109 protein-coding genes, 2 tRNA genes and 1 pseudogene (1 of these 112 only partly in view) are annotated in these 112,055 nt (G+C 64.6%); 36 read left to right on the forward strand and 76 right to left on the reverse strand.

Annotated features, from left to right (window positions below; all coding sequences use genetic code 11):
* The 4 genes from ABIG06_RS08975 to ABIG06_RS08990 all read right to left on the reverse strand — a co-directional run.
* Nucleotides 1–191, reverse strand: the 5' portion of a protein-coding gene (locus ABIG06_RS08975) for a DUF1850 domain-containing protein (RefSeq protein WP_370135696.1). It extends 223 nt beyond the left edge of the window; only the first 191 of its 414 coding nucleotides appear in the window; it begins with the start codon at nt 189–191; its stop codon lies beyond the left edge, outside the window.
* The gene (locus ABIG06_RS08980) at nt 152–2,263 is read right to left on the reverse strand and encodes a TRAP transporter permease (RefSeq protein WP_370135699.1); all 2,112 of its coding nucleotides are present in this window, start codon (nt 2,261–2,263) and stop codon (nt 152–154) included. Before ABIG06_RS08980 ends, ABIG06_RS08975 begins: the two co-directional genes overlap by 40 nt.
* Nucleotides 2,264–2,370: 107 nt before the next feature.
* Entirely contained in the window at nt 2,371–3,318 is a 948-nt protein-coding gene (locus ABIG06_RS08985; protein ID WP_370135701.1) for a TAXI family TRAP transporter solute-binding subunit, read from the reverse strand.
* Nucleotides 3,319–3,533: 215 nt separating this feature from the next.
* Nucleotides 3,534–4,013, reverse strand: a complete 480-nt coding sequence (locus ABIG06_RS08990) for a hypothetical protein (protein WP_124159412.1) — start codon at nt 4,011–4,013, stop codon at nt 3,534–3,536.
* 193 nt (nt 4,014–4,206) lie between these two features.
* Here ABIG06_RS08990 and ABIG06_RS08995 point away from each other — a divergent pair, with 193 nt between their 5' ends.
* Nucleotides 4,207–4,512, forward strand: a complete 306-nt coding sequence (locus ABIG06_RS08995; protein ID WP_124159413.1) for a hypothetical protein — start codon at nt 4,207–4,209, stop codon at nt 4,510–4,512.
* Nucleotides 4,513–4,646: 134 nt separating this feature from the next.
* On the opposite strand, the gene ABIG06_RS09000 is transcribed toward ABIG06_RS08995, so the two are convergent.
* Together ABIG06_RS09000 and ABIG06_RS09005 are read right to left on the reverse strand one after the other, a co-directional pair.
* Complete coding sequence (locus tag ABIG06_RS09000) at nt 4,647–5,858, reverse strand: hypothetical protein (protein ID WP_370135705.1); 1,212 nt, start codon at nt 5,856–5,858, stop codon at nt 4,647–4,649.
* Between the two features lie 53 nt (nt 5,859–5,911).
* Nucleotides 5,912–6,538: an NUDIX hydrolase gene (locus ABIG06_RS09005; protein ID WP_370140810.1), complete on the reverse strand. Its 627-nt coding sequence runs from the start codon at nt 6,536–6,538 to the stop codon at nt 5,912–5,914.
* A 68-nt stretch (nt 6,539–6,606) separates the two neighbouring features.
* Between ABIG06_RS09005 and ABIG06_RS09010 the strand changes: the two genes are divergently transcribed.
* From ABIG06_RS09010 to ABIG06_RS09025, 4 genes are all read left to right on the forward strand, one after another.
* The gene (locus ABIG06_RS09010; protein WP_197966577.1) at nt 6,607–7,032 is read left to right on the forward strand and encodes a PaaI family thioesterase; all 426 of its coding nucleotides are present in this window, start codon (nt 6,607–6,609) and stop codon (nt 7,030–7,032) included.
* Between the two features lie 161 nt (nt 7,033–7,193).
* Nucleotides 7,194–8,204: an aldo/keto reductase gene (locus tag ABIG06_RS09015; protein WP_370135707.1), complete on the forward strand. Its 1,011-nt coding sequence runs from the start codon at nt 7,194–7,196 to the stop codon at nt 8,202–8,204.
* A 15-nt stretch (nt 8,205–8,219) separates the two neighbouring features.
* Nucleotides 8,220–9,533 carry a tetratricopeptide repeat protein gene (locus ABIG06_RS09020; protein ID WP_424578260.1) on the forward strand — a complete coding sequence of 438 codons (1,314 nt, stop codon included), beginning with the start codon at nt 8,220–8,222 and terminating at the stop codon, nt 9,531–9,533.
* A gap of 202 nt (nt 9,534–9,735) precedes the next feature.
* Nucleotides 9,736–10,314, forward strand: coding sequence for a hypothetical protein (locus tag ABIG06_RS09025; RefSeq protein ID WP_370135709.1), 579 nt, complete (start codon nt 9,736–9,738; stop codon nt 10,312–10,314).
* Between the two features lie 3 nt (nt 10,315–10,317).
* On the opposite strand, the gene ABIG06_RS09030 is transcribed toward ABIG06_RS09025, so the two are convergent.
* Nucleotides 10,318–11,877, reverse strand: a complete 1,560-nt coding sequence (locus ABIG06_RS09030; protein WP_370135711.1) for an oleate hydratase — start codon at nt 11,875–11,877, stop codon at nt 10,318–10,320.
* 94 nt (nt 11,878–11,971) lie between these two features.
* Nucleotides 11,972–13,798 carry an AMP-dependent synthetase/ligase gene (locus ABIG06_RS09035; RefSeq protein WP_370135713.1) on the reverse strand — a complete coding sequence of 609 codons (1,827 nt, stop codon included), beginning with the start codon at nt 13,796–13,798 and terminating at the stop codon, nt 11,972–11,974.
* Between the two features lie 112 nt (nt 13,799–13,910).
* Here ABIG06_RS09035 and ABIG06_RS09040 point away from each other — a divergent pair, with 112 nt between their 5' ends.
* The 3 genes from ABIG06_RS09040 (at nt 13,911) to ABIG06_RS09050 (ending at nt 15,477) form a co-directional block, all read left to right on the forward strand.
* Nucleotides 13,911–14,258: a DUF3088 domain-containing protein gene (locus tag ABIG06_RS09040; protein ID WP_124159422.1), complete on the forward strand. Its 348-nt coding sequence runs from the start codon at nt 13,911–13,913 to the stop codon at nt 14,256–14,258.
* A gap of 170 nt (nt 14,259–14,428) precedes the next feature.
* The gene (locus ABIG06_RS09045; protein WP_370135715.1) at nt 14,429–14,998 is read left to right on the forward strand and encodes a cysteine hydrolase family protein; all 570 of its coding nucleotides are present in this window, start codon (nt 14,429–14,431) and stop codon (nt 14,996–14,998) included.
* 164 nt (nt 14,999–15,162) lie between these two features.
* Entirely contained in the window at nt 15,163–15,477 is a 315-nt protein-coding gene (locus ABIG06_RS09050) for a hypothetical protein (RefSeq protein WP_370135718.1), read from the forward strand.
* 34 nt (nt 15,478–15,511) lie between these two features.
* Here ABIG06_RS09050 and ABIG06_RS09055 read toward each other — a convergent pair whose 3' ends face one another.
* From ABIG06_RS09055 to ABIG06_RS09070, 4 genes are all read right to left on the reverse strand, one after another.
* On the reverse strand, nt 15,512–16,801 hold the full coding sequence (locus ABIG06_RS09055; protein ID WP_370135720.1) for a flavin monoamine oxidase family protein: 1,290 nt from the start codon (nt 16,799–16,801) through the stop codon (nt 15,512–15,514).
* Nucleotides 16,802–16,810: 9 nt separating this feature from the next.
* A complete protein-coding gene (locus ABIG06_RS09060) occupies nt 16,811–17,518 on the reverse strand; it encodes a RibD family protein (protein WP_370135722.1) in 708 nt (235 codons plus the stop codon).
* A 19-nt stretch (nt 17,519–17,537) separates the two neighbouring features.
* Nucleotides 17,538–18,215 (reverse strand): FABP family protein, encoded by a 678-nt coding sequence (locus ABIG06_RS09065; RefSeq protein WP_370135725.1) that lies wholly within the window; start codon nt 18,213–18,215, stop codon nt 17,538–17,540.
* A gap of 169 nt (nt 18,216–18,384) precedes the next feature.
* The gene (locus ABIG06_RS09070) at nt 18,385–18,633 is read right to left on the reverse strand and encodes a hypothetical protein (protein ID WP_370135727.1); all 249 of its coding nucleotides are present in this window, start codon (nt 18,631–18,633) and stop codon (nt 18,385–18,387) included.
* 304 nt (nt 18,634–18,937) lie between these two features.
* Here ABIG06_RS09070 and ABIG06_RS09075 point away from each other — a divergent pair, with 304 nt between their 5' ends.
* The 4 genes from ABIG06_RS09075 to ABIG06_RS09090 all read left to right on the forward strand — a co-directional run bounded on the left by ABIG06_RS09075 (nt 18,938) and on the right by ABIG06_RS09090 (nt 21,103).
* Nucleotides 18,938–19,483 (forward strand): sigma-70 family RNA polymerase sigma factor, encoded by a 546-nt coding sequence (locus tag ABIG06_RS09075; protein ID WP_124159487.1) that lies wholly within the window; start codon nt 18,938–18,940, stop codon nt 19,481–19,483.
* Nucleotides 19,480–20,121: a ChrR family anti-sigma-E factor gene (locus ABIG06_RS09080; protein WP_370135728.1), complete on the forward strand. Its 642-nt coding sequence runs from the start codon at nt 19,480–19,482 to the stop codon at nt 20,119–20,121. The genes ABIG06_RS09075 and ABIG06_RS09080 overlap by 4 nt, the downstream gene beginning before the upstream one ends.
* A 79-nt stretch (nt 20,122–20,200) precedes the next feature.
* Entirely contained in the window at nt 20,201–20,785 is a 585-nt protein-coding gene (locus tag ABIG06_RS09085; RefSeq protein WP_370135731.1) for an RNA polymerase sigma factor, read from the forward strand.
* 15 nt (nt 20,786–20,800) lie between these two features.
* On the forward strand, nt 20,801–21,103 hold the full coding sequence (locus ABIG06_RS09090) for a hypothetical protein (RefSeq protein ID WP_370135734.1): 303 nt from the start codon (nt 20,801–20,803) through the stop codon (nt 21,101–21,103).
* A 26-nt stretch (nt 21,104–21,129) separates the two neighbouring features.
* Here ABIG06_RS09090 and ABIG06_RS09095 read toward each other — a convergent pair whose 3' ends face one another.
* The gene (locus tag ABIG06_RS09095) at nt 21,130–21,531 is read right to left on the reverse strand and encodes a DUF2177 family protein (RefSeq protein WP_124159430.1); all 402 of its coding nucleotides are present in this window, start codon (nt 21,529–21,531) and stop codon (nt 21,130–21,132) included.
* 129 nt (nt 21,532–21,660) lie between these two features.
* Entirely contained in the window at nt 21,661–22,464 is an 804-nt protein-coding gene (locus tag ABIG06_RS09100; RefSeq protein ID WP_370135736.1) for a DUF1295 domain-containing protein, read from the reverse strand.
* Nucleotides 22,465–22,637: 173 nt separating this feature from the next.
* On the opposite strand from ABIG06_RS09100, the gene ABIG06_RS09105 reads away from it, so the two are divergent.
* From ABIG06_RS09105 to ABIG06_RS09115, 3 genes are read left to right on the forward strand one after another with little or no spacing between them, the layout of a single operon-like run.
* Entirely contained in the window at nt 22,638–23,951 is a 1,314-nt protein-coding gene (locus tag ABIG06_RS09105; RefSeq protein WP_124159488.1) for an NAD(P)/FAD-dependent oxidoreductase, read from the forward strand.
* 4 nt (nt 23,952–23,955) lie between these two features.
* On the forward strand, nt 23,956–24,744 hold the full coding sequence (locus ABIG06_RS09110) for a DUF1365 domain-containing protein (protein WP_370135738.1): 789 nt from the start codon (nt 23,956–23,958) through the stop codon (nt 24,742–24,744).
* Nucleotides 24,745–24,747: 3 nt separating this feature from the next.
* Nucleotides 24,748–25,965 (forward strand): SAM-dependent methyltransferase, encoded by a 1,218-nt coding sequence (locus ABIG06_RS09115; RefSeq protein ID WP_124159433.1) that lies wholly within the window; start codon nt 24,748–24,750, stop codon nt 25,963–25,965.
* A 172-nt stretch (nt 25,966–26,137) separates the two neighbouring features.
* Here the strand turns inward: ABIG06_RS09115 and ABIG06_RS09120 are convergent, their stop codons facing one another.
* The 11 genes from ABIG06_RS09120 to ABIG06_RS09170 all read right to left on the reverse strand — a co-directional run bounded on the left by ABIG06_RS09120 (nt 26,138) and on the right by ABIG06_RS09170 (nt 33,857).
* A complete protein-coding gene (locus ABIG06_RS09120; protein ID WP_370135741.1) occupies nt 26,138–26,917 on the reverse strand; it encodes a DUF2182 domain-containing protein in 780 nt (259 codons plus the stop codon).
* A gap of 60 nt (nt 26,918–26,977) precedes the next feature.
* Entirely contained in the window at nt 26,978–27,610 is a 633-nt protein-coding gene (locus ABIG06_RS09125) for a DUF1326 domain-containing protein (protein WP_370135744.1), read from the reverse strand.
* Between the two features lie 243 nt (nt 27,611–27,853).
* A tRNA-Phe gene (locus ABIG06_RS09130) sits at nt 27,854–27,929 on the reverse strand.
* Between the two features lie 186 nt (nt 27,930–28,115).
* Entirely contained in the window at nt 28,116–28,298 is a 183-nt protein-coding gene (gene yacG, locus ABIG06_RS09135) for a DNA gyrase inhibitor YacG (RefSeq protein ID WP_124159436.1), read from the reverse strand.
* 146 nt (nt 28,299–28,444) lie between these two features.
* Nucleotides 28,445–29,074: a Maf-like protein gene (locus ABIG06_RS09140; protein WP_124159437.1), complete on the reverse strand. Its 630-nt coding sequence runs from the start codon at nt 29,072–29,074 to the stop codon at nt 28,445–28,447.
* 155 nt (nt 29,075–29,229) lie between these two features.
* Nucleotides 29,230–29,697, reverse strand: a complete 468-nt coding sequence (locus ABIG06_RS09145) for a low molecular weight phosphatase family protein (protein WP_370135747.1) — start codon at nt 29,695–29,697, stop codon at nt 29,230–29,232.
* Nucleotides 29,698–29,768: 71 nt separating this feature from the next.
* Complete coding sequence (locus tag ABIG06_RS09150; protein WP_124159439.1) at nt 29,769–30,266, reverse strand: UPF0262 family protein; 498 nt, start codon at nt 30,264–30,266, stop codon at nt 29,769–29,771.
* Nucleotides 30,263–31,558: a histidinol dehydrogenase gene (gene hisD, locus ABIG06_RS09155; protein WP_370135750.1), complete on the reverse strand. Its 1,296-nt coding sequence runs from the start codon at nt 31,556–31,558 to the stop codon at nt 30,263–30,265. The genes ABIG06_RS09150 and hisD overlap by 4 nt, the downstream gene beginning before the upstream one ends.
* Nucleotides 31,559–31,706: 148 nt before the next feature.
* Nucleotides 31,707–32,150, reverse strand: coding sequence for a DUF2948 family protein (locus tag ABIG06_RS09160; RefSeq protein WP_124159441.1), 444 nt, complete (start codon nt 32,148–32,150; stop codon nt 31,707–31,709).
* Between the two features lie 82 nt (nt 32,151–32,232).
* Nucleotides 32,233–32,892 carry an NAD(P)H-binding protein gene (locus tag ABIG06_RS09165; RefSeq protein ID WP_370135753.1) on the reverse strand — a complete coding sequence of 220 codons (660 nt, stop codon included), beginning with the start codon at nt 32,890–32,892 and terminating at the stop codon, nt 32,233–32,235.
* Nucleotides 32,893–32,918: 26 nt separating this feature from the next.
* On the reverse strand, nt 32,919–33,857 hold the full coding sequence (locus ABIG06_RS09170) for an SDR family oxidoreductase (RefSeq protein WP_370135756.1): 939 nt from the start codon (nt 33,855–33,857) through the stop codon (nt 32,919–32,921).
* A gap of 89 nt (nt 33,858–33,946) precedes the next feature.
* On the opposite strand from ABIG06_RS09170, the gene ABIG06_RS09175 reads away from it, so the two are divergent.
* Complete coding sequence (locus tag ABIG06_RS09175; RefSeq protein WP_124159444.1) at nt 33,947–34,585, forward strand: TetR/AcrR family transcriptional regulator; 639 nt, start codon at nt 33,947–33,949, stop codon at nt 34,583–34,585.
* Nucleotides 34,586–34,591: 6 nt separating this feature from the next.
* Here ABIG06_RS09175 and ABIG06_RS09180 read toward each other — a convergent pair whose 3' ends face one another.
* From ABIG06_RS09180 to ABIG06_RS09200, 5 genes are all read right to left on the reverse strand, one after another.
* Entirely contained in the window at nt 34,592–35,416 is an 825-nt protein-coding gene (locus tag ABIG06_RS09180; RefSeq protein WP_124159445.1) for an alpha/beta fold hydrolase, read from the reverse strand.
* Nucleotides 35,417–35,537: 121 nt separating this feature from the next.
* Nucleotides 35,538–36,047: a hypothetical protein gene (locus ABIG06_RS09185; protein WP_370135760.1), complete on the reverse strand. Its 510-nt coding sequence runs from the start codon at nt 36,045–36,047 to the stop codon at nt 35,538–35,540.
* 190 nt (nt 36,048–36,237) lie between these two features.
* A complete protein-coding gene (locus ABIG06_RS09190) occupies nt 36,238–36,546 on the reverse strand; it encodes an EthD family reductase (protein ID WP_124159447.1) in 309 nt (102 codons plus the stop codon).
* A 135-nt stretch (nt 36,547–36,681) separates the two neighbouring features.
* Nucleotides 36,682–38,388 (reverse strand): FAD-dependent oxidoreductase, encoded by a 1,707-nt coding sequence (locus ABIG06_RS09195; RefSeq protein WP_370135763.1) that lies wholly within the window; start codon nt 38,386–38,388, stop codon nt 36,682–36,684.
* Nucleotides 38,389–38,426: 38 nt separating this feature from the next.
* Complete coding sequence (locus ABIG06_RS09200; protein ID WP_370135765.1) at nt 38,427–38,615, reverse strand: hypothetical protein; 189 nt, start codon at nt 38,613–38,615, stop codon at nt 38,427–38,429.
* A gap of 316 nt (nt 38,616–38,931) precedes the next feature.
* On the opposite strand from ABIG06_RS09200, the gene ABIG06_RS09205 reads away from it, so the two are divergent.
* Nucleotides 38,932–39,006, forward strand: a tRNA-Thr gene (locus tag ABIG06_RS09205).
* Nucleotides 39,007–39,099: 93 nt separating this feature from the next.
* Complete coding sequence (locus ABIG06_RS09210; protein WP_124159449.1) at nt 39,100–39,450, forward strand: RidA family protein; 351 nt, start codon at nt 39,100–39,102, stop codon at nt 39,448–39,450.
* A 1,054-nt stretch (nt 39,451–40,504) separates the two neighbouring features.
* Here the strand turns inward: ABIG06_RS09210 and ABIG06_RS09215 are convergent.
* The 3 genes from ABIG06_RS09215 to ABIG06_RS09225 all read right to left on the reverse strand — a co-directional run bounded on the left by ABIG06_RS09215 (nt 40,505) and on the right by ABIG06_RS09225 (nt 42,298).
* On the reverse strand, nt 40,505–40,999 hold the full coding sequence (locus ABIG06_RS09215; protein WP_370135768.1) for a Crp/Fnr family transcriptional regulator: 495 nt from the start codon (nt 40,997–40,999) through the stop codon (nt 40,505–40,507).
* Between the two features lie 139 nt (nt 41,000–41,138).
* Nucleotides 41,139–41,768 carry a ferric reductase-like transmembrane domain-containing protein gene (locus ABIG06_RS09220; protein WP_370135771.1) on the reverse strand — a complete coding sequence of 210 codons (630 nt, stop codon included), beginning with the start codon at nt 41,766–41,768 and terminating at the stop codon, nt 41,139–41,141.
* Between the two features lie 26 nt (nt 41,769–41,794).
* On the reverse strand, nt 41,795–42,298 hold the full coding sequence (locus ABIG06_RS09225; RefSeq protein ID WP_370135773.1) for a Twin-arginine translocation pathway signal: 504 nt from the start codon (nt 42,296–42,298) through the stop codon (nt 41,795–41,797).
* A 283-nt stretch (nt 42,299–42,581) separates the two neighbouring features.
* Here ABIG06_RS09225 and ABIG06_RS09230 point away from each other — a divergent pair, with 283 nt between their 5' ends.
* Entirely contained in the window at nt 42,582–43,589 is a 1,008-nt protein-coding gene (locus ABIG06_RS09230; RefSeq protein WP_370135776.1) for an LLM class flavin-dependent oxidoreductase, read from the forward strand.
* A 117-nt stretch (nt 43,590–43,706) separates the two neighbouring features.
* On the opposite strand, the gene ABIG06_RS09235 is transcribed toward ABIG06_RS09230, so the two are convergent.
* The 6 genes from ABIG06_RS09235 to ABIG06_RS09260 are packed head-to-tail and all read right to left on the reverse strand — an operon-like array spanning nt 43,707 to nt 48,315.
* Nucleotides 43,707–44,582: an amidohydrolase family protein gene (locus ABIG06_RS09235; RefSeq protein WP_370135779.1), complete on the reverse strand. Its 876-nt coding sequence runs from the start codon at nt 44,580–44,582 to the stop codon at nt 43,707–43,709.
* Between the two features lie 12 nt (nt 44,583–44,594).
* Nucleotides 44,595–44,981 (reverse strand): RidA family protein, encoded by a 387-nt coding sequence (locus ABIG06_RS09240; RefSeq protein ID WP_370135782.1) that lies wholly within the window; start codon nt 44,979–44,981, stop codon nt 44,595–44,597.
* A 25-nt stretch (nt 44,982–45,006) separates the two neighbouring features.
* Nucleotides 45,007–45,810, reverse strand: coding sequence for a 2-oxo-hept-4-ene-1,7-dioate hydratase (hpaH, locus tag ABIG06_RS09245; RefSeq protein WP_370135785.1), 804 nt, complete (start codon nt 45,808–45,810; stop codon nt 45,007–45,009).
* A gap of 3 nt (nt 45,811–45,813) precedes the next feature.
* On the reverse strand, nt 45,814–46,674 hold the full coding sequence (locus ABIG06_RS09250; RefSeq protein ID WP_370135787.1) for a fumarylacetoacetate hydrolase family protein: 861 nt from the start codon (nt 46,672–46,674) through the stop codon (nt 45,814–45,816).
* A gap of 54 nt (nt 46,675–46,728) precedes the next feature.
* The gene (locus ABIG06_RS09255; RefSeq protein WP_370135789.1) at nt 46,729–47,346 is read right to left on the reverse strand and encodes a flavin reductase family protein; all 618 of its coding nucleotides are present in this window, start codon (nt 47,344–47,346) and stop codon (nt 46,729–46,731) included.
* A gap of 3 nt (nt 47,347–47,349) precedes the next feature.
* On the reverse strand, nt 47,350–48,315 hold the full coding sequence (locus ABIG06_RS09260; protein WP_370135792.1) for a Bug family tripartite tricarboxylate transporter substrate binding protein: 966 nt from the start codon (nt 48,313–48,315) through the stop codon (nt 47,350–47,352).
* Between the two features lie 128 nt (nt 48,316–48,443).
* Here ABIG06_RS09260 and ABIG06_RS09265 point away from each other — a divergent pair, with 128 nt between their 5' ends.
* The 4 genes from ABIG06_RS09265 (at nt 48,444) to ABIG06_RS09280 (ending at nt 52,103) form a co-directional block, all read left to right on the forward strand.
* Complete coding sequence (locus tag ABIG06_RS09265) at nt 48,444–49,253, forward strand: IclR family transcriptional regulator (protein ID WP_370135795.1); 810 nt, start codon at nt 48,444–48,446, stop codon at nt 49,251–49,253.
* Nucleotides 49,254–49,448: 195 nt separating this feature from the next.
* Entirely contained in the window at nt 49,449–50,744 is a 1,296-nt protein-coding gene (locus tag ABIG06_RS09270; RefSeq protein ID WP_370135798.1) for an O-acetylhomoserine aminocarboxypropyltransferase, read from the forward strand.
* Nucleotides 50,745–50,748: 4 nt separating this feature from the next.
* A complete protein-coding gene (locus ABIG06_RS09275; protein ID WP_370135801.1) occupies nt 50,749–51,531 on the forward strand; it encodes an alpha/beta fold hydrolase in 783 nt (260 codons plus the stop codon).
* Between the two features lie 68 nt (nt 51,532–51,599).
* Nucleotides 51,600–52,103, forward strand: a complete 504-nt coding sequence (locus ABIG06_RS09280) for a DUF6496 domain-containing protein (protein WP_370135803.1) — start codon at nt 51,600–51,602, stop codon at nt 52,101–52,103.
* A 234-nt stretch (nt 52,104–52,337) separates the two neighbouring features.
* Here the strand turns inward: ABIG06_RS09280 and ABIG06_RS09285 are convergent, their stop codons facing one another.
* Both ABIG06_RS09285 and ABIG06_RS09290 read right to left on the reverse strand, forming a co-directional pair.
* Complete coding sequence (locus ABIG06_RS09285) at nt 52,338–53,291, reverse strand: aliphatic sulfonate ABC transporter substrate-binding protein (protein WP_370135806.1); 954 nt, start codon at nt 53,289–53,291, stop codon at nt 52,338–52,340.
* 21 nt (nt 53,292–53,312) lie between these two features.
* Nucleotides 53,313–53,534 carry a hypothetical protein gene (locus ABIG06_RS09290; RefSeq protein ID WP_370135809.1) on the reverse strand — a complete coding sequence of 74 codons (222 nt, stop codon included), beginning with the start codon at nt 53,532–53,534 and terminating at the stop codon, nt 53,313–53,315.
* Between the two features lie 389 nt (nt 53,535–53,923).
* Here ABIG06_RS09290 and ABIG06_RS09295 point away from each other — a divergent pair, with 389 nt between their 5' ends.
* Complete coding sequence (locus tag ABIG06_RS09295; RefSeq protein WP_370135812.1) at nt 53,924–54,655, forward strand: SDR family NAD(P)-dependent oxidoreductase; 732 nt, start codon at nt 53,924–53,926, stop codon at nt 54,653–54,655.
* 186 nt (nt 54,656–54,841) lie between these two features.
* Here the strand turns inward: ABIG06_RS09295 and ABIG06_RS09300 are convergent, their stop codons facing one another.
* From ABIG06_RS09300 to phnG, 9 genes are read right to left on the reverse strand one after another with little or no spacing between them, the layout of a single operon-like run.
* A complete protein-coding gene (locus tag ABIG06_RS09300; RefSeq protein WP_370135815.1) occupies nt 54,842–55,453 on the reverse strand; it encodes a pyridoxamine 5'-phosphate oxidase family protein in 612 nt (203 codons plus the stop codon).
* A 27-nt stretch (nt 55,454–55,480) separates the two neighbouring features.
* Complete coding sequence (phnN, locus tag ABIG06_RS09305; RefSeq protein ID WP_424578262.1) at nt 55,481–56,077, reverse strand: phosphonate metabolism protein/1,5-bisphosphokinase (PRPP-forming) PhnN; 597 nt, start codon at nt 56,075–56,077, stop codon at nt 55,481–55,483.
* On the reverse strand, nt 56,074–57,231 hold the full coding sequence (locus ABIG06_RS09310) for an alpha-D-ribose 1-methylphosphonate 5-triphosphate diphosphatase (RefSeq protein ID WP_370135819.1): 1,158 nt from the start codon (nt 57,229–57,231) through the stop codon (nt 56,074–56,076). Before ABIG06_RS09310 ends, phnN begins: the two co-directional genes overlap by 4 nt.
* A 12-nt stretch (nt 57,232–57,243) precedes the next feature.
* Nucleotides 57,244–57,942 carry a phosphonate C-P lyase system protein PhnL gene (gene phnL, locus ABIG06_RS09315; protein ID WP_370135822.1) on the reverse strand — a complete coding sequence of 233 codons (699 nt, stop codon included), beginning with the start codon at nt 57,940–57,942 and terminating at the stop codon, nt 57,244–57,246.
* An 8-nt stretch (nt 57,943–57,950) separates the two neighbouring features.
* Nucleotides 57,951–58,763, reverse strand: a complete 813-nt coding sequence (gene phnK / locus ABIG06_RS09320; RefSeq protein ID WP_370135825.1) for a phosphonate C-P lyase system protein PhnK — start codon at nt 58,761–58,763, stop codon at nt 57,951–57,953.
* Complete coding sequence (locus ABIG06_RS09325; protein WP_370135828.1) at nt 58,756–59,646, reverse strand: alpha-D-ribose 1-methylphosphonate 5-phosphate C-P-lyase PhnJ; 891 nt, start codon at nt 59,644–59,646, stop codon at nt 58,756–58,758. Before ABIG06_RS09325 ends, phnK begins: the two co-directional genes overlap by 8 nt.
* Nucleotides 59,643–60,746, reverse strand: coding sequence for a carbon-phosphorus lyase complex subunit PhnI (locus ABIG06_RS09330; RefSeq protein WP_370135831.1), 1,104 nt, complete (start codon nt 60,744–60,746; stop codon nt 59,643–59,645). Before ABIG06_RS09330 ends, ABIG06_RS09325 begins: the two co-directional genes overlap by 4 nt.
* Nucleotides 60,747–60,750: 4 nt before the next feature.
* Complete coding sequence (gene phnH, locus ABIG06_RS09335) at nt 60,751–61,359, reverse strand: phosphonate C-P lyase system protein PhnH (RefSeq protein ID WP_370135833.1); 609 nt, start codon at nt 61,357–61,359, stop codon at nt 60,751–60,753.
* 4 nt (nt 61,360–61,363) lie between these two features.
* Nucleotides 61,364–61,828, reverse strand: coding sequence for a phosphonate C-P lyase system protein PhnG (gene phnG, locus ABIG06_RS09340; protein WP_370135836.1), 465 nt, complete (start codon nt 61,826–61,828; stop codon nt 61,364–61,366).
* Nucleotides 61,829–61,946: 118 nt separating this feature from the next.
* On the opposite strand from phnG, the gene phnF reads away from it, so the two are divergent.
* Complete coding sequence (gene phnF, locus ABIG06_RS09345) at nt 61,947–62,678, forward strand: phosphonate metabolism transcriptional regulator PhnF (protein ID WP_370135839.1); 732 nt, start codon at nt 61,947–61,949, stop codon at nt 62,676–62,678.
* A gap of 242 nt (nt 62,679–62,920) precedes the next feature.
* Here phnF and phnE (ABIG06_RS09350) read toward each other — a convergent pair whose 3' ends face one another.
* From phnE (ABIG06_RS09350) to phnC, 4 genes are all read right to left on the reverse strand, one after another.
* A complete protein-coding gene (gene phnE / locus ABIG06_RS09350; protein ID WP_370140811.1) occupies nt 62,921–63,736 on the reverse strand; it encodes a phosphonate ABC transporter, permease protein PhnE in 816 nt (271 codons plus the stop codon).
* Nucleotides 63,737–63,765: 29 nt separating this feature from the next.
* The gene (gene phnE / locus ABIG06_RS09355) at nt 63,766–64,650 is read right to left on the reverse strand and encodes a phosphonate ABC transporter, permease protein PhnE (protein WP_370135841.1); all 885 of its coding nucleotides are present in this window, start codon (nt 64,648–64,650) and stop codon (nt 63,766–63,768) included.
* Nucleotides 64,651–64,722: 72 nt separating this feature from the next.
* Complete coding sequence (gene phnD, locus ABIG06_RS09360) at nt 64,723–65,658, reverse strand: phosphonate ABC transporter substrate-binding protein (RefSeq protein ID WP_124161583.1); 936 nt, start codon at nt 65,656–65,658, stop codon at nt 64,723–64,725.
* A 76-nt stretch (nt 65,659–65,734) separates the two neighbouring features.
* Complete coding sequence (phnC, locus tag ABIG06_RS09365) at nt 65,735–66,544, reverse strand: phosphonate ABC transporter ATP-binding protein (protein ID WP_370135844.1); 810 nt, start codon at nt 66,542–66,544, stop codon at nt 65,735–65,737.
* 174 nt (nt 66,545–66,718) lie between these two features.
* Here phnC and ABIG06_RS09370 point away from each other — a divergent pair, with 174 nt between their 5' ends.
* Genes ABIG06_RS09370 through ABIG06_RS09380 form a run of 3 tightly spaced genes read left to right on the forward strand, consistent with a single transcriptional unit; the run spans nt 66,719 to nt 69,297 of the window.
* Nucleotides 66,719–67,390 (forward strand): chloramphenicol acetyltransferase, encoded by a 672-nt coding sequence (locus tag ABIG06_RS09370; protein WP_370135847.1) that lies wholly within the window; start codon nt 66,719–66,721, stop codon nt 67,388–67,390.
* The gene (locus ABIG06_RS09375; RefSeq protein ID WP_370135850.1) at nt 67,387–68,580 is read left to right on the forward strand and encodes an alpha-D-ribose 1-methylphosphonate 5-triphosphate diphosphatase; all 1,194 of its coding nucleotides are present in this window, start codon (nt 67,387–67,389) and stop codon (nt 68,578–68,580) included. The genes ABIG06_RS09370 and ABIG06_RS09375 overlap by 4 nt, the downstream gene beginning before the upstream one ends.
* A gap of 18 nt (nt 68,581–68,598) precedes the next feature.
* The gene (locus ABIG06_RS09380) at nt 68,599–69,297 is read left to right on the forward strand and encodes a DUF1045 domain-containing protein (RefSeq protein WP_370135852.1); all 699 of its coding nucleotides are present in this window, start codon (nt 68,599–68,601) and stop codon (nt 69,295–69,297) included.
* A 9-nt stretch (nt 69,298–69,306) separates the two neighbouring features.
* Here the strand turns inward: ABIG06_RS09380 and ABIG06_RS09385 are convergent, their stop codons facing one another.
* The 14 genes and pseudogenes from ABIG06_RS09385 to ABIG06_RS09450 all read right to left on the reverse strand — a co-directional run bounded on the left by ABIG06_RS09385 (nt 69,307) and on the right by ABIG06_RS09450 (nt 86,052).
* A complete protein-coding gene (locus ABIG06_RS09385; protein ID WP_370135855.1) occupies nt 69,307–69,894 on the reverse strand; it encodes a hypothetical protein in 588 nt (195 codons plus the stop codon).
* Between the two features lie 83 nt (nt 69,895–69,977).
* The gene (locus ABIG06_RS09390; RefSeq protein ID WP_370135857.1) at nt 69,978–71,378 is read right to left on the reverse strand and encodes a selenium-binding protein SBP56-related protein; all 1,401 of its coding nucleotides are present in this window, start codon (nt 71,376–71,378) and stop codon (nt 69,978–69,980) included.
* Between the two features lie 229 nt (nt 71,379–71,607).
* The gene (locus ABIG06_RS09395; protein ID WP_124161590.1) at nt 71,608–72,549 is read right to left on the reverse strand and encodes a dihydrodipicolinate synthase family protein; all 942 of its coding nucleotides are present in this window, start codon (nt 72,547–72,549) and stop codon (nt 71,608–71,610) included.
* Between the two features lie 159 nt (nt 72,550–72,708).
* Nucleotides 72,709–73,479 (reverse strand): enoyl-CoA hydratase, encoded by a 771-nt coding sequence (locus ABIG06_RS09400; RefSeq protein WP_124161591.1) that lies wholly within the window; start codon nt 73,477–73,479, stop codon nt 72,709–72,711.
* Between the two features lie 14 nt (nt 73,480–73,493).
* Nucleotides 73,494–73,943, reverse strand: coding sequence for a MarR family winged helix-turn-helix transcriptional regulator (locus tag ABIG06_RS09405; protein WP_124161592.1), 450 nt, complete (start codon nt 73,941–73,943; stop codon nt 73,494–73,496).
* Nucleotides 73,944–73,991: 48 nt separating this feature from the next.
* A pseudogene (locus ABIG06_RS09410) lies at nt 73,992–74,216 on the reverse strand (tannase/feruloyl esterase family alpha/beta hydrolase); the annotation flags it as partial.
* Nucleotides 74,217–74,383: 167 nt separating this feature from the next.
* Nucleotides 74,384–75,838: a GntP family permease gene (locus ABIG06_RS09415; RefSeq protein WP_370135860.1), complete on the reverse strand. Its 1,455-nt coding sequence runs from the start codon at nt 75,836–75,838 to the stop codon at nt 74,384–74,386.
* 3 nt (nt 75,839–75,841) lie between these two features.
* Nucleotides 75,842–76,861, reverse strand: a complete 1,020-nt coding sequence (locus tag ABIG06_RS09420) for a patatin-like phospholipase family protein (RefSeq protein ID WP_424578263.1) — start codon at nt 76,859–76,861, stop codon at nt 75,842–75,844.
* 204 nt (nt 76,862–77,065) lie between these two features.
* Nucleotides 77,066–78,310 carry a phosphoglycerate dehydrogenase gene (serA, locus tag ABIG06_RS09425; RefSeq protein ID WP_124161595.1) on the reverse strand — a complete coding sequence of 415 codons (1,245 nt, stop codon included), beginning with the start codon at nt 78,308–78,310 and terminating at the stop codon, nt 77,066–77,068.
* Between the two features lie 351 nt (nt 78,311–78,661).
* A complete protein-coding gene (locus ABIG06_RS09430) occupies nt 78,662–79,894 on the reverse strand; it encodes a rhodanese-like domain-containing protein (protein WP_370135866.1) in 1,233 nt (410 codons plus the stop codon).
* Between the two features lie 96 nt (nt 79,895–79,990).
* The gene (locus ABIG06_RS09435; RefSeq protein ID WP_370135869.1) at nt 79,991–81,280 is read right to left on the reverse strand and encodes a DUF1963 domain-containing protein; all 1,290 of its coding nucleotides are present in this window, start codon (nt 81,278–81,280) and stop codon (nt 79,991–79,993) included.
* Nucleotides 81,281–81,434: 154 nt separating this feature from the next.
* The gene (locus tag ABIG06_RS09440) at nt 81,435–82,622 is read right to left on the reverse strand and encodes a PepSY-associated TM helix domain-containing protein (RefSeq protein WP_370135871.1); all 1,188 of its coding nucleotides are present in this window, start codon (nt 82,620–82,622) and stop codon (nt 81,435–81,437) included.
* 2 nt (nt 82,623–82,624) lie between these two features.
* A complete protein-coding gene (locus ABIG06_RS09445; protein WP_370135874.1) occupies nt 82,625–84,955 on the reverse strand; it encodes a TonB-dependent siderophore receptor in 2,331 nt (776 codons plus the stop codon).
* Nucleotides 84,956–85,167: 212 nt separating this feature from the next.
* Nucleotides 85,168–86,052 carry a dihydrodipicolinate synthase family protein gene (locus ABIG06_RS09450; RefSeq protein ID WP_370135876.1) on the reverse strand — a complete coding sequence of 295 codons (885 nt, stop codon included), beginning with the start codon at nt 86,050–86,052 and terminating at the stop codon, nt 85,168–85,170.
* Nucleotides 86,053–86,226: 174 nt separating this feature from the next.
* On the opposite strand from ABIG06_RS09450, the gene ABIG06_RS09455 reads away from it, so the two are divergent.
* Nucleotides 86,227–87,639: an FAD-binding oxidoreductase gene (locus tag ABIG06_RS09455; protein ID WP_370135879.1), complete on the forward strand. Its 1,413-nt coding sequence runs from the start codon at nt 86,227–86,229 to the stop codon at nt 87,637–87,639.
* A 7-nt stretch (nt 87,640–87,646) separates the two neighbouring features.
* Entirely contained in the window at nt 87,647–88,312 is a 666-nt protein-coding gene (locus tag ABIG06_RS09460; RefSeq protein ID WP_370124186.1) for a GntR family transcriptional regulator, read from the forward strand.
* A gap of 6 nt (nt 88,313–88,318) precedes the next feature.
* Here the strand turns inward: ABIG06_RS09460 and ABIG06_RS09465 are convergent, their stop codons facing one another.
* Entirely contained in the window at nt 88,319–88,483 is a 165-nt protein-coding gene (locus ABIG06_RS09465; protein WP_199751768.1) for a hypothetical protein, read from the reverse strand.
* A 299-nt stretch (nt 88,484–88,782) separates the two neighbouring features.
* Between ABIG06_RS09465 and ABIG06_RS09470 the strand changes: the two genes are divergently transcribed.
* On the forward strand, nt 88,783–90,804 hold the full coding sequence (locus ABIG06_RS09470; RefSeq protein WP_370135881.1) for a YgiQ family radical SAM protein: 2,022 nt from the start codon (nt 88,783–88,785) through the stop codon (nt 90,802–90,804).
* Between the two features lie 523 nt (nt 90,805–91,327).
* Here ABIG06_RS09470 and ABIG06_RS09475 read toward each other — a convergent pair.
* Both ABIG06_RS09475 and ABIG06_RS09480 read right to left on the reverse strand, forming a co-directional pair.
* Nucleotides 91,328–91,828 (reverse strand): MFS transporter, encoded by a 501-nt coding sequence (locus ABIG06_RS09475; protein WP_370124189.1) that lies wholly within the window; start codon nt 91,826–91,828, stop codon nt 91,328–91,330.
* A 419-nt stretch (nt 91,829–92,247) separates the two neighbouring features.
* Nucleotides 92,248–92,529, reverse strand: a complete 282-nt coding sequence (locus ABIG06_RS09480) for a hypothetical protein (RefSeq protein WP_370124192.1) — start codon at nt 92,527–92,529, stop codon at nt 92,248–92,250.
* Nucleotides 92,530–93,502: 973 nt separating this feature from the next.
* Between ABIG06_RS09480 and ABIG06_RS09485 the strand changes: the two genes are divergently transcribed.
* On the forward strand, nt 93,503–93,724 hold the full coding sequence (locus tag ABIG06_RS09485; protein ID WP_124161605.1) for a hypothetical protein: 222 nt from the start codon (nt 93,503–93,505) through the stop codon (nt 93,722–93,724).
* Between the two features lie 824 nt (nt 93,725–94,548).
* On the forward strand, nt 94,549–94,734 hold the full coding sequence (locus ABIG06_RS09490) for a hypothetical protein (protein WP_370124196.1): 186 nt from the start codon (nt 94,549–94,551) through the stop codon (nt 94,732–94,734).
* 123 nt (nt 94,735–94,857) lie between these two features.
* On the opposite strand, the gene ABIG06_RS09495 is transcribed toward ABIG06_RS09490, so the two are convergent.
* From ABIG06_RS09495 to ABIG06_RS09515, 5 genes are all read right to left on the reverse strand, one after another.
* On the reverse strand, nt 94,858–95,484 hold the full coding sequence (locus ABIG06_RS09495; RefSeq protein WP_124161607.1) for a hypothetical protein: 627 nt from the start codon (nt 95,482–95,484) through the stop codon (nt 94,858–94,860).
* A gap of 419 nt (nt 95,485–95,903) precedes the next feature.
* A complete protein-coding gene (locus tag ABIG06_RS09500) occupies nt 95,904–96,722 on the reverse strand; it encodes a methyltransferase domain-containing protein (RefSeq protein WP_370135883.1) in 819 nt (272 codons plus the stop codon).
* A 551-nt stretch (nt 96,723–97,273) separates the two neighbouring features.
* Nucleotides 97,274–98,452: a multicopper oxidase family protein gene (locus ABIG06_RS09505; RefSeq protein ID WP_370124202.1), complete on the reverse strand. Its 1,179-nt coding sequence runs from the start codon at nt 98,450–98,452 to the stop codon at nt 97,274–97,276.
* 680 nt (nt 98,453–99,132) lie between these two features.
* Nucleotides 99,133–99,255 (reverse strand): hypothetical protein, encoded by a 123-nt coding sequence (locus tag ABIG06_RS09510; protein ID WP_424578264.1) that lies wholly within the window; start codon nt 99,253–99,255, stop codon nt 99,133–99,135.
* Between the two features lies 1 nt (nt 99,256).
* Nucleotides 99,257–107,629 (reverse strand): ExeM/NucH family extracellular endonuclease, encoded by an 8,373-nt coding sequence (locus tag ABIG06_RS09515; protein WP_424578265.1) that lies wholly within the window; start codon nt 107,627–107,629, stop codon nt 99,257–99,259.
* A gap of 501 nt (nt 107,630–108,130) precedes the next feature.
* Between ABIG06_RS09515 and ABIG06_RS09520 the strand changes: the two genes are divergently transcribed.
* The 3 genes from ABIG06_RS09520 (at nt 108,131) to ABIG06_RS09530 (ending at nt 112,050) form a co-directional block, all read left to right on the forward strand.
* A complete protein-coding gene (locus ABIG06_RS09520) occupies nt 108,131–109,909 on the forward strand; it encodes a type I secretion system permease/ATPase (RefSeq protein WP_370135887.1) in 1,779 nt (592 codons plus the stop codon).
* Nucleotides 109,910–109,919: 10 nt separating this feature from the next.
* Nucleotides 109,920–111,242: an HlyD family type I secretion periplasmic adaptor subunit gene (locus ABIG06_RS09525; RefSeq protein WP_370135890.1), complete on the forward strand. Its 1,323-nt coding sequence runs from the start codon at nt 109,920–109,922 to the stop codon at nt 111,240–111,242.
* Nucleotides 111,243–111,687: 445 nt separating this feature from the next.
* Nucleotides 111,688–112,050 carry a hypothetical protein gene (locus ABIG06_RS09530; protein ID WP_370135892.1) on the forward strand — a complete coding sequence of 121 codons (363 nt, stop codon included), beginning with the start codon at nt 111,688–111,690 and terminating at the stop codon, nt 112,048–112,050.
* Nucleotides 112,051–112,055 lie beyond the last annotated feature (5 nt).

Raw genomic sequence — 112,055 nt, forward strand, 5'->3', positions numbered from 1 at the left:
CCCTTGACGCGGGCCTGCACCAGTTCGAGGCCGGCGGGCGTGACACGCCAGTCTTCCTGCCATTCGACCTTCGCGATCGAATGCGTCCAGGCCAGCGTGAAAGCGGACAGCGCCAGCGCCTTCACGCCTGATGCCGTTGCGAAGCAGAGGCTCACGCCGCCTCGACCGCCGCCGGCGGGCGCTGCCGCCATTGCCACAGCACGAGCGCAGCAGCGAGCACGAAGCCTGCGGTGTCGCTGAACGGGAATTCGCCGAGCAGGCAGAATGCGGCGCCGAGCGCAACGAGGCGCTCGATCAGGGTCAACCGCGTGAACAGGAATCCGATCGCGACCATGCCGAACAGGCCGATCGCCACCAGCGCCTTGGTGGCGGCCAGCGCCACGGCGCCATAGAAGCCGAGCTCGGCTGCCATGGGATCGCCGGCCTGGAGCATCAGAGCCGGCGAGTAGACGAAGATGAAGGGGATGACGTAACCGGCGAGCGCGATGCGCATCGCCTCCCAGCCGATCTTGTCCGGGTTCTCCTTTGCGATCGGCGCCGCCGCAAGCGCGGCCAGCGCCACCGGCGGCGAAAGGTCGGCCATAATGCCGTAGTAGAACGCGAACATGTGGCTCGCGATCAAGGGCACGCCGAGCTTGGCGAGGGCCGGCGCGGCGAGCGCGGCGGTGATGATGTAGGTCGGGATGGTCGGAATGCCGGTGCCGAGCAGGATCGACAGCAGCATGGTCATGACCAGCGCCAGGAACAGGCTCTTCTCGCCGAGACCGATCACCCAGCCGCCGAAGATGGTGCCGACACCGGTCTGCGACATCATGCCGATGATGACGCCGACGATGGCACAGGCCATGCCGACCGTGATGGCGGATTTTGCGCTTTCAGCCAGCGCATCGCGACAGGCGCGCAAGGCTGCAAAACCGCCGCGGACGAACGTGGTGATCACGATCAGCCCGACCACGACGCACGCGACCGGAACGATCTGGAGGCCGTCGCGCGACAGCGCGGCGACGACCAGGGCCAGCCCGATCCAGAAGATGTAGCGGATGACCGTCGCCGAGACGCCGGCGGTGATGCTAGTCCCGAGGATCAGCGCAACGGTCAGCGCGAGACCCATGCTGCCTGCATAGAGCGGCGTGAAGCCTTCGAACAGCATGTAGACGAGCGCGGCGAGCGGCAGCACGAGGTACCAGCGCGTCACCAGCGCCTTCCAGGCGCTCGGGATCTCCGAGCGCCTCATGCCGACGAGACCGTGCTTGCCGGCTTCCAGATGCACCATCCAGAAGGCCGAGGCGAAATACAGAATTGCAGGGATCGCGGCGGCCTTGACGATCTCCGAGTACTGAACGCCGAGCGTCTCCGCCATGATGAAGGCGACCGCGCCCATCACCGGCGGCATGATCTGTCCGCCCATCGACGCCGTCGCCTCGACGCCGGCGGCGAAGGCGCGGCGGTAACCGAACCGGATCATCAAGGGAATCGTGAATTGGCCGACGGTGACGACATTGGCAACGCCCGAGCCCGAGATGGTGCCCATCATCCCCGAGGCGAACACCGCGACCTTGGCAGGCCCGCCACGGGTGCGGCCGAACAGGCCGAGCGAGACGTCGGTGAAGAGCTGGATCATGCCGGCGCGCTCCAGGAACGAGCCGAACAGGATGAACAGGAAGATGTAGGTCGCCGAGACGTAGATCGGCACGCCGTAGAAACCTTCGGTGCCGAACGACAGATGTGTGACGATCTGGTCGAAATCATAGCCGCGATGATTGAGCGGCGACGGCAGGTATTGGCCGAAGAACCAATACAGCAGACACGCGCCGCACATCAGCGGCAGCGCCGCGCCCATCAGGCGCCGCGTGCCCTCGAATATCAGCACCGCGAGCAGCGTGCCGACCACCAGATCGAGCCGGGTCGGATCGCCGTCGCGCGCGATCAGGTCCGCGTAGAAGATCCACTGATAGAGGCCGCAGAAGAAGCCGGCGCTGCCGATCACCCAGCCGAGCGCACGGCCGAAATTGCTCTTCGCGGTGAAGTTGGCGATCAGGCCGAACGTGAGCAGAACGAGGAAGCCGACATGGACGCCGCGGACCACCTGGCTCGGCAGATAGTTGAAGGCGGCGACATAGAGCTGGAAGGTGGCAAAGGCGATGCCGATCCAGTAGGCGAGCTGGCCCCACCAGCCCGGACCGAAACCTTCCGGGAAGCCATGCTCGAAATTGTCGAACTCGACCTTGATGGCGGCCTCGGTGGCCTTTGCCTGCGATATCATATTTCCCGCGCCCTGAAATCGTCATGCCCGGGCTTGACCCGGGCATCCATCGAAAGATGAGTCCTGGAAGATCGATGGCCGGGTCAGGCCCGGCCTTGACACCTGTACTACTTGATCAGCCCTTTTTCCTTGTAATAGCGGATCGCGCCGGGGTGCAGCGGAACCGGGCTGCCATTGGCGGCGTTCTCGAGCTTGATCTCCTTGCCGGCCGCGTGCGCATTGACGAGTTCGGGCAGCGACTCGTAGACCAGCTTGGTCATCTGATAAGCGAGATCGTCCGACACCGCCGAGCTGGTCACGAGGTAGTTCACGACAGCAGCCGTCGGGACGGCCTTGTCCTGGCCGGTATAGGTGTTGGCGGGAATGATCGCGGAGATGAAGGGCGGGCCGATCTTGTCGACGGTCTCCTTCGGCACCGACACCACCGTGATCGGGCTCGAGGTTGACAGGTCCCTCAGCGAGGCGACACCAAGGCCGGCCGATTGCAGCGTCGCGGCGAGTTGGCGGTTCTTCATGAGATCGACGGATTCGGCGAAGGGCAGATACTCGACCTTGCCGAGATCCTTGTAGCTCATGCCGGCGGCCGCGAGGATCGCGCGCGAGTTCAGTTCCGTGCCGGATTTCGGCGCGCCGACCGACAGGCTCTTGCCCTTGAGGTCGGCCAGCGTCTTGATGCCGCTGTCGGCGGTCGCGACGATCTGGATGTAGTTCGGATAGATTGCGCCGATGGTCCTGAGCTTGTCGAGCTTGGTCTTGAAGCCCGCCTCCTCCTCGCCGTCCCAGGCCGCTTTCAGCGAGTCGCCCAGCGTGAACGCCAGTTCGCCGCGCCCCTGCTGCAGCAGGATCAGATTCTCGACCGACGCCTTGGTGGCCTGCACCTGCGTCTTCACGTTCGGAATCTTCTCACCGTAGATCTTACCGATTGCCACGCCAAGCGGATAGTAGACGCCCGAGGTGCCGCCGGTCAGCACGTTGATGAAGGATTGCGCATGCGCGCAAGGTGCCGACGCCGCCAGAGCAAGAGCCGCGGCCACGCCGAAAATCGTCCGTTTCATGGTTGTTGTACTCCCCAAACCGGCCGCGAAATTGGCCGGATGAAGGGTGCGGGTCAACCCATCCAAAAGGCAAAACAGGACTGCGGCAAATGGCCGTTCCGGCTCCATGTTTAGGGAACCCGGCTGCGGCGAGATGGCGCAGCCGTGGTCCGGAGCTGTATCAGTGCGATGACCGCCGCAAGCTGTGGAGGGAGCGCACCGTTAATGGCAATCCCTCACTGGAACGTCATGTCCAGACATTTGGAGATGTCGGAGCCGAGGCCGGAAGAGATGATGATGCAGCCGCGCACTTTCTGCGCGGTGACGTCGGCGGCCCACACCGAATAACCGCCGGGACCGAAGAACGAGTTGGTGTTCGGCGGCTCGGTCTCGGTCGCGTCGAAGTCGTAACGTCCGTCGGTCTCGAAGATGCGCGGCTTCCTGGTGCAGCCGCCGTCGGTCTGGACATTGATGACCTCCTTGTTGTCGCGGGTCAGCGCCAGCGAAACCTGGCAGCGGAAATATTCGGAGGTCTTGGTGTTGAAGAGATAGGTGTAGGACTTGCAGGTCGCCGTGTTCAGCTTGCCCGGGGCAAGGCCGCGGCTGCACGAAATGCGCTGATTATGGCTGAGCTGGTAATCATCGGCCCGGGCCGCCGGCGCCATCGCCGCCAGCGACAATGCAGCAGCCCAGCAAAGCTTGATCACATGGCGCATCCGAATCATCCCTACCCGTAATTTTGTCGAATTGCGTTCTAGACGGAAAGCGGACCATAGTCGCGAGGGGACGGAGGGAAAATCACAAGCTGCTGGGTAAGACGTGATGCGCTGCGGCGCTTTCGCAAATTGACCGGGCGGCACTGTTCGTGATTTGTTCAAGCCTGAAATGTCCCGACCGTGGGAGGATGGGATGACGGCATTTTCAACCAAGACATTTGCAATCGTAGCCACGCTCGGCACATGCGCAGGGCCCGCATTGGCGCAAACCGGAGCGACGCCCTGGGAGCTCAAGCCCGACATGGGCTATGCCTATGACAGGGACGGCAAAACCTATTCCTACAAGATGGGTACCAGCAACGCCGGCGAGCTCCTGAAGGGAGCCAAGAAGGTGCCGAAGGGCACGCTGTTCTTCATCGGCCAGAACGGCCAGCTGTACATGCGCAGCGGCCCTTATCTGGAGGGCGACGGCAAGTTCAAGTTCGGGCCGGATCAGTAGCGGCTTGAGCAGGCGGCTGACCGCCCTCCGCCTCGCACGCGGTGCCGTCGTCCGCCTTGTGCGCAATTGCGCACTGGGGCGGACGATCCAGTATCCAGGAGGCCGTTGCGATAAGGGTGCGGCGGGGAGAAGGGCTAAAACGCCGCCGCCAGCTCCCTTGCCCCGGCTTTGCTGCTGTTCACATCCATCCGCTCGTCGGTCACGGCGAGCAGCTTGGCTACCGTGTTGTGGCGGATCGCCACCGGATTGCGCTCGTAGCCGCCGCGCTGGAAGAAATTCGAGGTCGGCACCTTCTCGCGCATCGCCTGCGGCATCGTCACCATGTCGAGACCGGTGCCGTCGCCGGTGAGGTTCATCATTTCGAGCTCGGCCGCGGAGAGCGGGCGGGTGTAGCCCTTGGCGCGGGCGAACAGCACCGACGTCAGCAGCTTGTGAGTTTGAAGCATCGGTCCGATGTCGACGTCGAGCACCATCGCGTGCATCGCCCAGCCCTGCGGAGTGTTGCCGATCTTCTCGTGCTCCGACCAGGTGTCGGGCACCGACTTCGCATGAGCCACCATTTTCTTCAGGACAGTGAGCTTGTGCTCGAGCGCATGCCGCGCTGGCCCCGATGTCCGCGCCACCTTCTCCGAAAGCGCACGGATGAGTTCATGGCCCTGCTCGGCCAGCAGCTCGACGCTGTTGGTGGTCAGGAGTTGATTGTAACCCATCGCCGTCGAGATCGCGCGCTTGCCGCCGTGCTCGATGCCCGCCTGCACATCGTAGCTGCCGGTGCCGCCGGTCTCGAACGAATAGACCCGCACGGCCTGCTCGCGCGTCAGCCCCGAGGCGAGCGCGTAGCGCGCATAGGCGCGCTTGAACTCGACCTCGCTGGACGGGCGCTGCGGCGTGAACTGGTAGAGCTCCTGCGCCGCGCGCAGGAAATCGGCGACCACCGGAATAGGCTTTCGGGGCGGCCGCTCCGGCGTTTCCTCCGGCTCCGGGTTCACCGGGCGCTTCGGTCCGGCATAGAGCGGCGGATGCTCCAGAACGTAATCGTCGAGCGTGATCTGCTGCCCATTGCGCCGCTTGGCGTTGCGCGTCTTCCGCTTCTCGGAGATCTGGCTCCAATAGGCACCGGCCTCGGCATCGAAGGCGGCGCGCGCGGCCTGATACTCCGCGAGCTTGCGGCGATATTCGAGCACGGCCGGTGAGGCGCCTTGCGCGAAAAATTGCGACAGCAGCTGGGCGTTGGCATTGCGAACGGCCGCCGGCAGCGTGCCGGCCTCGCCGCCGCGCGCGGCGGGTGAGATCAGGACGAGCGCGAGTGGAACCAGCGCCAGGCTCTTTCGAATCGATCGATGCATGCTGCCCTCTTAGCAGGCATCCGGTAACCGTCACGTTAACGCGCCGTTTACCATCACTTCCAGGCAAACACCGGTTGTTCCAGGTCGGTGACGCGGGTCTGCCGCCCCGCCAGCACCTCGCGGAACTGGTAGATCAGCGCCGCCGTCGGCGCATGGATCAGGCTCACCTGGTGATGGAAGCGGATCACGCGTCGCGCGCTTTCGGGGATCGCGACGAAATCGAAAGCGTCCTCGCGCTCGATCGTCGCCAGCGCGATGCGATGCACGGAGGCGACCTCCTCCGGGTTCGGCCGAATCGCGGCGCTGCCTGCGGCCCAGACCACGACCGGCGTGATCAGATAGCCGGAACGCGTCGGATAGTCGTCGAGCGTGCCGAGCACATCCGCATTCGTGAGGCGAAGTCCCAGCTCCTCGTCGAGCTCGCGCAGCGCCGCCTCGACCGGCGTCTCGCCGGGATCGCAGCGACCGCCCGGGAGCGCCCATTGACCGCGATGGGCGCGCAGATGTGATGCGCGCAGCGTGAGCAGCAGCGCAGTGTCGTCGCCCTCGCTCGCGGTCAACGCAACCGCAACCGCGGCGCGCTTCAGCCCCGCCCGCGCATCATCCTCCTGCAGGCGCGTGAAGGCTGCGCAGGCATCCGCGATATTCCGTCGTGTGGCATCGTCGAACGGTCTCATGATGCTTGACTACACCACGTCCGGCCCCGATGAAATGCGCTCGCAAGGCCCGCACAGGAACGGACGACGACATGACCACCAAGGCTGCCGCAAGGCTGAAATCAGACGGCTGGAGCATCCTGCAGACCACGGGCTTCCTGCACCTGATCGGCCCCTTGTGGGAGCGCAAGGTCGACGGCCATTACGAGTTCGCGCTCGCGACCGAAGACAAGCATCACAATCGCCGCGGCATGGTCCAGGGCGGCGTGATGATGACGTTCGCCGATCGCACCTGCGGCATGACCGCTCGCTATGTCTCGGGCAAGGAATATCTGGCGACGGTGCAGCTCGACACCCACTTCGTCGAGGCGGGCCAGATCGGCGACATCCTGATCTCCCGCCCGCGCGTGGTCCGCTCGACGCGGAGCCTGATCTTCATGAGCACCGAGGTCAGCGTGGACGATCGTTGCGTCGTGATGGCGAATGGCGTGTTCAAGATATTGAAGGGGCCGGCGTAGGCGAAGCGGTCAGGTCGCCGCCGCCCTCTCCGTGTCGTTGCGAACGCAGCGAAGCAATCCAGAATCTTTCCGCGCGCGCATCTCTGGATTGCTTCGCTGCGCTCGCATTGACGGGATGGGATGGCTATGCTGCCATCCAACGAGATCTCGAGGACCTGCCCATGCAATACCGCCAACTCGGCCGCAGCGGCCTGAAAGTGTCACCGATTTGTCTCGGCACCATGATGTTCGGCGGTCCCACCGATGAAGCCGCTTCAAGGCGGATCATCGCGAAGGCGCGCGATGCCGGGATCAATTTCATCGACACCGCCGACGCCTATTCGAAAGGCGCATCCGAAGAGGTGGTGGGGCGCGCGATCGGCAACAACCGTCACGCCTGGGTGCTCGCGACGAAGCTCGCCAATCCCATGGGCGGCGACCCCAATCGCGGCGGGCTGTCACGACGCTGGATCCTGCAGGCCGCCGACGAAAGCCTGACGCGGCTCGGCACCGATCACATCGACATCTATTATCTGCACAAGGAAGATCACGCCACACCGCTTGAAGAGACGGTGCGCGCGATGGGTGACCTGATCCGCGCGGGCAAGGTGCGCTATTTCGGCGTCTCCAATTACCGCGCCTGGCGCGTCGCCGAGATCTGCAACATCTGCGACCGGCTCGGCATCGACCGGCCTGCGGTGAGCCAACCCTACTACAACGCCATGAACCGCATGCCGGAGGTCGAGCACTTTCCGGCGTGTTCCTACTACGGTCTCGGCATCGTACCCTATAGTCCCTTGGCGCGCGGCGTGCTCACCGGCAAGTACAAGCCAGATGCAGCCCCCGACAAGGAGACGCGCGCGGGCCGCAACGACACCCGCATGATGCAGACCGAATGGCGGCCGGAATCGCTTCGCCTTGCGCAGGAGATCAGGGTGCACGCGGAGAAGAAGGGCATCACCGCCGGCCAGTTCGCGGTCGCCTGGGTGCTGAACTCCGCCTTCGTCTCGTCGGTGATCGCCGGCCCCCGCACCGAAGAGCAATGGGACGGCTACATCAGCGCGCTCGACTATCGTTTCACCGCGGAGGACGAGGCGCTGATCGACCGGCTGGTGACGCCGGGCCATCCCTCCACGCCGGGCTACAACGACCCGGCCTATCCGATCGAGGGCCGCCGCGCGCGGACGGCGTAAGGGTGGGAGACGACGATGCCGCTCGAAGACCGCTACGGCCTGCCGCTCTCGACCACCTCGCACGAAGCAGCCGCCGCCTATCGCGACGGCGTCGACCTCATGCTCGCGGGCTGGACCGGCACGGCGGAGATGCTGGATCGCGCGATCGCGACCGACCCGGATTTCGCGCTGGCCCATATCGCCCGCGGCCGCGTGCATGCCTTCTACCAGCAGGGCGATCTCGCCCGAGGCAAGGCGGCGCTCGCGCGCGAGCTGGTGAAGAAGCGCGGCAGCGAGCGCGAGCGCTCGCATGTCGAGACGCTGGCGCTCGCGATCGAGGGCCGGCTGCCGGAAGCGATCGCATCCACGCTGAAGCACATCGACGCATGGCCACGCGACGCCGTCGTGCTGTCGCTGCCGCTCGGCGCATTCGGCCTGTTCGCCTTCTCCGGCATGGCCGATCACGACCGCGCCCGGCACGAGCTCTGCGAACGCGTTGCGCAGCATTATGGTGAGGACTGGTGGTTCCTCACCATGTCCGGCTGGGCGATGACGGAGAATGGCGATGTCGTGCGCGGCCGCGCCGTCACCGAGCGCGGCTTCAATCTGCGCCGGGCGAATGCCCACGCCGTGCACGCGGTGCTGCATGCGATGTTCGAGGACGGCTCGATCGACGCGGCCGATCGTCTCGTCGACGAATGGATCCCGACTTACGACCGCGCCGGAATCCTGCACAGCCATATCCGCTGGCACCAGGCGCTGGGCGCGCTCGAGCATGGCGATGCGGCGCGGGCGCTGGCGATCTATGCCGACGTGCTTCAGCCCTCCGCCACGCAGGCGCCGCCGCTCAACGTCGTCACCGATAGCGCCTCGCTGCTCTGGCGCCTGTCGGCCTACGGCCATGCCGTGCCGCAGGCACTGTGGCGCGAGGCCGATACCGCCGCGCAAAAGCTGTTTCCGAAATCGAGCCTGTCCTTTGCCGACGTCCACATGGCGCTGTTCGCGGCCGCAACGCAAAACCGCGACGCGCTCGCCGCGCGCCTTGCGGCGATCGAGCAGCGGCTCGCCGACGGCAAGCTGCCCGCCGGTCCCGTGGTACCGGCAATCTGCCGCGCGCTCGCGGCTTTCGCCGATGAGGATTACGGGACTTCTGTGCAGATCCTCGCGCCCGTCCTCAGCGAGGTCGTGCGCATCGGCGGCAGCCATGCCCAGCGCGAGCTGATCGAGGACACCTATATTATCGCGCTCATGCGCAGCGGCGAGCTGCCCCGCGCCCGCGCCCTGCTGGATGCCCGCCTGCACCGCCGGCCCTCGCCTCGGGATGCGCGCTGGCAGGCGGCGACAGGCTAGCTCCGCCACGAAAAAAACACCGCCCTGATGGCATGTGCCGGCCGGACGGGTTGGGCAATTTGGGCGAAGCGCCGTCGGGGGTGACGCGGTGGTATTCCAGGCGGGAATTGCGGAGCAAACGGGATCGCAACCAATTTGCGGTTCAATGGTTGTCGGACGGGCCTATTCCGCCGCCACGGCCCGCTGGCACACGAGCCCGACGATGCGCCTCTGCCGACCGGTCCTCGCCGCCCTGATCACGGCCTTGGCAAGTCCTTGTTTTGCCGAGACTTCCCGACCCGTTCCGGTCAACAATCCGCAGCCGCAGCAGAACGCCTTTATCGATCTCCTGGCGCTGATCTCCGGCCACTGCAAGACGTTCAAGGTCGCGGGGCGCACCTATGCTTGCAAGACGGTGGCCTACGCGCACGGCGACAAGGGCCGGGTCAATTTCGCGGTCGCGGTCGATGATCCCGCCGATGCGAACCACGTCGTGTCGTTCTCGGGCGAGAACGGCAAGCGCGCCGACGACAATTCCTACGAGCTGCCGATCGACCGCATGCTGCTCAATTCCAAGCACCGCCCCCGGGTCGATGGCCTGCCGGTGCCGGCCGAGCAGACCTCGACCGGCGTCTGTCGCCAGACCGGCAATTTCGCCGCCAGGAAGGTGAACGACGTCACCTGCTCGGCGACCGACAACGAGGGCCGCAAATACGAGCTCTTGTTCGTCTCCGACGGCACGCCGGTCAGCGTGCGTCGTATCCGCCAGTCGACGCCGTCGATCCAGGACCCGTTCAAGTAGCCATCACGTGAACGCCTTTTCCAGCGTCGCGAAGATCACGGCGAGCGACTTGTCGTGCCGCGTCACCGGCGGCACCGGGCGATCGATCTTCATGAGCCCATAGACCGCCATCTGTGCCGCACGCACCGAATATTCGACAGTGAACACGACGTCCTCAGGGATCTCGACGAACTGGCTGACGAAGGCGAGATTCACGGAGTTTTCGGGCACCGGCAGCGGCCGGTCGGTGGCGTTGCGCGGCATGAACATGCTGGTGATGTAGGGCATGCGGCAGGGAATGCAGATCGCATCCTCGAACACGGCGGGATCGAAGTTCAGGTGACCGCAGAGCTCCTTCAGGATGTCGGCGCCGCCGCAATCAGACATCGGCTTTGCAACGAAATTGCCGATGCGGTCGGGATGCAGCGCATAGCCCCAGAACACCTGCACGTTCTTCGGCTGGCCCGTGAAATGAGGCTGGTGATAGAGCACGACCGACATCAGCCAGTTGGAATCCTTGAACGTGACGAGGCCGCCGGTGCCGGCCCTGTTGCCGGAGAACGCCTCCATCCGGTCGAAGAATCGTGGATCGCGGCAGGTGACGGTGAAGGACAGCCAATAGGATTCGGGGATCGAGCTGTTGAACGCGGACGGATTGCCGAATTCGGGACGTCCTTTCGCGATCGTCTCCCACAGGGCCCAGCCCTGACTGTCGGCCTTGGTCAGGCGCGGCGGCGGCTCGGTCATCGTGCCCAGGCTCGAGGCGTCCGTCATCGAGCCGTTCTGGAAGAAGACGAGATCGCCGTCCTCGACCCGGACATTGGCGGTTCGGCTGTCGCGATCGAGCGTGAGCTGGCGCACGCGCAAGCGCGCGCCTTCGGCCTCGAACGCAATGTCGGTGACGCGCGTGCCGCGAACGAACTGCACGCCCTGGCGCTTGAGCCAGTCGGAGAGCGGCCGCACGATCGCGTCATACTGATTGTAGACGGTGCGCTTGACGCCGCCGAGCGTCTCGATGCGCGGAAACTCGCTCATGAAGCGGTGCAGATAGCGCTTCAGCTCGACCGCGCTGTGCCAGGGCTGGAAGGCGAAGGTGGTCTGCCACATGTACCAGAAATTGGACTCGAAGAATCCGGGCGACAGCCAGTCGGTGATGCGGCTATTGCCGAGCGTCTCCTCCGAAGCTTCGGTGAGCCGCAGCAGCTCGATCCGGTCGCGCGCGGAGAAGCCCATGTGCGAGACGTCCACCTTGAAGCGGTTGCGGTCGACCAGCCGCGCGCGGGAATGCGCCGGGTTCGCTTCATTGAAGGCGATCGTCTCGTCGCGCACGCTGAGGCCGGGATGTTCGAGCGAGGGAATGCTCGAAAGCAGATCCCAGGTGCATTCGTAATGGTCGGTGGTGAGCATGCGTCCGCCGCGCAGCGAATAGGCGCCGTTCGCGAGCTGCGCGCCGTCGAGGCTGCCGCCGACCAGCGGCTGCGCCTCATAGATCACGATGTCGCGCCCCGGCAGCTGCGCGTCGCGAACGAGGAACGCCGCGCCCGCGAGCGATCCAATGCCACCGCCGATGAAATACGCCTTCATGACCTGCCTCGATTGCATTTCGAATGTCGCGGCCACATTGCATCGGGCGGCGGCGGCCGAAGTTGCGCTGGATCAAGGGAGGCTGGAGGCGAAATCACGTCGACGTTATCGCCACCGGCTTCCTGGCGTAGATCTGCTCGATCTCGGCGGCGAAGCGGCGCTCGAGCGCGGGGCGCTTGTTCTTCAGCGTCGGCGTGAGCAGGCCGCCGGCAATGGTCCACGGATCCAGCGTCCACCATACCGCGCGCGGCGTCGCGTAGGACGGATAGGCCTTCACCGCGGCCGCTATTCTGGCCAGCAGCGCGGCCCGTTCGGCCGCGGCGCCTTGCTTGCCGCTCGCCGCGAGCCTTTCTTTCTCCTGCACCCAGGCTTTTGCATTCAGCACGACCAACGCGGCGAGGAACGGCCGCTGTTCGCCGATCACCAGTGCCTGCTCGAACAGGGGATCGGCGAGGATCGCGGTCTCCAGATCCACCGGCGCGATCTTCTCGCCGGTCGACGTGACCAGGATGTCCTTGATGCGGCCGGTGATGGTGATGCGCCCGTTCTCGATGCGGGCCTGATCGCCTGTGTGCAGCCAGCCGTCGGCCTGCTTGACCCTGCGCGTCTCCTCCGGCTTGTGCCAGTAGCCGAGCATCACGCTCGGCCCGCGCACGAGCAGCTCGTCGAGCTCGCCGAGCCTGACCTCTATACCGTCCAAGACGCGGCCGACGGAGGTCGGATCGTTGTCGTCGGGCGTATTGACGGAAACGACCGGCGAGGTCTCGGTCATGCCGTAGCCCTGAAGGACGTCGAGCCCGAGCGAGAGAAACAGGCGGATGACCGGCTCGGCAATCGGAGCGCCGCCGGAGACCGCAACGCGCAGGCGTCCGCCGAACTGGGCCAGCACCTTGTCGGCGACGAAACGCTTCAGGAGCGGCCAGGCGAGTCGGTCGAACAGCGCCTGCGAGCCGCGACCGTGCCGCGCATCGAAGCGCCGGCCTCCGACGGCAAGCGCGAGATCGAGCAGCGTGCGTTCTGCGCCGCCGGCCGCCGCACGATGTTGCATGATCAGGGCGTAGATGCGCTCATAGATGCGTGGCACCGAGACCAGCACCGTCGGCCGTATGATTTTCAGGTCTTCCCCGAGCTGCGACACCGAGCGCGCATAGGCGACGCAGGCCCCCGCCGCGATCGGATAATAGTAGCCACCGGTACGCTCGAAGGTGTGCGAGAGCGGCAGAAAGGACAAGAAGACGTCGTTCGGCACGGCCGCGATGCGCCGCGCGACGGCCTTCACGTTGGCGACGATGTTGCCATGCGACAGCATCACGCCCTTGGGCCGGCCCGTCGTGCCCGAAGTGTAGACGATGGCGGCAAGATCGCCCGGCTCGACCGTGACGTCAGCCAGCGGAGCGCTGGCGCTGCGGGGCTCCGCAAGCCAGCGATCGAGCGCGACGATACGGGCATCGGCAGCACTAAACCCCGCCGCATCCGCGCAAACGATGCGCTTGAGACGGTCGAGCGGCTGGCCAGTGGAGGTGATCGCCTGCCAGCGCGACAACGTATCCACGAACAGCAGCAGCGCACCGGAATCGGCGAGGATGTAGGCGATGCTGTCGGGGTTGTCGACGGCATGCATCGGCACCGGCACGAGCCCACGCGACAGCGCCGCCTGGTCCATCGCGACATGCGGAATGCCGTTCGGCATCAGGATGGCGACGCGCTCGCCGGCCGCAAAACCCTCCGCAGCCAGTGCCCGCCGCCAGCGTTCGAATTCCGCATCGATTTCCTGCCAGGACTGGCTGACCCAGCCTCCGGCAGCGCCGTCAAAATGACGATAGGCCTCCGCCGTCGGCGTCGCACGGACGCGCCAGCGCAAGAGCTCCGGCAGTGTCGTTACGTCAGCGAGCGACTGCGGTTGACTGTTCGACCCCGGCATGGCGTTCTTTCTTAACCTTCTCGATCCCCCAACCATTTGGGGCCTCGAAAGTAGGCCGGCCAGACTGTGCCGCCTTGATCCTCAGCAAGGCGGCCATGCTTCGGAGCGACCCATGACCCGCGACCGCCTGTTTCTGCTGCGTCCCGGCTTCGAGGACCCGACCTTTCCGGGACGCCGATTCTATTGCTGGCATTGCGCGCTGATCGAGGGCGTGCTGGCCTCGTTTCCGGCGCTCGCCGAGAAGCTCGATGTCGAGCGGATCCCCTGGCCACGACCGCGGCAAGCGGTGATCGCGCTGGTCGGCGAGGAGAACCAATCGCTGCCGCTGCTCGTGCTCGCGACTGGGGCGACTTCGCCGCACCAGACCGGCAGCGATCATGGCCGCGCCTTCATCGCCGACAAGGACGCGATCCTCGCCGCGCTCTCCGAGCGGCACGGCTTTCCCGATCCGCATCCATAGACAGAATTCCCGCAACCCGCGTAGCCGTTCCGATGTCCTGCGCGATGCAGCGCGTAGCGCTGCGCTGCGTCCGGGGCACGGAAACTGTCGCGAAACGAGGGAAGATTGGCATTGCGCTTCCCTGACCGGCTCGCATATTCGCTTCAACGGCCCGCACGAGAGCTCCGATCATGACCGCCTCCCTCCCCGCCCTCATCGTCATCGACGTCCAGCGGGCATTCGACGAATGGGAGGCGGCGGGCAAGCGGCGCAACAATCCGGATGCGGTGGCGCGCATCGTCGATCTGCTGAAGGCCTTCAGGACGAACCGCGCGCCGATCTTCCACATTCGCCACGAAGGCACGAGGCCGAATTCGTCGTTTCTGCCATCGCGTTCCGGCTACGCAGTCAAGGACGAGGCGCGCGAGCAGGACCACGAGCCGGTGATCGTCAAGCGCGTCAACAGCGCCTTCATCGGCACGGACCTCGAGACGCGTCTGCGCGCAAGCAACATCGCCACGCTCGTCATCTGCGGCGCCACGATAAATCATTGCGTCGAGACGACGAAGCGGATGGCTGGAAATCTCGGCTTCGATGCGTGCCTGGTGCGCGATGCGACCTGGACATTCGACCGCATCGGGCCCGACGGCGAGGCGCATTCCGCCGAACAGATCCACGCAATGACGCTGTCGAACCTCAACGGCGAATTCGCCCGCATCGTCACTGCAGACGAGGCGATCGCGTCATTCGCGGCGAAGTGATGGCGGCGGCCCGATGAGCGCCGGTGATGCGACAATACATCTCACGGCGCACGATCACTCGTGTGACCTCGCACATCGCACGCTGCGTCGTTTCGACGCCCGCACTGGCTGGAACGCAGTCGGCATCCATGTGTTGTCACACGATGTTCAACTGGAGTGACGACATGAAGTATCTCATTGCCGCGATTGCCCTCGGTGCTGCGGCGTTTGCCGGCGGATCGGCGGTCAACGCGGCGGGCAGCGCAAGCGCCAAGCAGACCGCTCAGGAAAGCCAGTCCACCGACATCAGCGCGCACCGCAGGCACCATCGCTGGCACGGTCACCATCATCATTGGCGGCATCATCACGGCCATTACCGGCCCTACTACAGAAGCTACGGCTACTACCCGCGGCACCACGGCTATTATGGCGGCGGACCGTACGGCTATTACGGCGGCCGTCCCGGCGTGACGTTCAGCTTCGGCGGCGGACGCTGGTAAGACAAAAGGCCCGCAGAGATGCGGGCCTTTCTTGTTATCCGCGCAAGATTTGTTGTCCGCGCAAGATTATCTCCGCCGTCTCGAGGCCACTCGCGAGCGCCGCCTCGACTGTCCCCATATCACGGCCGCGATAGAGTGCTTCGCCGGAAAACAGCACGCGCCCGTCCGCACGTGCGAGGGTTGCTTGCGCCTCGCGCGTCCGCGGCGTCGCCCACGAATAGGCGCCGCGGGCGAAGCGATCATGCGCCCAGTTGGCCGCAGCCGCCGCCACGAGCTCGCGCGCGATGTCGTCGCGCGGCAGGCCGAAGATGGCGGCGAGCGAACCGAGCCCGGCATCGACGAGATCTTGCGGATCGAGGCTTTCCAGCTCCGCCGTGCGCGGGCCGCCGAACCAGCCCGTGAGCACGGAATGCTGGTCCGGATAACGCGTCCACCACACCGGGATCGCCTGGTCGGACAAGAGGAAGGTCATGTCCGCGAGATCTTCCTTGCGCTCGCGCCACCATGGCCGTGCGAAGCGCAGCAGGATCTTGATGACATTACCGAAGCCGATGTCGTCGGCAGCAGCAAGCTTCGCGCGCGCCTCCGCCGGCAATGCGATCTCGCGCAGCAGCGGCAGCGGCACGGTGAGGATCACGCGATCGCAGGCGTGCACATCGCCGCCGGCGCAGCGAACGGTCACCGCGCCGGCCTCCTCCGTGATTGCCGACACGACGCAGCCGAGGCGGATGGTCGCGCCGTGCCTGCGGCAGTCGGCCGCCAGCACATCGATCATGGCGCCGTATCCGCCGTCGATGCGCGCCTGCGGAGCGTGCCCGCCATCCATCCATTCCGCGCGCAGCGCCAGCGTGGACGCGCGCTCAGGGTCGGCCGCATCATAGCCCTCGACCATCCGCTCGATCGAATGGCGCATCGGCGCATAATCGTCGCCGGCAAAATGCCGGCGCAGGAAGTCGGCGACCGTGAGATCGTCCTTCAAGCCCCGTAGCGTGGCTTGAAGCTCCGCATCATGGGGATCGTCGCGCCCTTCGCGCGAAAGCTTCGTCCCATCAAAGCTCCACTGCTCGCCCTCGATCTCCTGAAGGGATAGCCCGGCTTCGCGGAGCAGCGCGCGCGTGACCGGCGCTTCGCCATGAACGAATTCAGCGCCGCCATCGGCGGGATAGCCGAATTCCGAAGCCGGCAGCGGATGGATACGGCCGCCGCAGCGCTGGCGTGCCTCCAGGATCATCACCTTCCGGCCGGCACGCGCCAGCTCGCGTGCCGCCATCAGGCCGGCCGCCCCGGCGCCGACAATGACGATGTGCTCGGATAAATCGGACATGGCCGCGCTTTACCGGCTCGCGGCTTGAGGGTCGTTCTTGATCAGATATCGCAGCAGCAGGACGCCGCCGCCGAGCTCGCGCATGCTCTCCAGCGTCAACGCGGTGATCGGCGCACGCCGGTCGCTGTCCGCCTCTGTCGAGTCGAACACGAAGGGTGCGCCTTTTGCGCCGTCGATTGCCGGGCTGAGGATCAGATTGAACTCGTCGATGAGGCCGGCGCGCAGGAACGCGCCGTTGGCGACGCCGCCGCCCTCCACCAGCAGACGCTTCACGCCCAGCTCGCGGTCGAGGATGTCCAGCGTCAGCGCCAGGTCGATCTCGGCTTTGCCGGCAAAGATGTAGGACACGCCCTCGCCGCGAAGGCCGGCGAGATGCGAATCCGGCACACGCTCGGTCAGCACGACCATGATCGGGTCGCCGCCGATGTCCGAGCGTCCCCAGCCGATCTTCCCCTGTGCATCGAGCACGACGCCATAGGTTTTCGCATCGCGCCGCGCGAACCAGTTCTCGCGCGAGAATGTTGCCTCCGTCGTGGGATAGGGCTTGCCCTTGGCGAACTCCGCCCCGGTGACGCGGCCGATCACCCAGGCATCGCCGCCGAGCTCGTCATGGATCTTCTCGAACCAATCCGTGCCCGCCTCCTTCGGGCGCCAGCGGCTGGGATGCGTGCGGCCGTCGAGGCTGGAGTGCATCAGACAGATGACATACGGCTTCATGCAATTCTCCGGGTAGCGCTCAGGCCGCGGATCCACCGGCGGCTGCTGCATTCTCCTTGGCGCGGTCGTTGACGATCAGCGCCAGGGGATTGAGCTTTGGCGGCGCGACGAGCTGGAGCGTGTTGGTGTCGCGATGATTGAACGGCGCGCCGCGCACGAACAACTCGGTCTGGATCAGATAGGTCCAGCTGCCGTCATCGTTGAAGGTGATGTCGCAGCGGTAGGCATCGGTGCGGAAGGCCTGTTCCAGGAAGTCGGTCGAGCAGATCCCGTAAGCGGTGTCGCCGCGTTTGGCCGTGACCGTGATTGTCCTGTCATCCGGCCCGGCCTTGCCCGACGCCAGCAGCACCTGCCCGCGCGGGATCGCCAGCGTCTGCATGATCAGCCCGGTCGCGGGCTCCCAAAGCCAGTAGCCGACCTGGTCGTGAAAAGTGATGTCTTCCTCGGGCGTGTCGATGTGGATGTGATAGCGCAGACCGTACAGCAGCTGCGGGCCGTTGGCCTGGGGGTCGATCGGGTCCATGCGGATGCGCTCGATGAAGATTCGCCGCTCCGGCCCTTCCGCCTTCGGATTGATGTCGATGCCCTTGTCCGCCTGCCAGGTGCCGGCGAGCCGCCGCAGCGGGCCAAGATTGGCAAGGCCGTCTGGCGAGACGTCCTCGGGCTCGGTGAAGATATCGACGGGAATGGGGAGCATGGAGGCCTCGCGGGATTGCAGGGGCCAGCAATATCACAGCCAGGCGTGGCGTGAATTCAACTCATGCCCCGACAAGCGCCGGAGGCATTCGAGCCATGCGACGACGCTCGTTGCATTCCGTGCGCCGGCGGCCTGCGACGGAGCGCGGCCGCCGGTCCGCAGACTGCTCTCAAGCCGCTTCCGATATCGATCTCGCGCGCTGCTCGAGCACGCCGATCGTCGACACCAGGTTATCGCGTCGTGTGCGCAGGTTGAGCGCGAGCAGCGGATAGGTCGATTGGTTCACGTCGGATACCCTGGCCCGAGCTTCTTCCTCGAGGATGTCGGTGTTCAGGAGCCGAACGCGCCACCACAAATCAGCGATCAATGCATCGAGCCGGAGTTCACCGGGAGCACCAGAACGGGACATTTTCTGCATCACTTGCCTCAACCTGAAACGGCCTCTCGCCGAGACCTTGGCTTGGCTCCTGACTGAGCAAGCGGAGTGCCAGGATGGGCGGGTGCAGGGCATGCGCATCGGAACCAATCGGAACCAGCAATTGAGCATTTCACGGTGATCTGGGGCCTGTTCCCGCTCGTTCTCAGCCACGGAGATCGCTTGTCGAGGCGCTATGATCGCTGCTATCCGGGCTATAGATGTGCCAATCCGAGCTGAAGCTGGCGTGCCCCGGAGGGGTAAGGTGCGGCTTTTCATTGGTGCGAGCAAAGGGCCGAAGGCAAAGGTGGACTGGGCTGATTTGATCGGACGCGTTGCCTCTCACGGTGACCGGGCCGCTTTCAAGCGGCTATTCGAGCATTTCGCGCCCCGTATCAAGGGGCTGATGCAGAGAGCCGGTTGCAGCTCCGACGAGGCGGAAGAGATCGCCCAGAACGCCATGATTGCGGTGTGGCGGAAGGCGAGCCTTTTCGATCCTGCGACAGCGGGCGCAGCGGCCTGGATATTCACGATCGCGCGCAATCTGCGGATCGATTTATTCCGTCGCAGAGCGCGGGCAGACCGTCTGCGGGCCGATTCCGAGCTGCCCGACGCACCGGATCCGGCCGAACCGGCCGATGCCGCCATTTCGCGAGTGCAAGACGCCGCACGGATCGAGGCGGCCATCAAGCAGCTCTCGACAGAGCAATCCATGGTGGTGAGGCTGTCGTTCATCGAGGAGAGGACGCACCCTGAAATCGCGAGCCTGCTCGGTATTCCGCTCGGAACGGTCAAGTCGCGGATCAGGCTGGCGATGAACCGGTTGAGAGACATATTGGACGAAGAAGCATGACGATCAGCCACCATCCGCCCGAAGATCTTCTGGCTGATTTCGCGGCCGGCAAGCTGGAAGAGGCTCATCAGCTGGTTGTAGGAGTGCATGTGGCAGGTTGCACGCGGTGCGCCCGCTTTGTGCAAGCCATAGAGCAGCTTGCGGGAGCAACGCTAGAGGATTTCGAGCCGGTGCCGATCGCGCCGGATGCGTTCGACCGTGTGATGTCGCGAATTGACAACTCTCCGGAAGATGAAGCGGCGCCCCCTCTCGCGTCCGCCACCGACCATGATCTTCCGCCGGCACTGCGAAAATATCGCATCGGCAAGCGCCGGCGCATCGCGCCGGGCCTGAGCATGCGGCCAATCGAGCTTTCCGGTTCGGGCAAGGCGCGCGCCTTTCTGCTTCGGTCCGCACCAGGCTCGCGCATGCTTGAACACACGCACACCGGCACCGAACTGACCCTCGTCCTCGAGGGCAGCTTCAGTCACGAGGGCGGACGCTTTGGTCCTGGTGATTTTGATTACGGTGATGATGAGATCGAGCATCGTCCCGTCGTTGGCGACGAAGGCCCGTGTGTCTGCCTGGTCGCAATGACCGGCGACCTGCGCATGAACGGCTTTCTCGGCCGACTGATCGGGCCGTTCGTGCGACTTTGATTTTCTCAAGTCCTTCTCCCGGGGGTGATCCAGACATGCGCCCGGAGCGTTTCGAAACAAACGCAAGGGAGACACGGACATGGCCGGTTCAAGTCTGGCGAGTCAGGTGCCGAGCGAGAGGCTGCCTGAGCTATTGGCGCGCGTTTCCGCAGGCGAGACACGTGCCTTCGCAGAGCTCCATACGCTGACACGAGATCGGCTGCGCAGGATAGCGCTGGCCGTTGGAGCCTCGCCTCACGACGTCGACGATATCCTCCAGGAAGCCTTTCTGAAGATCTGGCGCAACGCTGACCGGTTCGATGCCGGACGCGCCCCGGCGATGGCCTGGATGTCCGCGGTCGTCCGGAATGCCGCAATTGATCATCACCGGGCCAGAAGGCAGCCAACCTACGAACTGGACGAAGCGCTTTTGGTTCCGGCAGGAGCCGGCCCGTCTTCGATCGAGGATTTCGACTACGCCAGTGCCGAACCGATTGCGCGCGGAGCATTGGCTCGTTTACCGGAAGATCGCCGCAGGCTGTTGGCTCTCGCTTATCTCGAAGGCGAGAGCCGCGCCAGCCTGTCACGGCGCTTCGGTGTGCCGGTCGGGACCATCAAGACCTGGCTACATCGAACCATTCTGGCGGTGCGCAAGGATTGCATTGCGGCATCGGCGGCGGCCTGAAGCCGGAGACCACGCATGACCGCAGAGATCATCGCGTTTCCCAAGCAAGAGTGCGGGGACCGGCTCGTCTCTTCGATCGCACGGCTCGAAGCGCTGTCGATCGATGTCGATCGTGTCGGAGCCGACGATCCCGGAGCCAGCCTCGATCAGCTGCTTGCCGCCATGGAGCGCATGAGCGATCAACTCGTCGACCTCGCGAGCCTCTTGCTCGACGAAGATACGAAGCTGCAGGCTCAAAGCGCATTCCGATCCTTGTCCGGCAGGATCGCGGAAATCAGGGAGACGTTCGACCTGATCGGACGGCGAAGAGATATCTAACTCAGCCTGGCACGCTTGTTCTCGGCTCAGTGTACCAGTTTTCGAGCGACGATGAATCCGATCCAGGCACTGACACCGGCGAGAAACGATCCCCAGCAAACGTCCGCAAGAGTCAGCCCGGTCGACCAATTCCGAAGGGTCGCCTGATTGGTGAGATCATAGGTCGCATAGCTGAAGCAGCCGAGCATCAGGCCGGACGTGAAAGCGCGTAGCGCACTCCCGTCTTGCTGCGCGGGCAGCACCGCGAACCAGATCAAACCGATGGGATACAGCAAGTAAAATGCTGCAGCGGCCGCCAGATTGGGCTCGCCGCGCAACATGTCGCCCAGCACCGGCCGGTAAAGCCGTTCGACCATGATCTTGAGCCAGACCATGTCGATTGCAACGAAGGTCAAGGCCACCGAAAGATAGGTGAAGAGAAGATTCATGTCCGCGTTCCCGTCCGATTGCATCTGCCCGGCTTGTCGAACCCGGCACCGGATTAACGACCGGCGAGCCACGCCGGATCATATCCGCACACTCGCGCCCGCTTGCGTGCAGTCAACAACCACCGGCCATCAATGTGCGCGTTTCGGCGGCCACGGGAAGAATGCACTGGTACGCGCCTGATACTCCCGATAGCGGTCGCCGCGCGATTGCAGCATCTGCTCCTCGAGCGGGGGTATCCCCGTCACATGCACGAGTATCCAGTACATGATCGCCGGCGCCGCCAGGCTGGCCCACCCCCAGGCGTATCCGGGCGAGAGCGCGATGACGGGGTAAGCCAGCCACCCCAGCCATTCGAAGAAATAGTTTGGATGACGCGACCATCGCCAAAGTCCGACATCGCAGACGAGACTGGCATTGGACGAGGAGAGCTTGAACCGGCGCAATTGCTGGTCCGCCAATGCTTCACCAGCGACAGCCACCAAAATGATGACGACTCCGGCATAGTCCTGAGGCCGCAATCCAGGCTCGGGGGCGTGGGCTGCGAGGAAGATGGCGAACGGCAGCGGCACCGAGACCAGCGCCTGCGATTGCAGGAACAGGAACATCCGGCGAGGGGCCGCCGCCCCCCACTGCCGCGCATAGTTCGCGTAGCGCGGATCGTCGATGCCCGCCGCGGCGCGGCGCGCAATGTGCGTTCCAAGTCGCACCGACCAAAGCAACGCGAGCCCTGCGACGAGCACTCGGCGTGACGGCGTGCCAGCGTCGAGGGGCCACAGGGCGGCGACCGCGCCGACGAGGCCGGTCGCGTAGGACCAGATCGCATCGACCCATCCGGAGTTTCCCGTGCGCTGCTGAACGACCCAGGCCAGTCCCATCAAGAGGCAAAGGGCCAGCGCAATGCCGACTATGGCCTGAATATGCACAAAAACCATGCGTCACCAGAATTAACCTCTCCTCGATACGTCGGCTGCAGGAGCCGGTTTCGCGTTCGGCCGCGGGTCGGCCGATGATCCGAAGGGTGATCCGCGCCATCTCGCCGAACGTTTCCTCGCACAGTGACCGTTTCAAGTACCGTAGTGACGGTATCCAGTGGGGGCGACAGAGGATGCGTTTGGCCGTGATCGGGACGGGAATTGCCGGCAATGCCGCCGCGTGGCTCCTGTCGAAACGCCATGCGGTGACGGTGTACGAGCGCGAGCTGCGCCCGGGCGGACATAGCCACACCGTTCGCGTCGACTACGATGGCGAGGCCGTTGACGTCGATGTCGGCTTCATCGTGTTCAACGAGGCGAATTATCCGCAATTGACGGCGCTATTCGAGCGGCTGGGCGCGAGGACCGTCGAGACGTGCATGAGCTTCGCCATGTCCGCCGATCATGGCCGGTTCGAATGGCGGGGTGGCGGCGAGACCTTTCTGCAGACTGTTTGCGGCCTGTTTGCACAACCGCGCAACCTCTCATCGCCATCCTATCTTCGCATGCTGGCTGAGGTCCTGCGATTCAACAGGCAGAGCGCGGCGGACTTGCGCGCCGGCCGGCTGCACAACCTGACGCTGGGCGAGTATATGCGCAAGGAATCGTTCGGGCCTCGCTTATTCTCCGATTATCTCGGACCGATGGGGGCGGCCATCTGGTCGTCCTCGTCGGCCGACATTCTGTCCTTTCCTGCGGAAAACTTTGTCGCCTTCTTCGACAACCACCGGCTGCTGCACCTGGACCGGCCGCGCTGGCGTACCGTAGAGGGTGGCAGCCGGCGCTATGTCGACAAGCTCACCGCTATGTTCAAGGACAACATTCGGCTAGGCTGCGCCGTGACGTCGGTCAACAGAGCGGAGCATGGCGTGACGGTCCGCGACAGTCATGGCGGTGTGGAGACTTACGACGGCGTTGTGATGGCCTGCCACAGCGATCAGACCTTGGCGGCGCTGCCGGATGCCGACGCCCAGGAGCGGTCCATTCTCGGCGCGATCAGGTATGCCCCGAACACCGTCTATCTGCACCGTGATCGCAATCTCATGCCCAAGCGCCGCCAGGCATGGGCATCCTGGAACTTCCTGCAATGGCCACGACAAACACCCGTCCAGAGCGACGTCGCGGTGACCTATTGGATGAACCGACTGCAGGGCATAGACGAAAGCAGGCCATTGTTCGTCAGTCTCAACCCGCCCTTCGAGCCGGCGGCCCATCTGACGTTTGGAAAATTCAGCTTCGCCCATCCGCAATACGACCTGGCAGCGTTCGCGGCACAGCGACGGCTCCCGGCAATTCAGGGGCGCCGCCGGACGTGGTTCTGCGGCGCCTGGACCGGCTACGGCTTTCACGAGGATGGCTTACAGTCAGGCATCTCCGTTGCCGAGGCGCTCGGCGGCGAAGTTTCATGGCGTCAGTCGGCCCCCTTGCTGGTCCAAGCAGCCGAGTAGCACGATGGTCCGAACGAACCCGGCGAAAGCGGATAATGCGATAGCGCCCGCCGCGCTCTACTGCGGAAAAGTGATGCACGCGCGATGGCGGCCCGTGCAGCACAGGTTCAGCTATCGCGTGATGAGCCTGCTGATCGATCTCGACCGGTTGAACGAAGCAGACCGTCAGTCCAGGCTGTTTGGCGTCAATCGAGCAGCACTTTTCAGCTTCCACGAGCGCGATCACGGTGAAGGCAAGAGCCCGTGCCTCGGCCGGTACGTCCGAGGACTGGCAGCGGAGCGCGGCATCGATCTCTCCGGAGGCCGCATTCTCCTTCTCTGTTATCCCCGGGTTCTGGGCTACGTGTTCAACCCGCTTTCGGTCTATTTCTGCTATGGCGCGGCCGGCGATCTCGCGCTGATGATCTACGAGGTCCGCAACACCTTCGGAGAGATGCATTCCTACATCCTGCCCGTGCAAGATGCGCGACCAGGCTGTACAATACGACAAAGCCAGGCGAAGGAGTTTTACGTTTCACCTTTCATGGAGATGGAGACGCATTACCGCTTCAGCATTTCTCCGCCCGAGCAAGATGTGAAGGTCAGAATCCTGCAGGCAAGCGAGCAGGGCGCGATGTTTGCGGCAGCGTTCCGCGGACGGCGCCACCCTCTGACCAGCCCCTCGCTATTGGCGACGCTGTTCGGTCTGCCCTTCCTGACTTTCAAGGTGATCGCAGCCATCCACTGGGAAGCGATGCGGCTTTGGCTGAAAGGTGCTCCGTACGTGCGCCGTTTGAAACAACGCGAGATTTGAACCATGGACCTCGCAGCCACGCGTCAGGCCGCTCAATTCGATGGTGTCCCATTCCTTGCCCGACTGGCACTGCGCCTTGCATCGCAGATCAGGTACGGCACGGTTCATGTGCGCCTTCCCGACCAGAGAACCGTCGCGTTGCGCGGTCGGCTTCCGGGTCCTTCGGCCACGATAGAACTCAACAATTACCGGTTCGCGCGCAGCCTCGTCATGGGTGGCGACATCGGCATGGCCGAGGCTTACATTCGAGGCGATTGGACCACGCCCGATCTCACCCAGCTTCTCTACGTGTTCTGTCTCAACGAAGAGCTGGTCGACAGTGCCTTTGCCGGGAACATGCTGGTCCGGTTCTGCCGGCGGGTGCTTCATCGACTGCGCCGGAACACAAGACAGGGGTCGAGGCACAACATCCATTCGCATTACGATCTCGGAAACGAGTTCTTCGCTGCGTGGCTCGATTCGAGCATGACCTACTCGTCGGCTCTGTTCCCGGCCGAGACAGCCGACCTGCCCGCTGCTCAACATCACAAATACGAACAACTGGCGAAAGCCATCGAATTGCAGCCCGGTCAGAGCGTGCTCGAGATCGGGTGCGGTTGGGGCGGCTTTGCCGAGTTTGCCGCGAAGACTTACGGCGCGAGCGTGGTGGCCCTGACCATCAGCAAGGAGCAGCACGAATTTGCCCGTCGACGAATCCACGAAGCCGGGCTCGCCGAAAAGGTCCAGGTCCGGTTGCAGGATTATCGCGACCAGGAAGGTCATTTCGACCGCATCGTCTCAATCGAGATGATCGAGGCCGTCGGCGAGCAATTCTGGCCAGCCTACTTCAATCAGCTGAACCGGCGGCTCAAGCCGGGCGGTCTAGCAGGCATCCAGGCCATCACTGTCCGCGACGAGCTCTTTGACAGCTATCGGCAGCGCGTGGACTTCATCCAGAGGTACATCTTTCCGGGAGGGATGCTCCCCTCGACGAACATCCTGCGCTCGCTCGGCGAACGCTTCGAGGTGCCTGTCATTCGCGAGCGCGTGTTTGGACAGGACTATGCGAAGACGATCGCACTCTGGCGCGAGAACTTCGGCAGGGCATGGAGCGACCTGACCTCGCTCGGGTTCGACGAGCCCTTCCGCCGGCTGTGGGAATATTATCTGTGCTACTGCGAGGCGGGGTTCAGGGCCGGAAAGATCGACGTGGGGCAGTTGATATTTGCCCGTCAAAGCTGATGCGTTTCAGGGCGCGGCGACGCCCTTCTGCAAGGGTGCAGTATCTTGGAGCATGATCCGGAGAAAGTGCGCAGCAATTTTCCGAAAGGATCATCCTCAAACAAGCATCCAAAGCGCGACGACGATTCATCCCCGTCTCATCGCGCTTCAGCAGCGCTCGCGGTATCGGGCCTCACACCGCGCGCGCAATAACGATCGCCCCGGACAGGATGAGGATCGCACCTGCCGCATAGCTCAATCTTCGGCCGAACGGCAGCAGCTTCTCGCCGGCGACATAGAGCATGAGGCCGATGATCCAGACCAGGTTCATCACGCCGCCGACAAACAGCAAGGCCATCAGAAACCAACAGCAGCCGACGCAGTAGCTGCCGTGGCGCAGCCCCATGCGGAATGCCCCGCGCGTGCCGGGCCGCCAATGCCCGCTGAGAAACAACAGCGGGCTCTCGCAGTACCGCAGGCAGGCGCGCTTGAGCGGCGTGAACTGGTAGAGCCCCGCGGCTAGCAAGATGACGCCGCCCAGAACCGCGCTGGTGCTTGCCATCGCCATCGACAGGAGGCCAAGGCGTTCAAGTGCCCATTGTGCCAGGACGGCAGCGAGACTGAACCCGGCCCATGTCACGAGGTATCCGGCGAGAAAGATCCAGGCATCGATTGCCGCGCGAGATGCAGTCTCGTGCTTGTGCCTGATCGCCGCGTACAAGAGGACGGTGGGCCCCGCGCTCGGCGCCATCATCGCGATCATCATCACCCACCACATCGCGAACAGCAGCGCGGCAGAGCGCAGCGTCCACGGCATCGGCGCCATGTTCGGCATCTCGGCCATCATGTCGGTGTCCATGCCGGCGCCGCCCGCGAGATAGGCCCAGGCGAGCGCCGCCACGGCGGCGGTCCCGATCGCGACGATCAAGCGATCGCGGTGGAGCAGATGTTCCAGTATCGAGCGCTCCTGCATCGACTTGTCCGTAGCGATGAGGAACTGACACCGAGATCTTGTGCCGGTGTCAGCGCCGCATCATGCCGCAACGCCGTCGGGCGTCTGCACGACATTGGCGAGCGAGCTATGCGTACCGCGGGTCTCGAACGGGATCGCGCCGGTCGAGCGGATGTTGGCGGATGCGACCTCGGCCGCCCGATGTTCGAACCCCTCGGGCATGACCACCTGGATGCGGTGCGGATCACCGGTCACCGGGTTCTTGATCGGCTCGACATCGGTCTCGAGCACGCCCTTGGCGACGAGTCTTGCAACGCGTCCGTCTTTGTCGAAGGAGAACTCGAACGGCACAAACACCGGATCGTGGATCTTGGTTACGATCATGCTGACGATCTGGAAAAGCGTGCCTTCGGCCGAATGCTTGCCGGAAAAGATATCGAACAATGCCTGTCGCTGCTCCCCCGTGGCGCGTTCGTCGATGATGGGCTGGATTGTCCCGTTGCCCTCATGCAGCGGGCCAGGGAAATCGACCGTGATCGCAAAGCAGAGACCATCGAGCCTGGTCCCTTCGAAATGTCCCTTGGCGATCCGCATGGCGACCATTCCCTTGCAATAGCCTTGGGTCGGCCGTGCGTTGAAATCGCAGGGGCAGCCAAACGCGCAGGTGCAGTTCTTCATCCATTCGCCTTCGAGACGCCAGTCCGATGCAGCCATGGCACATCTCCTGATGTGAGCGGGGACGCGGCAGCCGTCGACGAATTTGTTCAGCGTTGGTGTCGAGGCAATGCGACAAGGCGCGAGCGGGATCGAGGTCCGATCAAAAGGCCGGCATCGCAGAAGAGTTGGTGGCGAGCTGCCGTTTACCAATGGCGGGGATCATAGCAGCGGCAGCCGGGCTCGTATAGCGAGCGAGGGTGGTGGCTCAGCAGCAGCCGCATCTCGGGAATGTCAGGGAAATGGTGCCCAGGGGCGGAATCGAACCACCGACACTGCGATTTTCAGTCGCATGCTCTACCAACTGAGCTACCTGGGCGTGCTCCAAGAGAGGGGCCAAAGCCCATCGAGCGGGCGGTTTATAGTGGGCTCGGGGCGGCCTGTCCACCCGGCTTCGCCAAGAGGCTTCGCCGGGCGCGGCCCGGCTGTGTACAAGCCGGACCGGCCTTGCCGCGGCGGGCGCGGGATGAAGCGATCATCCGGTCATCGAATTGAAATTACTTGATTATTCAACGTCATCCACTTCGTCGTCGCGGCCGGGGATGACGTAGGAGCCCTTCAGCCAGCGGTTCAGGTCGACGTCGCGGCAGCGCGAGGAGCAGAACGGGCGGGTGGGCTGCGCCTGCGGCTTGCCGCAGATCGGGCAGGTCTTGAGGGGGCCGGCTCGCTTTTCGATCTGGTCGTCCATGGGAATGCGCGGCTTACACGGGGTGAGGGAGTTCAAGCGCCTGTCGGCAAAGGGGTTCCTGCCAGCAACGGCGCATGCGCCGCCGCCGGGACCCGGCCGGGCCATTCTACTGTGCATGGGGTTGTTTTCGTGATTTTTATCGGCGCTCACACGGACGTGGTGTTGAGCCAGCCGAAGCGGATCGGAAAACCTTCGCCGCCGAGCAGCGTCGTGGTCTCGTACAGCGGCAGACCGACGACGTTGGTGTAGGACCCCACCATCTTCACCACGAAGGAGCCGGCGATGCCCTGCACGGCATAGCCGCCGGCTTTGCCCCGCCATTCGCCGGAGCCGATATAGGCCTGGATGTCCTCCTCCGAGAGACGCTTGAAGCGCACGCGGGTCTCGACCAGGCGCTGGCGGAACGCCTCGCGCGGCGTGACCAGGCAGATCGCGGTGTAGACGCGGTGGTTGCGGCCCGACAGCAGCCGCAGGCATTGCGCGGCCTCATCCACCAGATTGGCCTTGGGCAGGATGCGCCGACCGACCGCCACCACGGTGTCGGCGGCGAGAATGAAGGCGCCGCGCAGCTCGTCGTCGAGCTGCACCGATTTCAGCGCCGCATCCGCCTTGGCACGGGCAAGGCGGTTGGCGCAGGCGCGCGGCAGCTCGCCCCGCTTCGGCGTCTCGTCGACGTCGGCCGGCCGGAGGGTGTCCGGCTCGATGCCGGCCTGGTTGAGCAGCGACAGGCGGCGCGGCGAACCGGAGGCAAGTACGAATTTGGGGCGGCCGAGCATCAGGTGATTTGCGGGATGAAGCGGGGGGTGAATTGCGCGCGGAACCTATCGGAAGGGGGCTGATTTCACAACCGGGAACCGGAGGTTTGGTGATTCGAGCCTCTCGACATGGCTGTGCCTGCATCCTGTGACGACGGTGTTACGAACACCGAATGCTAGCCGCTCGCCGCGCCCGACTTGGCGAAGCGCCGGCGGATGCGCATCAGGAGCTGATCGCAGACCTCGCGGTAGGCAGCGAGCTTCTGGTCGCGGCTGCCTTCGATGGTGGTGGGATCCTGCGTCGGCCAGTATTCGACCTCGGCCGCGAGTGTCCGCGTCAGCTCCAGCGCCTTGTGATGCGCCTCGGGCGAGAGCGTGATGATGAGGTCGAAATTCAGCCCCTCCCAGTCCTCCAACTCCTCGAAGGTCTGCGGCTTGTGGGCCGAGATGTCCTGGCCGAGCTCGGCCATCACGGAGACTGCGAACGGATCGAGCTCGCCCTTCCTGGTGCCGGCCGACTTCACATAGAGGCCCTGCGGAAACATATGCAGCAACAGGTTCTCGGCCATCGGCGACCGGACGCTGTTCATCGCACAGGCGAACAGCACCGATTGCGGATCGCGTGCGCGTGGCGGACCCGCCATCGCGCTCAACCTCTTTTGATAGAGGGCATGGCCTTGTCGGAAAACCGCTGCACACTTTTCCGGGCCATGCCCTAACCCTTCCAGTGCAGGACGGTAATGAGGGTGAACAGCCGGCGCGAGGTCTCGAAATCGACCCGCACCTTTCCCTTCAGCCGCTCCTGGAGCGTGCGCGATCCCTCGTCATGGATGCCGCGGCGGCCCATGTCGATGGCCTCGATCTTGTCGGGGGTCGCGGTGCGAATCGCCTGGTAGTAGCTGTCGCAGATCATGAAATAGTCCTTCACGATCCGCCGGAACGGCGTCAGCGACAGCAGGTGCGCGACGACAGGCGTGCCGTCCTCGCGGCGGATGTCGAACATCAGCCGGTTGCCGGTGATGCCGATATGTAGCGTGAACGGGCCCTTCCCCTCCGCCCCCTCGGGCGCGAACAAATTCTGCTCGATCAGGTCGTAGATCGCGATCGCCCGCTCATGCTCGATATCCGGCCCGGAACGGCCGATCGACTCCTCGTCGAGCGTGACCGCGACGATGCGATTGGCCGAGTCGTCCTGTTCGGGCGGCTTTGTCATGACAGATTGAGGCGCAATCCAATCGAACGCGAATGGGCGTCCAGCCCCTCCGCTTTGCCCAGCGTCATCGCGGCCGGACCCAGCGCACGCAATTGATCGGGTCCGCATTTCAGGATCGAGGTGCGTTTCATGAAGTCGTGCACCGAGAGCCCCGAGGAAAACCGTGCCGAGCGCGCCGTCGGCAGCACGTGATTGGAGCCGCCGACATAGTCGCCGATCGCCTCGGGCGTATGGGGGCCAAGGAACACCGCGCCGGCGTTGCGGATCTTTGCGGCGAGCGCGTCGGGATCTGTGGTCATGATCTCGAGATGCTCGGCAGCGATGGCGTCCGCGAGCGGGATCGCGTCGGCAAGAGTCTTCACCATGATGATGGCGCCGAAATCGGCCCAGGAGCTGCCTGCGATCGCGGCGCGCGGCAGCGTCTTCAACTGCGCCTCGACCGCCTTTTCCACATCGGCGGCAAGGCGAGCGGAATCGGTGATCAGGATCGACTGCGCGCTGGCATCGTGCTCGGCCTGCGCCAGCAAGTCGGCGGCGATCCAGTCGGCATTGCCGGTATCGTCGGCTATCACCAGCACCTCCGAGGGGCCGGCGATCATGTCGATACCGACCTTGCCGAACACCAGCCGCTTTGCGGCGGCGACATAGGCGTTGCCGGGGCCGACAATCTTTGCGACCGGCGCGATCGTCGCCGTGCCGTGCGCGAGCGCGGCGACGGCCTGCGCGCCGCCGACACGGTAGATCTCGGTGACGCCACCAAGATGCGCGGCCGCCAGCACCAGCGGATTGAGCCTGCCGTCCGGCGAAGGCACCACCATCACCAGGCGCGAAACGCCGGCGACTTTCGCAGGCACTGCATTCATCAGCACCGAGGAGGGATAGGCCGCGGTGCCGCCGGGCACGTAGAGGCCGGCGGATTCGATCGCGGTGTAGCGCCAGCCGAGCTCGACGCCGAGCGGATCAGTGAAGCGCTCGTCCTTGGGAAGCTGACGGCGATGATAAGTCTCGATACGGTCCCGCGCGAGCTTGAGTGCATCCAGCGTCGCGGCATCGCAGGCCTTCTCGGCGGCTTCGATCTCCGCGGCGGAGACGCGCAAGGAGGATGCGTCCAGCGTCAGCCGGTCGAACTTGGCCGTGGCTTCGAGCAGGGCGGCATCGCCACGCCTGGCTACGTCGTCGACGATCACGCGCGCGGCGGCCTCGACATCGGCCGAAGCCTCGCGCTTGGCGGCAAGGAAGGCGGCGAATCGCTGGTCAAAATCGGCGCTGCTGCGGTCGAGGCGAACGGGCATGTTTCGCTTGGCTTCTGGCTGGTATTTTGGGGGCGGATCGGCGCACCGGGTCCCCCTGCTCAATGGCGCGGCGGGGAAGCTGCGTCAACCCTCGGCAGATGCCGTTCCGGCGAGGGCCTCAGCCCATTTGGCTGGTATACCGGCCACTTCACCCCTCCCCCTCGATGCCCGTTCCCAGCGCGTCGCCCCCGAGGTCGGTCAGCTCGCATTCCAGGCACTCGACGTCGAGGCGGATGGCGCCGCCCTGTGCGAACAGAAGCAGGGCGCTGCCGCCGGGCTCCTCGTGGCGCCCGTCCTGGGGATGAAATTCAATGCCGACGAGGTCGAGCACCTCGTCCGGCGCGGTGAGGTCGATGTTGCGCGACTTGCAGGCGAGCACACGGTCGAAACGGAGCGCAGCGACCAGCCGGCGTGGCTCGGCCTCGCCCTCCAATGTCTGCTCCCAGTCCAGCCGGCTCATTCCGACCACGAGCCGCTTCTCGCCCTGCCGCCAGATGATGTCGGAGGTCTGGACACGGGCGTCCTGGACATGGGTCGAGATCACGGCGAGGTCGTCGGCATCGAGCGCGATCAGTTTGAGCTGGGGCGACATTGCCGACGCTTCTCCTTTGGAGGGGACAGGGCTCAACGCGCGCGAGCGCCGAAATTTCCGCACAAACTAACCGGCCGGCAGGTCAGAGGCTATTGATATCCTCCATCTCCAGCACCCTGCGCGGATACCCCTCCCGGGCAACGCGGATCATGGCGCGTCCGATCTGCTCGGTCGAGGTCACGAGCCGCGGCGAAATCCGGCGCAGCACCAACCAGAGCGGCCCGCTCACGGCATAGACAGCCTGCACCCAGGCGGTCTTGGACCGGGCGCCGTGAAGGGGCTGGATGGCGCCGGGCCGGAACATGTACGCAGCCTTGAACGACGGCTTGAAGAGATCGTTCTCGGTCTTGCCCTTGATCCGCGCCCACATCCGCCATCCCTGCTCGGTCGAATCGGTGCTGGCGCCGGTGACATAGGTGAAGACCATCTGCGGATTGAGCCGGGCCAGCGTCGTCGCAGCCGCGAGCGTGAGATCATAGGTGAGGTGGCGGTAGCGCTGCTCGCTCATGCCGATGGAGGAGACGCCGAGACAGAAGAAGCAGGCATCGAAGCCGGCCAGCTGCGGCTCGATCGCCGAATAGTCCATGAAATCGTTGTGGATGATCTCGGTGAGCTTGGCTTTGCGCACGCCGGTCGGGCTGCGGCCGACCACGAGCACACTTTCGATGCCGGTGTCGACCAGGCATTCGCGCAAGACGCCCTGCCCCACCATGCCGGTCGCGCCGAAGATGACGACCTTCATCGGGAAGTCTCCAGCGGCCTCGCGGCTCATGCGGCGGCCGCGATCTCGTCGAAGGATACGCCGGTCAGCGCTGCCGAGGCATCCCACAGCATGGCTGCCGCCGCGAGATCCTGCGCCTGCGGCATGATCCTCGCCGGCCCGGGTGATCCCTTCAATTCGTAAAACCCGTTTGGACCGTAATAGCCGCCGGGCTCGGCGTCCGGAGAGGTCGCTGCAAACAGCGTTGGCAGCGCGCCTTCGGCGGCGGACTGACTGATCAACGGCTGGAGCAGCCGCCCGATCCGCCACTGGAACGTGTCGATGCCCGGCCCGTTCGCGATGAGATCGGTCCGCGCATAGCCCGGATGGGCGGCAAGGCTCGTCAGGCCCCAGCCGGCGGCAAGACTGCGACGCTGCAGCTCCAGCGCAAACATCAGCATCGCCAGCTTGGATTGGCAGTAGGCGCGCCACGGACGATAGGAATGCCTGCTGTGCAGATCGTCGAAATTGATCGCACCGGAGCGGTGCGCAAGGCTCGAGAGATGGACGACGCGAGGCGCCTTGGCACGGCGAAGCTGCGGCAACAGCCGCGCCGTCAGGGCGTAGTGACCGAGATAGTTGGTGCCGAGCTGCATCTCGAAACCATCCTCCGTCTGCTGCCGCTTCGGCGGTGCCATCACGCCGGCATTGTTGACGAGGAGATCGAGCCGTTCGTTGTCGGCGGCAAAGCGCCCGGCGAAATTGGCGATGGAGGCAAGGCTTGCGAGGTCGAGATGCTCGTAGGCGATCAGAGCGTCGGGAAACCGCTCGCAAATGCCTTCGATCGCCCGCAGGCCCTTTGCGTCGTCGCGGCCGGTGAGTATGACAATGGCACCGGCGCCCGCGAGCGCCATCGCCGTCTCGTAACCGAGCCCGCCCGTCGCGCCGGTCACGACGACGGTCTTGCCGCTGAGTGAGGGAATGCCTGCCGTGCTCCAGTCGGTCATGCCATGTCTCCGCGGCTTTCAGGGGTGGAAAAGGGCCCGCAACCGGTCTAAATGTGCACTGAGTGCAAATTTGCAAGAGGTGAAATGATTTGAAGGCTTCGAAGGTCGCCGGGAAAGGCGTCAAGTCTTTGTCCGCGGAAGGAAAATCCCCGACCGCCGGCCTGCGCGAGCGCAAGCGGCAGGAGACCCGCGAGCGGCTGACCCGCGCGGCGATGACCTTATTCCTCGAGCGCGGGTTCGAGGCCACCACCATCGACGACATTGCGGCGGCAGCGGACGTATCGCGACGCAGCTTCTTCCACTATTTCGCGTCGAAGGAGGACGTGGTCGCCGCCTGGCAGGAGGGCGCAGCTGGCACGCTGGCCGCCGAGATCGTCGCCCGGCCCGCGGACGAATCCATGCTGACAGCGGCGGAGAACGCGATCGCGGCGGCAGTCAAACGGCTCGATCCGGCGGAAGCCGCAGCGATGTCGCGGCTCAAGCGCGACAATCCCGCGCTCCGGGCGCGCGACCAGCTCAAATACGAAAAGCTCGAGCGCGCGCTGGCCGACGGACTGGCACAGCGCGCCCGCACCAAATCGGACCGACAGAAGGCGCGGCTCGTTGCGATGATCGCCACCGGCGCCATGCGCGTCGGCGGCGAGAGCTGGATCGGCGAAGGCGCGCGGGAGAAGCCGGAAGCTTTCGTCAGGCGCACCTTCGATGCGATCAGGGCAATTTTGGAGTGAGGTCTCTCACTCCCTGAAAAATGCCAGCAGGTCGGCGTTGATGGTTTCGGCGTGCGTGGTCGGCATGCCGTGCGGGAAGCCCTTGTAGGTCTTCAGGATGCCCTTCTTGAGCAGCTTGGCCGATAGCGGCGCGGAATCGGCGTAAGGCACGATCTGGTCGTCGTCGCCGTGCATCACCAGCACGGGCACGTTGATCTTCTTGAGGTCCTCGGTGAAGTCGGTCTGCGAGAACGCGACGATGCCGTCGTAATGCGCTTTCGCGCCGCCCATCATGCCCTGGCGCCACCAGTTCTGGATCACCGCTTCCGACGGTTGCGCGCCGGGGCGGTTGTAGCCGTAGAACGGACCGGCAGGGAGGTCGCGATAGAATTGCGTGCGACTGGCAGCGAGCTGCTTCTGGAGATCGTCGAACACGCTCTTCGGCAGGCCTCCGGGATTGGCTGCGGTCTGCACCATCAGCGGCGGCACGGCCGAGAGGATCGCGGCTTTCGCCACCCGGCTCTCGCCGTGGCGCGCAATGTAGTGCACGACCTCGCCGCCGCCGGTGGAATGGCCGACATGGATGGCATTCTTGAGGTCGAGATGCGCCGTGAGCGCGGCGAGATCGTCGGCATAGTGATCCATGTCGTGGCCGTCGGCGACCTGCGCCGAGCGGCCGTGACCGCGGCGATCATGGGCGACGACCCGGTAGCCGCATGTGACGAAATACAGCATCTGCGCGTCCCAATCGTCCGACGACAACGGCCACCCATGGCTGAACACGATCGGCTGGCCTGCGCCCCAATCCTTGTAGAAGATCTCGACGCCGTCTTTGGTGGTGATGGTGGGCATGGATTGCTCTCTTTCGATGGAAATTGGCACGCGCACAAGCACTGGCCGGTGATCATCAGATGGTCATGCGATGTCTGAAATCGACGCCTTGCATCGATCCGGAACGTTGAGAATCCTGTGATCAGGCAAACGCCATTGGCCTGAAGCGGCGCCACGCCCCGATGGTGAGCACCACGAAGAACACCAGCACGATGCCCTGCACCACGGCGAACACCGGACCCGACGGCGGCGCCGGCGGCACGGCCGGTGCGAGCGCGGCAAGCGCCGGCACCTTCAGGAACGACTGGATCACCAGCACAAAGACGTTGAAATAGAGCGAGATCATCGCGGTCACGATATAGACCGGGCGCCACACTCCGGCGAGCTTCATGCCGTACAGCGCGATGCAGGCGATCGCGAGCAGCACCAGCGAGATGATGCCGATGATGTGCGATGGCAGCAGCTCCTTGAACGGAAACAGAAAACCGGTGGCGCTGGTGAGGATCGTGGTCAGCAGGAAGATGGCGGTGAGGGCCGGCATCGGCTTCGAGCCAAGCAGGCCGAACATCACGACGAGGCCGGCGACGATGGCGATCAGGCTGATGATGACATGGATCAGCGTAAGGGCGGGCAGACTCAACCCAAGGACCATGGCATCTCTCCTATTCTCCGCATTGAGATGATGAGAGTAGTATTACGGTCCTCATGGGATTGCCACCTGCGTTGGCGTCGCATGCGGAAGCACGGCCATGCGTCATCGTGCGAATCGACAAACGCATGGCTGAATTTTTTGCATCGCCGTCGCGAAGGAAGGCAGTCCTCGACGAAAGTTGAAGCGATCTTCACACTTCCTTGGTGTCGAAGATCAAGAGGTCGGCCCCGCCACTGGCGAACTTGGGCACGTCGGCGCCGGTCGCCTTGCCTTCCGGACTGGCGAATGCCGCCTGAATGTCGGCCACGCTGTCGAAGGTGAGAATGGCGACGAGATGGATGCCGGAAGGACCGGCGGGAGATGCGACCGGCCCCTTGCTGACGGCGTATTTCTTCAGGCCGGGAAGTTTCTTGGCGAGCGGGATGTGCGTCTCGGCATAGTACTTGTCGAAGGCGGCAGCGTCCTTGGGCGTCTTGTACAGCACGACGATTTCAGCCATTTGGTCCTCCCTTGGGAATCTTTGTTTTTCTACGCGCGGTTGGCCCCGCGCCGAGCGATAGTCTGTGGGACGCAGCAAGATGGCAAGCCGGATTCGGCTTGCTATCTCCTTGCCATCTCCTTGTCTTCTGCGTGCCTAAAGCGCCGGTTTTGCGGCGTCGCCGAGATAGCCGTGCAGGGAGGCGACGACCTGCGCGCCCTCGCCGATGGCGCCGCCGACGCGCTTGACCGAGCCGGAGCGGACGTCGCCGACGGCGTAGACGCCGGGCACGGAGGTCTCCAGCGGCGCCACAAGCTTGCCCTGGTTCTGCTCGGACTGCGCGCCGGTCACGACGAAGCCGCCGCGATCGAGCGTCACGCCGCAGCCGTCGAGCCAGGAGGTGGCGGGATCGGCGCCGACGAACAGGAAGAGATTGCGGATGTCGGCGAAATCCTCGTCGTCCGACAACCGGCTTTTCCAGCGGATGCGCCGCAGCAACGAAGCTTCGTCGCCCTCGAGTGCCGTGATCTCGGTATTGAACATCAATTCGATGTTCGGCGTCGCTTCGATGCGCTCGATGAGGTAACGCGACATGCTGGCACCCAGGCCACCGCCGCGAATGATCATCAGCACTTTTTTTGCGTGACCCGACAGGAACACGGCGGCCTGCCCTGCCGAATTGCCGGCACCGACGAGGGCCACCTCCTCGCCGGCGCAGAGCCGCGCCTCGACCGGCGAGGCCCAGTACCAGACGCCGCGTCCCTCGAACTTGTCGAGGTTTTCGATCTCCGGCCGGCGATAGCGCGCACCGCTCGCCACCACCACCGCCCGCGAGCGCAACGGATCGGCGCCGTCGAGCGCCACCGAAAATGCGCCATTCTCGCGCGTGCAGTCGAGCGACTTCACGGTCACCGGAATCATGATGTCGGCGCCGAACTTCTGCGCCTGCGTGAAGGCGCGCGCGGTCAGGGCCTGGCCGGAGATGCCGGTCGGAAAGCCCAGATAGTTCTCGATCCGCGCGCTGGCGCCGGCCTGGCCGCCGAATGCGCGGGTGTCGAGCACGGCGACCGACAGCCCTTCGGACGCGGCATACACGGCGGTTGCGAGCCCGGCGGGTCCACAGCCGACGACCGCAACGTCGTAGATGCGGTCGCCCTTAGCGCCGCCGATCATGCCGATGGCGCGCGCGAGCTCGGTCTCGTTGGGATTGCGCAGCACCGCGCCATCAGCAGTGACGACCAGCGGCCAATCTTCGGGCTTCGGCAAATACCGCGCGATCAGTTCGGCCGCATCGCGATCGCGATCGGGATCGAGCAGATGATGCGGCTGGCCGTTGCGGGTGAGGAACCCCTGCAACCGCACCACGCCGGCGGAGTTCGATGGTCCGATCAGCACGGGGCCGCCGGCGCCGTCCTGGATCAGATTGACCCGGCGCAGGATCAGCGCCCGCATGATGCGCTCGCCGAGCTCGGCCTCGGCGACCAGCAGCGCGCGCAGCCGGTCCGGCGGCAGCAGCAGCGTCTCGACATCGCCCTCGGCGCGGCCGTCGACCAGCGCCGGCTGGCCGGAGAGCTGGCTGAGCTCGGCCAGGAATTGCCCCGGCCCCTGGTCGATCACCGGGGTGACGTGACCGAGCCCGTCGCGCTGGGTGATCGCGACAAGGCCCTTCAGCACAACGAACATGCCGGGGCCGGGCTTGCCGGTCTCGAACAGCAACTCGCCATCCACGAAGGTGCGGATTTCGCCGAAGTGCCTGATCCGTTCGATCTCGGCCGGTGTCAGCGCCGGAAAGGTCTGCTCGGGGCGAATGAAGCGCGACAGCTGCGCGTCACGGTCGGTTCGTTGCGGTTCGTCCTGCCCCATGGCCACCTCATGCACTCCAAAATTCGAGCCGCCAGCCTTCAACTTCCGGTCTTGCCGGCGGCCCCCTCATCTAGGGAACCATCTTCGTTCTGCGAGGGGCCGGTCGTTGCGGCGCGTTCGCGGGCCTGCAGCTTCCGCCGCTTCAGGTTCTCGCGCAGGGCCGATTTCAGCCGGTCATCCCGGGACACCCTCGCTTGCCTCGCGCTCTTGTCAGTCTCGTCAGCCATCACGGATCCATCACAGCAACCGGCAGCAGGATGCCACCGAAGTGTGGCAGCTCAAGAGGCCGACGCGATCCGATCGTGCGAAACGCGAAATGGAGCGAATCCGGCGTCCCCGGCAACTGGCCAGTTGGCCGGGGATATCGGACCCCGAATGGACGGAAAGCTAGGAGTTTCAAGCCAAAATGGGCATTCTGGCCCTGATATCGGCCCGATTTTCTCATTTTGGCAGGACTTGCAAGCTTGCACAGGAGGGGGGCTTGTGGCAGATATCGGCCCGCTTGGTAGGCCCCCTCGGGCGCCCGATTCTTCACCAGCACATGCTGCCGTAGCTCAGTGGTAGAGCACTCCATTGGTAATGGAGAGGTCGACAGTTCAATCCTGTCTGGCAGCACCACCTATCCCCATTGAAGCGAGCCTTATTGAAACAAGCCTTATTGAAACAAGCCTTGCGCCTGGCCAGCGAGCCCGCAACTCCCCGGATGCCATCGTGATCAAACGTTCCCTGCCCTATGAAGGACTGCTCCACGAGATCGTCGAGCATAATGGCGTGCTCTATCTCGGCGGCATCGTCCCTGAAGACGCGGGGCTCGATATGGCGGGCCAGGCGGACGATGTGCTGCGCCAGTTGAAGACCCTGCTTGGCGGGGCCGGCTCCGATCTCTCCTGCGTTCTGCAGGTGACGATCTTCATGGCTGATCTCGCCGACAAGGCGGCATTCAACCAGGTGTGGAAGCGCTATTTCACCGCGGACCATCTGCCGGCGCGCGCCGCCATCGGCGTTGCGGATCTCGGCCCCGGCGTCAAGCTGGAGCTGACGGCGATCGCAGCTCGCCGCTGATCCTTGCGACATCGGCAAGGCGAGAAAGCTCGGTCATTCCGGTGTTCACACATGAAGCAACCTTCTCGCGGCGCGAAGCGTCCGAGTTTTGCTGTTGACCCTCTCCAAGTGAAGAGGGAGCAGGGAAGGCCGGGTGCCGGCTGGCACCCGTGATCCGCCGCGCGAAGAATTTGCACACGCAAATGCGCAGGCGGGACGACAGGTGGGCCGGAAAACACCCGGCCTTCCCTGCGCGATGGTTTGACGGCTTATGCCTGCTCTCCCCGGAGCCGAGTTCCCTCTGGCCTCCGTCACCTCGCGAATTGGCGATGTCCCCAGACCCGGTTGAGCCCCGACCCATCTCCGCAAGGCTCGACCGTAGCAACGACGGTCAGGACCACACGGTTTTGCCGCACGCAGCCGGCCCGGCTTCGCCGGACCCGAGCGCCGTTCGTCCGCACGCAGTCGGGACCTCACGAGGTTCATCTCGCCCTGGTCCCACCTCGCGTGCCCGGCGCTGCCGCGTCCACCGCATCCCCGCCCACGTTCGTGACGACGTACGATCGCCCCTCTCCTCGGGCCGGGAAGGCAGGAATATGGCGCAATTCCGAATTTCGGTAAAGCGGAATATTTTCGCGAGAGGGGATTGACGTGATTTTGGGAGAGGCGGGTGTTTTGCCTGACGGGTCAGAAGTCGTTGCGATCGATATCCGCTACGGTGGCGCTTCTCCGCAAAGATGCAGACGTTCTGTCCTTTTGACCGCCGAATTCATGGTGATAGTATCGTAACCTGCGGTCATTCCGGGAGGACACCATGGAATGGTTTGACCGGCTGTTTGGAAGGACGTCGTCGCCTCCGACCCGGCTCTTTGCGAGATTCAGGCGGACGTCGAGGGCACCGACTGATTCCGACCTTCTGAAAATCGCCAAAGACCGGAAAGGGCATATCTCGCGAAGAGCCGTGCGAGATGAATATAATCGGCTTGTCTTGGAGAAGTACGCGCACGATAAGTCGTGATTTCCAAGACCGATCGAGCCTTGCTCAGTGGCGAAACGTGATGGTTTCGCAACGGCCCTACCCGTCCTGCGCACCATCAATTGAGCTAGCCACCTGCAATGCCGCGAACCGATCGTCTGACCGTCGCAGCCGCCGGCACAGCTCGCGATTGATGTTCTGCAGGATGATCACATAGGCGTGGATATCGGTCTTATAGCAGGCGTAGAGCTTTTGGACCGTCAGCTCGTACAGTTCGGTCGGGCTTTCCGCCACCACCGTGGCGGAGCGGTTTTGCATTTCGATCAGCGTCATCTCGCCGAAGAAATCACCACGCTCCAGGCCGGAAAGCGGGATGACACTGCCCGAACTGGCGCGTTTGCTCACCGCCAGCCGGCCCGATTTGACGATGAACATCGAGCGTCCCGGCCCGCCCTCCGCGACGACGGTCGCTCCGGCATCGAAGCGGCGCTCGACCAGCATTGAAATCAGGAGGTCGAGGCTCGGCTCCGGGAGACCGCCGAAGAACGGTGTGGTGAGGAGGAAGGCTTTCAGATCGGGATCGCTGGCGGCCATTGCGCAAGGATATGCGCCCTCGCCATCTGCGGCAAGCAGAGGACACCGGCGCTGACGCCGCCCAATGAATGAGGCTCAATGTGTTCGATCAGGTGTGTTCGATCAAGGAGGTCTGCGACGCGCGGTCAGTTCCGCGCGTTTACTGCCGCGCAACACTCTCGCCGCGAGGCGTCTGCCGTCTCCAGAGGTCGATCAAGACCTTTGCGGTGACCGCAAGGACGAGCACGCACAGCGCCGCTTTCGAGATTGTTTCCATCGTCCCCTCGATCAGCAGGCAATGTACCACGCTGCCTGCGACGATGACGATCGCGAGGGGGATATGGATGATGCGCCAGGTTCGCAGCCGCAGTCCCAGCCGACGGCGCAGCAGAGCCAGAAGCGCGACGATGAAGACGGCCCACATCGCGGTAACGCCGAAGGGGGAGAACGGCGTCGGCGATGCGAAGAGAAGCGCGTCGATCATGTCGGGCGGGCTGGTGATCCAGAGGCCGGCGACATGAATCACAATCGCCACAGCAAGCGTGCAGCCGATCCAGAGATGGGCGCGCCGCCGGCGATAGGCCGACAGGCCCGGCAAATATCCGCCGATCAGCAGAGGCTGCACGAGCACGAGACCGAGGGCGACGATCCCTGCGAAGCCGGCGAGAATGTAGACCGGGCCGCGCCATGCGAGTTGCTCGCTTGCCGCAGCAGCGGCGATCGGCACGCCGACAGCCAGGGCAAGGGCACCCCAGATCAGGAATGCCCGGGCCGATCCCCACCGCTTCATTTGCAAGTCAGCTTTTGCAAGTCAGCTCAGGCCGGCTGAAGCACGAAATGCGCCTCGAGGCTGGTTTCCTTGGCGCTCCGCATCACCGGCCGCAGGAACACCGTTTTGAATTCGCCGCTGTCATAGGCGAGGTGGCCATGCGGCTGGCCGAAGATCGGAATGATCTGCGGCATCTCGAGCCGGAACTTGCCGTCCTTGTCGGTGAGCGTGGCGCCATGGCTCTGCGGCTCGTGCTCCTGCCCTTCGACGGTGTGCGCCCAGATCTGGATGCGCTGCCCGGCGAGCGGAGCGCCGTCACCGGCGCGGCGGACGGTGCCGCTCATCCAGAAGCCGCCCTTGCCGATCCGCTCCACGATCGCCGCGCCCTTGCGGTAGTTGTTCGCCCCGCCCGACATCGACTGGGTCGGTGCGAGGCCATCCGCGCGCGCTGACAACAGGAGCCCGGAAACGCCGGTTGCCAAAACCCCTGTTGCAACAACGGAGCCGCCAGCAGCGAGCAGGTTGCGGCGGCTAAGTACGACCCTCGTCATGTCAGTTCCTCCTGACAACCGTGCAGTTGCTCGGCAAGCTACAACACCAGGCGCAAAACGCCCAGTTCAGGCGGAAGGCGCCATAGGTCGCAATAACAGTGTTGTGAACCGGGCACTCATAGCTCACAGCGGGCAGGATGGGTGGCGCGGCTGCGAACCCGCGAGCCGTGCTGACGAAGCGTGATGGTCTTCGCGAGGCTCTACCCATCCTGCAACGCTGCCACTACATGTCTTTGCTGAAGACGCGCATGATCGCGCAGCCCTCCACACCGGCAGCCCTCACATGATCCCCTTCTCCGTGCTCGACCTCGCCCCCATCCGCCAGGGCAGCGATGCCGCGCAGGCGTTCCGCAACTCGCTTGATCTTGCCCAGCATGCGGAGAAATGGGGCTACAAGCGGTTCTGGCTCGCCGAGCATCACAACATGACGGGGATCGCGAGTGCGGCGACATCAGTGGTGATCGGCCATGTCGCGGGCGGGACCAGGACGATCCGCGTCGGCTCGGGCGGGATCATGCTGCCGAACCATTCGCCTCTCGTCATCGCCGAGCAGTTCGGCACGCTGGAATCGCTCTATCCCGGGCGGATCGATCTCGGGCTCGGCCGGGCGCCCGGCACCGACCAGTTCACCGCGCGGGCGCTGCGGCGCGACCTCGCCACCACCTCCGAGAATTTTCCGCATGACGTGCTGGAGCTGCAGGCGCTGCTCGGCGACGTGCAGCCGAACCAGGCGATCCGCGCCGTGCCCGGCATGGGGACCAAGGTGCCGCTCTGGATCCTGGGATCGAGCACGTTTGGCGCGCAACTGGCGGCCATGCTCGGCCTGCCCTTCGCATTCGCCTCGCATTTCGCGCCGCAGATGATGATGCCGGCGCTGCGCGAATATCGCGCGCGGTTCGAGCCCTCGGCGCAGCTCGACAAGCCCTATGCGATGATCGGCGTCAACGTGTTCGCCGCCGACAGCGACGCGGAGGCACAGCGCATGTTCTCCTCGCTGCAGCAGCAGTTCATCAACCTGCGCCGCGGCACGCCGGGGCCGCTGCCGCCGCCGGTCGATGACATGGACGCGCTGTGGTCGCCGGCGGAGAAGGCCGGCGTCGGCCAGTCGCTATCCTGTTCCGCGGTCGGCTCGCCGGCCGTGGTGGAAGAGAAGCTGAAGGCGCTGATCACTGAAACCGGCGCGGACGAATTGATGACGACGGGGCAGATCTACGACCACGCCGCGCGGCTGCGCTCGTTCGAGATCGCGGCCGAGGTGCGCGATCGGCTGGCGAAGCAGCCGGTGGTGTAAGGGCGGGAACCACGCCGTCATTGCGAGCGCAGCGAAGCAATCCAGAGATCCCTCCGTGGAAGGACTCTGGATTGCTTCGTCGCTTCGCTCCTCGCAATGACGCGGTGAGGTCCGAGCCTAGTCCGGAAAGCCGAACAGCTTGGCCGGATTGTGCACGAGAATCTTCTCCAGCTCGGCCTGATCAGGCGCGTAGCGATACATCAGCTCTAACAGGTCGGCATCGTTCGGCGGCTGCTTCACCGAGACCGGGTGCGGCCAGTCGCTGGCCCAGACGCAGCGATCGGGAGCGGCCTCGATATAGGCGCGCGCGATCGGGATCACGTCGTCGTAGGGAGCCCCGGTCTTCGACGTCTTTTCGCCGAGGGAGAGCATCACCCAGAAATTGCCCTTGGCCAGCAGCTCCAGCATCTTGCGCAGGTTCGGGTCGGCCTTGCCGGCTTCCGGATCTGGCCGCGCCATGTGATCGATCAGCACGGGGACGTCGAGATTCTCATATTTGGCGACGCTCGACATGATGCCGTCCTTCTCCGGCTGGATCTTGGCGTACCAGCCGAGCTCGCGGATGCGCGCGATCGCGCGGGCGAAATCGGCATCGGACAGCACGGCACCGAGTTCCTGGCGGAAGCTGAAGCGTGCGCCGCGCACGCCGGCATCATGCAGCTTGGCGAGGTAAGAGTCGCTCGCCTCGGCGAACACCAGCGCGTTGGCGCAGCCGCGATAGTTCGGGCCCATCGCAGCGAGGCCGTCGAGCACGACGGCATGGTCGGCGCCGTAAGTCGTGGTCTGCACGATGATGCCGCGCTCGATGCCGAGCGCCTTGTGCATGCGCAGCGCCGCTTCCCAGGTCGCGGTCGGCATCCGATAGGCGGCACCGGGGCGCTCCGGGTATTTGTCGATGGGTCCCAGCACGTGGAACTGGCTGTCGATGGTCCTCAGTGGCGGCGCCTTGCTCGGCCGGCGCGGGTTCGGATCAAACGGCAGATATGTCGGCATGCGCGAAACTCCTCAGTCGATCACGGCGGTGAAGTCGCACTGCACCAGCGCGCCGCCATCCATGTTGTCCATCGGCAGCGCGTGACGCGCCGGGCGGGAATGCTCGTTCGGAAACATCTTGAGCCATTCGACATTGACCGGCCCGCGCTGCGTGCGATCCTTCAGCCATACCGTCATCTTGATGATGTCGTCGGTGGTGCCGCCGGCGGCCTCCACCGTCGCCTTCATATGCGCGAACATGTTGGCGCATTGCGCGTCAAGACTTTCGGGCATTGCATTGGTTGCGGGATCGCGGCCAAGGATGACGCCCGACATCACGAGATTGCCGATGCGGCAGGCGTTCGGAATCGGATTGACGTGCTTGAAGCCGCCGATGTGGATGCTCTTGCGCCGCGTCATGGTGCGCTCCCTGCTGCTTGTTGGTTCAGACGAACTGGCACGACACCGAGCCGAACGCGCCGTAGTCGGCATGAAACGTGTCGCCGCGGCTGATGTCGACGGGACGCGTGAACGATCCCGCCAGCACCACCTCGCCGGCGGCGAGATATTCGTCATGCGGCGCGAGGCGGTTGGCGAGCCAGGCGATGCCGTTGGCGGGGTGATTGAGCACGCCGGCGGCAAGCCCGGTCTCCTCGACCTCGCCGTTGCGGAACAACAGCGCGCCGATCCAACGCAGATCCGCATCCATCGGGCGGAACGGCCGGCCGCCGAGCACCAGCGCGGCATTCGCGGCGTTGTCGGAGATCGTGTCCATGACCTTTCGCATCTTGCCGGTCTCAGGATCGACGCGATGCATGCGCGTCTCCAGGATCTCCAGCGCGGGCGTCACGTAGTCGGTGGCGTTGAGCACGTCGAAAATGGTGCAATCGGGACCGCGCAGCGGCGCCTTCAGCACGAAGGCTAGCTCGACCTCGATGCGCGGCGCGTGGAAGCGGTCGAACGGAACAGGCGTGGCGTCGGCATAGAACATGTCGGCGAACAGCACACCGTAATCCGGCTCGGAAATGCCGACCGCGTTCTGCATCGCCTTCGAGGTCAGGCCGATCTTGTGGCCCTTGATGACGCGGCCGCGGCCGAGCTGGAGCTTGGTCCAGGCGCGCTGGATGGCGTAGGCATCCTCGATGCTGAAGTCGGGATACTCCTTCGAGAACATCGGGATCAGCGCCTTGGTGCGCTCGGCTTCATCCAGGCGCGCGGCAAGGCGTTCGATCGTGGCAATGTCCAGCATGACTCAGCTCTCCGCCGCGACGGTGTTGCGCAGCACGCCAATGCGGCTCGACTCGACCTCGACGACATCGCCGACTTTCAGCCAGCGCGGCGGGTCGAAGCGGGCACCCGCGCCGGTCGGCGTGCCCGTCACGATCATGTCGCCGGGCTTGAGCGTCGCGAAGGTGGAGAGATAGGAGATGAGAAAGTCGAACGGGAACATCAACCGCTCGGTCGTGTCCTGCTGCCGCACCTCGCCGTTCACGCGCGTGACGATGTCGTGCGGACCGCGCGGATCGAGCTCATCCGCCGTGACGATCCAGGGACCGATGCTGCCGGAACGGTCGAAATTCTTGCCCTGCGTGACGTTGAACTTGCCGTGGCGCAGCCAGTCGCGGATCGTGCCCTCGTTGCACAGCGTCATACCGAAGATGTGCGACCAGGCCTGTTCGCGCGGGATGTGACGGCCGCCCTGCCCGATCACGATGACGAGCTCGCCTTCATAATCGAGCTGATCCGAAACCTTGGGCTTCTCGATCGGCTGGCCGGAGCCGGTCATTGAGGACATGCTGCGCACGAACAGGCTGGGATATTTGGGCAGGTCCGAACTGTCTTTATATTCGGCGTTGCGCTCGGCATAGTTGACGCCGATGCACCAGAGCTTTTCCGGCGCCAGCACCGGCGGCAACAGGACGAGTTTTTCGAGCGGGTAGTCGGGCTTCTGCCCGGCCGCCGCTTCCTGCGCATCGGACAGCGCATTCGCTGCGATCAACGCCTTCACGTCGGAGAAGTCGCGGCCGATCCGCCTGGTCAGATCGATCACACCGCCTTCGACGGCAGCACCATAGCGCGGCTCTCCGTTCACGAGATAGCTCAGGAGTCGCATTGTCGTTTTCTCCAATGATCTTGAGACGCTTGGCCCGCGTGAGCGGCCGCACGCTCAGTCGGTCGACTTGGGCGTCTGAAACACGGTCTTCAGCGTCACGATCTCGCCGAGGCGGGCGTAACGCGGTCCCCCGATGCGCGCGATCGGGTCGAGCGCTTTCGTCTCGACCTTGCCGTCATTGACGAGGCCGTCGCGCAAATGGAACATCACGACCTCGCCGACGATGAGCCGGCTCTTGGCGTCGCCGAATTCGAGGCACTGCCGGAAACGGCACTCCATCGCTACGGGTGCAGCGGCGAGCCGGCGCACCTTGACGAGATCGCAGGGCAGCGTTTCGAGCCCGAGATGCTCGACCTCGCTGATTTCAGGCGGATGCTCGACAGAGCTGTCGTGCACCGCATTCATCAGCGGCGTATCGGCGATGTGGATCACGTACTCCTCGGTATCGAGGATGTTGTGCGCGGTGTCCTTGTAGTCGGCGCCCTTGCGGCCGACGCTGATGGCCAGCATCGGCGGCTTCTGCGAGACGAAGGTGAAGGCGCTGAACGGGGCGAGGTTGAGCACGCCCGTGGCCGACAGGCTCGTGACCCACGCGATCGGGCGCGGCACCACGATGCCGGTCATCAGGCGGTAGATGCGCTCGGCACCGAGTTCGGTGGGATCGATCCGCATCGATCAATCCGCCCTGATATTGGCCTTGCGCACCACCGGAATCCACTTGGCGTCCTCGCGTTCGAGATAGGCCTTGAATTCGCCCGGCGTCATCGGCGTGGCTTCGCCGCCGAGCTTCTCGAACTTGTCGATCACGGCAGGATCCTTCAGGATCGCGACCAGCGTCTCGTGCAGCTTGTCGACGATGGGCGCGGGCGTGCCTGCGGGCGCGAACAGGCCGGTGAAGGTCTGGCCGTCGAAATCCTTGTAGCCGAGCTCGGCGAAGGTCGGCACGTCCGGCAGCGACTTCAGCCGGTGCGGGCTGGTCACGGCCAGCGCGCGGAACAGGCCGGCCTTGATGTGCTGGAGGCTGACCGTGAGCTGGTCGAACGCAAACTGCACCTGGCCGCCGAGCAGATCGTTGATCGCGGGCGCATTGCCGCGATAGTGCGCGGTGACCCATTGCAGGCCGAGATTCGACTGCATCAGCTCGCTGAGCAGGTGGTTTGTGGTGCCGGGGCCGGGCGAGGCCATGGTCAGCTTGCCGGGCTCGCGCTTGGCGAGCTCGAGGAACTCCTTGAGCGTCGTCGCCTGCACCGACGGATGCACCTCGAGCACCAGCGGCGTCATCGAGATCGTCGAGATCGGGAGGAAATCCTTCTTCCAGTTATAGGCCTCGCGCTTGTTGATCTCGGTCGCGAACAGCACCGGACCGTTCGCGCCGACAAACAGCGTGTAGCCGTCGGGTGCCGACTTCGCGAAGGCTTCGCCCGCGATCATGCCGCCGGCGCCGGCCTTGTTCTCGATGACGAAGGGCTGGCCGAGCTTTTCCTGGAGCTTGTCGGCGACGATGCGCGCGGCGCTGTCGACGTTGCCGCCGGCGGGATAGGGCACGATCAGCTTGACGTTGCGCGCCGGCCATTCCTGGCCCGATGCGGGGCCGGCCAGCATTGCAGTGACGGCAGCTATGGCAGCCCAGATTAGTCTCATGTTAACCTCCCGGTGACGCTACGAACTCAGTTCGAATGCCCGACGCCTCGCATGGCATTCCGATTGGGCCGCAATCTCCAGATGCGCGCTTGCCCTGTCGAGGGAATTGTGGCGTTCTTGTCCATAATATGGACAAGAGGCGTTCAACGAAATCCGCCGGTGGCGCCGAGGAGCCGCGGCAGGGCGCGCAGGCGATCCGGCGCGCGCTGGCGGTGCTGCGCATTCTCGCCGCAGGGCGCGAGGCCGGTGTGCCATTGGCCGAGGTGGTGCGGGCGACCGGCCTCACCCGCCCGACCGTGCATCGCATCGTCCACGTGCTGATCGAGGAAGGCATCGTCGAGCGGCACGAGCGGACCGGCCGCTACGCCATCGGCAACCAGGTGCCGGAGCTGGCGCTGGCGCGTCCCCGGCCCTCGCGGCTGCTGGTCGTCGCCAATCCGTCGCTGCAGCGCGCGTCTGCGGAGATCGGCGACACGCTGTTCCTGACGGTGCGCACCGGCAACGATACGCTGTGTGTCGATCGCCGGATCGGCGTCTATCCGATCCAGGTGCTGTCGATCGAGGTCGGCGCGCGCCGGCCGCTCGGCGTCTCCAGCGCCGGCGTTGCCATCCTCGCCGCGATGCCGGCGCAGGAGGCGCGAAAGATCATCGCGGCGAACGAGACGCGGTTCGAGGCCTACCAGACCAACGTGGGTGCCGTGACGAGCCAGGTCACCGCAGCGCGGCGGCGGGGCTACAACATGAGGGAGATCGGCCTCGTGCAGGGCACCAAATCGATTTCGACATGGATCAAGACCCCGGACGGACAACCGACTGCTGCGATCACGGTCTCCGCCGTCCGCACGAGGCTCGGGCCAAGGCGCGAGCAGGAGGTCGCGGATATTCTGTTGCGGGAGGCGCGGATGATCGAGCAGGCTATTCGCGGCAATCTCGGCTAGGGCACGAAAGACCTGCAACAGCGTCATGGCCGGGCTTGTCCCGGCCATCCACGCCTTTTCCAGCCGCACGAAGAACGTGGATGCCCGGGACAAAGCCCGGGCATGACGACCTTGTGTGAGCTGTCAATGGGCTGACGTGCCGCTCCGTTTTATGGCACAACGGCCACCCTTACTGACCGAGCAACGAGGCCATGCATGCCCGCGCCAAAACCGCCTGCTTTCGAGACCCTGAGCCTGCATGCGGGCCAGCATCCGGATCCCGTGACCGGCGCCCGCGCGGTGCCGATCTACCAGACCACGTCCTACGTGTTTCAGGATTCCGATCACGCCGCGGCGCTGTTCAACCTGGAGCGCGCCGGCCACATCTATACCCGCATCTCCAATCCGACCACGGGCGTGCTCGAGGAGCGGCTTGCGGCCTTGGAAGGCGGCGTCGGCGCCATCTGCACCGCCAGCGGCATGGCCGCGCTGCATCTGGCCATCGCGACGCTGCTCAACGCCGGCGACCACATCGTGGCGTCGAGTTCGCTCTATGGCGGCACCATCAACCTGCTCGCGCATACGCTGCCGCGCTTCGGCATCACCACCACTTTCGTCAAGCCGCGCGATCTCGACGCATTCCGCGCGGCAATCAAGCAGAACACCAAGCTCGTGATCGGCGAGACCATCGGCAATCCCGGGCTCGAGGTGCTCGACATCCCCAAGGTCGCGGCGATCGCGCATGACGCCAAGATCCCGCTGCTGATCGACAACACCTTTGCCACGCCCTATCTCAGCCGCCCCATCGAGCTGGGCGCCGACATCGTCATGCATTCGGCGACCAAATGGATCGGCGGCCATGGCATCGCGATCGGCGGCGCCATCGTCGACGGCGGCCGGTTCGACTGGCGCGGCTCCGGCAAGTTCGGCGTGCTGACCGAGCCCTATGGCGGCTATCACGGCATCGTCTTCGACGAGCAGTTCGGCACCGCCGCCTTCATCATGCGCGCGCGCACGGAAGGGCTGCGCGATTTCGGCGCCTGCCTGTCGCCGACCAACGCGTTCCAGCTCTTGCAAGGCGTGGAGACGCTTCCCGTGCGCATGGACCGCCACATGCAGAACACGCATCTCGTGCTGGAAGCACTCAAATCCAACAAGGTTGTCGACTGGGTGCTGCATCCCTCGCTGGAAAATCACCCCGATTACCAGCTCGCAAAGCAGTTGCTGCCGCGCGGCGCCGGCTCGATAGTGTCCTTCGGCATCAAGGGCGGCCGGCCCGCGGGCCGCAAGTTCATCGAAAGCCTGCGCATGATCAGCCATCTCGCCAATGTCGGCGACGCCAAGACGCTGGTGATCCACCCGGCTTCGACCACGCATCAGCAGATGGATGCCGAGCAGCTCAAGGCCGCCGGCATCGGCGAGGAGCTGGTGCGGCTGTCGGTCGGAATCGAGACGGCCAGCGACATCATCGACGATCTCGCCCAAGCCCTGCGCATCTCGCAAAAGGTCTGACGCCATGAAGCTTTCCGTCAACGGCACTGAAGTGTTTGCAGCAACCGGCGGCCGCGACTTCGACAAGTCGCTGCCCGCAGTCGTCTTCATCCACGGCGCCGGCTTCGACCATTCCACCTGGGCGCTGCACACGCGCTGGTTCGCCCATCACGGCTTTGCCGTGCTGGCGCCTGACCTGCCCGGCCACGGCCGCTCTCCGGGGCCTTCACTCGGCAGCATCGCGGAGATGGCCGATTGGACGGCGGCGCTGCTGGATGCAGCCGGCGCTACCAAGGGGCATCTGATCGGCCATTCCATGGGCTCGCTGATCTCGTTGGAGACGGCGGCACGCCATCCCAACAAGGTCTCCGCGCTGAGCCTGATCGGCACCGCCGCGACCATGACGGTCGGTCCCGATTTGCTGAAGGCGGCCGAAGCCAACTCGCAGGATGCAAACGACATGGTCTCGATCTGGGGCCTCGGCTTCAAGGCCGAGCTCGGCGGCAGCCTCGCACCGGGCCTGTGGATGCATGGTGGCGCGCAGGCCGTGCTTCAGGCTTGCGAGCCGGGCGTGCTGTTCAAGGATCTGTCCGCCTGCAATGCCTATGCGAATGCGCTTGCCGCCGCAGCGAGCATCAAGATGCCGACGACGCTCATTCTCGGCGAGCGGGACATGATGACGCCGGCCAAGGCGGGCAAGGCGCTCGCCGCCGCGATCCCGCATGCAAAGACGGTCGTGGTGCCCGGTGCCGGCCACATGATCATGGCCGAGCGCCCGGACGAGCTGCTGGCTGCGTTGAGGAACTAGGCGGATCGAACTTCCGTCTTGCGCGTTGCGATCGGATATCCCTCTCAATCAAGAAGGGGAACTGGATCATGCCAAGACAGGAAGTCATCCGTAAGGCCAAGCAGGACAAGCGTGCCGGCAAATCGCCGAGCACCCAGGCCGGCGAATTCGTCAAGGACGAGTTCGACAAGATCAGGAAAGGCAAGCACGGCGCGCGCTCGACCAAGCAGGCCATCGCCATCGGCCTGTCCGAGGCACGCCGCGCCGGTGTCGATCTGCCGCCGCCGCGCAAGGGGCGCACCAAGAAAGCGACGCGCCGTAGCGCTAAATATGCCTATGACGTCGGTCAGGGCAAACGCACGCCTAAGCGCCGCCCGCGCGTCTCGCGTGCGGTCGAGAACATCCTGAAGAAGGAGCCGCGCTCGACCGCATCGCGCAGTGCACTGTCGAAGCAGGGCAAGCGTGCCGCGAGCCAGCGAACCGCGGCGTCGCGTTCTGCCGCTGCGCGCAAGGCGAGCCGCACCAAGGGCCCCAAGGTCCGCTCCGCCGCCGCAAAGAAGGCGGCGCGCACCCGGGCGCGCCGCAGGAGCTGATCAGTCGCGTCGGCTCAAGAGCCCGCACGGCAGCATATCGACGCTGCTCCCCTGCGGCCCGTCCTTCGAGACGCCCGCTTCGGCGGGCTCCTCAGGATGAGGGCAGAGTGCGCGGCAGAAATCTGAAGGGCACCGCTGTTGCTTAGCCTCATCCTGAGGAGGCGCGTCGGCGCCGTCTCCGAAGGACGAGGCGCGCGCAGACCGCCGCCGGGAAGCCACATCCGGTAGCGCAGTTCAAGAGCCCGGCGTCCATTTCCAGACGATGTCGGAGACGTTGACCGGCCTCGGGATCAGGCCGAGCCTTGCAAAGCGGTCGGCAACCGCTTGCTGCGTCTTGATCACCTCCGCGTCCAGCGGCACCACGCTGTACGTCGAGCGATTGACGAATCGGCGGACAGCCTCGATGTCCACGCCCGTTGCCTCGGACTGCGCCTTCGCGACCTCCTCGTGATGCGTCTCTGCCCACACGCCTTCGGAGCCGAAGGTGGTGTTGAGCTTGGCGACCAGCGACGGATACTTTTCGACGAAATCCGCGTTGGCGATATAATAAGCGTTCGGCTTGTGAACATCCTTGTCGAAAGCAAGAATGCGCGCGTTCTCCTTCAGTTCCGCGAGCGCAAGATACGGATCCCAGATCGACCAGGCATCTACCGAGCCCTTCACGAAAGCCGCTGTTGCGTCCGCAGGCGCAAGCGGCGCCGGTATGACGTCGGACCAGGACAGGCCGGCCTTTTCGAGCGCGGCGACGAGCAGATTATGTGCGCTCGATCCCTTGCCGAAGGCAACGCGCTTGCCCTTGAGATCAGCCAGCGTCTTGATCGCCGAATGCTTCGGCACGATGATTGCCTGTGTGTTGCCTTCCGATTTCACCGCGGCGACGTAGCGGATCTTCGCACCGCCGGCTTGCGCGAAGATCGGCGGGGAGTCGCCGACATAGCCGAAATCGACGCTGCCGACATTGATCGCCTCCAGCAGCGGCGGACCGAACTGAAAGTCAATCCACTTGATCTCGATACCGAGCGGCTTGAAGGCGTTCTCGAGCGTCTGGCGCTGACGCACCGCGGGGAAGAAGCCGCCCTTCTGCGTGCCGATGCGGATTTCCGCCGGCTTGTCCTCGGCGTGGGCGGGTGCAGCCAGGGCTGTCGCAAGCAACAGCGTCGTTGCCAGAATGTGTCGTCGGGTGATCATGATGCGTCCTTTCGGTGAGGATCAGTTAGGAAAGAGTTGCGAGCTCGCGCGGCCGTTCCGCTCGGAAAAGACGGCACGGGCGGCGCGTTCGGCGTCGCGGGCCGATCGGAACTGGCGGCCTTCGAGGCTGTCGAACAGGCGCTCGGAGGAGAAGAAGCGGAAGCCGCGCTCATCTCTCGTGATGATGCCGGCGGCGCGATCGTGGATCTCGATGATGTAGGCGTTCGACTGGGTCTGTGACATGACTGCTCGTTCGCCGAAATTTCGGCGTTCCTGTCTTGGGATTTTTGGTGTGAGGTGCTGCTAGGAGACCGTCAGCAACAACAACAGGCGCCCGTTGCCGCCGAGAAACAGCGCCGCGTCATGCACGGATGCATGTCATTCGATTTGCGCTGGCGATCGGTTCTCATGGTGCGACTTGGGCTCGAGGAGCAGTCTCTACGCTCCGAATATCGAGCGATTGGCGCGATTGGTCAATGAAATGGCTATCCATATTTATGGCCGGCGCGCCGGGGCGCTTCTCTCGCCGCAAGCACCGGCAGGCGGATTCATCTCGCGATGAGTTCAACACGGGCGCGCGGGCGGCGTGATACGCTTCAGTAGCCAAAACCAGGCAATACGGAGGTCCAGAGATGGCTGATGATCTGAAGGGGCGCACCGCGCTCGTGACCGGCGCCTCGCGCGGGATCGGCGCCGCGGTCTGTCGCGCGCTTGCCGAAGCAGGTGCTGCCGTGGCGATCAATTGCCGAGAGCGGATCAGCCAGGCCGAGCAGCTCGCTGGCGAGATCGTCAAGCAAGGCGGCCGCGCCATCGTCGTCGCTGCTGACGTCTCGCAGCACGGGGCCGTGGCCGGCCTGGTCGAGCGCGTCACGGCGGGGCTCGGGCCGGTCGACATCCTCGTCAACAATGCCGGCATCGCCATCACGCGCGGCATCGACGATCTCACCGAAGACGATTTCGACCGCACAGTCCTGGTCAACCTGAAATCCGCCTTCCTGTGCACGCAAGCCGTGCTACCGTCGATGCGATCAAGGAAATGGGGCCGCATCGTCAACATCTCCTCGGGCGCGGCGCGCGGCGCCGGCTCGATCGGCCCGCACTACAACGCGTCCAAAGCCGGCATGGAAGGCCTCACGCGAGGTTATGCCGCGCGGTTGGTAAAGGAAGGTATCACCGTCAACGCAGTGGCGCCGTCGTTGATCGAGACTGACATGATGAGCGGCCAGCCCCAGCTCGTCAGCCGCATCCCGCTCGGCCGCTTCGGCACGGCAGAGGAGGTGGCAAAGGCCGTGATGCTGCTGGTCGACAACGCCTATATGACCGGGCAGACCGTGGCGCTCAGCGGCGGGATGACGTTCAACTAGCGCGGCAGCCGTCGCCGCGGATTCTCTTTCCCTCTCCCCTTGCGGGCGAAGGTGGCGCGAAGCGCCGGATGAGGGGTTTCTATCCGCAAAGTAAAATCGCGAGAGATGTGCTTGCGGAGACAAACCCCTCACCCGTCTCGCCGCATCGCGGCGAGCCACCCTCTCCCGCAAGGGAGGAAGACAGAGCTACCACATCGTCGCAGCCGCGCGTTCGGGCCAGATGCGGTCGTACTCCGCGCCGCCGACCTTGTTCTTGCTCATCTCGGCGAGGATCTCGCCGGGCGTCGGCAGCGTTTTCGGATCGACGCGCTTGTCGGGATTCCAGAGGTCGGAACGGACGATGGCGCGGGCACACTGGAAGTAGATTTCATCGACGTTCATCACCATGACGCTGCGCGGCGCCTTGCCTTCGACCTTGAACGAGGCCAGCAGCTCCGGATCGATCGACAGATAGGCGCGGCCGTCGGCACGGACCGCGTTGCCGGAGCCGGGGATCAGGAACATCAGCGACACCCTGGGATCGCGCACGATGTTGCGCAGCGAATCGACCCGGTTGTTGCCGCGGCGGTCCGGCAGCATCAGCGTCTTGGAATCGTGGATGCGGACGAAGCCGGGCAGATCGCCGCGTGGCGAGCAATCGATGCCTTCGGGCCCGATGGTGGCAAGCGCGGCAAACGGCGCCTTCTCGATGAAGCTGCGGTAGAGCGGGGTGACGTGGTCGGCGACTTTCACGGTCGAGGCGTCATTGGTGGCGCCGTAGATGGCTTCCAGCTGTTCGACCGTTTCGATCACCGACATTTCACTCTCTCCTCGTTGCATCGGCAGCTATTCGTGCCAGCCTTCATTCCTGATCACGCGGACGAGCTGGCGGCCGTGATAGTCGACGCTGCCGGCGTTGAGGATGGTGACGTCGGCCTGCGCCGACGTCACGTCGACGCTGCGCGACAGCCGCTCGGCGATATTGCCGTCGCTGTGTCGTGCCCGCGCGGCAAGCCGCTGCGCCAGTACATCGGGTGGCGCCGTGATCGCGACCACCACGACGTTTACATAAGCTCGGCGCAGCGTGCCGATCACCGTACGCGAGACGTTGGCAACGACGGCCCGGCCGGCACGGATGTCGTCGTTGATCTCGAGCGGCAGGGCATAGGAATGCCCGTGTGCCTCCCAATGCACGGCAAAATCGCCGTGCTCCTGCACGCGGCGGAATTCTTCCTGGCTTATCGCAATGTTGTCCTCGTCGGCGGAGGACTCACGCGTCACGACGCGGCGCGGGAAGATGATGTCGGGATCGTCGGCGCAGGCCGCTTGCGCCAGCCGCAGCAAAGTATCCTTGCCGGCGCCGCTGGGGCCGACCACGAGCACAAGCCGCCCGGGGCCGATGGCACCCGCCTCGTCCTGCGCCGTGGTCACGGTCTCGCTCATGCGACGCGGTTCCCTTCGCGCCAGACGCTGCGGACGACGGGAACGTTGCCGGCCACGTGCACGCGGATCAGGTCGGCGCGCTTTCCGGTCGCAATCTCTCCGCGGTCGGTGAGACCGACCGCCTCGGCAGGCGCTTTCGTCACGGTGCGAACCGCGGCCGGCAGGCTGATCGCGGGCACATGCTCCGGCAGCTGCAGCGCGCCCATCAGGAGGCTCGAGGGGATGTAGTCCGACGACAGGATATCGAGCAGGCCTTCACGGGCGAGATCGACCGCGGCGATGTTGCCGGAGTGCGAGCCGCCGCGCACGACGTTGGGCGCGCCCATCAGGATGTCGATGCCGGCCTGGTGCAGGCCGCGCGCGGCCTCCAGCGTGGTCGGGAATTCCGCCACCGAAACGCGGTCACGCACCGCGTCCGCAACGTTCTCCTCGGTGGTGTCGTCGTGGCTCGCCAGAGGGATCCTGTATTGATGCGCCAGCGCCACGATCTCGCGCATGTTGTGCGCCGCATATTGCTTCTGATACTCGAAGCGCTTTGCGAACAGCTTGTCGAGCTCGGCATCGGTCTTGCCGCCGCCCTTGCCGCGATAATAATCGCGCAGCTTGACCTCATCGCGAAACTGGCGCTGTCCCGGCGTGTGATCCATCAGGGACATCAGCTTGACGTCGGGACGGTCGATCAGCTCCTTGGCCTCCTCGACCACGCTCGGCATCGGGATCTCGCAGCGCAGGTGCAGGAAATGGTCGGCGCGCAGTAGGCTGGCCTCGCGCGCGGTCGTGATCGCGGCGGCGAGCACGCCGGCGCGGCCATCGACTTCCTCGGCGCCGTCCTCGCGCCAGACCCGGAGCGAATCGAAAACCGTGGTGATGCCCGAGGTCGCGAGCTGGCCGTCATAGGAGATGACGGCCGCGACCGGATTCCAGAACACCTTCGGCCGCGGCACGTAATGCGCTTCGAGGTGGTCGGTGTGGAGCTCGATCAGGCCGGGCATGATCAGGTCGCCCCCGGCGTCCTCGGCACCCGCAGGCGCCCTGCCCTCGCCGATCTCGGCGATGCGTCCGTCGGCAAGAGCGAGCCAGCCCTGCTCGATCACCTGGTCAGCCAGCACGATCCTGGCATTGGCGATCACTGTTACCTTCGGCTTGGCGTTCATTTCCCTCTTCCTTCAGGCCGCGGCGGCAAAGCTGGTGACGTCGACGATGCGGTCCGCAATCAGATGACGGATTTCGTCGTCATGGACAATGGCGACCATGGCGACGCCCTGGCGCTTCTTTTCGGCGACCAGTTCGACCACGACGGCGCGATTGGCAGCGTCGAGCGAGGCAGTCGGCTCGTCCAGCAGCAGGACCGGCAGATCCGAGATGAAGCCGCGCGCGATGTTGACGCGCTGCTGCTCGCCGCCGGAGAAGGTCGCGGGCGGAAGCTGCCAGAGCCGCTCGGGGATATTGAGGCGATGCAGCAGCGCGCCCGCCCGATGCTGCGCATCAGGTCTGGCCAGGCCGTTCACGATCAGCGGCTCGGCGACGACGTCGATGGTGGCAACGCGCGGCACAGCCCGCAAAAACTGGCTGACATAGCCGATCGTGGAGCGGCGGATGTTGAGCACCTGCCGCGGCTCGGCGGTGGCGAGATCGACCACCGTGCCGCGATGGCGGATGCCGATGCGGCCGCTATCGCAACGGTAGTTGCCGAAGATCATCTTCAGGATCGACGATTTGCCGGCGCCTGACGGCCCCGACAGCACGACGCACTCGCCGGGATTGACGTGGAAGGTCACGCCGCGCACCACCGGCAGCTCGATGCCGCCCTGCAGGTGCATCGTAAAGGTCTTCCGGGCATCGGCAACGTCGATCATGGCGGTCATCGAAAAGCTCATGGCGGGAGAATCGAGGAGACGAGGAGTTGGGTATAGGGCTCGCGGGGATCGTCGAGCACCTGGTCGGTGAGGCCGGTCTCGACGACGCGGCCGCCCTTCATCACCATCACGCGATGCGACAGGAGGCGCGCGACCGCGAGATCGTGGGTGACGATGATGACGGCGAGATGCAGCTCGGCGACGAGGCTGCGCACGAGATCGAGCAGGCGCGCCTGCACCGACACGTCGAGGCCGCCGGTCGGCTCGTCCATGAACACCAGCCGCGGCTCGGTGACGAGGTTGCGGGCGATCTGAAGACGCTGCCGCATGCCGCCGGAATAGGTCCGCGGAGCATCGTCGATGCGCGCGACATCGATCTCGACGCGGGTGAGCCAGTCCGACGCGGTCTCGCGGATGCGGCCGTAGTGATTCCAGCCCACGGCCATCAGCCGCTCGCCGACATTGGCACCCGCCGAGACCGCCATGCGCAGGCCCTGCGCGGGGTCCTGGTGCACAAAACCCCAATCGGTGCGGAACAGGAAGCGCCGCTCGGCTTCACCGAGCGTCGTGAGATCACGCGTGACGCCGTCGCGCATCCGGTAGGACACATGGCCGGCGCTCGGTGCGAGCTGGCCCGACAGCATCTGCAGAAGCGTCGACTTGCCCGAGCCTGATTCGCCGACGATCGCCAGCACCTCGCCGGGATAGAGCGCGAAGGAGACGTCGCGGCAGGCGGCGATGCGGCCGAACGACTTGCTGAGAGACTGCGCGACCAGCAGCGGCTGGTCGTTTCCGAGCGTATCGAGATCAGCCAAGTCTTGATCAACCATGTGAGCCCGCCTTCTCCCTGTACGGCGCGGCGCTGAGGCTGCCGTGATGGCCGGCGGCCTGGCGGCCCTCGCAATAATCGGTGTCCGAGCAGACGAACATCCGCCCGCCCTTGTCGTCGGTGACGATCTCGTCGAGATAGGAATTTTCCGCCCCGCAGAGCGCGCAAGGCGCGTTGAACCGGTACGGCTCGAACGGGTGATCCTCGAAATCGAGCGAGACCACCTGCGTATAGGGCGGGATCGCGTAGATGCGCTTCTCGCGGCCGGCGCCGAACAATTGCAGCGCGGGGCAATTGTCCATCTTGGGATTGTCGAACTTCGGCGTCGGCGACGGATCCATCACGTAGCGCGCGTTCACCTTCACCGGATAGGCGTAGGCGGTCGCGATATGGTCGAAGCGCGCGATGTCCTCGTAGAGCTTCACATGCATCAGGCCGTACTCGGCGAGCGCGTGCATGCGCCGCGTCTCGGTCTCGCGCGGCTCGAGGAAACGCAACGGCTCGGGGATCGGCACCTGATAAACCAGCACCTGGTTTTCATTCAGCGCCGTCTCCGGGATGCGGTGACGGGTCTGGATCACCGTCGCCTCCGACGTTGCGGTCGTCGTCGCAACGCCCGCTGTCTTGGCGAAGAACTTTCGGATCGAGATCGCGTTGGTCGTGTCGTCGGAGCCCTGGTCGATCACCTTGAGCACGTCCTGGGGACCAAGGATGGCGGCGGTGACCTGCACGCCGCCGGTGCCCCAGCCATACGGCATCGGCATTTCGCGGCTGGCGAACGGCACCTGGTAGCCGGGAATGGCGATGGCTTTCAGGATCGCGCGGCGGGTCATCCGCTTGGTCTGCTCGTCGAGATAGGCGAAATTGTAGGCGGGCGCGTTCATTCCGCGGCCTCCTTCATGGCATCAGATGCATTGGCATCGGCGAACTCCTGCCGCAGCTTGCGCAGCAGGCCGAGTTCGGACTGGAAGTCGACATAATGCGGCAGCTTCAGGTGCTCGACGAAACCGGTCGCCTGGACGTTGTCCGAATGCGACATCACGAACTCCTCGTCCTGCGCGGGTGCGAGCGCCTCCTCGCCGAGCTCGCGGGCACGCAGCGCGCGATCGACCAGCGCCATCGACATGGTCTTGCGCTCGCTCTGGCCGAAGGCAAGGCCGTAGCCGCGGGTGAAGCACGGGGCTTCCGTGGCAGACCCCTTGAACTGGTTGACCATCTGGCACTCGGTCAGCTCGATCGAACCGAGCGGCACGGCGAAGCCGGCGTCTTCGGCGAAGAACTCCACCTCGACCTCGCCGAAGCGGATCTCGCCGACGAAGGGATGGTTGCGGCCGTAGCCGCGCTGGGTGGAATAGCCCATCGCGAGCAGAAAGCCCTCGTCACCGCGCGCGAGGTTTTGCAGGCGCAAATCACGGTCCGCGGGAAAATTCAGCGGCTCGCGGGTGAGATCGCCGATGCTGGCGCCGTCCTCGGCCTGCGGCGATGATTCGATCAGCCCGTCGCGACCGAGAATATCTGTCACGCGCGGGGTGGGCGCGGTGGAGGCCTCGGCCGCAGCCGGAGCCTCCGGCACGAAACCCTGGCTAAGCGATGGATCGAGCAAGCGATGCGTGTAGTCGAAGGTCGGGCCTAAGATCTGGCCGCCGGGAATGTCCTTGAAGGTCGCCGACACCCGCCGCTGCACCCGCATCGCGCCGGTGTCGACCGGCTCGCCGGCGCCGAAACGCGGCAGCGTGGCGCGGAAGGCGCGAACCAGGAAGATCGCCTCGATCAAATCGCCGCGCGCCTGCTTGATCGCGAGCGCCGCGAGCTCGCGGTCATAGAGCGAGCCTTCGCTCATGACGCGATCGACGGCAAGGCCCAGCTGCTCCGAGATCTGATCCAGCGAAATCTCCGCAACGCTCTGGTCGCCGCGCCGCTTATGCGCGAGCAGGCGATGGGCGTTCTCGATGGCGCGCTCGCCACCTTTGACTGCGACATACATGCTTTCAGCTTCCCTTGCTCACGACGCGCGTGGTGCGGGGAATCGCGACCACGGCGTCATCGGCGACCAGCACCACATCGATGCCGCGCGGAAACAGCGCTTCGTTGATCTGCAGGCGCTCGAACAGGTCGAAAGGCTTGATCGACGCTTTCAGCGTCGCGACCCCGTCGATCCCGGGGCCGCGCAGCTCGAAGCCGCCCCCGGAGGTGAGGCTGTCGATCTGGACGATCACAGTGGTCGAGCGGTCCGGATACTCGCCGGTGCCGAGCGCGAAGGACTCGAACGAAGGCAGTGCGCCACCGTCGCCGACGAGCGCGAACGAGGCGACCGACGAATCCTGCACCACCGGCGCGCCGGTGTGGAACTTGAGCCACTTCGTCACGTCCGCACTCTCCGCCATCCGCGCATCGAGCCAGAGCGGCGTGTCGTGGTCGAACAGCGTCAGCGCGATCGCGGCGGTGCCGCGCATCATCGTATCAGGCGCTCCCGCCATCGGCACGATGCGCTGGACAGAGCCCGGCCGCGCCATCGCGTCCATGACCGAGCGAAAGGTCGATTGCGCCGACAGCACCTTGTCGGCAAAACCCGGCGGCAGTTCCGCAATCGTGGTCATGATCTCAGCCCTCACCGCGCACCATGGTGTAGAAATCAACCTTCGTCGCGGCGGTCTCCGCCGCCGCCTGCTTGCGCCGAATCATAAGCTGCTCTCGCAAGGGCGCGATGACACCCCGCTCCACCGCGCCGCCGTGATCACGGGACTGCATCAGCGCATCGCACAGCGCGATCAGCCGCGCCTTGTCACCGTCACGGCCGAGCGTGTAGCCGAACCCGACCTCACCGCTCGCAAGCCGTACCGCGGCGCGCGAGACCGTGGCTTCGCCGAGATTGAACGGTGCGCCATCGCCGCCGACCCGGCCGCGCAGCATGACGAGGCCGTTCTCCGGCGTGCGCAGATCCTGATGGTCCGGGAGGGATACGTTGCGGAGGCGAGCGGCGATCTCGCCCGCCTCCGCGTGCGCCAGCACCGCCATTGCGGCCTTGCGCTGGGCTTGCTGGTTGTTGTGCTGCGTCACCTGGTCCACCGAACTTTTCTATAGAATTGCCGCATCGAAGTTGTCTATGATAATAGACAACTTCATACCGACGCGCCATGACTGTTTCGTGACAATGATGTGATTTCTGGAGTAGGTTTCCCGCGACATGAGCATGCAGGACACAGCCTCCTCGGGCGTCGCGCTATGGCGCCTCGTAGCTGACGGCATCGAGCGCGGCATCGCCGACGGCCGCTTTGCGGCCGGCGACAAGCTGCCGGGCGAGATGGAGATCGCTGAAACCTACCGCGTCAATCGCCACACCGTGCGGCGCGCGCTGGCAGCCCTTGCCGAGCGCGGCCTGGTGCGGGCCGAGCGCGGCAGCGGAACCTATGTCGAGGCGCAGAAGCTCGCTTATCCGCTGCGCTCGCGCACGCGTTTTTCCGAGATCGTCGGCGCCGGCGGCCGCGAACCGCATGGACGGCTGATCGAGGCGACCGACGATATCGCGACGCGCGAGCTCGCACGGGAGCTGGGACTGAAGACCGGCGCGCCCCTGGTGCGGATCGAAGCGATCCGCCTCGCCGACCGCACGCCGATCTGTGTATCCACGACATGGGTTTCAGCGGACCTGTTCCCGGATGCTGGCGCCGTGTTCGCGGCAACGCGCTCGATGACGAAGCTGCTGGAGCATTTTGGCGTGCGCGACTATCGCCGCGGCGCGACCCGAATCACCGCCGGCATCGTCGATGCCACCGACGCCGCACGGCTCGATCTGGCGCTGGGGCGACCGATCCTGGTGGTGGACGCCACCGACCACGATCTCACGGGCAAGCCGCTGGTGACGAAGCATTCGCGGTTTGCCGCGGAGCGGGTGGAGTTTCTGGTGGAGAACGGGTGAGATGCCTGCTCTCGCTCTCCCGTTCTCATGCAGGGCTATCGCCTATGAGTTCGTTCTTGGCAGGGACCTGAGCGAGCGCCTCGTCCTTCGGGACGACCGCTTTGCGGTCTCCTCTCCATGAAGCACCTGTCAGGCGTCGTCTGAGGTGGTTCATGGAGAGGGCCCGCCAAAGGCGGGCGTCTCGAAGGATGGCCGCAGGCAAAAGCTCTCAAATGCGATCTCCCGCGTTTCTTGCGAAGGACCTACGCCACAGCCCGCCTGCCAATGATCGCAAAGCGCAGCTTGCCCGAGATGAAATCGATGGCGGCGACTGCGACCAGGATCATCAGGATCAGGAACGAGACCTTCTGCCATTCCAGCACGCGAATCTGCTCGGCGAGCTGGAGCCCGATGCCGCCGGCGCCGACGATGCCGATGATGGTGGCCGAACGCGTGTTGGATTCGATGAAGTAGAGCACCTGGCCGGCGATCACGGGCAGCACCTGTGGCAACAGGCCGAAGCGGATCTCGTGCAGCGCGCTGCCGCCGGAGGCGCGGATGCCCTCGACCTGCTTCTGGTCGGCGCCCTCGATCGCCTCCGAGAACAGCTTGCCGAAGGCGCCGAAATCGGACACGGCGATGGCGAGCACGCCGGCGAACGGGCCGAGCCCGACCACGTTGATCCACACCAGCGCCCAGATCAGCGTATCGACGCCGCGTATCGAATCCAGGAAACGACGGACGGGAAAGCGCAGGATGTTCGACGGCACGATGTTGCGCGCCGCGAGCAGGCTGACCGGCAGCGCGAACACTGCCGCCAGCGTCGTGCCGAGCAGCGCGATCGACAGCGTCTCGCCGAGCGCCTTCAGATAGATCGGCAGCGACGAGCCGGGATCGGGCGGGATCATCATCAATGTGATCCAGCCGAGCTGGCTGAGGCCGGCGAAGAAGCGCGATGGCGAGAAGTCGAGATCGACGAGGCCGTAGATGAGGATCGCGAACGCCGCGGCGATCATCGCGGGCGTCGCGAGCCGCGACGAGGCCGGCCGGTCGAATACATCGGGATAGCGCGCACGCATCTGCGCGGCATCGGCCTCCTGCGGCTTCGTCACGTCCGCGCCTCCTTGCCGAACAGGTGGCCGCGCAGCCAGCCGGTGGCGATGTCGATGATGAATACGGCAATGATGATGGTGAGCAGGATCGCGCTGACGTCCGAATAGTAGAACTTGCGGATGGAAACGACGAGCTCCTGGCCGATGCCTCCGGCGCCGACAAAGCCCATCACGGAGGCCTCACGGACGTTGATCTCGAAACGCAGCAGCGCGTAGCTGGCATAGCCCGCCGTCACCTGCGGCACCACGGCAAATCGCATGCAGGACAGCCAGCTCGCGCCGGTCGAGCGGATGCCCTCGACCGGCTTCATGTCGGCGTTCTCGACGATCTCCGAAAACAGCTTTCCGAGCGCACCGGTGGAGTGGATCGCGATCGCCAGCACGCCCGCCATCGGACCGAGCCCGAAGGCGATGACGAAGACCAGTGCGAACACAATCCCAGGCACCGTGCGGGCGAACTCGAGCAGCCGCCGCACGACGAAGCGCAGCCAGGGCGCAGGCGAGGTATTTTCAGCCGCGAAGAAGTTCAGACAGAAGGCGAGAGTCGCGCCGATCAGCGTGCCGACGTAGGAGATCAGCAGCGTCTCGCCGAGCATCTTCAGCCATTTGCGCCAGCCCCAGAACCACTCGCCGACATCGGTCCGGACCCGCTGGCCGCTGTCGAGCGTGAGGATGCGGTCGAAATAGCTGAGGAAGTTGCCGAAATAGGTGAACAGCGTGCGCAAATTCACTTCGGCACCGATCGCGGCGAGAACCAGCGCGGCGGCAAAGATCGCTGCTCCCAATAGGAGGCGGAGCCGTCGCCGCGAAACCGCCTGGCGATAGGCGGCATTCAGCGCGGCGAGCTGCTGCTCGGGGAGGATCGAAACCGCTGTCGTCATCTGTCGAAACAGGTCCCGTCAAAGAAAGAGCCGGGTCCTACGGACCCGGCTCAGGTGCATCGTCCCGAAGACTCAGGACGCCTTCTTTTTACGCAGTGCGTCGACGAACTTGATCAGCTCGATCGTGCCATCCCAATCCTTGGTGGTGGCGGGATGAAAACCCTTCTTCTGGCCATCCTGGAGGCGGTCGAAGGCCGCCTTGTCCTTGGCCGGCGCGTCGAAGAATGCCTTCGCGATCGCCGCCTTCGCGTCTTCCGGCAGGTCGGAGTTATAGGCGTAGGGACCGTTGATGATCGGCGCCGACTTGTGGATGATGCGGAAATCGTCCTTCTTCATCGCCGAACCATCGGCGTTCTTGAGCATGCCCTTGGTGAGCATCTGCGCCAGCGTCGAATCGTCGTCGCTGGTCCACTGGTTGGCGGCGACGTCGACGGTGCCCTGCGCCAGCGCCAGCACCGCGTTCTCATGGCTGCCGGTGAAGACGACCTTGCTGAAATAGGTGTCGGCATCGTGGATGCCCATCTTGTCGAGCTCGAAGCGCGGCACGTTGTTGCCGGAGGTCGAATTCGGGTCGACGAGGCCGAGGTTCTTGCCCTTGAGGTCGTCGATCTTCTTGTAGGGACTACTCGCCTTGACGAAGAAGACCGAGTAGTAGCCGGTCGAGCCGTCGGCGTTGATGTCGTTGGCGAAGGCGTCGGTCTTGACGCCGGTCAGGCGGGCGCGGGCGAACGAGGCCGAGCCGTAGCTCGCGATGTGGATGTTGCCGGCGCGCTGGCCCTCGATCACAGCGGCGTAGTCGTTGGCGATGCGCAGCGTGACCTTCACGCCGAGCTCCTTGGAGAGATAGCTCATGAACGGCGCCCAGCGCTCGGTGACGCCCGAGGCGTTCTCGGCCGGAATGACCGCGAAGGTCAGCTCGGGATACTTGGTTCTCCAATCGTCCGCGGAAGCGGAGGCGGTGAACGCGAGCGCGGCGGCGCCGGCAAGGACTAATCTGCGAGTGATCATGATACCCTCTTCATCGGTTGGTCATCGGTTGGGTCGGTTGACGCAAGAACCTGCAACTCAAAAGATGCGCCGCGGCTCAGGCCGCAGCGGCCGTTCCGAGCGCCGGGACGCCGGCGGACGCCGGCACAGGCATGCCGCCCATGACCTCGTTGGCTTCGAGATCGTAGAGCTCGCGCGCGACCTGATCGGTCAGCATCGACGGCGCGCCGTCGAACACCACGCGGCCCGCGGACATGCCGATCAGGCGGTCGCAGTAACTGCGGGCGAGATCGAGCGAATGCAGATTGCAGAGCACGGTGATGCCGAAATGCTTGTTGATGCGCAAAAGCGCATCCATCACGACCTTGGTGTTGCGTGGGTCGAGTGAGGCAATCGGCTCGTCGGCCAGGATGATATCGGGCTGCTGCACGAGGGCGCGGGCGATCGCCACGCGCTGCTGCTGACCGCCGGAGAGCTGGTCGGCGCGCTGGGCGGCGAGCGACGCGATATCGAACTGCTCCAGTGCGGACATCGCCAGCGCCTTGTCCTGCTCCGGCCAGATTTGCGACAGCGAGCGCCAGGCCGGCATCGTCGCGAGCCGTCCCATCAGGACGTTGGTGAGGACATCGAGCCGGCCGACCAGATTGAACTGCTGGAAGATCATTGCCGACCGCGCCCGCCATTGGCGCAGATCCTTGCCGCGCAATGCGGTGACGTCGGCGCCGTCGAACAGGATGCGTCCCTCAGTCGGCGTCACCAAGCGGTTGATGCTCCGCAGCAACGTCGACTTGCCGGCACCGGATCGCCCGATCACACCGACGAAGCCGCCCGGGGAAACCTCAAACGAAGCGTCGTCCACTGCGGCTTTTGCGCCGAAGCGACACGTCAGACCATCGACCACCAGCATGCGGGGCTCCAGATTAACTGGAGCCAATCGCTAACGTCCATGCTTAACACTTGTGTGACACGGCCGTTGCAGCGCAGCGATCCTGCACACGTCATCCCCTGTCATCGCCACGTCATGATATCGTCATGAATCCGCTCGAAGAGGAACGCCCGCCCCTCGCACCTCGGATACAACATGGCCGCCAAAGCCCTATCGGTTCAGCCGACCATCGACCCCTCGGCCAATTTGCATGAGACCCGGCTCGGCGCCTATACCGAGGTTGGCGCGCGCACGATCCTGCATGAAGTGGCGATGGGCGATTACTCCTATGTCGTCAACGATTCGCAGATCACCTACACCACTATCGGAAAGTTCTGCTCGATCGCGGCGATGACGCGCATCAATCCCGGCAACCATCCGATGCACCGCGCGACGCAGGCGCACTTCACCTACCGCTCCAGCGCCTATTTCGACGGTGAGAGCGACGATGCCGAGTTCTTCGACTGGCGACGCCAGCATCACATCCATATCGGTCACGATGTCTGGATCGGCCATGGCGCGATCGTGTTGCCGGGTCGAAACATCGGCACCGGCGCGGTGATCGCAGCCGGTGCCATCGTCACCAAGGACGTGCCGGCCTACACCATTGTCGCCGGCAATCCGGCCCGTATCGTGCGGCGGCGGTTCTCGGAGGAGATCGCCGGACGGCTCGCGAAGCTCGCCTGGTGGGACTGGGATCACGACAAATTGCGCGCGGCGCTGCCCGATTTCCGCAATCTCGGGATTGAAGATTTTCTTTCGACATACGAAGCACGGGCGAGCTCTCTCACCAACTCTCCTGCCAGCAAACGAAGCGCGATCGCGTGACAGACATATTCCTCGAAGGCGGCCGCGCCCTGATCGGCGTCGAGTTCGTCGAAACCTCACTTCTCGTGTCCGGAACGGACATTGCACAGGTCGATGCTTCTCGCGGTCGTGCCCGGCTGGCGATCGATGCCCGCGACCTGTTGGTGCTGCCCGGCATCGTCGATCTGCATGGCGATGCCTTCGAGCGGCAGATGATGCCCCGCGCCGGCGTCGATTTTCCGATCGACGTCGCGCTCGCCGACAGCGACCGCCAGGCGATCGGCAACGGCATCACCACGGTCTTTCACGCCACGACCTGCTCCTGGGAGCCGGGCCTGCGCAGCGCCGACAATGCGCGCGGTCTGATGGAGGCGATCGAGCGGCAGCGTCCGCAATTCGCCGCCGACACCCGCTTCCATCTGCGGCACGAGACCTACAATCTCGAGGCCGAGGCCGAGATCGCCCAGTGGCTCGCCGAAGGCCGCGTCGACCTGTTCGCCTTCAACGACCACATGGACGGCACCGTCGCCGACATGGCCAAGCCGCGCAAGCGCAACCGGATGGTGGAACGCACTGGTCTTTCGAGCGAGGAATTCGACCGGCTGGTCGAGCGTGTGGTTTCGCGCGCCGACGAGGTGCCCACCTCGGTCTCGCGCCTCGCCGCTTCTGCCCGCGCGGCGGGCGTGCGGATGCTCTCGCACGATGACGCAACGCCGGCGATGCGCCGGGAGTATCGCGAACGGGGCGCTGACATCGCGGAGTTCCCGATCAACGAGGAGACGGCGCGGGCCGCCGCAGAAGCCGGCGATGCCATCGTCTACGGCGCGCCGAACGTCGTGCGCGGCGGCAGTCATACCGGCTGGACCAGGGCCTCCGACATGATCGCCAAGGGGCTCTGCTCGGTGCTGGCGTCGGACTATTATTATCCCGCACAGCTGCTCGCCGCGTTCCGTCTCGCCGCCGATGGCGTGGTGCCGCTGGCACGGGCCTGGGACTTGGTCTCGGCCGGCCCGGCGCGCGCGACCGGCCTTGCCGATCGCGGCATTCTCGCGGAAGGACGCCGCGCCGACATTCTCCTCGTCGACGACAGCGTGAAGCTGCGGCCGCGGCTGATCGCGGTAATCTCAGGCGGCAAGCTCGTCCATCTCACCGATGCGACAAGGCTGCTCACTGCTGTGGCAGCGCCGCGCGAAGCTGTCGCGGCAGCGTGAATCGGCTATGCTGAGCCGATGACAGGTTTTCCCCGCTACGCGATCTATTTTGCCGCTGACAGCAACAGCGCCCTCTCCCGCTTCGGCGCCGAACTGCTCGGCTATGACGCCCACACCGGCGACGAGGTTTCGTTTCCGCAAGAAGCGTTGCGCGTCGCGCCGGACTGGCGCGACATCGCCGCCGATCCTCGCAAATACGGCTTTCACGCCACGCTGAAGGCACCGATGGCGCTGGTATCAGGCAGGATCGAGGCCGAGCTCATGGCGGCCTGCGCGATGTTCGCCGGCCAATCGCGGACAATTCCAGTGATCCGCCCTGTGGTCGATACCATCAGCGGCTTCATTGCCGTCATTCCGGCCGAGCCGGTCGACGCTCTCCAGCAGCTTGCCGCTGATTGCGTCCGTGAATTCGACCCCTTCCGCGCGGCCCTCGCCGCGGAAGATCGCGCGCGGCGCAAGCCCGAAAAACTCACCGAGCGGCAGCGCGATTATCTCGACCGCTGGGGCTACCCTTACGTGATGGAGGAGTTTCGCTTCCACATGACACTGACGGGACGGCTGGATGCAGAGCGCCGCGGGCCGATTCTGGAGATGTTACGGACCAGGTTTGCGTCGCTTCGTCTCGGCACGCTGGCAATCGACCGCCTCGCCCTGTTCAAGCAGGACGAGGCGAAGGTTCGCTTCCGCATCATCGGCGAGTGGGCGTTGACGCGGTAGGCCTCACGGTCAGCTCCCAAGATTGAAGGCGAGCGCCACGGCACCGACCAGAACGAGGCTGATCGCCCAGACTGCATCCAGATTGAACCAGCTTCGCGAGACGAACCTCAATCCCAGATAGCGGTAGACCAGCCAGGCCAGACATCCGCCGGCGCTGACCATCGCGACAACATGCACCAGGGACACCAGCACCGCCATCCCGACACTTGCCTTCATCAACTCGCCCGCCGCCTCATGTCCGGCATCGAGTTCGAAGGCCTGGCAGAGCCCAAGATAGATCGGCACGAGCATCAAGGCGGCACCATGGGCAATGGCAACGGCAAACGACCAGAGCACCAATTGCGTCGGAGGAATTCGTGCCAGCGCGCGGGGATGACGCCGCTCGATCAGCCGATAGCCGCCAAAGCCGATGACGAGAAGACTCGCACCGATCTGGATCGGACGCTGCCATTCGGCCAGTACGAGCAGGAAGGCGAACGGCAGCAGCACGAGAAGTGTTGCCAGGAGATGCCCGGCCGCCAGAGCCCACAATGCGCGGAAGAGCGCGAGGGGGCTCTTGTCCATAAGCCCGGCCGAAACGGCGAGCGGCCATCCCATTCCTGGATTGACCCCGTGGTAAAGACCGCTCGCAACAAGCGCGAGCCACAGCCAGCCAAGGGCCGGGCTCGCCTGCGTCCCATCTAGACCGACGGGTAGCAAAAGGAGTCCGTCGAACAATCGCCGCCCTCGAGCCTGATCTGGTGCGCACGATATCCGTCGGGGAAGCTCACGAAATAGTCCTTGTCGAGCTCGAGGCCTCCGTTGCGACCGACATTGGCCATGACCTCCACGCCCGGAACCCCATCGGGATAGAACTGGTCATCCCAGGTGGAATAGAGCGAATTGGTCCAGTACACGCGCCTGCCGTCGCGGCTGATCTCGACCATCTGCGGACCCGCCGCAAATGCTTTGCCGCTCGGATGGGGCGTGCGGCGCGCGATACCGCCGATGTGGACCGAGCCCGCAAGCTTCGGCTTTCTGGGATCACTGACGTCGTACTGGCGCATTTCGCCCGTGCCCCAGCACGAGACATAGAGAAACCGGTCATCCATCGACAGGTCGATGTCGGTCACCAGCGGCGGCACGGCGCCAAATCCCTGGAGCAGCGGCGGGAGCTTCTCCTTTGGCGCAGGCTCGGGCGGGATCGTCGCCGTCTTCTCCGCATGGAATTTCCCGCCTTCTCGCCACCAAGTCCAGATCGATGCTTCGAGATTCGTGGTGTCGACCACGACGCCTACGAAGCCGTACTCGCGAACCGGATCGTGCGCCGGTCGTACCTCCAGCGCCATTTGATGATTGGCGCCGAGGTCGATGGTCTGGACGTTGCGACGTGCGCGAAGATCCCAGAAGTGGAGACGATGGCCATATTTGTTCGACAGCAGATCTTCCGGGACGATCCCATTCTCGAACTGCGGCGGCAACGCCCATTCGCTCGTCACCATGTAGTCGCGCGGCAGATTCCACCAGAAATCATAATGCAGCGCCTGCGGTCCGCGGTCGATTTCCCATCGCCCGAGGACCTCGAAGGTCTCGCAATCCATGATGAAAACGCCGGGGGGGCCATCGGTCCCGTCCTTGCCGCCGCCGCCCAGCGTGCTGACGTAAATGCCGTCCGGCCCGCAATGGATCGTGTGTGGCCGCGAGTAGCCGGTCTTCTTGAAGACTTCCTCCGGCTCGATGATCTTGTGGATCTTGGCTTCGGTCGGATCGGGCTTGGTATCGATGATGTAGATCCGCGACGAGCGCAGCCCGGGAATGATGAGATAGCGCCGCTCGATGAAGGCATGTCCGGCGAGCGGCGACAAGGCGGAGGAGCAGGCATTCCAGCCGAAGTGATGGAACTCGTCGCCCTTGTTGGGCATCGTCACGGTGTGGACGATTTGGCTATAGGTCGGCGATCCCGGCTTGACGTCGATGACCGCGAGAGCATCCGGCTTTGAGAAATCCGGACTGAGCAGCAACGTGTAGGCAAAGTTCTCCGCAGGCGCTTCCATCGCAAGCTTGGGCGATGCGTGAAAGGTGGGATCCGGCCTCATCGTCATGGCACTGCCTCCCTGTTCTGTCGGTTTGCGCCAACCTGACTCGGGATAACGGCATAGTGAAGAGGTATTGCGCGATGTCTTGGACTCTCCGCAGGGCCGGTTGGCGAGCGTACAATATGCCATCGCCGGGCTGCGCGAAACCAGCGGAATCGCGTTAATTCGACGCCGTCAGCCGAAATGGGCAGACCCCGTCATCGCGAGCGAAGCGAAGCAATGACGATGGAGAGACTTACCTCCCCCACCGCAGCGCCAGCGCGTCGCGTTCCTTGGCGAGCTCCAGCAATCCCGCGCGCGTCGCCGGATGCAGCGGCTGTAGCGGATGCCGCACGGCTTCCGACTTGATCACGCCGCCGGCCTGCATCATCACCTTGCAGGCGATCAGGCCGCATTGGCGGTTCTCGTAGTTGATCAGCGGCAGCCAGCGCTCATAGGCGGCCTTCGCTTCCTCGCGCTTGCCGGCGAAATAGGGATCGATGATCTGGCGGATGCCATCGGGATAGCCACCGCCGGTCATGGCGCCGGTGGCGCCGGCATCGAGATCGGCCAGCAGCGTGATCGCCTCCTCCCCGTCCCAGGGGCCTTCGATGTCGCTGCCGCCCGCCTCGATCAGGCTGCGCAGCTTTGCGGCGGCGAAGGGAACCTCGATCTTGAAATAGCGGATGTTGGAGAATTCGCGCGACAGCCGCGCCAGCAGCTCGACCGAGAGCGGCGTGCCGGCCACGGGCGCGTCCTGGATCATGATGGGAATGTCGATAGCGCCCGAGAGCACCTTGAAGAATTCGACGATGCCCTTCTCGGGGACGCGGAAGGTGGCGCCGTGATAGGGCGGCATCACCATCACCATGGCGGCGCCGGCCGCTTCGGCCTGCCTGCTGCGCGCCGCGCACACGGCCGAGCTGAAATGCGTGGTGGTCACGATCACGGGAACCCGGCCGGCCACATGTTCCAGCACCGCATGCATCACCGTCTCGCGCTCGGCGTCGGTGAGCACGAACTGCTCGGAGAAATTGGCGAGGATGCAGAGACCGTGCGAGCCGGCGTCGATCATGAAATCGATGCAGCGGCGCTGGCCTTCGAGGTCGAGCTCGCCGCGCTCGTCGAAGATGGTGGGCGCGACCGGGAACACGCCGCGATAGGGGCGCTGGGCCTTGTGTTGTGGCGCGACCGGCATCGAACTCTCCATCCCTGATATGTCTTGCGTCTGTCTCGGCGCCCGCAGAGCGAGGCGCCACAGATGTACCCGCCATGCGGGGCGACGGCAATGCCCGCGCGACATCGGATGGGGAGACCGATATGAGCTCGGAAGCTGCCACTCCGTCGGGAAGTCGGCTCACGCCACCTTGGTGAAATCCGGCGGCCGGCGCTCGGCGAACGCCGTAAACGCCTCGCGCGCCTCCGCGGTGCGCAGACGCTGCGCGAACTGCTCGCCTTCGGCCTGCATCTGCGCGACCAGCGCCTCGCCGTTCCGCATCAGCCGCTTGGTCGCGACGAGGGCACCGGCCGGCTGGCGGGCGAGACGCTGCGCGAGGGCGAGCGCCTCGGCATCGAGCTTGTCGAGCGGCACCACGCGGTTGGCAAGGCCCCATTCCAGCGCCGACCTGGCCGGCACGGTCTCGCCCAGCGCGAACATCTCATAGGCGCGCGCATAGCCGATTCGCGCCGGCATCAAGAGGCTAGAGGCAGCCTCCGGCACCAGCGCAAGGCTGACGAACGGCGTCGACAATTGCGCGTTGTCGGCGAGCACGACGAGATCGCAATGCAGCAGCATCGTGGTGCCGACGCCGACGGCGCGGCCCTGCACGGCTGCGACCAGCGGCCGGGTGCAGCGCGCCAGCGCCTGGATGAAGCGCACGACGTTGCGGCTGCCTTCGGACTTGCCGGCTGCGACCGCGGCGAATTCGCCGACGTCGTTGCCCGCGGTGAACATGTCGCCGTCGCCGCGGATCAGGACGACGCGAGTGGACGGATCGAACTCGGCGGATTCGATTGCATCCGCCAGCTTGCCGTACATCGCATCGGTCAGCGCGTTCTTCTTGTCGGGACGTGCCAATGTCAGCGTGAGAATTCCGCCGTTGCTCTCGATCCGGACGTGCTCGGTCATTCGTCTGCTCCGTGTTATTCGTCTGAACTTCTTGGAAACTTGTCCTGAATGCTCGTCAGCCAGCGCGCGACGATGTCGATCTCCGCAGCCGTAAATCCTTCCGTCAGCGCCGCGTTGACCTCCGCCGCCGCGGTCTTCGCCTGCGTCAGCGCGGCGCGCCCCTTCGGCGTCAGCCAGATGCGCCAGGCGCGGCCATCCTCGCGATCGGCGCGCCGGTCGATCAACTTAGCGGCTGCGGTGCGGTCGACCAGGCCGGAAATGCCGGCCGGCCCCATATCGAGCGCCGCGCCCGCCTCGCCGATCAGGACGCCGTCCTGCTTGCCGAGGATGAACAGCAGCCCCGCTTGCGCCGGCGTCACCGTGCTCTGCGGCTGCGCCGCCATCCAGCGCTGCAAGCGGCGATGCGCGACGCTCAGCAGGTAGATCAGCCGATGATGCTTCGCGGCGCCCGCATTATTTCGCATGCGAAACATCTAGCCGGACACGAGGCGATTGTCAAACGAGCCGTTTCGTCACGGCGCACAGGTGAAGCTCGACGCCTCCGTCACCGCACCCGCCTTGTAGTGCGGCCAGGCCAGCCGGCGGCACAGCGGCAGCGCGCGCAGCGTCGCGAACGAAGGCGCCTCGGCCTTCTGCTCGCTGACTTCGAGATCGCCGGGCGCCTTGCCCTTCTCGACCCGGTCGACCAGCACGCTCAGCAGGTCGACATTGGCCGGCCCGCCGAAGCCGACATGGTCGCATGCTGCAGGCCGACCCAGTTGATCACCGGCACGCCACGAGCCATGCACACAGCTTCGCTCTGTTTCGCTTCATCGTTTCCACGCGGTTTGTTCTGTTGCGTTCGGAAGTTGGCCGTATTCAATGCAGCCTTCTCCCGTCCGTCGACCGCTGACGCCGGCTTTCGTCAGAACGAGCCCAACGCAGTGCCCAGGGCGATCACCGCCACCAGAGCCAGGAGCGAGGTCACGATGCCCACCATGACGATGTCGAAATAGCTGTCACGATGTGTCAGGCCGCAAATCGCGAGCAGGCTGACCACTGCGCCGTTGTGCGGCAGGATGTCGAGGGTACCCCCACCGATCACCGCCACGCGATGCATCAACGCAAGGTCGATGCCGCTCCGCGCGGCAAGCTCGACGTAGGTCGGGCCGAGGGCGTCGAGGGCGATGGTCATGCCGCCCGATGCCGACCCTGTCAGTGCGGCCAGGATATTGGTCGCGACGGCGAGCGAGACCAGCGGTCCCCCTTCGATCGCCAGCACCCAGTCGCGCACGATCGTGAACGCCGGCAGCGAGGCCACGACGGCGCCGAAGCCGACGAGGCTGGCGACGCTGAACGCAGGCAGGACCGATGCATTGGCCCCGGCGTCCATGGTCCGGCGCAGCGCCGGCAGGCGCGCCCAATTCAGCGCGATGGTCGTGACGATGGCGGCAGCCAGCGCCACCGCGACCGACCACACGCCTGCAACGGCTGCAAGCGTCGTGTCACCAAAGCGTTGCTCCGCGAGATAGCTGACATCGAGCCGCGGCAGCACCACCAGCGACATCACCAGATTGACGGTCACGACGACGACGAGCGGCGCCATGGCGTTCAGCACGGGCGATGGCCGCCCGCTGCGATGACCGTGCTGTAGCTCCGCCGGATCGAACTCACGGGCAGTCGTCGCACGCTCGCGCACGAGCTCGTCGGCAGCGGCCTGCTCGATCGCGCCCTCGGCATCGTCGCCATAGTCTTCTCCAGCGCGGCGCGCCGCAGCCTCAGCACGATGCAGCCACCACAATCCGGTGCCGAGCATGATGAACGAGGCGACGACGCCGAGGCCCGGCGCGGCAAACGGCGTCGTGCCGAAGAACGGCATCGGGATCGCATTCTGGATCGACGGCGTGCCAGGCAGGGCCGACATGGTGAACGTCGACGTTCCCAGCACGATCGCGGCTGGGATCAGACGACGCGGTATCGAAGCGGCACGAAACAGCGAGCGTGCCATGGGAACGATGACGAAAAACGCAACGAACAGGCTGACACCGCCATAGGTGACCAGCGCACCGGCGAGCACGACCGCCAGGATCACGCGCCGTTCGCCGAGGCGCTCCGCCATGAAGCCGGCGACCGACGTCACCGCGCCACCGTCATCCATCAACTTGCCGAAGACGGCGCCAAGCAGAAAGATCGGGAAGAACTGCGCCAGAAATCCCGCCGCATTCACCATGAACACCTGGGTCAGGTTCGCGAGCAGCGGCTCGCCACCGAACAACGCGGCAATGAGTGCGGCGAACGGCGCGAGCAGCAGGACGCTCCAGCCGCGGAAGGCGAACAGGACCAGCAGACCGAGCCCGACGAGGAGGCCGAGGAGACCCATGCCTCAGCACTCCGACAGCAGGACATCGAGATCGGCGGTCGAACGACGGCCGATCTCCGCGCCGTGCTCGGCGAGGAAGTCGTCCGCAGCCATGCGCCCCTCGGCGCGCAGCATCGAAACAAACTCCCACTCCGCGTTGAGCTTCGAGGAGGCGCCGAACTTCGCCAGCATGTCGCTCTTGATCCGGTGTATCCGCATCTTCGCCCAGCGCGCGCCCTCGCCGCTGCCGGGGTCCGCCGCCTGTCGCAGCAGCGCGATCATGCGCAGTTCCTTCATCAGCGGCGAGTTGAAGGAGATTTCGTTGAGCCGGTTGAGGATTTCCGCAGCCGCCCGCGGTTCCTCCAGCCGCTCAGTCGGATTGATCTGGACGAGAATGGTGTCATGCGCGTCGCTTTCGCGCACCAGCGGCGTGATCGTCGGGTTGCCGGCGAAGCCGCCATCCCAATAGGGCTCGCCGTCGATCTCGATTGCGCGGAACATGGTCGGCAGGCAGGCCGATGCCAGCAGCACATCTGCCGTGATCTCCGCGTTGCGGAAGATACGGCCGCGCCCGGTGCGCACCCGCGTCGCGGTGATGAACAGCTGGATCGGCGAGCGGACGAGGCGTTCGAAATCGATGCTCTTGGCCAGCACCGCGCGCAGCGGATTGTAGCCGGTCGGATTGAGGTCGTAGGGCGACAGCACACGCGACATCAGGTCGGTGAGGATGTAGAAGGGCGACGTATCGAGGGTCCAGCGCCCCATCAAGCGGTCGAGCGGCGAGCGTTGCAGCGGGCTGAAGGCCGCGGCCTTGGAGACACGGCGCCAGTATCGATCGAGCTCCTCGCGCGCGCCCTCGGCGCCGCCGGCCGTCCAGCCGTCCGCCAGAACCGCCGCATTCATCGCGCCTGCGGAGGTTCCGGAGATTGCGGCGATCTCCAGCCATTTCTCTTCCAGAAGACGGTCGAGCACCCCCCAGGAGAAGGCGCCGTGCGAACCGCCGCCCTGAAGCGCGAGATCGATCAGTACGGCGTCCCGTTCCATGGCGGACACTCACGCAACTGAAGCTCAAATTCGACGCGATTTTTGGCCGGGCCGAATTCGACGACAGTGTGGGAGCAGTTGCTACAAGTTGCAACCGGAACGTGGGGTGGTCTAGAGCTATTTCCGTTCTGATGCGATCGGAACGGAAATGGCTCTAGATTCTGGTTGACGCGTTTTCTTTGTATCCACTTCGCTCGAAAGCGCTTAGTGCTCGAACACCAGCCGCGCGCCGACGGTGCCTTCGAGGGCGCGGATCTGCTGGAGCAGTTCGCCGGAGTCCTGGCCGCCGAGATCGGCGTCGAGCACGACATAGCCGAGGTCGCCGGCGGTCTCCAGATATTGCGCGGCGATGTTGATGTCGCGCTGGAGGAAGACCTCGTTCAGCCGCCGCAGCATGCCCGGCACGTTGCGATGGACATGGCTGAAGCGCGCGCCGGAGGGGCGAAGATGCAATTGCACTTCCGGGAAGTTCACCGCGCCCATGGTCGAGCCGGTGATGAAATAGTCGACCAGCTTGCGCGCGACCTCGCCGCCGATGCGCTCCTGCGCCTCTTCGGTCGAGCCGCCGATATGGGGGGTGAGGATGACGTTCTCGAGGCCCTGAATGGGACTCTTGAAGCGATCGGAATTCGAGGACGGCTCGACCGGAAACACGTCGACGGCCGCGCCGGCAAGGTGACCATCGCGCAGGGCGCCGGCAAGCGCGTCGAGATCGACCACGGTGCCGCGGCTGTTGTTGATCAGGAACGAGCCCGGCTTCATCGCCCGCAGCTGCTTCTCGCCGATCATGCCCGCGGTCTCCGGCGTCTCTGGCACGTGTAGGCTGACGACATCGCTCAGCGCCAGCAGCTCTTCGAGCTTCTCGACCGGCTCGGTGTTGCCGTGGCGAAGCTTGTCGGTACGGTCGAAATAGATCACGCGCATGCCCATGGCTTCGGCCAGGGTCGAGAGCTGCGAGCCGATATTGCCGTAGCCGACAATGCCGAGCGTGCGGCCGCGCACCTCGCGGCTGCCGGTCGCCGATTTGTCCCACCCCCCGGCATGGGCCGACACCGAGCGCGGAAAGATCCGCCGCAGCAGCATCACGATCTCGCCGATCACGAGCTCGGCGACGCTGCGCGTGTTGGAGAACGGCGCGTTGAAGACGGGAATGCCACGCTTGCGCGCCGCCGAAAGATCGACCTGGTTGGTGCCGACGCTGAAGCAGCCGACCGCGAGAAGCTGGTCGGCGGCCCCGAGCACCTCATCGGTGATCTGAGTCCGCGAGCGGATGCCGAGCAGCGATACGCCCTTGAGCGCGCGTCGCAGGTCCTCGCCGTCCAGCGCCTTGGTCAGCCGCTCGACATTGGCGAAACCCGCGCTCCTGAACAGGTCCACGGCACTGTCATTGACGCCCTCGAGCAGCAGCGCCTTGGCGCTTCGCTCAGGGCTTTGACCTGGGGCTGACATGAAATCTCCGTAAGTCACAGCTTTGCCGCAGCTCATAGACCGTGGAGGATGTGCAGCACAATAGGGGCCGGATACGGGGAGAAGATGGCAGGAGCCCGTGCGCTTGGCATCCCACCAGCTCCGCCGTTCCCGCGCTCACAGCAGCCGTGCCGTCATCCCTGCGCAGCGGCGAAGCCGCTGTCGCTGGAGGTGCGAGTGGCGCGATGCTTGGCATCGCGCCGGGAGCCTCGAAGAATGAACAGCCCCGATGCAGCCGGGCCGTCGCCCTTCGGAGGGCCGCTGAAGGAGCGGCCACCTCAGGGTGACGGTGATAGATCAATGCGAGCGGCAAGGATCACCGCTCGCTCGCCGTCAAATCACGTAGAATCCGTGCGTGCCGTCGCGGCGGAGCTGCTCGACGAGGCCATATTCCCAATCGAGATAGGCCTGCATCGCAGCTTCGGCCACATCGGTGCCTTCATAGGGGCGGCGGTAGCGGTGTGCCGGATCCGGCCTCGGCAGGACGTGCGGCTGCCCGATCTCGAGCGCACCGTCATAGCCGCCTTCGAGCACATAGACTTCCCAGCCCATCTGCGCCAGCCAGGACGCCGTCATGTCGGCGCGGACGTATCTGTCGTCGGTCAGGAGAATGCGCGCACCGCGCACGGGAGCGGCGATGTCAGTCTCCTGGACGAGCTGGCCGCCCGGATAATGGCGGAAACCGGGGAGATGGCCGGCCGCATATTCCTCTGCGTCGCGCACGTCGAAGCGATAAAGCGTACGATGGGCCTGGGCGGCAAGCGCAGACATCTCGTTCACACCGACACGGCGAACACCTGCGCGGTAGGCGACATCGCGGGCATTGGCCGGACCGCCCTCGAACGGCCCGATCGCTCCGCGCCTGTCAGCGCCGTGGTCGAGATTGTGCCGCGCCAGCGTCCAGCCGATCGTGCCGTTGCGCAGCGCACGCACCTTGTTGGGCACGCCGGCATTGATCAGCGACTGGGTGCCGATGATCGAGCGGGTGCGGCCGGCGCAGTTGACGATGATCGTCGTCTCGAGATCGGGTGCGGCTTGCCCTGCGCGCAACACCAACTCCGCGCCGGGTACGCTGACCGAGCCCGGAATATTCATGGTCGCATATTCATCGAAACGGCGGACGTCGAGGATGGCGATGTTGGCCTTGTCGGCGATGAGCTTTGCCACTTCATCGGCACTCAGCGAGGGTGTATGGCGGCGCGACTCGACCAACTCGCCGAAGGCCTTGGAATAGGAATTGACGTCCTCGAAAACCTCGAAGCCCGCATCGCGCCAGGCGGTCAGCCCGCCGTCGAGCGCGCCGATATCGGTGTAGCCGAGCGCGGCGAAACGCTCCGCGCCGGGTGCGACCAGCCCCTTCCCATCGTCATAGAGCACGATCGGCACGTCCTTGCGCGGCAGCCTGACCTCGGCCTCGACGGCGATCCGGTCCAGCGCCATGTTGGCGGCGAACAGCGGATGGCCGGTCGCGAAGGCCGCCTCGTATCTGAGATCGAGCAACGCGATCTCCTCGCGCAACAGCAGCGCGCGGCGGATGTCGGCAGGGGTGACGGTCGGAAGCTTCATGGCATGGACCTTGAGGACAGAGCCAGGAGCTTTTGAACCATTGCGGCGGTGTTGGCCAGCGATATCGGAGAACAGGACAATGGCGCAGATATCGGGCTAGTCGCACTCGAATGTCGCGACGACCTGCGAGAAGTCGCGTTGATCAAGAGCATCCCGACCGATCCAGAAATGAAGCACACCGCCAATGTTGGAGTGCCAATTGAAGAAAGCAAGATCACCCTGAATCTGAAGCAACAGCACGTCCTCCAGGTGCACCTCGGTCGCATCTTGCGGGCCGCTGCCGTATCCCAGCATCTGATGAAGCGCAGTTCTGAAGTGGCGGTGCTTGCCGTCGCCTACGGTTGGCGTCTTCCAGTGATTCTGCCGCGCCAGATTTGCGACGTAGCTGGACGGGGCGTGGTCGGAGATATCGACGTCCTGAGTCGCCATGCAACGGATCGTATGGTTGATGGCGTTGCCGAGGTCGTGCGCGATTGTACCCGCATATGTGGGCACCTGCCCGTCCAGCTTCTCGTAGGCATGCACGATCTTGAACCACCAGGATCTGAAGCTCGTCTTTGTATCCGGATCGACGTCGTCCATTGGGGTAAGCGCCCGACAGCGCTCGAGCCACCCGATTACACCAGCGCGTAGCCGCTTCAATTCAACAGTTGCTTCGTCGGTGAGCGGCTTGCCATAATATCCACGCGTCAGATCGCGTTGGACGTACGACAATACCGACCGGACCACATAGGTGATCAGGAGCCAGTTGAAGGGCCAATCCTCGTCCTTTTCGTATTCGGACGCAGCTCGGAATTGAAGCAGATCATTCTCCTGCGGCTCCCCCGGACCCAGCGCCCTACACAATTCTTTGACCATAAGCTCCCCTCCGATGGCGTCCTCCCGGAAGTAGAAATCGCGGAACGGTCGGAAGGAGACCGGATATTTGAATTCGACCTTGGAATGAAAATCGAGGTTGGGGTCGAGCCATCTGACCTGGGAATCACCGTCGGTGCCTGCCAGCGGCATCAGGTCTGGCGGTGGTGCGCGGTCGGGATACGCGCCACCATCCGTCGGGCTATAAAGTACGCGACAAGGTGGATGCCCTTCGCCAACAAACACAGAACTACAGAAAAAATAAAGGGTGCCCCGCGTCGGAAGCGGCGACCAGCCGGCCCCAGGCACTTCAGCCAGGTCAATTTGAGCCACGAATGTAAGCGCAACCTTTTCCGGTTTTTCATTGGCCGTGACCTCTGCCGTCGGCCAATCAAATTTCGGGGGCAGCTTGGGAAGCCCGCCGAAAAAGCTCCGCGCCGGGTGCGCGAGCGGCACGGGCAGATCGCTGCGTCTGACCAGCACCGCAGGCAGCGCCGTCTCTTCGATTTCATCTTGCTCGGATCGCGCCATCGATCACCCCAACTTTCGCATGGACTTCGCCAATCGAACCATTTGTGGAGAGTTCAGACAAGTCGCTCCGGTTCCGCTGTGTGCGGCAGGCGTCGTTGCATTGGCTGCGGATGAGCTATCGGCGGCGCGTGGCGCGGCGGCTAGCGCACCACTATCATTCGCCGGGAACGAGCCGCCCGAGCGGTGGCTGCGCCGAACGGCGCAGCTTGCGGCGCGACAGATAGAGCAGGATTCCCGTGGCCGAGAACAACGGCATCAGGGCCGCGGCAATCATGAACGCGAGCTTGCCCGGCCATCCCAGGATTGCGCCACGATGGATGTCGTAGATGGCCGCGATGACCTTCTCGCCGAATGTCTTCTCGTCATAGCGTTCAGCGGAAAGCAGCTGCCCGGTGACGGCATCGACGCGGAATTCGTCGCGTGTCGCCTCGAGTGTCCTATCCTTCTCCCACGACCGGATCCGTACCACCGTGCCCTGACCGGCCGGCAGCGTCAGCAGAGCCCTGGCGAAGCGGCCGCCCTCCTCGCGCTCGAACGTCGTCCATGCCCGATCGAATCCGATCGGCTGCGCGGTCTCCGCCGCGAGCGGGCGCTTTGACGGCATCTTGGGCTGCATCTTCGCAGCAGCGAGCTGCGGACGCGACAGCAGCCAGGCCACTCCATCCCTGTACCAATCGAAGGAGAACCACAGCCCGGTGAGCGTCATCACAAGATAAACCGGGAGCACCCAGGTGCCGATCACCGCATGCAGCGACCGGTGCAGTCCGCGGCCGCTGAGCGCAAGATTAGGTTTCAGCCACATCTTCACGCTGCCGGCGCGACGCGGCCAGCGCAGCACGAGGCCCGAAACCAGCATGACGATCAGGCCGAGCGCGACGGTGCCGGTGATCGGACGACCCCAGCCCTTGCCGTCGCCGGGAATCAGCAGCCAGCGGTGCAGCCTGCGCACGGTCGCGAAGAACGCCTCGCCACGCGGCGAACCCAGCGCGCGCGCGTCGTAGGGGTCGACATAGAGCGAGGCCGGCCGCGCGCCGCCTTCGTCGCGCGCGAAGCGGACATGGACCGCTGCCGCAGGATCGCTCGACAGCGTGACGGCCGAGACCTTGCCGAGATCCTGTGCCGCTTTCAGGCGCGCAATCAGCGCATCCGGCATCAGCGGCGGTGTCTGACGCGGCGCGACCTGCATGATACCGGCGTTGAGATGGTCGACGATCTCGTCCTCGAAACTCATGATCGCGCCGGTCAGCGCGATCAGGGCGAGCAGCAACGCTAGGACGAGGCCCGCGATGGAATGGACCTGGAACAGGACGGCCTTGACCGTACGCCCGATCCGCACCGTCATCGCTAGAACTTCACCGTTGCCGACAGCGACACCCGTCGCGCATCGCCGATGGCGACGCCCAAGTTGTTCTGGGCGGAGGTGTAGTAGAGCGTATCGAATAGGTTCTTGACGTTGAGCTGATAGATGACCGGCAGTGTCTGGTGCTTCGTCTCATAGGTCGCGAAGACATCGGCGACGACATAGGACGGCAGCACGAACGTGTTCAACGCATCGCCGGGCCGGTCGCCGACATAGCGGGCGCCGCCGCCGAGCCTGAGCTGGCCGGGAAGCGCTGTGCCAAAATCGTAGACCAGATATAGCGAGGCTGTGTTCATGGCCACGTTCTGCAACTGCTTGCCGGCATATATCGGATCCTCGGTCACCCGCGCATCGGTGTAACCATAGCTTCCGATCATGCTCCAGTTGTCGGATAAGCGGCCGGTGACGTCGAGTTCGACGCCGCGCGAGCGCGCCTTGCCGGCCGCGGTGTACACGTTGAGACCGGTTGCGGTGTTGAGCTGGCTGACCAGCACGTTCTGCTTCTCGATATCGTAAACCGCGAGCGTACCCGAGAGGCGCTTGTCGAGATCGAACTTCAGACCGGCTTCGTACTGCGTGCCTTCCTCGGGCGCGATGTTCGATCCGAGTACGACGCCGCCGCCATTGCTAAGCGGCGCGATGGTCGAGTTCGGCTTCAGCGACTGGGTGTAGCTTGCATAGAGGGAAAGCTGGTCGGTGAGCTTGAAGATTACTCCGCCGAGCGGGAGCACGGCATCGGCCGAGACGTTGGTGTTCACTCTGAACGGCTTTCCGCGCCCGGCCAGCTGGTCGTAGTCCATGTAGCGCACCCCGCCGACCAGCGCGAACCGCTCGGTCAGGTGCAACGTATCCTGGACGAACAGCGACCACTGGCCGAGTTTGTCGGTTTGGGCGCTATCGCTGTTCGAAACCGTCGTGCCCGGCCCGATCATGCCATAGACCGGATTGTAGACGTTGAAGGACGGTGTCGCCTGCCGGATCAGGTTGTCGCGGTAAATCGCGCGATACTGGCCGTCGCCGCCGAACAGTACCTCGTTGCGCATGTCGCCGAGCCAGAACCCGCCCGAGATGTAGGACGTCCCATAGCTGGAGTTGCTGAGCGAACCCTGCGTGCCGTCATTGCTGCGCGTCTCGACGCCGGTCTTCGCGTTGACGCCGGTGATGCGGAGCTGGTTGGCGCTGAAAGTCTCGGTGTTGTAGCTGTAGCCGGCAAAGAGCTTCCAGTCCTGGTTGATGCGATGCTCGATCGAGGCCTGGATCAGGTCGGACGTCCCCCACATGTTGTTGTAGGGCTCGTCGAGCCTGCGCGTCTTCGGGATCGCCAGTGGCGCACCGTTGATGAACGCCGTGCCGCGGTCGAACGGATAAATGAACTCGCGGTGCTCGTAGTTGAGCTGGACCGTTGTGTCCTTTCCGTACCATGCCAGTGACGGCGCAACCAGCATCTCGCGGTGCCGGCCGAAATTGCGCCAGTAATCCTCGCTCACGCCATAGCCGATGAAGCGATAGGCAAGACCCTGGTCGCCGATCGGGCCGGTGACGTCGAGCAGGCCGTCGGCACCGCTGCGATTGTTCGCGTAGGTCGAGCCGAGCAACGTGACCGAACCGTGCTGATAGAGCTCGGGCCGCTTGCTGATGGTGTTGACGATGCCGCCGGGGTCCATGATGCCGTAGAGCAGCGAGGCCGGCCCCTTCAGCACCTCGACGCTTTCCACGGCGGGATTGAGGCTGCGGCCCTGCACCAGCGGCATGCCGTTGCGCATGATCGAGCCGTCGCGGTTGTCGCCGAAGCCACGCCGGATCACGGCGTCCTGGGTGCCGGCGAGGGTGTTGGTCTGGGTGATGCCGGAGATGTTGATGAGCGCATCGTCGATGTTGCGCGGCAGCTGATCCTTCAGCACCTGCTCGGGCACCACGTTGACGGCCTGCGAGGTGTCGAGCGGCGAGGCGCCGCTGCGCAGCGTGGTCGCGCTCGGCATCGCGCGGTAGCCGAGCTTTGCGGCCTGCTGTGCGGCGGCTTCCGCAGCGGCGCGCTCCGAGAGCGTCGGCACCGCAGGAGCAGACGTGGCGGTGCGACTGCGCTGGCGTGCGGCGGCTTGCGTGCGTGAAGACTGGTCCGATGCCCGCGCTGGCTTCGGCCGCTGCGCCGGCGCTTCCACCGTCACCGGCGGCAATGCCGATTGCGCCCGGGCGGTCATCATGGTTGAGGGGCATTCGGCGAGCAGCACAGCCGCTCCGATGAGAAGACCGGCACGGCCTTTGCCGGCGCGATGACGACCGCCGCTGGCGCGTTGGCCATCCAGAAAAGCACGCACGTTCGATTCACTTCCAGGTCAGACGCAGCATTGAAGCTGGCGCGTCTAACAGGCACGGAGCACAAGCGAAACCGCAAGCGGACTTGAATCGCTCTAGTATTGAATGGTTCTAAGGACGGATCGGCGCTGAACGGCAATCTCAAATAGCCGTCCTGCCAAGCGCGGCACGCAGCACGCGAATTCGCGGCGGCGCGTCGCGTTCTTGCGCGGGCTCACGCGATGGCAGGCGCCGTCAATGCGTCGAGCTTCCGCTTGAGCGCGGTGCCGTCGGGCAGCGCGCGGAGCGGGGGGCGCACGCGCAGCCAGCCTGGATCGCCCGTCTGCGCCGCGAGGATGGCCTTCAGCGTCGCGACCAGAGACGGCGTCTTCACCACGGCATCTGCCGCTGCCTGCATGCGCGCCTCGACATCCTTGCCGTCAATCATGTCCTTGACCAGCTCCGGCACGAGGTTGGCCATGCCGCAAATAGTGCCGGCGCCGCCCGCGGCCATCGCGCGGGCGATGTCGGGCTCGTTGCCGACGGTGATGGCGAGCTCGGGCACGGCCGCGCGGAACGCCAGGAACTGCTTGAAATCACCGCTGGAGTCCTTCAGGCCGGCGACCTGCTTGCCATAGCGCTTGCGCAAGTTCGCGGCGACCGTCGTCGGGATCGCAACGCCCGACACCTGCGGGATGTGATAGAGCGAGGCGCGCAGCCGATCGTCGGCGACACCATCGATGATCGCGGCAAAGGCATCCTCGATGCCTTCGGGCGTGACGCTGCGGTCGAAATAGGGCGGCAGCAGCAGCACGTGGCGCAGGCCGAGGCCGAGCACGGCGCGCGTCAGCGCGATGCCGTCGGTGATGGCGGGAAAGCCGCCGCCGATTCCGATGCGTTCCGGCGCGATGCCGGCCTTGAGCATGGCTTCGATCGTCGCGACGCGTTCGCTGGCATTGAACGAGGTGCCTTCGCCGGTGGTGCCGAACAGGACGACGCCGTCGACGCCCTTGCCGAAGAGTTGCCTGACGTGGCCGGCGAGCCGGGCGTGATCCACGCTGCCATCGGCCGCCAGCGGTGTCGCCGACGCCACCCAGAACCCGCGAATTGCCTCCGTCATCACACCGCCCTTTGCTGCCGCCCCGAACTAAGCCGCTGATCTCCAACGATCTTCCGCGCTTACCGGGATCCTGTTTTTGCTTTACTTTCCGCCTTGTACCTTACATACAAGATGGATGCAAATCTCAGCGCCATGAGCGCAGCGGAGATATTGGAAATATTGAGGAGGTCTCGCATGGACATGGTGACCCCCGCCGGGCGACCCGACCAATTGCTTGGCGCATTGCGCGCCAGACTCGGCGCGGCCGCGGTGCTGACGGGTAGCGAGGTGCCGGCCCGCAATTGCAACGACTGGAGCGCGAGCCTTCCGCAGACGCCGCTTGCGGTGATCCGGCCGCTCGATGCACAGGGCGTGGCCGATGCGATTGCGACCTGCCGGCAGGCGCGGCTTCCCTTCGTGCCGCAGGGCGGACTGACCGGGCTGTGCCGCGGCGCCTCGCCCGAAGCAGGCTGGATCGCGATCTCGCTGGAGCGCATGACCGGCATCGAGGAGATCGATCGCGCCTCCGCGACGATGACGGTGAAAGCAGGCACGCCGCTGGAGACGATCCAGAAGGCCGCCGACGAAGCCGGCTTCTTCTTTCCGCTCGACCTCGGCTCGCGCGGCTCCTGCGCGATCGGCGGCAATCTTTCCACCAACGCCGGCGGCAACCGCGTGATCCGCTACGGCATGACGCGCGAGCTGGTGCTCGGCCTGGAGGTGGTGCTGCCGGACGGCACCATCATCACCAGCCTCAACAAGCTGATGAAGAACAATGCCGGGTACGATCTGAAGCATCTGTTCATCGGCTCGGAAGGCACGCTTGGCATCATCACCCGCGTGGTGCTGAAGCTGTTCCCGAAACCGCGCTCGACCATGGCTGCACTCTGTGCGCTGAAGGATTATGCCGCTGTGGTCGCGCTGCTCGACGCCGCGCGCTCAGGGCTCGGTCCGCTGTTGTCGGCGTTCGAGGTGATGTGGCCGGACTATTGGGACGTGATCACGAATCGCGCCGGCGTAAAGCCGCCGGTCGCGCCAGGTCACGGCCTTTACGTGCTGGTCGAGGCGCAGGGCACCGACGAGAGCGTAGACGCGCCGCGCTTCCAGAGCTGGCTCGAAGAGCTGATGGAGCGCGGGCTGCTCGCCGACGCCGCTATCGCGCAGTCGCTGGCGCAGACGCAAGCCTTCTGGCGCGTGCGCGACGTCTGCGCCGAGTTCGGCCAGGTGCTGGGTCCGCACATCTCCTACGACATCGGCCTTGCGGTGGCACGAATGGACGAATTCGTCACGCGCTGCAAGGCCGCGCTCGCTTCCGGCATCAAGGGCTGCGAGAGCGTCTATTACGGCCATATCGGCGACGGCAATCTGCATCTCGTCTCCTGGGTCGCCGGCCTCTCCGTCGCGCAGCAGCCGAAGGAAGCGATGGACGCGATCATCTACGGTCTCGTCCGCGACATGGGCGGCAGCGTCTCGGCCGAGCACGGCATCGGCACCTTGAAAAAGCAATGGCTGGGCCATGCCAGGAGCGAGGCCGAGATCGCGCTAATGCGGACGCTGAAGGCTGCGCTCGATCCCGATCACCTGCTCAATCCCGGCAAGGTGATCTGAGAGCGCCATGCGATCGCTCCAGCTCGATACGCCGAAATCGCTGTCGCAGCGGGTGATGCTGCGGCTGCGCCAGGCCATCATCGACGGCGAGTTCGCGCTTGGAGCGGCCATCTCAGAGGAGATGGTGGCCAATTCCTTCGGCGTCAGCCGCACGCCGGTGCGCGAGGCCATGGGCCAGTTGCAGGCGCAAGGTCTCGTCGTGATCCGGCCGCAGGTCGGCAGTTTCGTGTTCACGCCGAGCGCCGAAGACATCAATGCGCTCTGCACCTTCCGCATCGCGCTGGAGCCCAAGGCGGCCGAGCTCGCCTTCCGGCACGATCGCAACAGTGCGATCGCGGCCATGAGCGCAGCGATCGCGGCGATGGAGCCGGCGGTCGCGGCGAAGGACAACATCGCCTATGGCCGCGCCGACGCCGCCTTCCACGAGGCGCTGTTCACCCATTGCGGCAACCACTACCTCGCCGAGTCCTATCAGCTCGTCTCCGGCCGCGTCGCCGCGCTCCGCACCAACCTGACCTCGCCGATCGACGTGCGCACCCGCACGTCCTTCGACGAGCATCGCAAGCTGCTCGATCTGTTCGCACGCGGCGAACTCGCCGCCTTCGAAGACCTGATGACGACCCACATCACCAATTCGGGAATCGTCTACGCAAGGGCGCTGAAGGTGGGTTGAGCGGATCTAACGCTCTCCCTTCGCTCCCGGCCTGTCCAGAAAGTCCAGCGCGGTGTTGATCTGCTCGAGCTGGTGCTCGATCTTGTCACGATCCTCCACCGACGGCGCCTTTTCGAGCTGTTCCACGAGCTTCTGCTTCCGCAGCAGCAAGTTCTCTATGACCGTGCTCACAGCTCCCCCATCGCCAGAGGCGACGTCACCGGACGCCAGAATGATGCAAACGCGCGCAAGCTGGGCCCGCGTCGAACCCTCAACCAGAATGTTCGCGGGCGCAGTTGGTTCCTATGGCCAGATCTGCGCCGTCACCAGGACGGAACCCGCCTTTCCTCCCACGAAACCGATCCGAGGACGGCACGGGATGGAGCGGTCAGCCTGTGGACCGAGTCACGGCCGCGCACGGCATCACAATCGGCGGTGGCGGCGCACCGATCGGTTGAATTCGCCCGCCCGGAGCCCTATGCGTAGGCGCCATGGACACCCAGATGATCGCCGCCGCAAAGCCGCTGATGGCCCGGGCGCAACCGCGCAAGCCGGCGCCGTTCCTGCCGATGAGCCGCGCCGAGATGAATGCGCTCGGCTGGGACGCCTGCGACATCGTGCTGGTGACGGGCGATGCCTATGTCGACCATCCGAGCTTCGGCATGGCAATCATCGGCCGGCTGCTGGAGGCGCAGGGTTTCCGGGTCGGCATCATCGCGCAGCCGGACTGGCATTCGGCCGAGCCGTTTAGGGCACTCGGCAAGCCGAAGGTCTTCTTCGGCGTCACCGGCGGCAACATGGACTCCATGGTGAACCGCTACACCGCCGACCGTCGCCTGCGCCATGACGATGCCTACACGGCCGGCGGCGAAGGCGGCAAGCGGCCGGACCGCTGCACCATCGTCTACGCGCAGCGCTGCCGCGAGGCGTTCAAGGACACCCCGATCGTGCTCGGCGGCATCGAGGCCTCGCTGCGCCGGATCGCGCATTACGACTACTGGTCCGACAAGGTGCGCCGCTCGGTGCTCGCCGACGCCAAGGCGGACTTGCTGCTCTACGGCAATGCCGAGCGCGCCGTGGTCGAGGTCGCCAACCGCCTCGCCGCCGGCGAGGCGCCCCGCGAGCTCGACGACATCAGGGGCGTCGCGCTGTTCCGCAAGGTCCCTGCCGATTACACGGAGCTGCACGCCGACGATCTCGATTCCGCCGACGAGGGCGCATCGCGCCAACGCGGACCAACCGTGATTCGCCTGCCGGCGCTGGATCAGGTCGAGCACGACAAGGAAGCCTATGCGCGCGCCTCACGCGTGCTGCACCGGGAGAGCAATCCCGGCAATGCGCGGCCGCTGGTGCAGCGCCATGGCGACCGCGATCTCTGGCTCAACCCGCCACCGATCCCGCTCACCACCGAGGAGATGGATGCGGTCTACGATCTGCCTTACGCGCGCGCGCCGCATCCGTCCTACGGAGATGCGAAGATCCCCGCCTGGGAGATGATCCGATTTTCGGTCACGATCATGCGCGGCTGTTTCGGCGGCTGCACCTTCTGCTCGATCACCGAGCACGAGGGCCGCATCATCCAGAACCGCTCGGAGGGCTCGATCCTGCGCGAGATCGAGAAGATCCGCGACAAGACGCCGGGCTTCACCGGCGTCATCTCCGACATCGGTGGCCCCACCGCCAACATGTACCGGATGGCGTGCAAGGATCCGAAGGTCGAGGCCGCGTGCCGGCGGCCGTCCTGCGTCTTCCCGGAGATCTGCCCGAACCTCAACACCTCGCATGACGATTTGATCCGGCTCTATCGCAAGGTGCGCGAGACCAAGGGCATCAAGAAGGTGATGGTCGCCTCCGGCGTGCGCTACGATCTCGCGGTCGAGAGCCCCGAATACATCAAGGAGCTGGTCACCCACCACGTCGGCGGTTACCTGAAGATCGCGCCCGAACATACCGAGCGCGGCCCGCTCGACAAGATGATGAAGCCGGGCATCGGCGCCTATGACCGCTTCAAGCGGATGTTCGACGCCGCGGCCGAGCAGGCCGGCAAGAAATATTACCTAATCCCCTACTTCATCGCGGCGCATCCGGGCACGACCGACGAGGACATGATGAACCTCGCGCTGTGGCTGAAGAAGAACCGCTATCGCGCCGACCAGGTGCAGACCTTCCTGCCCTCGCCGATGGCGACGGCGACCGCGATGTATCACACCGGCGTCAATCCGCTGCGCGGCGTGCGCCACGGCGGCAGCGACAAGGTCGAGGCGATCAAGGGCCTGCGCCAGCGCCGCCTGCACAAGGCCTTCCTGCGCTATCACGACCCCGACAACTGGCCGGTGCTGCGCGAGGCGCTGAAGGAGATGGGCCGCGCCGATTTGATCGGCTCGCAGCCGCACCAGCTCGTCCCCGCACACCAGCCGCCCGGCACCGGCAAGGCCGCCGGCACGAAGCGCCCTTTGCGTCCCGGCGGAAAGATGCAGCGGTTCACGACCAAGGGCCTGCGGGTGATGAAGTAGCGGACGGGAAGGCGGATCAGGTCCGGTTCTGCGTGGCGCCTTCGCACCTCCAAAACAAAATGTCGAAAACAACCCCATGCACAGTAGGCGGGGCAACAACATCAATGACTTAGAGCGTAACGAGACGGGCTGAACCGTCATCGCGCCCTGGCTTGCGTATCAAGCACGATCTTTTCCCGATTTACGAAACTGTTGCTCCGTCGGGCAAAACAGGCGCATGATGGCATCATCGCAGAACGTGGGCCAAGGCGAGCCCCTTCCGCTGTTCCGTATCGACATCCTCGCGCTTCACGCCGCGTCCCGCGCAGGCTGTTTGCTCGCCCGTTCGACTCGCTGACGGCGTCTTTGATCGCCTGGGAGACCAGCAACGTCTGCGAAATGACCGCCGCAGAACCCGCCTTGCCCGCACCGCGCTCAAATCTTTCTTGGTTCATTGTGCTCATAGATGCCGGGTTTCGGAGGCAACGCGGAAGTCAATCGTCTCAAGCGGGATAGGCGGCTTGTGACGCAAAGCGGACATTCATTATGCGCTGGGATTGCGGCGGCTTGCCAAGACAATGGTTGCAGCAAAAATGTCCAAGACCGCGGCGATAATCAGCGCGGGGGCGTAGCTGCCGAAGGCGTCGTGCAAAATGCCGTAAAGACTCGGACCCAAGGCCGCAACCAGCTGTATAGCGCACGACGCGACGCCAAAAACAGAACCGAAGGCTTTAGCTCCAAACTCCCGCCTGACAATGATGGGCGACAACGTAGTGACATTGCCCACGGTCAAGCCGAAGATGATATTGGCGCCGATCAGGACCGGCAGAATAGGGAAAGCCGCCATTGCGGCGAACGATGCAGCTGCAACGACGAGGGCAACCGCCGCAGTCACCCTCGCATCCATATCATCAGCAAATCGCGCAAGCACGACACGTCCTGCAGCAAGAGCCGTGGACGAAACGACCAAGGAGATGCTGAAGCGTTCGAAGGATTGAGCGAGCAAAGCGATCTGATGCGTTAGAAAGCCAATCTGCACCATCATCCCGATTCCGAACGCTGCCATTACGCTAAGAAGCGCTGGTGATCGAAGTGCGCAGGGCAGTGTCGAATTCCGTCTATCGATGGTCGGCGCATGCGCTCTCACCGACAATCCATCCGGCAAGAGCCCTAAATCTTGGGGGCGACTGCGCAGCACGAAGATAGCCAGCGCAAGTATGACAACCGACGCGCAACAGCCCGTCGCTAGGGTCGTTGCTGCAAAGCCGACCCGCGATGTTCCGAACAGAAGGACTGGCGCACCGAGGATGCCTCCGGCACTGGCTCCGAGCGACGCGATGGATACTGCCCGCCCTTGGTACCGATCAAACCACGGTGCGAGCGTTGTTGCGACCGCAGTGATCGAAAGGCCGGCCCATCCGATGCCCATCAAGAGAAAGGCGAAATAGGCTTCCCGAGGTGTCGTTACTCGACCATCAAGGTCACTCCGCAAGCTAACGCGACGCCGCTGACTGCGATGATTGGGCGCGGACCGACGTTTCTGATACCAGAGCCGACCGGTATCAGTAGCAACGCGCTCGCGACATGGAACATCGTAACGGCGCCCGAGACCACACCGGTTGTCCAACCGTTTGCCGTCACAACCTGATGAAGATAGACACCCGCTCCAAACAAGCCGAGTGCATTCCCCATTAGTGAGCACAGCATGCAAGCGGCGACCATCCGCCAGCCAAAGAAGACTTGCATTGAGGCGTTCCAAGACGAAGATGCTGCCCCCGGAAGCTCCTACATAGTAAGCATGCGATGTTTCCACCTCTGCCGAAGTGTGACCGAAGTCCGATGGATGGATGGGGATACTAGCGCCCGCTCCTGGCCCAACCCGGACTCTCGCCGCCCTCGGCGTCACGGCGGCTCTGGGGCAAACCGGAGCTAAGCCCGATGCCGTTGAGGTCGGCCTCACTGAGCGCCAGATCAGAGAGCCTCGTCACCCTCACGCCATCGGCTCGGGCACCGCGCTGCCGTAGCACCGTCTCGCGCTCTTGGGCATAGGCCCCGCGTAACAGGACCAAAAATTTGTACCGATCGGGTTGCGAAAGCGTCCGCCAAGCCCGCCATGCCTGTTCCAGCTTGGTCATCGGCCCTCATCCTTCTGAATTCGCGAGATTACCCGCGCAAGTAAAGTCGGAAGAGGCCGCGGTCAGATACGCGAAATGGCGGCGGTCGCGCGTCTCCGCGCTTCAAGGTCAGCTTCGGAGGACCCGCCAAAGCGCCGACACAAAACTCCAGAGTGGCCGGGGTGACGCATCGTCTTGGCGATCCGGCGGGTCCGTCGGTGCGTCGCCATCCAATTCGGTCAGCTGCTCCACCATACTTTGCAGTCGCAATGGTAGCGGAGTGAGATCGTCCGTGAGGGTGCCGCGAAGTCGCTCACCAATCTCGTTGCAGATCGCCCGGCGATGCTCCGGATGATCTAAACTTGGCGGATGGACCACGGGCGCGGTCGAAGGGGTATCTGCCATGGCTGCCACCATTGGCCTTGACGTGCACCGCCTCCTTGCCGTGCACGGATGATCCTGCCGCCACCGTGATAACGTGCGACATGCCACCTTGATCCCGACCCTGTACCGATACTGTTGCTCTGAGCGTTCGAAGTTTTCCGTTCGCCAAAAACCAGGTTTCCCATGTTACCTTGCCTTCCCGCGTGGCTTGGAGGCAACAAATGTCTACTTACCTGCGATTACAAACCGCCAATTTAAAGCCGGAAATGGTCAGCCGCATCACGGCAGCTTACGAGCATGCGCTCCAAACGCTTTGCGTTAAGGATCGCGACGACCCGCTCACGGAGATGGTCGCAGGCAAGGTCATCAGGATCGCCCGCACGGAGATCCTCGCCCCGGCAGAGATTGCGGCTTTGGCGATCAAGGAACTCGAAATGAGTTAGGCATCGTGTGACTAACGAGATTTGGAACCCGAAACATTCCGACATCGCGAGGTTAGCTATTGGGCTTCCGGGCTTCGCAATATGCGAGGCACGCCATGATCTTTTTACTGTCGGGCGAAGCAATTCTCATGGTCGCCATCATGGGCTCACTGTCCTAATCGGGATTTCGCTTTTCGCCTCGATCGGAATGTTCTGAGAGAGCCGCGCGCCCGGGAGAACGCCTCCAAGTCCTGCCGAAATTTTTCGCCGGTTCCCGCGACCGTGGGACCTGCCTTCCACGGAACTATTTTTCAGCCTACAAAATTGTCTTGTCGTCAGCGATGGAGGATTGTCGCCATGAGAATCGAATATCTCTCTGCGACTGTGATAGCTTTTCTTGCCGCTGGTACCGCGCTGGCCGTCAATTTTCTCGGCTCGCCGCCTACCCAAATGCAGTCCACGCCGACGATGCAAGTGGCAGATCGACTAGCTGCGTCGGTCGATCCATTCTTGCATCGATCGGGTGGGTAACAGGCGGCGTTGCAGCCAGCGGTGCTTGCATCCTGCGGTAAGTCATTTCGCGCTGTAGTTGGATTTTTATCCGCGCAGCAGCGCTCCTAGGTTGTTTGACGAAGTTCTGCTGAAACAGAAACGCTGCTACAATATATTTCATTGGCTGGCCCTGTTCTTTCTCGTGCCGACATCCAAGTCAGCCAATTGCGCCGTGCCGACGCTCAAACACAAGCTGTGAATGGGCTCACATTGAGCAGCGATCAACGAGTCAAGGTCATCCGAAAATTCGGTAGTGGAAATTCTACGATCATTTTCAAACGACGGGGGCGACCATGCCCGCCATATTCGACCTGCTCTATCGCGAATACTGCCGCGCCCGCCTGGCTGAAATGCGGAAGCAGCTTCTGATCGTGGGACAAGATCCTGAAGGCATACAAACCGATTATGATCGTGCTGATCAGGGAAGCGTCGGCAGAGCAGACACGCAGTACGAAATCAGCCACGGCGTGCCGAATTGAAGCGGCCGCGAGACATGGGATTCTCCTCGACTTCGCAATAGCCAACCAAGCGGCGATGGTTCGGGACACCCAGTTGCGTACGGACTAAGATAGTAACCGCGCAGTCATCTCGGTTGTGAGGGCTCAACTCATGACGAAACACTTTTCGAAACGCATTGTGATCGATGTGCTTGTAGTCGCCATATCTTTGATGACAATCACGATTGCAGCGACATCGTTGGGCGCGCCCATCGTTGCAGGGATTGCTGCTTCTATTCCAGGCCCATTCCTTTTCGCGACGGAAAGGACACTTGCAGGTGCCGGGCCGAGCAAACCGACGCTCGCCCGCGCGCCAACGGATTGTCGGGTTCGATCTGCTCCTCTGCAATGGAAGGTGGACTGGCTTTTCGGGCCGCCTGCGGCTCCCTTACGATGAATCCTCCGCCCAGGGCCGCCGACCCGCTGCCCTTGAGGCTTAACGGAAAGGGCAAGCGGACGATTGCTCGCGTTTGCCGCGCCGTGATCGCCCTCGGCCATGTCGAAGATCTCTGTGAAGTAGCTTACATGCCCTCGCTCGTGGCGCGCGCTAATGTGAGGAAGGTTCTTACGGAGGCCCCAATGCTTGCAGCAATCAAATGGAACTCCCGACATAGTGCTCGCGAATGGGTAATGATGGCTGCGGCGCTTGTCGTCCGCGCGCAGGCAAACCGGCAGAACGGCGAAAGGAAGCAAAAGCAGCCACTCTGGAAGCAGTTCGACGACACCCATCATTGGAACTCAACGGCGGAGGAATGGGTCCCTAACCCAGACCGATCAACTTCCTAAATACTTGCGAACGCCGTGGTATCGGGCAGGGCGATGGAAGTTCTGTCAGCAAGACTGGCGGGATATCCATTCGGCGAGTTCAACGATTGGGACCGACTGCTTGCCAGTCTGATTGAACGAGTGGCTTACCCCATCCACGCGTGGACGAATCCTTTGGCTTGGCCTCCCAGCAATGCCTTTGAGCCTCGCCCGTCGCCGTTCTAAAGTGGCGTTACGGTGTCTAGCCAACATGATCCACGAACGCTTGATGTCGGATAATGACCCCGTGGCCGCTCAATCAGACGCCGCGATGTCTGCCTCTGGGAGATGAGCTGACCGTCTCCGGTAAGTTCTCGAGGGCGGCCTTTGACCCAAAGCAGCCGACCTCAGTGAACTGAGGCGGTCACCACGAATGATTGCTGCGGAAACGTTAGCTTGTCTCCGGCCAGCATCGGGGTGGCGAGGTGGGAGGCGGCGTCATCTGCAATCGACGTGATCAGATTTTCCCGTTCAGGCGCATCTTTGCCCTTCAAGAGCCCAGCCATTGGCGTCGCCGTGAGCTGAAAGCGAACATAATCCAGCATCGAGGGAAACGTGATTTGTTTTGTTACGGTGGCTACGTTGACAAGATCGAAGCCGGCCTGCTTCGCCCAACTGCCTATCTCCTGCGCATCGCAACTAAGGTGCTCCGAACGTTTAGTTTGCGAAGCCTCTTCGCCTAGATATTTATCTAGTGCCCGCACAAACGCGTACGCTGCCGGCGTCTTCTCGATTGCGCTGTAGACGCTGAATCCCGCGCGACCTCGCGGCTTCAGTACCCGTACCATTTCCCGCAGGGCCAGCGACCGATCCGGGAAGAATTGTAGCCCCAGCTGACATAGCACGACCTCAAAACTTCGTGCATCGAAAGGTAGATCAAGTGCGCTGCCCTCAATCCATTCGACAGAACCAGACTTTGCGCGTGCCACGGCCAGCATCGCCTTATTGAGGTCAATTCCAACGATGCGTCCGGCATGCCCACGCTGCTGCGCCAGTCGGGCCACGACGCCTGTTCCGCAGGCAACGTCTAGCATGCTATCTCCCCGGCCTGGCGCGACGCGGTCGAGCAAGTCATTCGCCCATAGGGAAGTGATAGCCGGTACGAGATAACGTTCGTAAAGCTCCGGAGCGCTGGCGTCCATTTGCCAATGTTCATGGACCGACATTGGTCACCCAATTCTATGGGATAAGCGAAAAATCACTGCCGCGGTATCAATCCGGATGCTGACCGACTTGGTGAGAAAGAGCAAGTAGGCGGAAGACCGCTTATGGCCCTAGCAGACGGACCAAGGGCTTGCGCCAAAGTCGGCTATCAAGGGCGAAGCGGACTGGATTTGGTGCCGGCGAACTTTTCGCCTTTTGACCCGTTCGGGACGTTCAAGGGCCGGCAATACTGGCTCGGCGAGCGCACAAACCTCAATGGCTGGGGCTCGTTATCGAGGGCGCAGGTGCGGCGCTGTTTATAACCGCTCCGAAGCCATGGCCGCGAGCCGGGACATCGGCACCTTCGAATGGACCGTTTGCGGAGCAACGATGGAGACGTGGAATACGGCTTGAACCGGCAGTCTCAGCCGACGGCCTTCGATATCGCCCGTTGTGGTCCAACAATGACTGCGAAAACCCTTACAAGAGGGGACAAGCTCACGCACCATTTAGTGCGTCGCGTAGGGTCTCGATCAAGTTCACCGCAGAAGCGCTCAGGAAATAGCCGACCGCGTCATGCGTAGGCAATCAGCCCGGCGAAGCCTTCGTCCATGTGGTCTTGGTGATGGCAATGGAAGAAGGTCGGTCCGGGGTCGTCGGCGACGAAATCGACCTCGGCGGTGGAGTATCTCGGCATGCTGATCGTGTCCTTGATCACCCCGGACGTCGGCTTGTCCCCGACCTTCGTGATCTCGAACGAGTGGCGATGCAGGTGCACGGGATGCTCGTCGCCGCTGTTGTTGTTCAGCACCAGGCGGTATCGCCTTCCCTTGACGACCGTGAAGAGCGGATTCGTGTCCGGCCAGGATTTTCCGTTGATGGTCCATCGATTGTAACCACCCCTTCCGCCCGGAATTTTCTCGAACTCGAGGCCGATCGTCTCGTCGGGCGATGCCGCCGGCACATCGGGACGCCCGAATGCGGTGTAGTCCCATTTCGATTTCGCCGGCGCCGACCAGGTCGGCTCGCCGCTGCGGCCGGCGTATTCGACGACCACGCCCATTCCCATGTTGCGGTCCTCGTCCTCCGTCGAGCCGAACACCCAGACGCCGGGATTGTTCATCTCCACGATCACGTCGGCGCGCTCGGCGACGTCGAGTTTCAGGACATCGACGGTCGCCGACGTCGGGACCGGATTGCCGTCGAGCGCCAGCACCTCGAAGCGATGTCCCGGCAGCGCCAGCGAGATCCCCATATTGCCGCTCGCGTTGAGCACCCGGAAGAGCACGCGGTCGCCCTCGCGTACGCGGATCGGCTCACCGTGGCCGAGCATGCGATCGCCGAGGGTCGCCGCGTGATACATGACCTCCAGCCCGTTGTCCGGCGGCGGCCCCTTCTTGATGTCCAGCATACTGACCCAATGACCGTCCCAGTGATGGGCGGCAAGCAACACCTCCCGGTCGTAGCCGCCGGGATCGCCGGCGGCTGGCTCGACGATCAGGAATCCGAACTCGCCCGTATAGGTGCTCTTGTTCAGATCGGTCATGGCCATCGCGTGGCTGTGGTACCAGCGGGTCCCTGAGGGTTTCGCGACATATTCGTAGGTCAAGGATCTGCCGGGCTCGATGATCGGCGAGCCTTCTTCCGTCGCTCCATCCTGCTCCGACGGAATCATCAGGCCGTGGGAGTGGATCAAGTTGGGGTAGCCGGAATCGTTGGTGACCTCGATCCGGACGGGCTGGCCTTCCCTCACCCGCAGCGCGGGACCGGGAACAGTGCCGTTGTAGGCCGTGGTCTTGATGATCTTTCCGGGCGCGATCTCCAGCGAGATCGGTGCGATCCTGATCTTGTGGTCGACTGTCTTGTTCAGCGTCTGAGCACGACGAGCGGGAGGGCCTTGGCAGTCATGAGCGACAATGCACCGGCCTGCGCGCCGCGAAGCAGCGTTCTCCGGCTGACGAGCGGCTGTCTCCGAAGGCCGTCTCCACGTCGATCGATATTCGTCATCGCTCCACCTCTCCGTCGGACGCCATGGACTAGCACCGGTCGATCGCTCCGCGACAGACGGGCGGGAGGCTCACGCCAACAAAAGAAATTGAGTTCGGACCCCGTTTTTTCAGGAACCGACGAGAGGTGACCCAAGCTGACATCATGCGTGTCTTAAGCAAGTTCGGCTGGCGAACAGCAATGTAGGCGAGGATACGGCGCTGCAGCTGTGATGTCGGCTATTGGATCATGCCGACGACGGCAATTACGGCTTGACCGGAAATGACGGATGCATCGCCCAATGACTCATTTCAGACATTTGCATCGGAGTCTGCGCGCAACAAGGGTAGGCTGGCAGCGAGGCTCTGGCAGGCATCGACGCCGCATCTTTTGCGAAGAACCACGGAACGCTGTTGCGTTCCGTGGTTCGGTTCAGTCCGCGATGGATCAGACGAAGCGGAAGTCGTCTGCCGAGAGCGAGGCCATCTGCAGATTGGCCAGCGTCACCGTGTTGTCGGCATCGAGCGTCAGGACGACGTTGTTGCCGACCTGCGCGGTATGCGACATCATCTCAGTGAAGTCGGCGAACAGGCTGCTTGAGAATTGCAGCACGTCGGCCGAGGCACCGGTGGTGGCGAAGTCGGTGACGGTGTCCTTGCCGAAGCCCGGCGGCGAACATGAACACGTCGGCGCCCGAGCCGCCGGACAGGATGTCGTTGCCGGCATCGCCCGCGAGGATGTCGGCACCCGAACCACCCTTGATGGTGTCGTTCCCGGCACCACCATTCAGCGTGTCGTTCTCGGAGCCGCCATCGATGTTGTCGTCGCCGTCGCCGCCAGAGACAACGTCGACACCCGAACCGCCCTTCAACGTGTCCTTGCCGACGCCACCCTCGATCATGTCGTTGCCGGAGCCACCGTCGACGCCGTCGTCGCCGTCGCCGCCGCGCAACGTATCATTGCCGGCACCACCGGCGATGACGTCGTTGCCGGCCCCGCCATCGAACATGTCGGCGCCGTTGCCGCCTGTGAGATGGTCCGCACCGGCACCGAGCACGAAGCCCTCGATGCCGCTGAAGTGGTCGGTGCCAATGCCTGCGCCGGTCGCGGTGCCGGACACCAGGTTGATCGTGACCGCACCGGTGGCATCGGACAGATCCAAGATATCCTGACCGCAGCCGCCGTCGATGGTGTTGTCACCGGCACCGCCTCGGAGTACGTCGTCGCCGAGGCCGCCGAGCAGCACGTCGTCACCCGCGCCGCCGATCAGCAGGTCGTCGCCGAGGCCGCCGTTCAGGGTGTTGGCTCCGGCCGAGCCGATCAGCGTGTCGCCAAACACCGTGCCGACGGCGTTCTCGATCCCGGCGAGATGGTCGGCGCCCGGGAGATAGCCGGGATAGTAGGCAAGCCCGGACTCGAGGTCGATCGTCAGCTCGAACAGGATGTGACTGTAGTCGATGGTGTCGACGCCGTCGCCGCCGTCGTAGCGATCCAGACCATGGCCGCCGATGAAGATATCGTCGCCGGCGCCGCCGAACACCAGATCGTTGCCGACGCCGCCGACGATCGTATCGCTGCCGTTGGTCCCGATCACCAGGTTCCAGTAGCCGTCCGAGAAGCCGAGACTCTCGATGTTGCTCAGCGTGTCGGTCCCGTCCTGTCCGACGTGATCGACGACCGTGATGCTACCGCCATCGTTGAGGGTGATGGCGTATCCGTCGATCGCGCCGGAGAAGGCCGCGATGTCGGCCCCCGCGCCGCCGTCGATGGTGTCGTCGCCGGCACCACCAATGATCAGATCGTCGCCGTCGTTGCCGTAGATCTCGTCGTTGCCGGCATCGCCGTAGACGGTGTCGTTGCCCTGGTTGGCGTAGATCCGATCATTGCCTTCGCCGCCGTGGATGGTGTCGTTACCGAACGAGGTGTAAATCTCGTCGTTCCCGGCACCGCCGTCGATTTCCATGTTGGTCGAGATCCAGTCGTTGGAGATCAAGATATCGTTGCCGTCGCCGAGCAGGATCTGGCCCTGGATATCGGAGCCGATCCAGATGTTGACGAAGTCGTCGCCGGCGCCGAGATCGACCTTGCCGACGATCTTGCCGGTGTTGCCGAGCCTGTCGTTGCCGTCGCCGAAGCTGACGTCGCCGGTGATGACGCCAGAGCTCTGGTTGATCAGCTCGTCGGCACCGGCGCCGAGCAGGACGTCGCCGGTGATGATGGCGCGGTTGACGATCAGATCGTCACCCTCGCCCATGTTCACCGCTGATCCGCCGGTGGCGGTGATCGAGCCGTCATTGCTCAGCGTGTCGCTGCCGCCGCCCATCGAGACGCCGCCGACGATCTGACCGGTGGCGCTGTTGGTGAGGCTGTCGGCATAGGTGCCGACCAGGTTGATCGCCTCGTTGCCGCGCAGATCGAACCGCGCCGCATCCTCGGGGGTGACCCCTTCCGGACCGTGGCCGTCGCCCTTGATCAGGCCGTGGTTGACGATGGTCGTCACCCCCAGCGCGTTGGCGTTGCTGGAGTTGTCGACCTGGACCGCACGGCCGTAGCCATAGATCTCGCCGCCGGCATTGTTGACGATGCTGCCGCCGCCGATCGCGATCGCTTCGGAGACGTTCGGCTCGCCGTCGTGATAGCCGTCGGCGCCGAGGCCCGAGATCTTGCCATAGTTCACGATCTGCACCAGACCGTCGACATCGATGGCGTCGCCGTCGCTGTCGGACAGTTCGGCCGAGCGGCCCTCCATCACGCCGTGGTTGGTGATGAACGCCTTCTGCGCTTCGGTTCCGTCGGTGTCGAGATTCACCGCCGAGCCGTTGCGGCCGATCATGGTGCCGAGGTTGAGAACGGTGACGGCATTGTCACCGGTGACGGCATGACGCGAAGCTTCCATCCAGCCGCCGGCATAGTTGTTGAGCTTGCCGCTGGTGTCGCTCTGGAAGTCGATCAGGTCGCCTCCGCCCACGAAGGTCGGATCCGTCGTGATCGTCCCCCAGTTGTTGACGACACCGTCAGTGCCCGGGCGGATCACGTCGGTATCGCTGCCGTGCTGGCGGATGACGCCCCCGGCGAGGTTGTTGATCACCGCCGACGCGCCGTTGTTGTCGAAGGTGCGGAAATCGAGGACGCGGCCGCTCGCTTCGATCACGCCTGCGTTGTTGACGATGATGGTCGCGTCGGCGTGACCGGCCCGTTCCGGGGTCAGCGCGCCGCGCACGACGCCGCCGGCCTGGTTGTTGAGGGTCACCGAGCCCGTCGCCCCCGCCGTGGTGGTGAGCGCACGGGTCGAGCCCGTGATCTCGCCGGCATTGTCGATGACCGCGTTGCCACCGCCCTGCCAGACGATCGCGTTGCCGGACACCGAGAGCGCGCCGCCGGCCTCGATGGCGACGTGGTCGTTGTTGTCCACGACGAGGCTCGAAGCCAGCGTCGCGCCGTCCTGGATCGTCACGGCGTCGTACGATGCCGATCCGGCCACCGACCAGGTGCCTGCGGCCACCAGCAGGTTTTCGACATCGAGCGTGGCGGTCAGTGCCGCCGTGCCGCCGCCAATCAGCTTGACCGTGTCGTTGCCGGCGCCGCCGTCGATCGAACTCGGCGCGGCGTCGTCGGCGGAGACGATGATGAGGTCGTCGCCTTCGCCGGCTTCAGCAGTGTCGCCGGCGCCAGCCAGCAGCTCGTCGTTGCCGTCGCCACCTTGCAGGGTGTCGTAGCCTTCGCCGCCGATCAGGACGTCGTCGCCCTCGCCGCCGGTCAGGGTGTCGTCACCGTCGCCGCCCGCCAGCCGGTCGTCGTCAGCGCCGCCGTCGAGCGTGTCATCGCCCGCACCGCCAAGCAGCGTGTCGTCGCCGGCGCCGCCGGACAGGGCATCATCGCCCTCGCCGCCATCGAGCTGGTCGTCGCCGCCGAGCCCGGCGAGGACGTCGTCGCCCCCGAGGCCGTTGAGGACGTCGTCACCGAGCGCGCCGGTGAGTTCGTCGTCACCGTCGTCGCCGACCAGCACCAGCGCCTCGGTTTCGAGCACCGTGTCCTGACGATAGTCGAGGTTCTGGATGCGCTCGTCGTGCGCGCGGTCGGTGTCGGCGACATCGTAGGGCGTGTCGGAGTAGTTCGCCGCCATGTATTCGGCGAAAGCATCCTGCTCGGTGCCTTCGGCGGCGAAGTTCGCCCCCTGCCCGGCATCCGGAACCAGGTCCGGCGACAGGTTGACGACGTTGGCAAAGGCGGGATTGGCCGCGATGAAGCTCGCGAACGGATAGCCGTCGCCGCCGGTGAGCAGGAAGCTCAAGGTCACGACCCGGATCGCCATGTCGGGATCGACCACCAGTTCGCCATTGGCGACCAGCGCCAGCACCGGATTGCCGTTGTCATCGATCAGCGCTGCCGACTGCACGCGGTTGCCGGCCGGCAAATCCTTGTCGAACGAGAACGCGATGCCGCCGACCTGGGCGAACTGGCCCGGCGTCGCGGTCGCGGTGGTCGCCGCCACCGCGTGCTCGAGCACCTCGAGCAGCTGATCCGCGGTCACCGTGACCATCGACAGCGCGTTGTTGAAGCGTAGCGAGTTGGCGATATCGAGCTGCGACACCTCGCCCGCTTCCTTGCCGACGCTGGTGTTCGCCAGCGGCGGGCTCTCCACCGCTTCGCCGCCGACCGCATAGACGTAGCCGATCGAGTCGCGGATGCCGCCACCATTCTTGATCGAAACCAGCACGGTCGGGTCGACCTTCTGGGCGTACCACAGGTTCGCATCGGCGGTGAGGTCGCCGAGGTTGGTCTCTTCGGTGCGCGCCTCGCTGCGACGGCCCTCGAGATAGACGTCCGTCTTGCCGAAAGTGTTGCCGTCCTGCTCGTCGATGATGCCACCCACCGCCTGGGCGATGTCGTTGACCAGATCGCCGCGGCCGCCGTCGGCAAACGGATCGGCGTCGTCGGCATCTACGTCGCCGTCATTGTCGACATCGACCGTGGTGTTGCCGTCATACAGCGAGGTGACCACTTCTTCCGTGCTGGCGTAGGCGCCATTGACCGCCGTGTTGGCGGTGTAAATCACGTTGCCGTCAGCATCGAAATCGACCACCAGTCGTCCGACATAGGAGTATTCGCCGGAGGTGTTGACGATCAGCGTGGTCTTGCCGTCGGCGTTCGCGGTGACGATCGGATAGGTGTCGGCAGCGGTGTCGCCGGGACGGAGCGCGTCGGTCTGGTCCGCCAGCAGCGTGTGCGAGCCGCCGGCGATGATGACGTCGACGCCGTGCAGCAGGGGCGCCAGCGCCTTTTCAAGCGCGAGCTGCTGCAGATGGCTGACCAGGATGATCTTGTTGATGCCCTGGGCCAGCAGACCGTCGATGGTGGGCTGCAGGATTGCCGCCAGCGCCGCCATGTCATCGACATTGTCGCCGATCACCTCGACGCCGCCGGTCGAGGAGATGCTCTGCACGATCTGGGTGGTCGCGCCGATCACGCCGATCTTTTCGCCGTTCTCCTCGATGACCGCGGCCGGCGCGATCTTCTTGCCGATACCGGCCGTCGGCGGGAAGCCGGTGTAGGCGTCGGTATCCTGGATCGTGCCGGTGTAGACGGAGGCGAGATTGGCATCGGCCGAGAAGTCCAGATTGGCCGCGAGGTACGGGAACTGCGCGCCGGGATAGCCGGCGGTCTGCTTGATGATGTCGGCGAACGCCTTGGTCCCGGCGTCGAATTCGTGATTGCCGATCGCCGAGGCCTGCACGCCGATGATGTTCAGCATCGCCATGTCGGCGGTGCCGAAGCCGGGCGAGATGTTCAGCGTCCCGGCAGCGAGGCCGTAATAGGTCTCCAGCGCGGTTTCGTAGACCTCCTTCAGCGAGCCGTCCCTGCCGGCACTGAAGAACGGGCTGGGAATGAAATTGTCACCCGACGACAGCGTGATCGAGTTCTCGTAGGTCTCCTCGAGATAGTCGACGATCGCCGCGAAGTTGCCGGCGCGATCGACTGCGTTCAAGCCCGCCTCGAAGTCCGATGCATGCAGGATCTGCAGCGTGTAAGCCGGGGTCGGCTCCTGCTCCCCGAGATTGAGGCCTACGATCACCGGATCGTGGTCGGACACCCGGATCGCGGAGTCGTCGTCGAAGATCGAGGTGTCGCGGCCGTAGTCGGTGTTGTAGTCGAGCGCGTCGGCCTCGTCGGCGTTGATGTGCCAGGTGGTCACGCCGGACACCTGCGCGCCGAGGCTGGCATTGGCGAAGGCGTAGTCGAGCGTGCCGGTCTGGCCGTCGAACACATAGGAATAGGCGCCGTCCTCGCGGTCCTGCAGATTCTCATAGCCCGCGCTCTCGATGAGCGCGGTCGACTGCTCCTTGGCGTAGCCGTTGAAGTCGCCGAGCAGCATCACGTCCGGATCGCCCGAGCCGGTCGGATCGCTCGCCGCCCACGCGGTCAGCGCGGTGGCGGCCAGCTCGCGCTGGTTCTGCCAGTTACCCTGGCCGTCACCCTGATCGGAATCGGCGCCGGAGCCGGTACCGCTCTTGGACTTGAGATGGTTGGCGATCGCCGTGAAGGTTTCGCCGGTCGCAAGCTCCTCGAAGGTCACAGCGATCGCGTTGCGGCTGGTGTTCTCGCCGTCGAACACCGCCCCGACCGTGCTCTGCCCGAGCAGGCCGCCGAGGCCGAGGCCGGGCAGGTCGGCGTCGTTGAGGATCTCGACGGTCGTACCGCCGGCAATCTTCACCGCGGTCGTGTCGTAGATGAAGCCGACCGCGATGGCGTCACCGCCAACGAACTGCTGGCCGGGATCGACCCAGGCATAGGTACCGGCCCCAGCCACGGCATTGAGCTGTTCGACCAGATACTTGATCGCGTTGCCGGACGATGCAGCGGAGAAGTCGTTCTCCAGCTCGGTCAGCGCCAGCACGTCGATGTCCATATCGAGGATGGTCGCGACCAGCTTTTCGGTCTGACGCGCGAACTCCGCGGCGTTGTCGGCGCCGCGCGGCGCTTCGCCGATCGCGGTGGTGCCGCCATTGTCAAGCGTCGTGAAGTAGTTCAGCACGTTGAAGCTCGCCACCTTCAGGCGGCCGCCGACGTCTTCCGGCGCATCGGTGCGCGGATTGTCGCCGGCTCCGAAGGTGTTGGCGCCATCCTCGACCGAGCGGATCCGCCAGGTCGCCCCCGAGGCGGAGTTGCCGGCCCATTGATAGTCGAGCACGCCGGTCAGGCCGGTGACGGTGTCACCCATCCGGACTGCGTCGGCGGTACCGTAGTTCGGCGTGGTGGACGTGTCGTCGTTCGGATCGAAGCCGTCGAGGTTGTTGATCGCGGCGTTCTGGACGTTCAGGCCATCGTCATACGTGATGGTGCGGGCACCGAGCTCGACCAGATACGCCTGGTAGGCGGCGGCGTCGGGCGCGTTCTCCTGCGTGAACTGTTCGGGCCGTTCGCCCGCCGCCAGCTTGATCTCGTTGAACCGGTCGAGATTGTACTGTTCGGTGACGGTCAGGGTCTGCGGAATCGTGACCAGCATGCCTTCATAGGCTTCGAGGTCGGGCTGGTAGTCGCCGTCCTGGCTCAGCGTGGTGCCCATCGACGGCAGGTCGATCTGCACCGCCATCGTGTCGACGTCGGCCACCGCGCCGGCCTGGACGACCGAAATGTTGCTGGCGGTGAGCTCGGTCAGACCGAAATATTCGCTGATCGAGCCGGTGACGCGGACCCGGTCGCCGATCTGGACGTCGGTGGCGCCGCCGTAGACGAATATCGCCTCGGAGGTCAGCACGTTGCCGTCGGAATCGGTGGTCTCCTCCTGGAGGTAGAAGCCGTTGAGATTGCGGCCGGCGTCGGCATCGCCGTTCTGGAAGTCGCCGACCACGATGGCTTCGACGGTCACAGTCTGGCCGACCATGGCGCTGCTGGCACCGCTGCCCTGAATCGCGCTGATCTTGGTAATGCCGACGTCGTCGTTGACGATGGCGCCGGTCGCCGTCGCGGCGCTGCCGATCGTGGTGGTCACGTCCGCCGAATTCGAAACGTCCTGCAACGTCAGCGTGAAGTTCTCGTTCGCCTCATTGTCGGTGTCGCCGGCGACGGTGACGGTCACGACCGCAGAGCTCTCTCCCGCCGCGATGCTGCCGCTGAAGCTGACCGGCTTGCCGCCGACATAGTCGGCCGCATCGGTCTGCGCCGAAGCCATCGTTCCCGAGAACGCGACGTCGCCCGTGGTGCCGCCGGTGCGCTCGATCGTGAACTGATAGACGGTCGGACCGCTGTTACCTTCGTCATGCGACACCGTGAGCGAATCCGGCGCAAAGGCGACGTGCTGAGCTTCGATCGACGATCCGGACGAACTGGTGACGCGGATGTCGTCGATGCCGACCCACTCGTCATTGCCGACGGCGTTGGTGGTGAGAATGCGGACCTGGATGTCGTTGCGGCCGTCGACGTCGGCAGGCAGCAGCAGATCGAACGGCGTCACCTGGGTCGCGGCACCGCCGGTGGTGACGTCGGCGGCGTAACCGCTCGGAACGTTGGTCCACGCCCCGCTCGACCCGAGCCGGTACTGCACGTTGATCTGCTGCGCGGCGTCGTCCGTGCTGGCGTCGAGGTCGCGTGCGTTGAAGCTCAGCCGGACATCTTTGCGGCCGGTGGCGTCCAGATGGATCACGAGGCTGGGAGCATCCGCACTGTTCGAGCCGTTCAGCGCCACCGTCGGGTTGGCGATCTGGAATTCGGCCACACCGCCGTTGGTGATGGCGGTGTTGGTCTGGTTGGCGACGACGTCGACATCTCCCGACGACGATCCGGTCGCCGTACGCGCGTCCACCCCGGTGGCCGAAACGACATCGTTGCCGAGATAGCCGACGATCGATGCGACCCCCGACCAGTCATCGTTGGTCGTGATAAGGCCGGTATTGGACCAATCCTGCAGGAAATCGCCATTCGCCAGGACATGAGGGGTCGTCGACATGTATCGCCACTCCAGCGCTCGAGAGAAGACGTCGCGGATCGCCGCCTCACGGCATGCGTAAGGGCGCGGTCCAGACGGCCGATGGTTAACGGATCGTTAATGCGCGTTGATAGAACGCCGACGACAACAGATCGGTGACTGCTTCTTAACGGGCCGGTGAAGTCGCGACACGAAAAGTCGGGCGAAGACCGAGCGAACCAACGAACTCGTCTTGCGACGTGCGACGCGCTCGACCTCTCGGCCGGCAGCAATCGCCAATGAGTTATCGAGCCAAAGCTCGATCAGCTCGCCGCGAGGAGCGACCACGCCAGGTTTCGAGTGCCGGCCTGCGCGGCCGAACTTTCGAACCAAAGCGGCGTTTCGTCGCAGGGTGTCGCGGCCTCGCTGCCATGGGCCCGCGGTTACGCACACCGCGCTTTGTCATGTGCCTGACGTTGAACCTCGCTAACGAACGCCGACCGTCCGACCGTGACGGTCCGACGTCGTTTTGAATTGAGTAACATGACCGCAACAACGTCCTCCGCGTCGACTCCCACTTCCGGCGATCTCGCGTCGGTCGCGATCGCCTCCTGCAGAACGGCCTTTCTGACGGTGGGACTGTTCTCGGCGGTGCTCAATCTGCTGATGCTCACCGGCTCGATCTACATGCTGCAGGTATATGACCGGGTCATTCCATCGCACAGCATTCCGACCTTGATCGCGCTGTCGATCGCGGTGGCGGCGGCGTATGCGATGCAGGGGCTGTTCGATCTGTTGCGTCAGCGCATTCTGACCCGAATCGGATCAGCGCTGCACGCGGCGCTGTGGCAACCGGTCGTCTGCAACATCCTGCGCGGGCCGCTGCGCGGCGGCGGCGCAAATCGCGGCCTGCAATTGTCCCATGATCTGGACTCGGTCCGATCGTTCCTGTCCGGGCTCGGCCCGACGACCTTGTTCGACTTGCCGTGGATGCCGCTGTATCTCGCCGGCTGCTTTCTCCTGCATCCTTATCTCGGCTGGACGCTGGTCGTGGGCGCGGTGCTGCTGTTCGGGATCGCGCTGCTCTCCGAGGTGCTGACGCGGGCACCGACCCGGGACGCGTCGCGTGCCGGCGCAATCCGCGGCGTTCAGCTTGAAGCCGGTCGGCGCAACGCCGAAATCGTAGCCGCGCTGGGGATGGAGCAGCGGTTGATCGACCGGATCGGCGCCGCCAACGACGATCTCGTCGCCGCCCAGCAGCGCAACGCCGATATCGCCGGATCGCTCGGCGCGTTGTCGAAGGCGCTGCGCTTCATGCTGCAATCGGCGCTGCTCGGCCTCGGCGCCTATCTCGTGATCGAAGGGCTGGCCAGCGGCGGCGTGATGATCGCCGCGTCGATCATGGGCAGCCGCGCGCTCGCGCCGGTGGAACTGGCGATCTCCATCTGGCGTCCGTTCCTCGGCGCGCGACAGGCGGGCCAACGGCTCCGCGCCGCTCTCCGCAACGGCGACGCCCCGAATCCCGACGTCGCGCCCGAACGCGCCGCCCATCGGCTCACGGTCGAGCAGGTAACGATCGCCGCCCCCGGCGGCACCGCCGCGATCGTGCACAACGCCTCGTTCACACTTGAAGCCGGCCAGGCGGTCGGAATCATTGGCCCCTCAGCCGCCGGAAAATCGACGCTGGCGCGGGCGCTGGTCGGGATCTGGCCGATCGCACGCGGCGAGATCCGCCTTGATGGCGCCACCCTCGACCAGTGGCCGGCAGAAATTCGTGGCGGCATGATCGGCTATCTGCCGCAGGACGTCGAATTGTTCGACGGAACGGTAGCGGAAAACATCGCACGCTTCGACGCGGACATCGACGAGGCGGCGGTGATCGCCGCGGCGAAGGCGGCAGGCGCCTACGAGATGATCCTGAAGCTGCCGAAGGGGTTCGAGATGCGGATCGGCGAAGCCGGCACCACCCTGTCGGGCGGCCAGCGGCAACGGATCGCGTTGGCGCGCGCGCTCTACAAGGATCCGTTCATGGTGGTGCTCGACGAGCCGAACGCCAGCCTGGACGCCGAAGGGGACGCCGCGCTGACCGACGCCATCCGGCGTATCCGGGCTCGCGGCGGCATTGCCGTCATCATTGCGCATCGGCCGGCGGCGCTCGCCGCGGTCGACCTCGTGCTGACGCTGGCGACCGGCCAGGTGCAGGCGTTCGGCCCGAAGGACGAAGTGCTGCGCAAATCGCTTGCCGCTCATCCGGCGCCGGGCGGCGCGGCGCTGCAGGCGGTGCCCGATGCGCGCTCGGTTCCGGCCGCAGCCGCCAGTTGAGGACCTCCATATGACCGCACTCCGCACGCCCGAAACTCGTCGCAGCGATCCGTTTCGCGATATCCGGCGCGTCACCGGACTCGGAATCGGCACGCTGGCGATCGTGGTGTCCACCGCCGGCGTTTGGGCGATGACCGCGCCGCTCGCCAGCGCCGTGATCGCGCCGGCGCAGGTGGTGGTCGACAGCAACGTCCGCCGGGTTCAGCACCCGACCGGCGGCGTGGTCGCCGGAATCTACGTCAACGACGGCGATCAGGTTCGGGCCGGCGACATACTGGTCCGCCTCGACGAGACGCTGTCGCGCGCCAACCTTGCGCTGATCGAAAATCAGCTCAACCAGCTTGGGGTGCGTCGCGCCCGGCTGCAGTCCGAGCAGAACGGCCGCGACGCGGTGGCGCTGCCCGGCGAGATCACCGCGCGCAGCGCCATCGGCGCGATCGCGGAGATGATCGAGGGCGAGACGACGCTGTTCGCCCGGCGGCGCGAGGCGATCAGCGGCCAGCAATCGCAGCTGCGCGAACGCAAGGCGCAGATCGCGGACGAGATCCGCGGCCTGGAGGCGCAGATCGCGTCGAAGCGCGAACAGATCCGCTGGATCGACACCGAGCTGGAGGGCGTCCGCCAGCTGTACGAAAAGCGGCTGGTCCCCTATGCGCGCCTCACTGCGCTCGAGCGCGAGGCCTCCCGCCTGACCGGCGAGGAAGGCCAGCTGATCGCCGAGATCGCACGCGCCAAGGGGCGGATCACCGAAACCGAACTGCAGATCATCCAGCTGGTTCAGGACCAGCGCCGCGAGGTCGCGACCGAACTGCGCGAGGTCGAGACCAAGCTTGCCGATCTCGGCGAACGCCGCATCGCCGCGATGGACCAGCTCGATCGCGTGGTATTGCGCGCGCCGCAAGACGGTCTGATCCACCAGAAGTCGGTCTTCACCGTCGGTGGCGTGATCACCGCGGGCGAACAGCTGATGCTGATCGTGCCGAAGGATTCGCTTGTGGTCGAAGCCCGGGTCGATCCACAAATGATCGACCGGATCAAGGTCGGGCAATCCGCCAAGCTCCGCTTCAGTGCGTTCGACGCCGCCGTGACCCCCGAGCTCGACGGCACGCTGACGCGGATCGCCGCCGACCTGACCAAAGACCCGCAGTCCGGCGCGGCTTACTACGTCGCCCGCATCAGCCTCGACGCGAGCGAACTCGCCAAGCTCGACGGCAAGGCTTTGGTGCCCGGCATGCCGGTTGAAGCCTTCATCCAGAACGGCGTGCGGACGGCGATCGCCTACCTGCGCAAGCCGCTGGAAGATCAGCTCGCCCGTGCGCTGCGGCAGAAGTAGTCGAAGTCCCTATCGCCATCGTTGTTCAGCATGCGGCCATATTGCCGCCGGCACGATATTCCGACTTTCGAAGCCGTTTGATCTTTCGGATCCTCACCAATCGAGCAGGCGTGGTGTGCTGATGTTGCCTGAGTCTGCCTCTGGTCCATCGGCGAAGCTGCGGCTCGCCCCCTTGAGGTCCGCCTCGCAGGGTCTAGCGGACTGGAATTGCTCGCGTTGAGCTTTTCTTAAAGTGCACTCAACAGACCTTCCGATACCTGTCTGATCCAGCAAGCGGTTCGCCGTTACCGGTCTGTCCAGATGCAGCCCAAGATTGGGAGCCACCCAGCTGTTCTGGAGTTGGCGCGCTATGTGAAGCGGTTCATATTACGATCCCCGTTGGTTCGATTACTCTGATTGCGGAAGTCGCGGTGCAAATCTCTTTGCTTGCTTAAAGGAGATTGCAGTGACGAAGACAATTCTGACGACCGCCAGCAGGGCGGTCATCGTACTGTCGGCATGGTCCTTCGCGGCGCACGCGCATGATCAGAGCCGCCCCGAACTCAACAGCTGGTTCGAGAGCCTAAAAAGCGGCAGGGGTCCGTGCTGCTCCGGCGCCGACGGCACGGCGCTATCCGACGCCGACTGGGAGGTGAAGGATGGCCACTACCGCGTGCGCATCAAGAGCCAATGGTGGGACGTACCGGACGAGGCCGTGATCAAGGAGCCGAATCGCGCCGGTCGCACGATGGTCTGGCCCTTCTACGATTGGACGCTCGGCGAGGCGCGGATCGAGATCCGTTGTTTCATCCCCGGAGCCATGATGTGACCGAC

Source organism: Bradyrhizobium sp. USDA 326, assembly GCF_049739485.1.
Classification (GTDB): Bacteria; Pseudomonadota; Alphaproteobacteria; order Rhizobiales; family Xanthobacteraceae; genus Bradyrhizobium.

Excerpts from the sequence above, each read along its gene's own strand:
- ABIG06_RS09470 (WP_370135881.1), top strand. The coding sequence starts at position 88,783 with ATGGACACCCAGATGATCGCCGCCGCAAAGCCGCTGATGGCCCGGGCG.
- yacG (WP_124159436.1), bottom strand. The coding sequence starts at position 28,298 with ATGGACGACCAGATCGAAAAGCGAGCCGGCCCCCTCAAGACCTGCCCG.
- ABIG06_RS09120 (WP_370135741.1), bottom strand. The coding sequence starts at position 26,917 with ATGCAGGAGCGCTCGATACTGGAACATCTGCTCCACCGCGATCGCTTG.
- ABIG06_RS08985 (WP_370135701.1), bottom strand. The coding sequence starts at position 3,318 with ATGAAACGGACGATTTTCGGCGTGGCCGCGGCTCTTGCTCTGGCGGCG.
- ABIG06_RS09290 (WP_370135809.1), bottom strand. The coding sequence starts at position 53,534 with ATGTCACAGACCCAGTCGAACGCCTACATCATCGAGATCCACGATCGC.
- ABIG06_RS09435 (WP_370135869.1), bottom strand. The coding sequence starts at position 81,280 with ATGGCGCGATCCGAGCAAGATGAAATCGAAGAGACGGCGCTGCCTGCG.
- hisD (WP_370135750.1), bottom strand. The coding sequence starts at position 31,558 with ATGCCCGTTCGCCTCGACCGCAGCAGCGCCGATTTTGACCAGCGATTC.
- serA (WP_124161595.1), bottom strand. The coding sequence starts at position 78,310 with ATGTCAGCCCCAGGTCAAAGCCCTGAGCGAAGCGCCAAGGCGCTGCTG.
- ABIG06_RS09200 (WP_370135765.1), bottom strand. The coding sequence starts at position 38,615 with ATGGCTGACGAGACTGACAAGAGCGCGAGGCAAGCGAGGGTGTCCCGG.
- ABIG06_RS09220 (WP_370135771.1), bottom strand. The coding sequence starts at position 41,768 with ATGAAGCGGTGGGGATCGGCCCGGGCATTCCTGATCTGGGGTGCCCTT.
- ABIG06_RS09010 (WP_197966577.1), top strand. The coding sequence starts at position 6,607 with ATGACCACCAAGGCTGCCGCAAGGCTGAAATCAGACGGCTGGAGCATC.
- ABIG06_RS09405 (WP_124161592.1), bottom strand. The coding sequence starts at position 73,943 with ATGCGAAATAATGCGGGCGCCGCGAAGCATCATCGGCTGATCTACCTG.
- ABIG06_RS08980 (WP_370135699.1), bottom strand. The coding sequence starts at position 2,263 with ATGATATCGCAGGCAAAGGCCACCGAGGCCGCCATCAAGGTCGAGTTC.
- ABIG06_RS09495 (WP_124161607.1), bottom strand. The coding sequence starts at position 95,484 with ATGATGGGTGTCGTCGAACTGCTTCCAGAGTGGCTGCTTTTGCTTCCT.
- ABIG06_RS09390 (WP_370135857.1), bottom strand. The coding sequence starts at position 71,378 with ATGACGATGAGGCCGGATCCCACCTTTCACGCATCGCCCAAGCTTGCG.
- phnK (WP_370135825.1), bottom strand. The coding sequence starts at position 58,763 with ATGGTTGATCAAGACTTGGCTGATCTCGATACGCTCGGAAACGACCAG.
- ABIG06_RS09430 (WP_370135866.1), bottom strand. The coding sequence starts at position 79,894 with ATGAAGCTTCCGACCGTCACCCCTGCCGACATCCGCCGCGCGCTGCTG.
- ABIG06_RS09250 (WP_370135787.1), bottom strand. The coding sequence starts at position 46,674 with ATGCGACTCCTGAGCTATCTCGTGAACGGAGAGCCGCGCTATGGTGCT.
- ABIG06_RS09030 (WP_370135711.1), bottom strand. The coding sequence starts at position 11,877 with ATGAAGGCGTATTTCATCGGCGGTGGCATTGGATCGCTCGCGGGCGCG.
- ABIG06_RS09110 (WP_370135738.1), top strand. The coding sequence starts at position 23,956 with ATGGTCCGAACGAACCCGGCGAAAGCGGATAATGCGATAGCGCCCGCC.
- ABIG06_RS09385 (WP_370135855.1), bottom strand. The coding sequence starts at position 69,894 with ATGGGATGGCCGCTCGCCGTTTCGGCCGGGCTTATGGACAAGAGCCCC.
- ABIG06_RS09185 (WP_370135760.1), bottom strand. The coding sequence starts at position 36,047 with ATGGTCCTTGGGTTGAGTCTGCCCGCCCTTACGCTGATCCATGTCATC.
- ABIG06_RS09165 (WP_370135753.1), bottom strand. The coding sequence starts at position 32,892 with ATGAAGGTCGTCATCTTCGGCGCGACCGGCATGGTGGGGCAGGGCGTC.
- ABIG06_RS09270 (WP_370135798.1), top strand. The coding sequence starts at position 49,449 with ATGCCCGCGCCAAAACCGCCTGCTTTCGAGACCCTGAGCCTGCATGCG.
- ABIG06_RS09310 (WP_370135819.1), bottom strand. The coding sequence starts at position 57,231 with ATGAACGCCAAGCCGAAGGTAACAGTGATCGCCAATGCCAGGATCGTG.
- ABIG06_RS09150 (WP_124159439.1), bottom strand. The coding sequence starts at position 30,266 with ATGACAAAGCCGCCCGAACAGGACGACTCGGCCAATCGCATCGTCGCG.
- phnC (WP_370135844.1), bottom strand. The coding sequence starts at position 66,544 with ATGCTGGTGGTCGATGGTCTGACGTGTCGCTTCGGCGCAAAAGCCGCA.
- ABIG06_RS09160 (WP_124159441.1), bottom strand. The coding sequence starts at position 32,150 with ATGTCGCCCCAGCTCAAACTGATCGCGCTCGATGCCGACGACCTCGCC.
- ABIG06_RS09300 (WP_370135815.1), bottom strand. The coding sequence starts at position 55,453 with ATGTCGGTGATCGAAACGGTCGAACAGCTGGAAGCCATCTACGGCGCC.
- ABIG06_RS09050 (WP_370135718.1), top strand. The coding sequence starts at position 15,163 with ATGAAGTATCTCATTGCCGCGATTGCCCTCGGTGCTGCGGCGTTTGCC.
- ABIG06_RS09440 (WP_370135871.1), bottom strand. The coding sequence starts at position 82,622 with ATGACGGTGCGGATCGGGCGTACGGTCAAGGCCGTCCTGTTCCAGGTC.
- ABIG06_RS08995 (WP_124159413.1), top strand. The coding sequence starts at position 4,207 with ATGACGGCATTTTCAACCAAGACATTTGCAATCGTAGCCACGCTCGGC.
- ABIG06_RS09055 (WP_370135720.1), bottom strand. The coding sequence starts at position 16,801 with ATGTCCGATTTATCCGAGCACATCGTCATTGTCGGCGCCGGGGCGGCC.
- ABIG06_RS09020 (WP_424578260.1), top strand. The coding sequence starts at position 8,220 with ATGCCGCTCGAAGACCGCTACGGCCTGCCGCTCTCGACCACCTCGCAC.
- ABIG06_RS09480 (WP_370124192.1), bottom strand. The coding sequence starts at position 92,529 with ATGCAAGTCTTCTTTGGCTGGCGGATGGTCGCCGCTTGCATGCTGTGC.
- ABIG06_RS09500 (WP_370135883.1), bottom strand. The coding sequence starts at position 96,722 with ATGTCGGTCCATGAACATTGGCAAATGGACGCCAGCGCTCCGGAGCTT.
- ABIG06_RS09485 (WP_124161605.1), top strand. The coding sequence starts at position 93,503 with ATGTCTACTTACCTGCGATTACAAACCGCCAATTTAAAGCCGGAAATG.
- phnD (WP_124161583.1), bottom strand. The coding sequence starts at position 65,658 with ATGATCACTCGCAGATTAGTCCTTGCCGGCGCCGCCGCGCTCGCGTTC.
- ABIG06_RS09260 (WP_370135792.1), bottom strand. The coding sequence starts at position 48,315 with ATGAGACTAATCTGGGCTGCCATAGCTGCCGTCACTGCAATGCTGGCC.
- ABIG06_RS09225 (WP_370135773.1), bottom strand. The coding sequence starts at position 42,298 with ATGACGAGGGTCGTACTTAGCCGCCGCAACCTGCTCGCTGCTGGCGGC.
- ABIG06_RS09195 (WP_370135763.1), bottom strand. The coding sequence starts at position 38,388 with ATGGGGCAGGACGAACCGCAACGAACCGACCGTGACGCGCAGCTGTCG.
- ABIG06_RS09525 (WP_370135890.1), top strand. The coding sequence starts at position 109,920 with ATGACCGCACTCCGCACGCCCGAAACTCGTCGCAGCGATCCGTTTCGC.
- ABIG06_RS08990 (WP_124159412.1), bottom strand. The coding sequence starts at position 4,013 with ATGCGCCATGTGATCAAGCTTTGCTGGGCTGCTGCATTGTCGCTGGCG.
- ABIG06_RS09070 (WP_370135727.1), bottom strand. The coding sequence starts at position 18,633 with ATGCAGAAAATGTCCCGTTCTGGTGCTCCCGGTGAACTCCGGCTCGAT.
- ABIG06_RS09460 (WP_370124186.1), top strand. The coding sequence starts at position 87,647 with ATGCGATCGCTCCAGCTCGATACGCCGAAATCGCTGTCGCAGCGGGTG.
- ABIG06_RS09170 (WP_370135756.1), bottom strand. The coding sequence starts at position 33,857 with ATGACCGACTGGAGCACGGCAGGCATTCCCTCACTCAGCGGCAAGACC.
- ABIG06_RS09180 (WP_124159445.1), bottom strand. The coding sequence starts at position 35,416 with ATGCCCACCATCACCACCAAAGACGGCGTCGAGATCTTCTACAAGGAT.
- ABIG06_RS09255 (WP_370135789.1), bottom strand. The coding sequence starts at position 47,346 with ATGCGGATCGATCCCACCGAACTCGGTGCCGAGCGCATCTACCGCCTG.
- ABIG06_RS09415 (WP_370135860.1), bottom strand. The coding sequence starts at position 75,838 with ATGGGTCTCCTCGGCCTCCTCGTCGGGCTCGGTCTGCTGGTCCTGTTC.
- ABIG06_RS09085 (WP_370135731.1), top strand. The coding sequence starts at position 20,201 with ATGGCCGGTTCAAGTCTGGCGAGTCAGGTGCCGAGCGAGAGGCTGCCT.
- ABIG06_RS09450 (WP_370135876.1), bottom strand. The coding sequence starts at position 86,052 with ATGACGGAGGCAATTCGCGGGTTCTGGGTGGCGTCGGCGACACCGCTG.
- ABIG06_RS09275 (WP_370135801.1), top strand. The coding sequence starts at position 50,749 with ATGAAGCTTTCCGTCAACGGCACTGAAGTGTTTGCAGCAACCGGCGGC.
- ABIG06_RS09265 (WP_370135795.1), top strand. The coding sequence starts at position 48,444 with ATGGACAAGAGGCGTTCAACGAAATCCGCCGGTGGCGCCGAGGAGCCG.
- ABIG06_RS09215 (WP_370135768.1), bottom strand. The coding sequence starts at position 40,999 with ATGGCCGCCAGCGATCCCGATCTGAAAGCCTTCCTCCTCACCACACCG.
- ABIG06_RS09330 (WP_370135831.1), bottom strand. The coding sequence starts at position 60,746 with ATGTATGTCGCAGTCAAAGGTGGCGAGCGCGCCATCGAGAACGCCCAT.
- ABIG06_RS09080 (WP_370135728.1), top strand. The coding sequence starts at position 19,480 with ATGACGATCAGCCACCATCCGCCCGAAGATCTTCTGGCTGATTTCGCG.
- ABIG06_RS09235 (WP_370135779.1), bottom strand. The coding sequence starts at position 44,582 with ATGCCGACATATCTGCCGTTTGATCCGAACCCGCGCCGGCCGAGCAAG.
- ABIG06_RS09190 (WP_124159447.1), bottom strand. The coding sequence starts at position 36,546 with ATGGCTGAAATCGTCGTGCTGTACAAGACGCCCAAGGACGCTGCCGCC.
- ABIG06_RS09490 (WP_370124196.1), top strand. The coding sequence starts at position 94,549 with ATGCCCGCCATATTCGACCTGCTCTATCGCGAATACTGCCGCGCCCGC.
- ABIG06_RS09045 (WP_370135715.1), top strand. The coding sequence starts at position 14,429 with ATGACCGCCTCCCTCCCCGCCCTCATCGTCATCGACGTCCAGCGGGCA.
- ABIG06_RS09140 (WP_124159437.1), bottom strand. The coding sequence starts at position 29,074 with ATGCTCGGCCGCCCCAAATTCGTACTTGCCTCCGGTTCGCCGCGCCGC.
- ABIG06_RS09125 (WP_370135744.1), bottom strand. The coding sequence starts at position 27,610 with ATGGCTGCATCGGACTGGCGTCTCGAAGGCGAATGGATGAAGAACTGC.
- ABIG06_RS09280 (WP_370135803.1), top strand. The coding sequence starts at position 51,600 with ATGCCAAGACAGGAAGTCATCCGTAAGGCCAAGCAGGACAAGCGTGCC.
- ABIG06_RS09090 (WP_370135734.1), top strand. The coding sequence starts at position 20,801 with ATGACCGCAGAGATCATCGCGTTTCCCAAGCAAGAGTGCGGGGACCGG.
- ABIG06_RS09230 (WP_370135776.1), top strand. The coding sequence starts at position 42,582 with ATGATCCCCTTCTCCGTGCTCGACCTCGCCCCCATCCGCCAGGGCAGC.
- ABIG06_RS09420 (WP_424578263.1), bottom strand. The coding sequence starts at position 76,861 with ATGGAACGGGACGCCGTACTGATCGATCTCGCGCTTCAGGGCGGCGGT.
- ABIG06_RS09510 (WP_424578264.1), bottom strand. The coding sequence starts at position 99,255 with ATGATGTCGCATACCGCGCAGGTCGGCAACAACGTCGTCCTGACGCTC.
- phnF (WP_370135839.1), top strand. The coding sequence starts at position 61,947 with ATGAGCATGCAGGACACAGCCTCCTCGGGCGTCGCGCTATGGCGCCTC.
- phnH (WP_370135833.1), bottom strand. The coding sequence starts at position 61,359 with ATGACCACGATTGCGGAACTGCCGCCGGGTTTTGCCGACAAGGTGCTG.
- ABIG06_RS09025 (WP_370135709.1), top strand. The coding sequence starts at position 9,736 with ATGCGCCTCTGCCGACCGGTCCTCGCCGCCCTGATCACGGCCTTGGCA.
- ABIG06_RS09040 (WP_124159422.1), top strand. The coding sequence starts at position 13,911 with ATGACCCGCGACCGCCTGTTTCTGCTGCGTCCCGGCTTCGAGGACCCG.
- ABIG06_RS09065 (WP_370135725.1), bottom strand. The coding sequence starts at position 18,215 with ATGCTCCCCATTCCCGTCGATATCTTCACCGAGCCCGAGGACGTCTCG.
- ABIG06_RS09515 (WP_424578265.1), bottom strand. The coding sequence starts at position 107,629 with ATGTCGACGACCCCTCATGTCCTGGCGAATGGCGATTTCCTGCAGGAT.
- ABIG06_RS09370 (WP_370135847.1), top strand. The coding sequence starts at position 66,719 with ATGGCCGCCAAAGCCCTATCGGTTCAGCCGACCATCGACCCCTCGGCC.
- ABIG06_RS09285 (WP_370135806.1), bottom strand. The coding sequence starts at position 53,291 with ATGATCACCCGACGACACATTCTGGCAACGACGCTGTTGCTTGCGACA.
- ABIG06_RS09395 (WP_124161590.1), bottom strand. The coding sequence starts at position 72,549 with ATGCCGGTCGCGCCACAACACAAGGCCCAGCGCCCCTATCGCGGCGTG.
- ABIG06_RS09295 (WP_370135812.1), top strand. The coding sequence starts at position 53,924 with ATGGCTGATGATCTGAAGGGGCGCACCGCGCTCGTGACCGGCGCCTCG.
- ABIG06_RS09105 (WP_124159488.1), top strand. The coding sequence starts at position 22,638 with ATGCGTTTGGCCGTGATCGGGACGGGAATTGCCGGCAATGCCGCCGCG.
- ABIG06_RS09000 (WP_370135705.1), bottom strand. The coding sequence starts at position 5,858 with ATGCATCGATCGATTCGAAAGAGCCTGGCGCTGGTTCCACTCGCGCTC.
- ABIG06_RS09015 (WP_370135707.1), top strand. The coding sequence starts at position 7,194 with ATGCAATACCGCCAACTCGGCCGCAGCGGCCTGAAAGTGTCACCGATT.
- ABIG06_RS09520 (WP_370135887.1), top strand. The coding sequence starts at position 108,131 with ATGACCGCAACAACGTCCTCCGCGTCGACTCCCACTTCCGGCGATCTC.
- ABIG06_RS09240 (WP_370135782.1), bottom strand. The coding sequence starts at position 44,981 with ATGACGCGGCGCAAGAGCATCCACATCGGCGGCTTCAAGCACGTCAAT.
- ABIG06_RS09400 (WP_124161591.1), bottom strand. The coding sequence starts at position 73,479 with ATGACCGAGCACGTCCGGATCGAGAGCAACGGCGGAATTCTCACGCTG.
- phnL (WP_370135822.1), bottom strand. The coding sequence starts at position 57,942 with ATGACCGCCATGATCGACGTTGCCGATGCCCGGAAGACCTTTACGATG.
- phnE (WP_370140811.1), bottom strand. The coding sequence starts at position 63,736 with ATGCGTGCGCGCTATCCCGATGTATTCGACCGGCCGGCCTCGTCGCGG.
- ABIG06_RS09145 (WP_370135747.1), bottom strand. The coding sequence starts at position 29,697 with ATGGCGGGTCCGCCACGCGCACGCGATCCGCAATCGGTGCTGTTCGCC.
- ABIG06_RS09380 (WP_370135852.1), top strand. The coding sequence starts at position 68,599 with ATGACAGGTTTTCCCCGCTACGCGATCTATTTTGCCGCTGACAGCAAC.
- ABIG06_RS09095 (WP_124159430.1), bottom strand. The coding sequence starts at position 21,531 with ATGAATCTTCTCTTCACCTATCTTTCGGTGGCCTTGACCTTCGTTGCA.
- ABIG06_RS09115 (WP_124159433.1), top strand. The coding sequence starts at position 24,748 with ATGGACCTCGCAGCCACGCGTCAGGCCGCTCAATTCGATGGTGTCCCA.
- ABIG06_RS09035 (WP_370135713.1), bottom strand. The coding sequence starts at position 13,798 with ATGCCGGGGTCGAACAGTCAACCGCAGTCGCTCGCTGACGTAACGACA.
- hpaH (WP_370135785.1), bottom strand. The coding sequence starts at position 45,810 with ATGCTGGACATTGCCACGATCGAACGCCTTGCCGCGCGCCTGGATGAA.
- phnE (WP_370135841.1), bottom strand. The coding sequence starts at position 64,650 with ATGACGACAGCGGTTTCGATCCTCCCCGAGCAGCAGCTCGCCGCGCTG.
- ABIG06_RS09455 (WP_370135879.1), top strand. The coding sequence starts at position 86,227 with ATGGACATGGTGACCCCCGCCGGGCGACCCGACCAATTGCTTGGCGCA.
- ABIG06_RS09475 (WP_370124189.1), bottom strand. The coding sequence starts at position 91,828 with ATGATGGTGCAGATTGGCTTTCTAACGCATCAGATCGCTTTGCTCGCT.
- ABIG06_RS09100 (WP_370135736.1), bottom strand. The coding sequence starts at position 22,464 with ATGGTTTTTGTGCATATTCAGGCCATAGTCGGCATTGCGCTGGCCCTT.
- ABIG06_RS09325 (WP_370135828.1), bottom strand. The coding sequence starts at position 59,646 with ATGAACGCGCCCGCCTACAATTTCGCCTATCTCGACGAGCAGACCAAG.
- phnN (WP_424578262.1), bottom strand. The coding sequence starts at position 56,077 with ATGAGCGAGACCGTGACCACGGCGCAGGACGAGGCGGGTGCCATCGGC.
- ABIG06_RS09060 (WP_370135722.1), bottom strand. The coding sequence starts at position 17,518 with ATGAAGCCGTATGTCATCTGTCTGATGCACTCCAGCCTCGACGGCCGC.